The sequence below is a fragment of the Rhodococcus sp. MSC1_016 genome (assembly GCF_023667485.2).
GTDB lineage: Bacteria > Actinomycetota > Actinomycetes > Mycobacteriales > Mycobacteriaceae > Rhodococcus_F > Rhodococcus_F oxybenzonivorans.
This window is the reverse complement of record NZ_JAMOZI020000001.1, coordinates 4191545-4306563: the sequence shown is the minus strand read 5'-3', so window position 1 is coordinate 4306563 and position 115019 is coordinate 4191545. Positions and strand designations below refer to the sequence as shown.

The window sequence follows — 115019 nt, the reverse complement described above, 5'->3', positions numbered from 1 at the left end:
TCGGTCTCGTCGTCATGAGTATCGGAATGTTCATCGCCGGGCAGGTGAAGGTCGAAACCCCCTACCTGGGTGCGGTGGTCGTCTCGATGGTGTTGATGGGGCTGGGCCTGGCCATCGTGCAGGGGCCGGCCACCGAATCGATCATGTCCTCGGTGCCGCTCGAGGAGGCCGGAGCCGGTTCCGCTGTCAACGACACCACCCGTGAGGCGGGCGGCACCCTCGGTGTCGCAGTACTGGGGTCGATCGTCGCTTCGGTGTATACCACCAAGGTCGGACCGCGCATCGATGCCATCCCCGACTTCCTGATGACGCCCTACGAGAAGAGCTTTGCGCGCGAAACGGTGATCAGTGTGCTCGAAATCGTGAAGCGACCGACCGTTCCCGCGTTCGCGCAGCAGAAGGCCGACCTCGTCTACGCCATGAAGGCGGCGTCGCTGGAGGGCTTCCAACTGGCCTCCTACGTGACCGTGTCGGTCTCGCTGCTCGTCGCTGTCGCGGTGGCGGTCTTCCTGCCGTGGAAACCGGCCGCCGAATCCGTCCTGCTGGCCTGGAAAGAACCGTCCGCGAAGTAGTCGGCCTCGAACAGAAGGAACCTCGTATGAACAACGACCCCACCGGAAAGAACATGAGCGCCGACCTGATCGACCCACTGGAGCTTCCCTGTGGTCAGCGCATGCCCAACCGGCTGATGAAGGCGGCACTCAGTGAGGGACTCGCGAACAAGGGCCATGGTCCCGACCCACGCCTCGAACGCCTGTACACCCGCTGGGGCAGTGGCGGCTACGGACTGGTCGTCACCGGAAACGTCATGGTCGATCGCAGCCACCTGGGCGAACCGGGCAATGTGGTCCTCGACGACGACCGAGACCTCGACGGGCTCCAACGGTGGGCCAAGGCAACCCAGGACGGCGGCGCACCCATCTGGATGCAGCTGAATCATCCCGGACGACAGGCAAATCCACTCGTCACTCGCACTCGCCCCGTCGCTCCCTCGGCGGTGGCGTCGAACATCCCGGGAATGACCACACCACGTGCACTGACCGAATCGGAGATCGAGAACATCATCGATCGTTTCGCCGCGGCTGCGGGCATAGCGGAGACGGCGGGATTCAACGGTGTCGAGATACACGGTGCGCATGGATACCTGGTCTCGCAGTTCCTCTCACCGCTCTCCAATCAGCGCACCGACCGCTGGGGCGGCGACTCCGAACGAAGAATGCGGTTCGTTCTCGAAATAGTCCGCCGGATCCGCTCCGTCGTGGCACCGAGCTTCGCTGTCGGCATCAAACTGAACTCGGCAGATTTCCAGCGCGGCGGATTCACCGAAACGGAGTCACGCTCGGTGGTCGAGCAGCTGTCCTCGGAGAGCATCGACCTTATCGAAATCAGCGGCGGCAGCTACGAATCCCCGGCCATGATGGGCCGGAACGCGAGCGTATCCACCAGTACGAGGCAGCGGGAGGCCTATTTCCTCGATTACGCCGCGTCGGTGCGCGAGGCGGCGGGTGACGTACCGCTTGCGGTCACCGGCGGATTCCGGTCGCGCTCAGCCATGGCCCGGGCCGTCGATTCCGGAGTGTGCGACGTGATCGGTCTCGGCCGTCCGACGGTGACCACCCCCGACGCGGGATCGGCGCTTCTCGTGGCGGGCGGTGACCGAGTCGACGCGACCCCGGTCTCTTTCGGTCTGCGCGGCGGACTGTCCCGGATCGCGAACCTCCGGGCACTGGACGGCGCCCTGGATCTGCAATGGCACACCGACCAGCTGGAGCGGCTGGGCGCCGGCATGGACCCCGACCTCGATCGGCCGTGGTGGAAGACCGCGGCGTCGATGATCAACCGGAACGGCGTCGGCGCTCTCCGCAGCAAGCGGGGTGGCTGACGGAGGATTCCCCATACGGGTTTCCTCAGCGCAACGCGTACCGAATCTGCGGTCGTCCCGCCCGGCCGTACTCCGTGTGCCGGGCGAGGACGCCGTCGTCGGCCAGTCGCTCGAGGTACCGCCATGCGGTCACGCGGGACACACCGATCGCGGCGGCCACCTCGGCGGCAGTCAGGGGTCCTGCTGCGTCCCGGATGCACGCGGAGACGTGGTCGAGGGTCTGCGGAGCCACACCTTTCGGCGCACTCGCGCGTTCATCGGAGGTGCGCAGGGCAGACATTGCCCGGTCGATGTCCTGCTGGCTCAACGCGTTACTGCCGGCCGGAAGCGCATCCCGGAACTCGCGGTACCGTTCCAGTTTGTCGCGGAACGCGGCGAAGGTGAACGGCTTCAGCAGATACAACGCGATCCCGCGGGCCACCGCGGTGCGCACCAACTCGAGGTCGCGGGCCGAGGTGACAGCGATGACGTCGGGGCTGGGCCGGATCCCGCTCAGCGCGGCCGCAACATCGAGACCACTCGAATCCGGCAAACCGAAGTCCAGCAGGACGAGGTCGATCGGATCCTCGGTGCTGCCGGCTTCCGCCACGGCGCGCATCGCACTGCTGCCGTCATGGACGACGGTATGCACGGAGAACCCGGGCACCCGCTCGACATACGCACGATGAGCCTCGGCGATCAGCGGCTCGTCCTCGACGATCATCACTCGAATCACGAAGCCGCTCCGGCGATCGGTATCTCGACGACGATCATCGAGCCCAGTGACGGTTCGGTGCGGATCGTTCCTCCGTGGCGTGTCACGACCTGCACGACGAGGGCGAGTCCCAGCCCACGCTGGCCGGATTTCGTGGAATAGCCACGGGTGACGGCCTTGTCGAACTCCTCCGCGGGAATGCCCGGACCACTATCCGCAACACGCACGACCATCGACGAATCCTCCTCGCATACAGTGACTTCCACCCAGGGTCCGTCGGTCGTCTGCTCCGCAGATCCGCGCGCGGCGTCGATGGCATTGTCCACGAGGTTACCCACCAGGGTGACCAGTTCCCGCGCAGTGAGCGGCGTGACGGGACCCAATGCGGTGTCCTCGGTGACGATCAAGTCGACGCCCCGTTCCGCCGCAACACCCACCTTGCCGAGCAACAGCGCTGCCAGTGCCGGTTCGTGTACCGCCGTCATCAGCCGGTCGATCAGCTCCTGGGACAGACGCAGATCATCCGTGGCGAACGCGATCGCGTCGTCGTAGCGGCCCAGTTCCACCATCGTGATGATGGTGTGTAGCCGGTTGGCCGACTCGTGGGCCTGTGAACGCAAGGACTCGGCGAACCCGCGAACCGAGTCGAGTTCACCCATCACGCTTTGCATTTCGGTGCGGTCGCGCAAGGTCAGTACCGTGCCGATGCGCTGTCCCTCCCATTCGACGGGTTCGCGGCTGACGAGGAGAACGCGGTCGGTTGTCAGATGTATCTCGTCGCGCGGCTCGCCGGTGTCCGACGGGGCGGGGGCGGTGGCCGTACGCAGCGACGGTGGCAGGGCGGAAACGGGCACCGGGCCGTCGGGGAGGTCGAGTAGTCGGCGGGCCTCGTCGTTCACCACCTCGGCCGTCGCGTCGTCGCCGTCGGTTCGACCGAGAACCACCAGGCCCTCGCCGATCGAATGCAGAACGGCAGCGTGGTGCTCGTACATGCGGCGCAGCTCGTCGGGCGCCATTCCGAGTGTCTGCCGTCGTAGACGCCTGCTGAGCAGGAACGAGCCGGCCGCGGACACGCCCAGCCCGATAGCGGCGACTGCGAAGATGGTGGGCAGGCTCTTCGCCACCTGGCCACCGATCTTCTCGCGGGTGACACCCACCGAGACGAGACCGACGATGCGGCCACCGTCGTAGATGGGGGCCACCGCCCGGATGGACGGACCGAGCGAACCGGCGTAGGTCTCGGTGAACGTTTCCCCGGCGAGGGCACGCTCGATGTTTCCGGAGAACGTGCCACCGATGAGCTCCGGGCTGGTGTGCGTGAAGCGCGTGCGGTCCGGGGCCATCACCACGATGAAGTCGGTTCCGGTGGCCGTGCGGATCCGTTCGGTCTGCGGTTGGAGAATCGCGCTGGGGTCGGGAGTGCGCAGCGCTGCGACGGTGCCGTCGGACAGGGCCAGAGCCGTGGCCACCGCCGTCACCGCACGCCGGGTGCTGTCGTCGCTGTCGCGTCGCTGATCGAGGACGGCAAGCAGAGTTCCCGCAGCGATCACCAGCGTCAAGACCACCAATTGCAGGAGGAAGAGCTGACGCGCCACGCTCATGGGCCGTCTCGGCAGTCGTCGTCGCACCGCAGCTCTCCTGAACGTAATGAACACAAACTTCTCCAACCGAGCGATCGCTTACAAGATTCTCTACAAGACGTGATCGCGGTCACTACCCGGCTTATCGATCAGCTTGCCATTCGAACTGGAGGACCACCCCATGAGTACTGCGACAGGGAAAACGAAGAAGCGAGACCGTACCCACTGGTTGTACATGGGGGTCATCGTCGCCGTGGTCGCGGGCGTACTCGTCGGATGGCTCGCGCCGGGGGCAGGCAAATCGCTCGGTGTCCTGGGCACGATGTTCGTCGACCTGATCAAGATGATGATCAGCCCGGTGATCTTCTGCACCATCGTGCTGGGAATCGGGTCGGTGAAGGCAGCGGCCAAGGTCGGGAAGGTCGGCGGGCTCGCTCTCACCTACTTCATCGGCATGTCGACCGTCGCCCTCGGCATCGGCTTGGTGGTGGGCAACCTCCTCGACCCGGGCAGCGGCCTGAACGTCAGCCCAGACACCGCCGGAACCGGTGCCCAGCTGGCCGAGAAGGCGCACGGCGCAGGCGGCACCGTCGAGTTCATCGGGTCGATCATTCCCACGTCGCTCCTGTCCGCGCTCACCGAGGGCAACGTCCTGCAGACCCTGTTCGTGGCCCTGCTCGTCGGCTTCGGTCTGCAGGCGCTGGGTAAGCAGGGTGAGCCGATCCTGCGCGGAGTCGGTTACGTGCAGAAGCTCGTGTTCAAGATCCTGTCGATGATCCTGTGGCTGGCCCCGATCGGTGCTTTCGGCGCCATCGCCAACGTCGTCGGACAGACCGGACTCGGCGCAGTCGTTCAGCTCGCGACCCTGATGCTGGGCTTCTACCTGACCTGCCTGATCTTCGTCTTCGGTGTTCTCGGATCGATCCTGCGCGTCGTCGCCGGAGTGTCCATCTTCAAGCTCGTCCGCTACCTGGCCCGCGAGTACCTGCTGATCTTCGCCACGTCCTCGTCCGAGTCGGCCCTGCCCCGCCTCATCGCGAAGATGGAGCACATCGGCGTCGAGCGCACCACCGTCGGCGTCGTGGTCCCGACCGGATACTCGTTCAACCTCGACGGCACCGCGATCTACCTGACCATGGCATCGATCTTCATCGCCGACGCGATGGGCCAGCCGCTGTCGCTTCCCGAGCAGCTGTCGCTGCTGCTGTTCATGATCATCGCGTCCAAGGGCGCCGCCGGGGTGAGCGGTGCAGGTCTCGCTACCCTCGCCGGTGGGCTGCAGAGCCACCGCCCCGAACTGCTCGACGGCGTCGGACTGATCGTCGGCATCGACCGCTTCATGTCCGAGGCGCGCGCCGTCACCAACTTCTCCGGCAACGCCGTCGCGACGCTGCTCGTCGGCTCGTGGACGGACACCGTCGACAACGACCGCGTCCGCAAGGTCCTCGACGGAAAGCTGCCCTTCGACGAGGAGACCATGGTCGACGACGGTCACGGTGAAGTCGTCGAGCCGGAGAAGGCAACCCCTGCCCGCGAAGACGACTCCCGCGTGCTGCTCACCCACTGACACCACGAACGAGCACGGAAGCGCTGTGCGCCCGGGCGGATCTCCGCTTGGGCGCACAGCGCTTGTTGTCGCTACGTTGGGTGTCATGACGACTCCTGTGCAGAACATTGCCATCAACACCCTGGGCGGCGTGCCCACCTCGCTCGGCGAATACGACGGGCGCGCAGTTCTCGTGGTGAACGTGGCCTCCAAGTGTGGGCTCACCCCCCAGTACAAGACCCTCGAAAAGCTGGCGACCGATTACGCCGACCGCGGTCTCACCGTCATCGGGATTCCGTGCAACCAGTTCATGGGACAGGAGCCCGGGACTGCCGAGGAGATCGAGACGTTCTGCTCCACCACCTACGGCGTCACCTTCCCCCTGCTCGAGAAGATCGAGGTGAACGGCGACAATCGTCATCCGCTGTACGAGGAGCTGACCAAGGCTGCCGACGCCGACGGGGAGGCGGGGGACGTGCAATGGAACTTCGAGAAGTTCCTCGTCGCACCCGACGGCACCGTCGTGAACCGGTTCCGTCCGCGCACCGAACCCGACGCCCCCGAGGTCGTCGCCGCGATCGAGGCTGTCCTGCCGAAGTAGGCCCTTCGGGCTCGTGCGCCTTTCTGGTGGCCCAGGCGACCAGAAAGGCGCACGACCTTTGCCTGGCGTTCACCTTGGGCTGTCACCCTGGAAGCCATGACCGGACAGTTGCTCGTGTCGGTGTCAGGGCTTCGACAGGAAACGCGCGACTTCGCCGCCGCGTTCGCCGAGGAGATGGACGCGCGGGGTGTGCCGCTGTCGCTGCTGGTCGCTCCGCGCCTGAAAGACAAATACCGCCTGGTCAACGACCCGGCGACGCAGGACTGGCTGCGTCTGCGCCGTTCCCGGGGCGACGCCGTTGTCCTGCACGGCTACGACCAAGCCGCCACCAAACGTCGTCGCGCAGAGTTCGCGGCACTCCCCGAACACGAAGCCCGACTGCGGTTGATCGCCGCCGACCGCGTGATGGAGCAGACCGGCCTGCGCACCCGGGTGTTCGCACCGCCGCGCTGGCTGGCGTCGCAGGGTGCTGTCGCGGCCCTGCCTTCCGCGGGGTTCCGGCTCCTCGCGAACATGACCGCTATCCACGACCTCGAACGGGGGTCGTCCGTACGGTCGCGCGTACTGGGCATCGGCGAGGGGTTCCGGGCGGAACCGTGGTGGTGTCGGGCGCTCGTCCACGGCTCGGGGCGCGCGGCGAAGCGCGGGGGAGTGGTCCGCCTCGCGGTCACGGCCAAACAGTTGGGTACCCCCGGCCCGCGGCAGGCGATGCTCGACGCCGTCGACCTGGCCCTTCAGTACGGCGCGGAGCCGACGGTCTACCGGTGGCAGCCGCGACATCCCCGGGTGGGCGCCGCCTGACCCGTGAGTACTTCTTAACAGTGGGCGGTTGAGAAGTACTCACAGGGGCGTCAGGCCACCTCGACGCTCGACTCGCTGGGAAGGGTGCGGAATTCGGTTCCTGCCGGTGCCATGTCGGTGTAACGACCGTAGAAGATGCCGGTGGCCTGGTCGGCGATGATCGCTTGATGAATGGGTACGGCGACCCGCGGCGCAACGGCGCGTAGGTAGTCGATCGCCTCGGATATCTTCAACCACGGCGCCGCGGCGGGCAGAGCCAGCACGTCCACCTTCTGTTCCGGGACGAACAGCGAGTCGCCCGGATGCAGGAGCTGTGCCGGATCGCCGGAGTCGCCGAGCAGGTAAGCGGTGTTGTCGATCATCGGGATGTCGGGGTGGATCACGGCGTGCGTACCGCCGGTGCCGGTGACATGGACGTCGCCGATGTCGAACTCGTCGCCGGCATGCACCCCCGTCCATCTACCGCCGAGCTGCGCCGCGGTCTGCGGATCCGAGTACAGCGCTGCGTCGGGGTTCGCCTCGACGAGAGCCGGCAATCGCTGCTGGTCGACATGGTCGGGGTGCTGATGCGTGACCAGGATCGCGTCGAGCCCGGTGAGGCCCTCGAATCCGTGCGAGAAGTTGCCCGGATCGAACAGGATCGTGGAACCGTTCAACTCGACGAGGACGCAGCTGTGGCCGAAGTGAGTCAGTCGCATGGATTCGAGTATGCGCGCCCTCCGTCCGATGCGGGCTGCACACCGGTGGCCCGGTAAACTCCCTAGTGCCCGGTGTTCCACTCTGGGCTCGCGCACTACTAACGAGGAGCAGCACGTGGCCCGTGTCGTCGTCGAAGTCATGCCCAAGGCCGAGATTCTCGACCCCCAGGGGCAGGCCATTGCCGGGGCCCTGCCGCGGCTCGGGTTCGCTGGAATCTCGGATGTCCGCCAGGGGAAGCGTTTCGAGCTCGAGGTCGACGGCAGCGTCGACGACGCGCAGCTCGAGAAGATCGCCGAGGCCCTGCTGGCCAACACGGTGATCGAGGACTGGACCGTGAGGCGCGTCGAAGCATGAGTGCACGCGTCGGAGTCATCACTTTCCCCGGCACCCTCGACGACGTCGACGCCGTCCGTGCGGTGAAACTCGCCGGCGGCGAGGCCGTGAACCTCTGGCACGGAGACGCCGACCTCAAGGGCGTCGACGCGGTCATCGTCCCGGGTGGCTTCTCGTACGGTGACTATTTGCGAGCAGGCGCGATCGCGCGCTTCGCCCCCGTCATGGGCAAGGTCGTTCAGGCAGCTCAGGGGGGCATGCCCGTCCTCGGTATCTGCAACGGTTTCCAGGTGCTGTGCGAGGCCGGTCTGCTGCCGGGCGCACTCACCCGCAACGAGGGCCTGCATTTCATCTGCCGTGACGAGTGGCTCAGGGTGGAATCCACATCGACGGCGTGGACGTCGCGTTACGAGTCGGGTGCCGAGATTCTCATTCCGCTGAAGTCGGGTGAGGGCCGTTACCAGGCTCCCAAGAAAGTACTGGACGAGCTCGAGGGTGAAGGCCGGGTCGTCTTCCGGTTCGCGGGCGACAACCCCAACGGGTCTCAGGGCGCAATCGCCGGCATCTCCTCAGCCAACGGACGTGTCGTCGGCCTGATGCCACACCCGGAGCACGCCACCGAAGCTCTCACCGGTCCCAGCGACGATGGGCTCGGCATGTTCTATTCCGTCCTCGACAGCGTCATTTCCGCCTGACCTGGACGTTTCGCCCTACGCCGATGCCTTGTCGCTCTCGATGAGCGACTCGGCGTCGGCTTCGGTGTGCAGGACCGTTAACGGCGTCAGTGCACCGATCTCATCGATGATGCGTTCGGGAGCGTCGTGCACGCTGATGCACGGAATGCCTTCTCTGCGGACTCGCTGCAACATGGTGGCCTCGGAAGGAAGACAGAGGCCATCGAGAACGTCTTCGGTGGCGACCGCACACACCACCGGCCCGCCGGCGAATGTCCTGGTGGTTTCCAGCCCGTGGCCGGTCGCCCACACCCGCATCGCGGCCCAATGAATCACCTCGATGAACTGGGTTGGGTTGCCGATGAACAACAACCGCCGCACAGGATGCTTCACTCTCGACGTCACACGCCCCTCCGTTGTCAGTTGCGGCCCTATGTCAGTTGCGGTTCTCGGGCGCTTCGTCGTGCGCGAACATCGCTTCTATACGCGATTTGATCTCTTCGGTACTCATCGACGACCTGCGTTTCGCCGGGGTCGCCGTTGCGGGCGCGGTGTGCGTCTTCGGTCCGGTCATTGTTGGTATCGGCTCTCTCAACTTGCGTGTCGGTTGGCGAGCATGGGTGCCCAGGTCTCGTCCAGGGCGGCCGTCTCGGCCCCGTGGAGTCGACTGGCCTCTGCTACTGCGCGAGAATCCTTTGCCGCCAGATCGATGAGACGTTCCGCGGCGCGGCGAACATCGACGTGGTGCCTGCGCGCCACATCCATCAGTTCGTCGAACGCTGCGTCGCCGCTGTATCCGCGGCACTCGATCAGGATGTGCTCCGCCGTGGCCAGTACGTCACGTTCGGTGCGCTGCTGTCGTAGGGGCTGTGATCGTAGATCGACTACGTTGTGGGACATCGGTTCTCTCTTCAAGATTGGTTGCAATCGAGCGCCGATCGAGGAATTGCCTCGACTCGATGCCGAATCATCGTGTGATAGCAGTATTCCCACTGAATGTCCGGTCGAATCCGGACGGAGACAAGTGCATCGAGCAGCGAATAGCGGTGTGAGGATCCGACCGGACATTCCGGCCGATTCGCTGCAGGCGTCGTCGAGGTTGTGAGGGCAACATCGTCCACCGCGACACCCATAGTGTGGTCCTAGCTTGCCTCGGGAAGGAAGGCGCGAAAATCGCTGAAACCGAGTGGGGTTGAGTCTTGAAATTCCCGCGCGGCGACGAATCCCGGCGTCGGCTGCGTGCTCAACCTTCGCTCAGGATAGCGTGCCGCGCATGTTTCGGCAATGAAAACTGCCGAGTAACGAGTGGAAATGTGTTGTCACTCAGCAACCGGCATGCCGGTTGCTGCCGACTACTTCTGTCGCCGACTACTTCGCGGCTCGAAACACGACGATCTGCTCGCGGGACTGCCCGGGCTCTATGAGACCGCGCTCCTCGAGCATCTTCCGCCGTCGCTCGAGAACCGGCCCGAAGGGAATTTGTGCCGTGGCTGCTAACTCGACCCTCAAATTCTGCTCTTCGAGCATCGTCTGGGTCTTCTCGATCCCACTGAGCGCGGACTGGGCGAGGAGGAGTACCCCACCGGGAGCCAGCACGTCCGGTGATTGAGCGCAGATCCTGTCGAGCAGGGCGCGACCGTTCTTGCCCGCGTCCCACGCCCGGGCAACACCTCGCGCGGGAAGGGCGTCGTCGTGTGCGGGAACGTACGGCGGGTTGGACACGATGAGATCGAATCGCTCGGACCGAATCGACTCGGTGAGGTCACCGCGGAGAACGCGAATCGGGAGTCTCCTCGTCAGCGCGTTGAGCCGGATACTGAGCACTGCCCGGAGCGACACGTCCACCGCGGTGACCGATCCGGCACCGGCCTCAGCTGCCCGGACGCTCAGGGCGCCGGTGCCTGCACAGAGGTCGAGAACGCGTGAGGAAGGCCCTAGCTCCTCGGCTGCGATCACGTCAGCCAGCATCTCCGTATCGTCCTGTGGGCGATAGACTCCAGGAAGACGTAGCAGCATCTGGGCTCCTTGGTCGGTGAGAGTGCGAGGTGAGTCCGAACTCTGTCACCGGGCACTCTCGGCAATGTCGAGTCGAACGGCAGTGTCGATTGGGGTCCAATTACCCGGGACGCGCCCGGATCAATCAGTTCCGTGTCCACGGCGCGCGCACGCACCGTCGACCTGGCACGATCGACAAGGTGAGCTACAGCCAGCAGTTGCGGAATCTAGCGGCCCGGCACGGCGTGGCGACGTCGTACGAGGGATGGGACGAGCAACGTCACGAGGTCGGGGACGAGACACTGCGCACCGTCCTCGCGGCGATGGATGTCCCGGCCGACACCGACGTCGAGGTCGAGGATGCGCTCGCAGAGTGCGAACTGGCTCCTTGGCGACGGGCACTGCCACCGGTCGTCGTCGGAGTGCAGGGCACCGAGGCACGCTTCGTCGTCCACGTGCCGCACGGTGACCCCGTCACCGTCACGATCGTCACCGAATTCGGCGACGAGGTCGCGGCGCGGCAGCTCGACGTGTGGGTCGATCCGCGAGAGGTCGATGGCGCCCTGATCGGCCGCGCGACTTTCGCCGTCCCCGCCGACCTACCCTCGGGGTGGCACGAGATCCGCGCGTCGACGTGGAGAAACGGGACGGATCCGTCCGACGCTACGTCAGAGTCGTGCACGCTCGTCGTCACGCCGGCCCGGTTGTCGACATCGAATTCTCTCAGCGACCGGCAACGGTGGGGAGTCCTTGCCCAGCTGTACTCCGTGCGTTCCCGTCGTTCGTGGGGTCTCGGCGACTTCGGGGACCTGGGGGACTTGGCCACGATCTTCGGTTCCGTGCACGGCGCCGACTACGTTCTGGTGAATCCGCTGCATGCGGCGCAACCGAAACCCCCGGTCGAGGCGTCTCCCTATCTGCCGACCACGCGCAGGTTCGTCAATCCGCTGTACATCCGCGTTGAGAACATCCGGGAGGCCGCGTACCTGCCCCGTCCGCACTACGCCCGTATGCGTGAGGCGGCGGCCCGTTTCGAGCGGGCCAACGGCAAGGCCGATCGGATCGACAGGGACAGGTCCTACCGCGCCAAACTCCGGACACTCGAGCGGGTCTTCCGAGTCGAGCGCAGCGCGAGTCGTCAGCAGGCGTTCGACGAATTCCGCCGCACCGAAGGGGACGGGCTCCGCGACTTCGCGACCTGGTGCGCCCTCGCCGAGAAATTGTCTCCGCGGGACCCGCGATGGCAGACGAAGGCTGCCTCGCCCGACACCGAATGGGTGCGAGCACAACGCGACAAGCTCTCCGATCGCATCGAATTCCATTCTTGGTTGCAGTGGATCTGCGACGAACAACTCGCCGAGGCTCAGCACGCTGCCCGCGCGGCAGGCATGGACATCGGTGTCGTGCACGACCTGGCGGTCGGTGTCCAGCATGGCGGAGCGGACGCCTGGTCGCTCGGATCCGCTCTCGCGGAAGGTATTACGGTCGGCGCTCCACCTGACGACTTCAACCAGCAGGGCCAGTCCTGGGATCAGCCGCCATGGCGGCCCGATCGGCTCGCCGAATTGGGCTATGCCCCCTATCGCGACATGCTGCGCACCGTGCTCAAGCATGCAGGTGGACTGCGCGTCGACCATATCCTCGGCCTGTTCCGACTGTGGTGGATACCGAAGGGTGCGGCGTCACCGGCGGAAGGGACCTACGTCACCTACGACCACGAAGCCCTCATCGGGATTCTGGTTCTCGAGGCGGAACGCGCGGGGGCCGTCGTCATCGGCGAAGACCTGGGTGTCTTCGAGCCGATGGTGCAGGAGTATCTCGCCGAACGCGGCGTGTTGGGGACGTCGATTCTGTGGTTCGAGCGCGACGTCGACGGACCCATTCCGCCCGAGAAATACCGTTCCCTGTGTCTGACTTCCGTGACGACGCACGATCTTCCACCGACCGCCGGGTATCTCGCGGGCGAGCACATCGAATTGCGTTCGCGGTTGGGCCTTCTCGAACGGGACCTCGAATCCGAGAAAGAACACGACACGCGTCAGCGCGAATCCGTTCTGCAGATGGCCCGGGACCGCGGGCTGTCGGAGGACGGCGCGTCGATCGAGGACACCGTGAAGGCGTTGTACGCGTTGATCGGCCGGAGTCCCTCCATGTTGCTGGGAGTTGCACTCGTCGACCTCGTCGGCGAGCACCGCATCCAGAATCAACCGGGCACGGGCGATGCCCAGTACCCGAACTGGAAGATTCCCCTGGCCGACGCCTCAGGTAAGGCGGTTCCTCTCGAGGACCTGGCGCGGGCCGACTATAGCTACGTCGAATGCGAGGCGGTCACAGCGCAAGGGCACTCCTGACTTTGGCCTGCGTCAACATGTGCATTCCTTGACGGGGGCGGCGGTGATGCCTGAACGGGGGCCGCCTCGGCGGCTGTCGGGATGGTGAGAGCGACGGTCTGTGGTGACGCGTGTCCGGTGTGGACCGGTCATGAGGGCCCCGATCGGGGTTCGGTACGCATCCCTGGGCGCAGAACTCGTGAAAAGTTGGCGAACCTGCGATTGCGGCAGTGATTCGAATACCGGCGCCGGGGTATTCGGATTCTGTCACCGGTCGGTCAGGAAGTGCGCCGACGCCGAATGAGAGGCGTTGGGTGCGAATGCCGCCCCACGCCTCACCGCGGAGGAAGGGGTGCGGCCGTGCTGATAGACGTCCCGCGGCTCGTCGTGGGGGTGCGACGATGAGTTTGCGACCACTCGACAGCGCACGATCGGATGTACCCGGTTCCAGCCGCGGTCCGTCGGTCGGAGTGGAGGAAGAGTTCTTCCTCGTCGACGCGTCGACGAACCGAATGCTCGAGTGCAATCGGGAGGTCGTCGACAGTGCCCGAAGCCTGGGCGGCACGCTCGATCTGGAGCTGAAGAAGAGCCAGGTGGAGACCAACACCCCGGTGTGCCGCGGAATGCGCCAGTTGTACGAGCAGATCGCGGGGGCTCGCTCGGTTGCGGCGGCGGCAGCGACCCAGCACGGGGCGGCCCTGTTGTCCACGGGGGTGCCGCCGGTGTGCGGCGAGTTCTCGACGGTCACCGATGTACCCCGTTACCAGCGGATGGCGGAGCGGTACGGGTCTCTCGTGTCCGAGCACGAGGTGTGTGGTTGCCACGTGCACGTGGCGATCAGTGACCGCGAGACCGCGGTGCAGGTGTGCAATTATCTGCGGCTCTGGCTGCCGACTCTCCTCGCGCTGACCGCGAACTCTCCGATCCATCGAGGCCGTGACACCGGGTTCGCGAGCTGGCGGGCGGTGCTCGGAGGCCGGTGGGCGTGCTCGTGGGCACCTCCGTACTTCACATCGGCCGATCACTACGACTCGGTGGTCGGCGTGATGATCGAGTCCGGCGGGATTCTCGACGAGGCGATGGTGTACTGGGATGTCCGCCCCTCCGCGCACCTTCCCACCGTCGAGGTCCGGGTCAGTGACGTGCCCGGCACCGTGGACGAAACGGTGGTCGTGGCCACGCTGATTCGTGCCCTGGTCGCGGCAGCGGAGCGTTCGGTACATGCCGGACGGCTAGCGCTTCCGGTGGCGCCCGAGGTACTGCGGGCCGCTTATCTGCGTGCCGCGCGCGAAGGCGTCAGCGGGCAGTTGCTCGACGTCACCTCTTCGCGGTTGATCACACCTGCGCGCCAGCTGTCCTCGCTGATCCGTCACGTGCAGACGGAACTCGACGAGTTCGGTGAGCGCAGCAGGGTGGAGAAGATGGTGAAGAAGATCCTGGCTCAGGGCAACGGCGCTACGCGGCAGCGGGAGGCGTTCTCCCGGCGACAGGACGCGGCGGACGTGGTGTCGGTTGCGGCTCGCCACACGCTCGCGGGTTCGTGGCCCGCTGCGATCCGCGAGCGCGACACCGTTCATTGAAGGCCGACACCGCACGATGACATCGGGGAAGGAAATCGACGTGGCCGAACGTAAAGCTTCCGTCTTCGAGGTGGAGCACGAAATCGATGCCGACACGATCCGGAAGGCGCAGCGGGCGGTCGCGTCGCGTTCGCGCGATGCTCACGATTGCAAGGATCTGTTGTCGATCCTCGGGATCCTGCACATCACACCGGCTCCGAGTGACACCGCGGCCCGCGCAGGAGCCGAAAACGTGTCGGTGAGCGGGGATAGGGTGCGCCCATGGCACTCGAACTCGGCATGATCACCTTCGACAGCACAGATCCCGGACCGCTGGCCACCTGGTGGGCGGAGCAGACTGCGGGCACGGTCGAGCAGGAGAACGACGGATGGTTCTATGTCGTCGCGCTTCCGAACTCGCCGTACAAGCTCGCCTTCCAAAAGGTGGACGACCCCACGCCGGGGAAGAACCGCATTCACCTCGACCTGACGTCCGAGAATCTCGACGGCGAGGTGGGCAGACTGACCGTCGGGGGCGCGACGGAGGTGGCGCAACGCGAGATGGACGGATTCCGCTGGGTCACCCTCGCCGATCCCGACGGCAATCAGTTCTGCGTCTCGGGTCCACACAGCTAGCACCGCGTCCTGCATGATTGGCTCCATGCATTCCACTACGTGGGCCGACGCCCAGGGCCTGTGCACCTTCGTCGATGCGTCACCGTCGCCCTTCCATGTGTGCGCGACGGTGTCGATGTTGCTGTCCGGCAACGGATTTATCGAGCTGCACGAGACGGACTCGTGGCCCGGCGAACCTGGCCGCTACTTTCTGGTTCGCGGCGGATCACTCATCGCCTGGAGCACCGAGCGGGTCGGGCGGACGGCGCCGTTCCGCATCGTCGGCGGGCACACCGACAGCCCGAACCTGCGCGTCAAGCAGCATCCCGATCTGTGGTCGGCCGGGTGGCAGATGGTGGGTCTCGAGCCGTACGGGGGTGCGTGGCTCAATTCGTGGCTCGACCGCGACCTGGGTATCTCGGGACGCCTGAGCGTGCGGGTCGGCAACGTGGTGGAACAGAAACTCGTTCGCATCGACCAACCGATCCTGCGGGTCCCGCAGCTCGCAATTCACCTGTCGGAGGATCGCAAGGGAGTGCACCTCGACCCGCAACGACACCTCAACGCGGTCTGGGGTGTCGGTTCGGGACGTCGATCCTTCATCGACTTCGTCGCGGACCGGGCCGAGGTGCCCGCGGATTCGGTGCTCGGCTGGGAACTGATGACCCACGACCTCGCGCCCAGTGCGGTGGTCGGGACGGAGGAGGATCTCGTCAGCGCGCCGCGGCTCGACAACCAGGGCACCTGCTACGCCGGAACCCAGGCACTGCTCGCCGCCGCCGAGTACCCGGCAGGTGATCACGTGCCCGTGCTCGCGCTCTTCGATCACGAGGAGGTCGGGAGTATGTCGGATCGCGGGGCGTTCTCGGACCTGCTCAACACCGTTCTCGAGCGCATCGTGCTCGGCCGGGGTGGCGGGCGCGAAGAATTCCTGCAGGCCATGGCCGGCTCGGTGTGTGCGTCGGGCGACATGGCGCACGCCACGCACCCCAACTATCCGGACCGCCACGAACCCGCACACCAGATCGCCGTCAACGCCGGGCCGGTCCTCAAGGTCAATCAGAATCTGCGCTACGCCACCGACGCGGCGGGCGCGGGAGCGTTCGCGCTGGCGTGCGATCAGGCCGGCGTGCCGTTGCAGAGGTATGTGCACCGCGCCGATCTGCCGTGCGGGTCGACCATCGGCCCGATCACCGCCTCACGAACCGGTCTGAGCACCGTCGACGTCGGTGCCGCTCAACTGGGCATGCACTCTTCGCGGGAACTGATGGGTGCCCGCGACGTGCGGGCATACTCCGACGCCCTTGCGGCGTTCCTCACACCGACAGCCTGACGCCGGGCAGGCCGGTGAGCGCCAGGTCGATGGCGGAAGAAGGTGCCGGATAGACTGACGTACGGCTCGTCGCCACCCGGCTCACCGGCCGGCCCTGACTCCGGCTTGCCGCTCTTGACTCCCGTAGGGAAGGGACCACACCTCCAGTGTCAGCACACCCGGTCGATACCGTCACCGCCGCCGCCGCGAACCCCGAAGTCGCGCAGCCTTACAAAGAGCTTGGCCTCAAGGACGACGAGTACGCCCGTATCAAGGAGATCCTGGGCCGGCGCCCCACCGAGGCCGAGCTGGCGATGTACTCGGTGATGTGGAGTGAGCACTGCTCGTACAAGTCTTCCAAGGTGCACCTGAAGTACTTCGGTGAGACCACCACCGACGAGATGCGCTCCTCGATGCTCGCCGGTATCGGGGAGAACGCCGGAGTGGTCGACATCGGTGACGGCTGGGCCGTCACCTTCAAGGTCGAAAGCCACAACCATCCGTCCTACGTCGAGCCCTACCAGGGTGCGGCCACCGGTGTCGGCGGCATCGTCCGCGACATCATGGCCATGGGCGCGCGTCCCATCGCCGTCATGGACCAGCTGCGTTTCGGTGCGGCGGATGCCCCCGACACCCGGCGCGTGGTCGACGGTGTGGTGCGCGGTGTCGGTGGCTACGGCAACTCGCTCGGGCTGCCCAATGTGGGCGGCGAAACCGTGTTCGACGAGTCGTACGCCGGAAACCCTCTGGTCAACGCGCTGTGTGCTGGTGCCATGCGCGTCGAGGATCTGCATCTCGCCTTCGCCTCGGGCGCCGGTAACAAGATCATTCTGTTCGGTGCCCGCACCGGACTCGACGGCATCGGCGGCGTGTCCGTGCTTGCGTCGGAGACGTTCGACGGCGACGAATCGGGTACCGGCCGGAAGAAGCTCCCGGCTGTGCAGGTGGGCGATCCGTTCACCGAGAAGGTGCTCATCGAGTGCTGTCTCGAGCTGTATGCCGCCAAGCTCGTGGTCGGTATCCAGGACCTCGGCGGTGCCGGACTGTCCTGCGCCACGTCCGAGTTGGCCGCGGCCGGCGACGGCGGCATGCACATCGACCTCGAGCAGGTCCCGATGCGCGCGACGGGCATGACGGCGGCAGAGGTGCTGTCCAGCGAGTCGCAGGAACGTATGTGTGCCGTCGTGACGCCCGAGAACGTGGATGCGTTCATGGCCGTGTGCAAGAAGTGGGATGTTCTCGCCACGGTGATCGGTGAGGTCACCGACGGTGACCGTCTCACGATTTCCTGGCACGGCGAAACCGTCGTCGACGTGCCGCCGCGCACCGTCGCCCACGAGGGCCCTGTGTACGAGCGTCCCGTGCAGCGGCCCGCGAGCCAGGATGCGCTGGTCGCGAACACCACGGCGGGGCTGAAGCGGCCCGAGTCCGCCGAGGAGCTGAAGGCGACGCTGCTGAAGATGATCGCGTCGCCGGCTCTGTGCAGCCGGAAGTGGATCACCGAGCAGTACGACCGTTACGTCCGCGGCAACACGGTACTGGCCGAAAATGCCGATTCCGGTGTCATCCGCATCGACGAGGAGACAGGCCGCGGCATCGCCCTGGCCACCGACGCGTCCGGCCGCTACACCGCACTCGACCCGTACACCGGAGCGCAGCTGGCACTCGCCGAGGCGTTCCGCAACGTTGCCGTCACCGGAGCCACCCCGAAGGCCGTCAGCAACTGCCTCAATTTCGGATCCCCGGAAGACCCGGGCGTGATGTGGCAGTTCCAGCAGGCCGTGCGCGGTCTGGCCGATGGTTGCGCCAAGCTGGGCATTCCCGTCACCGGTGGCAACGTGAGCTTCTACAACCAGACCGGTTCTACGCCGATCCTGCCCACCCCGGTGGTCGCAGTGCTCGGCGTCATCGACGACGTGCACCGGCGCATCCCCACGGGCCTCGGTCTCGAACCGGGTGAAACGCTGATTCTGCTCGGCGAGACGCGTGACGAATTCGACGGTTCGATCTGGTCGCAGGTCGAGCACGGACATCTCGGCGGCGTCCCCCCGCAGGTCGATCTCGAACGCGAGCAGCTTCTCGCCGACATCCTCCTGGCGTCGTCGCGTGACGGCCTGGTGTCTGCCGCACACGATCTCTCGGAAGGTGGCCTCGCGCAGGCTGTCGTCGAGGCCGCGCTCGCCGGTGAAACCGGTTGCCGCATCCTGCTTCCCGACGATGCCGATCCGTTCGTCACCTTGTTCTCCGAGTCGTCGGGTCGTGTGCTCGTCGCCGTCCCGCGTACGGAAGAAACTCGCTTTACCGGAATGTGCACGGCACGTAACCTCCCGTGGGTGCGCATCGGTGTGGTGGACGAAGGCTCCGACTCCGTGGAGATCCAGGGACAATTCTCGATCACCCTTGCCGAACTGCGCGCGACGTCAGAAGCGACCCTGCCGGCGTTGTTCGGGTGATGCGTGGTCGAATCGGGGGCGCTGGACAGGATTGACACCGAGCCGCGGGAACGCCCGCGGCTCGGTGGATCGATCCGTCTTCGCGACTCCCGGCTCGAAAGATTGTGGCGTCTCCTGCGTCTCGACGTCACCGGCATCGCCTGTGCGACGCTGTTCTTCTGCTGGTCACTCACCCCGTCGTTGCTGCCTCGTGACTGGCTGTTCCAGGGTTTGATCGGGGGGATCAACGCCGCGATCGGCTATGCGTTCGGTACGGCGCTGGGTTGGGCCGTGCGCCGGTACTTCTTGCGACGCAAGGCGTGGTGGCCGCTGCCGGAATCACGATCCACCACGATCACGGTATTCGTCACGGTCACCTCCGTGGTGGTGAGCCTGGTGATGCTCGGGTACTCGGCGGCGTGGCAGCGGGAGATCGCCGGCCTCATGGGCGCCGAGGGCACCACGACCACGGGATACATCCGTACCGGTGGGCTCAGCTTGCTGGTCGGTGGGGCCATCGTCTCGGGGTGGCGGCTGCTGCGCGAGTTGGTGCGATGGATAGCGGGCCGTCTGATCCGGCGCTGGCACCTCGCCATTCCCACCGCCACGACAGCGGGCATCCTCATCGTCACGGTGTTGTTTCTCCTCCTCGTCGACGGGGTTCTGGTACGCGGCATCTATGCCGTCGCCAATCTAGGGTTCAGCCTGCAGAATTCGTCCACCCGGGACGGTGTCGTCCAGCCGGTCGACCCCGAAAAGTCGGGCAGCCCGGCGTCGTTCGCGCCGTGGGACACGCTCGGGTACGAGGGCCGCAACTTCGTCTCCCGGGGGCTGGACGCAGCCGGTCTCACTGCAGCGAACGGCACACCGGCCGTAAACCCGATCCGTGTCTATGCCGGCCTCGAGACGGCCGAGGACGCGGACGCCCGCATGGACATCGTCATCGACGAACTCGAGCGGACCGGGGCATTCCAGCGCGAGGTGCTGGTGGTCATCCCGACCACGGGAACAGGATGGGTGAATCCCACTGCAGCGCAGGCTATCGAGCTCGTCCACAACGGAAACACCGCGTTGGTGGCCAGTCAGTATTCCTTCCTGCCGAGTTGGGTGTCCTTCCTCGCCGACCGAGACAAGGCCGCCGAGGCGGGACGACAACTCATCGGCCGGGTGCACGAACGTTGGCTCCAGGAGCCCGAGGCAACCCGTCCCAAGTTGCTGGTCTACGGCGAGAGTCTCGGGACTCAGGCGGGAGAGGGTGCCTTCGACACGCTGACCGACATCCGGCAGACCGTCGACGGTGTGCTCTGGGTCGGCCCGCCCAATGCGAACCGTCTGTGGGGGCAGTTGATCGAGCGTCGTGACCCCGGCACCTCTGAGGTGGATCCGGAGTACGCCGCGGGTCTGGTGGTGCGATTCGCCGACGACGCCGCCGACATGGTCGACAACACTGGGGAGTGGCTCTCTCCCCGGATCCTGTACGTGCAACACGCATCCGATCCGGTGGTGTGGTGGTCGCCGGACCTCGCGTTCACCAGACCGGACTGGTTGAAGGAACCGCCGGGCGACGACCGCTCACCGTCGATGAAATGGTTTCCCTTCGTGACGTTCTGGCAGGTGTCGGCCGATCTCACCAACGCGGCCGGAGTACCGGACGGGCACGGTCACAATTACGGGACGCTCGTGCTCGACGGGTGGGTCACCGTTGCTCAGCCCGAGGGATGGACACCGCTCGACACCATGCGGGTCCGGACGGCTCTCGACATGCTTGCCGGTAGCGAGGGTCCAGAGAAGTGAGCAGATCGTCGTCTGTGTTGGTGGCAACGGCGGTCGTGGTGTGGAACAACGGGATACTTCCGCGGTGCGGGTGGGGGCCGTACGGGCGCGCGGTCGCCGGCGCCGCAACGGCGCTGACAGCGGTGGGAGTGGTGCGCGCCGCCGGGTACAGCCGGAACGAACTAGGGCTGTCCCCAGCCACAGTGCCTGCGGGACTGAGATCCGGCGCGGCGGCCGCGCTGATCCCGGTGGTCGCAGGTGCCACGGCCGTAGTGGCGCAGCCGTGGCGAAGTGGGGTACGGCGCGCAGCGCATTCCGCGGACTTCTACGGCTGGGTCGGGTTTCGGATCCCCGTGGGCACGGTGGTCGCCGAGGAACTGCTGTTCCGCAGCGTCCTGAGCGCCGTCCTGCAACGGGAGTGGTCACCGCGGACCGCGCGTGCGTTGCATGCGGTGACGTTCGGACTCTGGCACCTTCGGGCAGCCCGACTCGCGCACGACAGTGTCCTCGGCACGGTGATCGTCACCGCCGCATCGGGAGTGTTGTTCGAAGAGCTGAGGCGCCGGAGCGGCAGCGTCGTAGCGCCCGCACTGCTGCACCTTTCGGTCAACGTCGCCGGCGCGGTGGCCGCCCGGGCCGCGGAACCCGGACCAGTAGATTGAAGGCATGCCGCGTCGAGCCGTGAACCCAGCCGAGATGAGGGCGGCCGTCCTGGAAATCGGCCCGTGGTTACGCGGGGACACCGTCGAGAAGCCGTCCCGAACCGTCCTCGCTGCGGCGGTCCGGCTCAGCGCCCGAACTCTCGAGCAGGTGGCCCCCGGATCGAGCGTCGAGGTGAGGGTTCCCCCGTTCGTGGCGGTGCAGTGCATCGAGGGCCCGCGCCACACGAGGGGCACACCACCCAACGTGGTGGAAACCGACCCGCGGACCTGGTTGCTCCTCGTGACGGGCCTGATCGACTTCGATGAGGCGACTCAGGGCGGCGAGGTCACCGTGTCGGGGGCCCGCGCCGGCGAGATCGCCCACTGGTTGCCGCTGCTGCGGGTGTAGTCAGCCCAGCCACAACGAACGGGTGCGCGGCAGCCCACTCGACCCGTCGTCGGACGGACGAACGGCGAGCACCTGTGGCCGACGCGCCCACGTGTTCCGACATACCGATGCCGGAGATGCGGCCTCGGAGCCGTCCCAGCATCGGACGCGCACGGGAAGTGGTATTCCGATGACGCCCTCGAAGGCGTCGAGGAGGCGTGTGGCCGCGGTCGGAGCCGTGGTGCGGACAGTCAACGGACGACCCCCACTCTGTCGATCCGAGCTTTCGATCGGTATCGAAACCAACCGATGTGGGCCCGTCCATCCCGGATCTGCACACACGCATGGGGCACCGTGGCCGAGCCGACCGCCGACGGCACGTAGACTGTGGGTGCCCCTCACACGCCCATCCCCAGGGAGCACCCCGGTGACCAGAGCCGATCTGTCGGTCAACAGTCCTAATCTCCTCTCTTCGAACCCGTCCGACGAGGACGAGAACGAACCCCGCGAAGAATGCGGCGTCTTCGGCGTCTGGGCGCCGGGAGAGGATGTGGCGAAACTCACGTACTACGGCCTCTATGCTCTGCAGCACCGTGGACAGGAAGCGGCAGGCATTGCCGTCGCGGACGGCTCCCAGGTGCTGGTGTTCAAGGACCTCGGTCTGGTCAGTCAGGTGTTCGACGAGCAGACGCTGGCCGCCATGCCCGGGCATGTCGCCGTAGGGCACTGCCGGTACTCGACCACGGGATCGACCACGTGGGAGAACGCCCAGCCGATCTTCCGGACCACCGCCGCGGGCAGCGGCATCGCTCTCGGACACAACGGCAACTTGGTGAACACGGCGGAGTTGGCCGGACGCGCGCGGGAAGCCGGGCTGGTCAACGACAAGCGCCCGGGCGGCGCCACCTCCGATTCGGATGTCGTCGGTGCCCTCCTCGCGCATGCCGCCACGGACAGCACCATCGAGCAGGCGGCCATGAAGCTGCTGCCGACGCTCCGCGGCGCGTTCTGTCTCACCTTCATGGACGAGCACACTCTCTACGCGGCCCGAGACCCGCACGGCATCCGCCCACTCTGTCTCGGCCGCCTGGACCGCGGCTGGGTGGTCGCCAGCGAGACCGCCGCCCTCGACATCGTCGGTGCATCCTTCGTCCGCGACATCGAGCCCGGTGAACTCCTCGCCATCGACGCCGACGGAGTCCGCTCCTCCCGTTTCGCGAACCCCGAGCCCAAGGGCTGCGTGTTCGAGTACGTGTACCTGGCGCGCCCGGACAGCGTCATCGCCGGCCGTTCGGTGCACTCCACCCGCGTCGAGATCGGCCGTCGACTCGCCACCGAGCATCCGGCCGACGGCGACCTCGTCATTCCGGTTCCGGAGTCGGGCACCCCCGCCGCGGTCGGGTACGCGCAGGGGTCGGGAATTCCGTACGGCCAGGGGTTGATGAAGAACGCCTACGTGGGCCGTACCTTCATCCAGCCGTCCCAGACCATTCGTCAGCTCGGTATCCGGCTCAAGCTCAACCCGCTCAAGGAAGTCATCCGAGGTAAACGTCTCGTCGTGGTGGACGACTCCATCGTCCGCGGCAACACGCAGCGCGCACTCATCCGGATGCTGCGGGAGGCGGGTGCTCTCGAAATCCACGTCCGGATCGCCTCACCGCCGGTCAAATGGCCCTGCTTCTACGGCATCGACTTCGCCTCGCCTGCCGAGCTGATCGCCAACGGCGCCGGTGGCGGAGCCGAGCCCGGAAGCTTCGACGAGATGCTCGAAGGCGTCCGCCGATCCATCGGCGCCGACACCCTCGGCTACATCTCCACCGACGGGATGATCGCGGCCACCGAGCAGCCCGCCACGCGGCTGTGCACGGCGTGCTTCACCGGCACCTATCCGATCGCACTTCCGACGGAAACGTCGATCGGCAAGAACGTCCTCGAGGGAATGCTCGAGAGCGCGGCCGGCGGTCCCGCCACCCGGGACAACGACAACGCGCACGCGCTCAGCCGACCCTAGGCCAGTACATCGGGTCGGCCGTCGAATGTGCTCCGGTACCGTAAGGGCGCAATCACAGCACTCGATTGCCCGACCGACACCACATTGACGAGCAACAGAAGGCTGGAGTAACAACCACATGACCGAGGATCCGACAAGTCGCCCTGGAGCGTCCTACGCCGCCGCGGGAGTCGACATCGCCGCAGGCGATCGGGCGGTGGAACTCTTCGCGCCCCTGGCCAAGAAGGCCAGCCGTCCCGAGGTTCTCGGTGGTCTGGGTGGATTCGCGGGTCTGTTCGCGCTCAAGGGTGATTACAAGGAGCCGCTGCTCGCGGCCTCCACGGACGGCGTCGGCACCAAGCTCGCCGTCGCCCAGGCGCTCGACAAGCACGACACGGTCGGACTCGACCTGGTCGCGATGGTCGTCGACGATCTCGTGGTGTGCGGCGCCGAGCCGCTGTTCCTCCAGGACTACATCGCTGTCGGACGGGTCGTCCCCGAGCGGGTCGCCGAGCTGGTCAGCGGCATCGCCGAGGGTTGCATCCAGGCCGGCTGCGCGCTGCTGGGCGGTGAGACGGCAGAGCACCCGGGCGTGATGGCCGACGGCGACTACGACCTGTCGGCGACCGGCATCGGCGTGGTCGAGGCCGACCAGCTTCTCGGTCCGGACCGGGTCCGGCCCGGCGACGTCGTGATCGCTATGGGCTCCTCCGGGCTGCATTCCAATGGTTACTCGCTGGCCCGCAAGGTGCTGCTCGAGATCGACCACATGAGCTTGACGGCACACGTCGACGAGTTCGGACGCACGCTGGGCGAAGAAATGCTCGAGCCCACCAAGATCTACGCGAAGGACTGCCTGGCCCTCGCCGCCGAGACTGATGTGCGCACGTTCTGCCACGTCACCGGCGGGGGACTCGCCAACAACCTGGCCCGGGTCATGCCCAAGGGGCTCGTCGCCGAACTCGACCGCGGAACCTGGAGCCCCGCTCCCATCTTCGCGATGATCGCGCAGCGCGGTCGCGTCGAGCGCAGTGAGATGGAGCAGACGTTCAACATGGGTGTCGGCATGGTCGCCATCGTGGCTCCCGAGGACGTCGATCGTGCGCTGGCCGTCCTGACGGCACGGCACATCGACTGCTGGACGTTGGGCAGCATCAAGAAGTCGCACGACGCATCGGAGTTGCGGGCGCAGCTCGCCGGGGACCACCCGCGATTCTGAGGATCTGACAAAGCCGGACGGGGCGAGCTAGCGGCCCTGTCCGGCTGAAGATGTGGAAATGAGGGGGAGCCGGACTCGGCTCCCCCTCATTTCGTTGTCGCTACTAATCAGCGCCGCCAGTCGTCATCGTCCTCCAAGGAGTACCCCTCCCTGTCGGCACGCTGGTCAGCAAAGACCTCGTCCCGATGCGAGTTGGACGACCCACCTGAGAGCTCTCGTTGCAGGCTGTCAAAATCCGTGGTCGGTACGCTGTACTTCAACTCGCGTGCAACCTTGGTCTGCTTTGCCTTAGCCCGGCCGCGGCCCATGGCTGACCCCCTCGCGCTTTCGCGGGGCGGCCTGGGGAATTTGGCGGCCCCGTTTGAGTGTGTAAGTTCCTGCCCACACTCTAGCGTGGAAAAGTCGCTCGCGCTTCCATCCACCGCCTGTCGTGGTGTCTGTTGTGTCTCACCCAGTGCGCGAGCAGCCAGAATGCCGAAATTATTCGGCTCAGAACACTCCAGGAATCGCGCGGACCGTTCCCACCCGGACGCCACCACCGAGCACGGGCTGCGAGGCGAGGGCAGCGAGGTCCTCCGTCCACTCCGCGCCCATCCTGTGCAGCAGGGCTGCGGCGAGCGGCAGGCGGGCCCGTTCGTGGCCGTCCTCGATCTTGAGCGCGAACGCCGAACCGTCCGGCAGTGCTCCGGCGTAGACGCCTTCGGCGCCGGCCTTCGACACCAGGCCGGGCACCACCGGCATCAGCCGGGCGTCGTCCTTTCCGGTGCCCGAGATCAGATAGGGGTGCTCCCGAATGGCGTCGGCGACGGCGCGCTCCGGTGAATCGGGCTCGGCCGTGACGAGCCGCGCGAAGGCCCGCGCCAGATGCGTCAACGACAGCGGGACGATCGGGAGGCCGCAACCGTCGATACCCAATTCCGCGTCGACCTCACCGCTGATCGACCCGAGGGTCTCGACGACCGCGAGTTGCAACGGGTGCGTCGGCTCGAGGTAGCTGTCCAGCGGCCAGTCGTTGGCCAGACAGGTGGCGAGCATCGCTGCATGCTTGCCCGAGCAGTTCATGTAGACCGGCCGGGGGAGTTCGCCGGCCGCCAGCAGTTCGGCGCGGGCGAGTTCGTTGGACGGGAGGTCCGCGGGACAGCGGAGCTGGTCCTCGTCGAGTCCGTGGCGGAGAAGTAGTTCCTCGACCAGCTCGACGTGGTCCGATTCCCCTTCGTGCGAGGCGGTCGCAATCGCGAGTTCCTCCGCACTCGTCGGCGCGAAGCCGTTCCTGAGGAGCGTCACCGCTTGCCAGGGTTTGTTGGACGAACGCGGGTAGATCGGCGTGTGCACCTCGCCGACCGCGACGGCAATGTCGCCGTCCGGACCCAGGATCACCGCGGATCCTCGATGGACGCACTCGCGGAACCCCGATCGAACCACCTCGACGAGTTCGATGCTCACGTCGTCACCTTGTCCTCCGGCTCGGCCATGCCCGCTCGCTCGACGACGCGCCGGGCCATTTGGGCGGCGGCCGGCGAGAGATCCTCCTGCTGCGCGAGCAGAGCGGCGCAGCGCTCGGCGTCGCGGCCGGTGAAGAGATCACGCACAGTGACACCGTGCGCGGGTATGTGGTGGCGGTGCACGGTGTCGCCGGCACTGATCGACCCTTCCGTCACCACCCGCAGGTAGGCCCCCGTGTCCCCGCGCTGAGTGAAGCGCTTGACCCAGTGCTCCTCGCCTGCCCACACCGCAAAGGTGCGGCAGGGCGTCCGGGGGCTGTCGACTTCCAGCTCGGTGGTGCCGATCCGCCAACGCTCCCCGATCACCGCGTCGCTCGTCGGGACGCCGCGTACCCGCAGATTTTCGCCGAACCAGCCCGGTGGTAACTCGCGGCCGAGCTCCGCCTCCCACCGCCGCGCCTCGTCTTCCTGATACGCGTACACGGCTTTGAACGGGCCGCCGTGGTACTTGGTGTCGCAGACGTAGTCGCCTGCCAGCCCGGTGGCCGTCACCCGTATCGGACCGTCCACGGGACGCTTGTCGATAGCCGTGCGTTCCACACGTCGGACACCACTGTCCCGCTCGGTGTGCAGGACGCAGACAGCCAGCACCTCGCCGGCCGCCCTGGCCCCTGCGCTCACCGGCCGCGCAGCCGCTCGACGGCGGCTCGGCCGGCCTGCACGGTCTCCTCGGTGGGAACGGAGTCGGGATCGATGGAGGCGGCGCACGGTCCCGTGACCAACTCGGTGTCGACGGGAATGGAGCGTTTGATCAGGGCGAGGGCGATGGGACCGAATTCGTGATGGTCGATCACCGTGCCCACACGGCCCACTGTGCGGCCGCCTGCAGTGACAGGGTCACCGGTTTCCGGGCGACCCTCGGCGCTCCCGTCGAGGTGCAGCAGCACGAGGTGTCGGGGCGGTTTGCCGAGATTGTGAACACGGGCCACCGTCTCCTGCCCGCGGTAGCAGCCCTTCTCCAGGTGGACGGCCCCGTGCTCGGCAGGACCGCCGATCCACCGGACTTCGTGCGGGATGGTGCGTTCGTCGGTGTCGAGTCCGAGGCGGGGCCGCAGGGCCGCGACCCGGAGCGCCTCGAAGGCCCACGTTCCGGCTGGTGCGGCTCCCGCCGCGGTGAGCCGGGCCCACCAGTCGGTCAACTGCTCGCGCGGCACCAGCAGGTCGAACGAGGAGTCGGTAGGCCATGGCATGCGGCGAACGAATCCGCCGCCCGCCAGCGCGACGGCGGCGTACGGCTCGGTGGGTGCGGCGGCTCCGGCTCCCTCGAGTGCGGCGGGAGCGTCCGGTCCGATCACGGTGAGGACCGCCAGCTCGTTCCCGTCGCGGGGTTCGGCCTTGGCCCAGAACACCATCTTGGTGAGGAACGACAGGAGGTCGGGTCCGCGATCGGTCTCGGTGTCGATCCAGGTGACGCCGGCGAGGTCGGTCTGCACGAAGTGGTGTTCGACGCGGCCGTTGACGTCGAGGCTGAGGTTCTCCGCGCCCTCACCGTCGGCGAGGGCGGCGATGTGCTGGCTGGAGATGGTGTGCAGCCAGGTCAGTCGTTCGGCACCCGCGACAGCGAGGACGAAACGGTGGGACCGATCGATGACCACGGCGGAACGCTCGGCGTTGCGCTGTTCCCCGAGGGGGTCGCCGTGGTGCCATGCGACCCCGGCGTCCGGCGAGTCGTCGGGCGCGCGGACAGCGCCCGGGGCCGTGAGAAGTGGACTGGGTGAAACGGGCAGTTTGTCGACCACGAACCCAGTCTAGGGACCACGGAGGGGGTGGGGCGGCAGGCAGGGTCGATAGGGTGGCTCCATGTCTGATGCAGTGCTGGTGACGCTGGACCACGAGGTACGCGATGCGAACGCCCCGCTCCTGTACGCGGACGATCTGGCGGTGGTGCGCGGCGACGGTGTCTTCGAGACGCTGCTCGTGCGCGGCGGCCGGGCGCTCAAGGTGGAACCGCATCTGTCCCGCCTCGTGACGTCCGCCCGGGCCCTGGCCCTGCCGATGCTGGATCTCGACGAGTGGCGCCTCGCCATCGAACTTGCCGTGGAACAGTGGGACTCCGAACGTGAGGGCGCGATGCGTCTGGTGCTCAGCCGGGGGAGGGAATCCGGGGGTGACCCGACGGCGTTCGTCACGATCGGTGCGGTGTCCGACCGCATTCTCGACGCTCGTCGCGACGGCGTGTCGGTTCTCACACTGGCGCGTGGGTACTCCGTGGACCTGTCCGCGAGTGCGCCGTGGCAGCTGCTCGGGGCCAAGACCTTGTCATATGCGACCAACATGGCGGCTCTGCGCTACGCGGCGACGTTGGGCGCCGACGATGTGATCTTCGTCAGTAGTGAAGGCAATGTGTTGGAAGGGCCACGTTCCACCGTCGTCATCGCCCGGGAGAAAACGCTCCTCACCCCGCCGCCGGAGCACGGCATCCTGCCGGGGACCACGCAGCAGGCGCTGTACGACGTGGCGTCCAAAAAGGGCTTCCGCTGTGAGTATGCCGCGCTGCGTCCCGCGGATCTCATTACCGCAGAGGGTGTTTGGCTAATTTCCAGCGTCACCATGGCAGCGCGGGTGCGCAAGATCGACGGACTGGTGCTTCCGCAGCCTCCTCTCGCTGACGAGATCGTGAAGCTGGTGGACCTTGCGGTCGAGACCGCGGGCTCGGAGTCTGCCGAGGCTTGACAGGCCTACTACATTCGGTAGTAGCTAGGTCCCGTCGGGGAAGTCGTGCGAGGGAAGAGTCTCGCAGAAAGGACTGCCTCGACGGGATCACGCGCACAGGGATCGAGCGGATGCCCACGCCTCGACCCCGAAGCCTGTCCTAGGGCCCAGTTTCGGAGTAGCCATGGATACCCTGGATGTCTCCCGGTGGCAGTTCGGCATCACCACCGTTTATCACTTCATTCTTGTCCCGCTGACGATCGGGCTCGCGCCTCTGATCGCTGCAATGCAGACGATGTGGGTGGTCACCGGTAAGGCCCACTGGTATCGGCTCACCAAATTCTTCGGCAAGCTCTTTCTGATCAACTTCGCGCTCGGGGTCGCGACCGGCATTGTGCAGGAATTCCAGTTCGGCATGAACTGGAGCGAGTACTCGCGGTTCGTGGGAGACGTGTTCGGCGCCCCGTTGGCGCTCGAGGGGCTCGTCGCATTCTTCCTCGAGTCGACCTTCCTCGGGCTGTGGATCTTCGGCTGGGGCCGGCTGCCGAAGCTCGTCCACCTGGCGACCATCTGGCTGGTCGCGGTCGGGGTGAATGCTTCCGCGTATTTCATCATCGCGGCCAACTCCTTCATGCAGCATCCGGTCGGCGCCACCTACAACCCCGACACCGGTCGCGCCGAACTCACCAGCATCTGGGCGCTGCTCACCAACAACACGGCGATGGCAGCCTTCCCGCATGCGGTGGCAGGGGCGTTCCTGACCGCCGGAACGTTCGTCGCGGGTATCTCGGGATGGTGGATGGTGCGCAACATGCGACGGGCGCGGACGGCCACCGCACCCGAGGCGGCGAAGCTCGAAGGTGACGCACGGACCATGTTCCGTCCGGCCGCGCGCCTGTCGCTCCTGGTGGTGATTGCCGCCGGTGTCGGACTCGTCTACACCGGCGACGTGCAGGGCAAGCTGATGTTCGAGCAGCAGCCCATGAAGATGGCGTCGGCAGAATCGTTGTGTCACACCGCGACCGACCCCGACTTCTCCATTCTCACGGTCGGCACCCACAACAACTGCGACGGTGTGAAGCACGTGCTCGAGGTGCCGTTCGTCCTGTCCTATCTCGCCGAGGGCGAGTTCACCGGGGTGACGTTGCAGGGCGTCGAGGATTTGCAGGCCCAGTACGAGGAGCAGTTCGGTCCGGGCAACTATCGCCCCAACCTGTTCGTCACCTACTGGTCGTTCCGCGCGATGATCGGTCTGGCCGCCGGGTCCGCTCTGCTTGCGGTGGCCGGGTTGTGGCTCACCCGCGGCAACCGTGTCCCCGATCAGAAGTGGTTCTCGTGGCTCAGCATCGCCGCGATCCCGACACCCTTCCTCGCCAACAGTGCCGGCTGGATCTTCACCGAGATGGGCCGCCAGCCCTGGGTGGTCGCGCCCAATCCCACCGGGGTGGACATGATCCGGCTGACGGTCGACCAGGGTGTGTCGCATCACTCGGTGTGGACGGTGTGGTTCTCGCTGATCACCTTCACGCTCCTGTACGGCGCACTGGCTGTGGTGTGGTTCATGCTGATTCGTCGCTACGCCGTCGAGGGGCCACTCGAGCACGATGCCCATCCGCCGGGTGACGACGACGAGGAACCCGAAGAACCGGGCACGCCGAAGCAACTCTCGTTCGCCTACTAGGAGAGACGGTCATGGGACTGGTAGAAGTGTGGTTCATCCTGATCGCGGTGCTCTTCACCGGCTACTTCGTGCTGGAGGGGTTCGACTTCGGTGTCGGGATGCTGATGCCGGTGCTCGGCAGGCGCAAGGATGCCGACGGCGACACTCGCCGGCGAGTCGTCCTCAACACCATCGGTCCTGTGTGGGACGGCAACGAGGTGTGGCTCATCACGGCGGGCGGTGCCTTGTTCGCAGCGTTCCCCGAGTGGTACGCCACGTTGTTCTCCGGTTTCTACCTGCCGCTCCTGCTCATTCTGGTGGCCCTCATCGTGCGGATCTGTGCCATCGAGTACCGCGGCAAGATCGACGACGACACCTGGCGCCGCCGTTGCGACTGGGGCATCGTCTTCGGGTCGTGGGTTCCCGCGGTGCTGTGGGGTGTGGCCTTCGCGAACATCGTGCGGGGAGTGGACATCAATGCCGAGAAGGTGGTCACCTCCAGTCTTCTCGATCTGCTCAATCCCTACGCGCTGCTCGGTGGTCTGACCACGGTGCTCCTGTTCGCATTGCACGGTGCCGTCTTCCTGGCGCTGAAGACCGCCGACGAGGTCAGGGTCGACGCCGTCGAACTCGCAGCGAAGCTGGCACTGCCCACAGTTCCGGTGGCCGGGGCGTTCGTCTTGTGGACGCAGTTGGCGCACGGCAAGGGGTGGACCTGGATCCTGGTGGCCGCGGCAGCCGCTGCTCTCGCCGGGGTGGTCGCCCTCACCCGGGCCGGACGTGAGGGCTGGGCGTTCGCACTGACGTCGATCGCCGTCATCGCGAGCGTGGTGCTGCTGTTCGGTTCGCTGTTCCCCAACGTCATGCCGTCCACCCTCGACGCCGCGTACAGTTTGACTGTCGACAACGCGTCCTCGAGTCCGTACACGCTGACAGTGATGACCTGGGCGGCTGCCTTCCTCACTCCCGTGGTCCTCCTCTACCAGGGCTGGACGTACTGGGTGTTCCGACAACGTATTTCGACCAAGCAGATCCCGCCGTCGATCGGTCTCCCACTCGGGCGCAGATGAGCGTCGACTCAGGAAGTGAACTTCGTCTTCCCGGTGAGCGTCCGACCGGGAAGGCCGGTTCACGGCCGCCGATCGACCCCCGGCTGTGGCGCTACTCCGCCGCGGCTCGCGGCTATCTCGTCCTGACCGTCGGCCTGTCGGTGGTCAACGTCGCGATGGTCGTCATCTCGGCCCTGGCCCTCGGGCGGATACTCGCGGGGATCATCGTCGACGACGTCACCGACGTTCGCCGATGGACCACCGAACTGTCGGTTCTGCTGTTGGCGATGGGATTTCGGGTCCTCGGCACCTGGCTGCAATCGAGGTTCGCCCATCGCGCGGCCAGTCGGGTGGTGGCAGAACTGAAGGGTGAAGTACTCGGTGTCGCCGCCCGGATTCGGCCCCGCGACCTCGACGTGCGTCGGGATGAGATCGCAACGGTACTGACGCGCGGGATCGACGGTCTGCTGCCCTATCTCACGGGGTATCTCCCCGCCCTGGTTCTGGCCGCCACGCTCACCCCGGCGACCCTGGCGGTCATCGCCTTTCAGGATCTGACGTCCGCGGCGATCATCTTCGTCACCTTGCCGTTGATCCCGATCTTCATGATCCTCATCGGGCTGCTGACCCGAGGCAAGGCTGCGAAGACGCTGACCGCGATGACGGCACTGTCGTCGCAGCTGCTCGACCTACTCGCCGGTCTGCCGACGCTCCGCGCGCTGGGGCGTGAGCACGGACCCGCCGCACGCGTGCGCGAACTCGGTGACGCACATCGCCGCACCGCGATGTCCGCCCTGCGGGTGGCGTTCCTCTCGTCCATGGTGCTCGAACTGCTTGCGACACTGTGCGTCGCGTTGGTCGCCGTCAGTATCGGTCTGCGTCTGGTATACGGCGAGATGAGCCTGGAGGCAGGAATTGTGGCGCTCATCCTCGCGCCCGAGGTGTATCTCCCACTGAGGATGGTCGGAACACGCTTTCATGCCGCGGAAGACGGAATGGCTGCCGCAGAAAGGGCATTCGCGGTGATCGATACCGATCTGCCCGGCGACGGTGGCGGCATCGGCCGCATCGACGCACGAGGGGCGAGTATCGAGTTCGACGGCGTCAGTGTGCAGTCGCGCCGCGGGATGGCGCCACATGCCTTGTCGGGAGTGCTCGAGCCCGCTCGCGTCACCGCGCTGACCGGACCGAACGGCTCCGGCAAGTCGACGGCCGTGCAGCTACTTCTGGCCCTCACGGACCCGGATGCAGGTGAGGTGCGGGTGGCCGGAACGCCTGTCCGGCAACTCGACCGGACCGCGTGGTGGGCGCAGGTGGCCTGGTTGCCGCAGCGTCCCGTCCTGGTACCCGGCACCCTCGAGGAGAACCTTCGGCTGATCGGCGACGTGGTGGATATCGAGTCAGCCTGCGCGGCAACCGGTTTCGATGCGGTTCTTGCCGAGCTTCCGGACGGGTGGGCCACCCGTGTCGGGGCAGGCGGAGCCGGCTTGTCGCTGGGCCAGCGTCAGCGGCTCGCGCTGACCCGTGTGCTCGCCACCCGCCGTCCCGTCCTCATCCTCGACGAACCGACAGCGCATCTCGACGACAGGTCGGAAGACACCGTGCTCCACTCGCTGCGCAGACTCGCGGCGGCGGGAAAGACCGTCGTCGTCATCGCGCACCGGGCCAGTGTGCTGGCCGCCGCCGATTCCGTGATCGAGGTGCGCGCCGATGTCGAATGACCCGCTCCTGCGAGCTCTCCCGCTCCTCGAACTCGAGCCGAAAAGAGTGCTGCGGGCCGTCGCCGCCGGCGTGGCCACCCTGGGAAGCGCGTTGGCACTCGCCGCGCTCTCGGCGTGGCTGATCACCAGAGCCTGGCAGATGCCGCCCGTCCTCGATCTGAGTGTCGCCGTGGTGGCGGTCCGTGCCCTGGGAATCTCCCGCGGCGTGTTCCGTTACCTCGAGCGGCTGGCCACCCACGACACCGCCCTGAGGGGAACGACGTCCGCCCGGAGTCGGCTGTACCAGCGGCTGGCCGCCGGCGATCCAGCAGCCGCGGCAGGATTGCGCCGCGGCGACCTCCTCGCTCGCACCGGGGCCGACGTGGACACTCTCGGCGATGTCGTCGTGCGTGCGCTGGTGCCGATCGCAGTAGCGCTAGTCCTCTCGGTGGCCGCCGTGGGCATCCTCGCTGTCATCTCGCCCGCCGCGGCACTGATCCTGGCGGTCTCGCTCGCCGTGTCCGGGATCGCGGCGCCGGTGCTGTCCGCCCGCGCCGCGCTGATGTCCGAAAGGGACAGCGCCGCAGCGCGTGCACGCTTCAGCGAAGAGGCCGTCACGGCGCTCGATCACGCCGCTGAACTGACAGTGGCAGGTCGACTCGACCGCACCGTCGACGGTGCGATCGCTGCCGAGCGGGCCGCCGTCGCAGCGACCGACCGCGCCGCTGTGCCCGGCGCCTTCGCCGACGCCGCGACCCCGCTCGCGGTCGGGGCCAGCGTGATCGGGGCACTGCTGATCGGCATGAACATGTACTCGTCGGGGACCATGAGCCCGATGGCCCTCGGCATCCTCGTCCTCGTTCCGCTGTCGGCGTTCGAGGCGACCAGCGCCCTTCCCGCGGCCGCTGTCGCGCTGACCCGGGCCAGGATCGCGTCACGTCGGATCCTTGCGCTGTTCGATGCCGCCACCCCGGACCCACATCCCGGGAATCGGGAACTGGACGGCCCCGTGCACGTGCGCACGACCGGTCTCCGATGCGGATGGCCAGGCGGCAGGACAACAGCGCCGATCGACCTGGACCTCCCGCCCAGCGCCCGGGTCGCGATCGTGGGCGGCAGCGGCTCCGGTAAGACCACGGCGCTGATGACACTGGCCGGACTGCTTCCTCCGGTGTCGGGGGCGATCGACGTCAACGGTGCCGCGCCGGCCGACATCCGGCCCGACTCCCTGCGGCGTCGGATCGGATTCTTCGCCGAAGACGCGCACCTCTTCGACACATCCGTCCTCGAGAATCTGCGCGTCGCACGCGGCGATCTCCAGGAGGATGAGGCGCTCGACGTCCTGGAATCCGTGGGGCTCGGTGACTGGGTTTCGCAGTTGCCGCAGGGCCTGGCCACCACGCTCGCCGGCGGCGCCCGGGCGGTGTCGGGCGGGCAGCGTCGCAGGCTGCTGCTCGCCCGCGCCCTCCTCTCACCCGCCGACGTGCTGTTGCTCGACGAACCCACCGAACATCTCGACGCGGACAGCGGAGCGCAGCTGCTGCGGGATCTCCTCGCGCGGGACGCAAAGCTGGTGTCGGGGGAGCGCACCGTCGTCGTGGTCACTCATCAGCTGCCGGAGGATACCAGCGTTGACGTGGTGATTCACGCCGAGAATGCCGAGAGCGAAAATACGTTGCCGACGCTGTGAGGGCGGCGTACTTTCTTGAGTACACGAGGAAGGAGGTGGTCTGAAGTTGAATGACAAACGGACACGTGAGGTGGCTGCCAGCTAGCCGCTACCGCTGACGGAATTCACTGACCGCGCGAGCGGCGAGCGAATCCCAGGCAGCTACCCGGCCCCCGAGCCCCCGGTCTGGTCCAGATCGGGACCGGTGCACCCGCACCGGAAGGCTCGGGGGCCGTTCTGCGCTCCGCGCCTGTGAGTACTTATTAACAATGGATTGTTAATAAGTACTCACAGGCGGTTATCCACAACCTCACATCCATCCACAGGCCAATTACGATTGTCGGCTTTCGCCCGTGGGTCTGTCGGTGACGCTGCGCACCGTTCGGTCCATGACCACCGCGACATCCGACTGCACACCCGAATTTCAGCGCGTTCTCGACTACCAGCACGGGATCATCACAGCCAAGCAATTGCACGACTTGGGTCTTTCGACCCGCCAGATCCAGCATCGCGTCGAGTCGGGTCAGTGGCCGGCCGTGCTCCACGGCGTGTACGCGGTGACCAACGGACCACTCGACCGCTCCATGACTCTGTGGGCGGCCCTGCTGTTCGGTGGTCCGAGGGCTGTCCTCAGCCATCGCACGGCGGCCGAGGAGTGGGCGCTCGAATCCGTCGACGCCTCTGCGTCCGTCCATGTGACCGTGCCCTATGGACTGTCGGCGGAGTCGCAGGCGCCCACATATCGGCAGGCCGGTAGCCGGTCCGAACGGCTCGTCCCGAGAGAGGGCGATCTACTCCATCCCGGTGTCGTCGTGCATCGCTCCCGAGCACACACCCACATCACCGTGCCGACAGTGCCACCGCGGACGTCGCGAGCGGACACCATCCTGGACCTTGCCGTTTCCGAACCATCGGCAGCAACTGGTGCCCGGGTAGTCGTGGCAGCAGCGACGACTGGCGGTGTTCCGGTGCACGATCTGCTCCGACGGATCGAGGAGCGGCCACCGCGCAGATATCGTCGGGCTTTGACCGCAGCACTCGTGTCGGTGTCGGAAGGCGGTGTTCAATCGCTCCTCGAGCACCGCTACGCCGCAGACGTGGAGAAGGCGCACGGGCTACCGGCAGCGCGTCGACAGTCACCCATTCTCGTCGACGACCGCACCCTGTACGAAGACGTGGACTACTCGGACACCGGTATTCCGCTGATCGTGAGACTCGATGGATTGCGGTACCACTCGTCACGCGTGGTTGCTTTGCGCGACCGGCGCCGCGGCAACGCAGCGGAAATCGCAGGAAAACCGGCGCTGGTGTACGGCTGGGAAGAAGTGACTCGGCGCCCGTGTGTCGTCGCCGCGGAGGTTCGAACGGTGCTCGGACGCGGTGGCTGGAGTGCCCCCAACCCGTGCCCGCACTGTGCGCACTTATCAACCGCGGAGTGTTAACAAGTACTCACGGGTGGGGTCAGCCGATATAGCGGGTAAGACGCGCCGAAAGGCGGGGAAGAAGTTCTCCGTCGGCGATGATGCGTTCCTCGACGTACGCCAGGTCGCCGCCTTCGACGATGCCGTACAGACGCTTGGCGCCGCCGACGAGGGCACCGGAAGTGCTGCGGATGACGACATCGGTGGCGAGTTCCCACGACGACTGCGTGAGGGCGCGACCGTAGAACAATTCGACGATGCCGGAGCTGTGGGTGAGAAGCAGCTCGACGACTTCTTCGTTGGTGCTGCCGGGTATGCCGTCGCCGCTGATGCGCCAGAAACCGGATTCGCGGAGATCGGGACGGACGTATTCACCTTCGCTGTCGAGCACCCAGGACTGGGACTCCCAGCTCAGGTAGTTGCCGCCGTTGTGAGAGACGATGATCTGCTGCCCGAATCGGTAGTCACCGGTCTCGGGGTCGTGGCCTTCGCCTTCACCGCGCCACACACCCACGAGGGGCAGTACCGCGAGGAGTTCGTTGTTGAGGTCCGGCCCGAGCCGCAGGTTCGCGGTGTCCTCGGGCAGCGGAAGGTCCGGAAGCAGGGGAATGTTGCGTGACGCCGTCGACTTGGAGCGCTCGATGGCGTCCGCGACTGCTGCGTCTCCACTTCCGCGACGAACGGTCGCGGAATCGCCGGCCTGCTCGTCGGAAGCCGGCCGGTCGGGAGACGGATCTGCGCCTGCGTCCGGGGAAGAACTCACGACTCGTCGGTGACCAGGCGGTAGATCGTGTACAGCGAGAACCACGTGATCAACACGGCGGCAAGGACAAGAAGTACCTCGAAGAAGATAACCACGCTGCCATCTTAAACCGACGCATTCGAACGGTCGAAACGGGAGCGGCGTTCGCGGACGGCTAGTACCGTTCTCGCGTCGCCGGCCTTCGGGGCCGGGATTCTCCTTTCTCTATCCGGCCAGGTCGTTCCGCGATATTCATGGAGGTTTCATGCTGCGCCCATGCCCTGATCTACTGATGAAAGGTGTGATCATCGCCACAGCAACTCTTCTCGCGTCGGCGATGCCGGTGGTCGCGGTGGCGGCGCCGGATACCGGAAGTGTCGGCTCGGGGAGTGCCGACACGGACCGGGTGGATCCGAACAACTACGCCACCGAGTGTCCGGACGTCCTGATCGTCGCCGTGTCGGGCGCCACCGATTCGACGGAGGACCGCAACCCGCTCACGGACGAGGAGCGACAGCTCTGGTCGAATTGGGTGGGCAACGTGACGGTTCCGACGGGGGCGCGCAACGCCGGCGAGCCGGGAAAGGTGGGATGGATGTACGTCCCCTATCCCTCCACCTACGGTGTCGGGCTCCTCGAACCCGTTCCCACGTACCAGGATTCGATGGCGGCGGGTGTTGCTTCGACCAATCGGATCCTCGACGAGAACAAGAAGAAGTGTGGTGATGCCACCAAGTACGTTCTCGTCGGGTACAGCGTCGGCGCCGAGGTGGTGGAAAGGGTGGCCCGCGAACTCGGTCACCGCGACTCCACCGCGCTGGTGACCGCGGAAGACATCGCCGGCGTGGCCTTGATCGGCGACCCGTACCGGCCCGCGGGAACTCCGTCGCTCGGTGATACCGGCCCGGCGGGTGGGGGATTCATGGCGTCCGAGCCCGCCGACTACGGCGCGCTGCACGGCAAGATCACCTACGCCTGCAGGCCGTACGACATCGCGTGCGACGCGCCTCAGGACATCGCGGTTCTCGACCTCGCGTTGGGAGTGCTCGGTCAGATGCACTTCACGGTGCTGAACCCGGGCCAGACGTTCTCCGACTTCGCGACCGCGGTGTCGGGCATGGCTGCGCGCTCCATCGTGCACATCATCACCCATGAGGACTGGTTCGCTTCGTAGGAATCATTTCTCGATGTGCTGCGGAAGGTGGCCGACCTCAGCTATGACCCCGACGGGCCAGACCGCGACATTCAGCTGACCGACGAGCAGGTTGTCGAGGCGCTGAACTGGGCGACGGGGCCCGGCGCAGACGTGGTGCAGGCCAAGCTGGCCGACGAGGGCGCCGGATTCCTCGAGGACAACAAGGACATCTTCGACCTGGTGGTCAAGCCGTACATATTCCTGGCGTTCATCCAGCACTTGCTCTACTGGAACAACAATCCGAACGACCCCTGGTACTGGGAGAGCGAGAAACTGGTCGATTGGATCACCGACCTGGCCCACGCCGAAAAAGGCAGCGATACAGCGGCGCAGCCGGACGCTGCAACCCCGGGCAGCTAGACCCTCGCAGCCGAGAAAGGCCCCGCTCCGTATACGGAGCGGGGCCTTCGTGGTGCGGTGAAACTATTCGCCGACGGTGACGTCGACGTTGTGAACGCCTGCGCCGCTCGGGCTCACCGTGGCGGTGCCGTTGCCGGAGCTGGACAGTGCACGCACGGTCCAGTCGCCGGGAGCGGCGAAGAAGCGGAAGTCGCCGGTGCCCGAGGCAACGACCTCGGCGGTGAACTCGCCGCTGCCGTCGAGGAGGCGCACGAACGCTCCACCGATCGGCTGTCCGTCAGTGGCGAGGACACGGCCGGTGATGACCGTTTCCTTCTCCACGTCCACGCCTGCGGGCAGGGTCTGGGTCTGTACGGGTGCTCCACACATGATCAGTGAACCTCCAACTCGATCGGGGCGCCGACGAGTGAGCCGTATTCGACCCAGCTGCCGTCGTAGTTCTTGACATCGGACTTGCCGAGGATTTCCTTGAGCACGAACCAGGTGTGGCTGGAGCGCTCACCGATGCGGCAGTACGCGATGGTGGGCTTGGACTCGTCGTAGCCCTTCTCCGAGTACAGCTTCTCGAGGTCGTCGTCCGACTTGAAGGTGCCGTCCTCGTTAGCGGTGGTGCTCCACGGGATGTTGAGGGCGCCGGGGACGTGTCCACGCTGCTGCGCCTGCTCCTGCGGAAGGTGCGCCGGCGCGAGGATCTTGCCGGAGAACTCGTCGGGGGAACGGACGTCGATCAGGTTCTTGTTGCCGATCGAGTCGATGACCTCGTCACGGAACGCGCGGATCGACAGGTCGGGGGCCTCGGCCTTGTACTGGGTGGCCGGGCGGGTGACGGTCTCCTTGGACAGGGGGCGTCCGTCGAGTTCCCACTTCTTGCGTCCGCCGTCGATCAGCTTGACGTCCTGGTGGCCGTACAGCTTGAAGTACCAGTACGCGTAGGCGGCGAACCAGTTGTTGTTGCCGCCGTACAGGACGACGGTGTCGTCGTTGGCGACGCCCTTGGCGGACAGGAGGTCGGAGAACTGCTGCTGGTTCAGGAAGTCACGACGGACGCCGTCCTGCAGGTCCTTCCGCCAGTCGAGGCGGATGGCACCCTCGATGTGGCCGCCGTCGTATGCGCTGGTGTCCTCATCCACCTCGACGAAAACGGTCTTGGGGGCATTGAGGTTCTGCTCAGCCCAGTCGGCGGAGACTAGGACATCGGAGCGAGCCATGGTGTTCCTTTCGATGTGTACTTACTCGGTTCGGGTGGATGGTGCAGTGGTGTGTGGCGGTCAGGCGCTGGCGCGCACTCGTGCGACCAGCGGATAGATCTGGCAGCCCAGACAGAAGCCGAACGCCGCGTTGAGGAACGCGGCGAACAGGGCGAAACCGGTGGCCACGCCGCCGACGATGCCGGAACCGGCCAGGAAGCCGATGGTTCCGACTGCTGCGAAGACGAAACCGACGAGCTGGGCGAATCGAAGCGGTGCGACGGGTTCCTTCTCGGTCACCGGGGCGAGCCGGGGAGCAACGAGTGCGCCGAAGATGCGGCCGTAAGGGCTGCGGCGCGGCCCGGTGGCCGCACCGACTGCGAAGACGACGGCCTGCAGGGCGAGCAGGACGCCCGCGGCGAGCAGCGAGAACGCAGAGAGAACGAACACGGCGACCAGGACGGCGGTGGTGACCCAGGCGGCGAACCGGGGGCCACGAACGTCGACCTGCTCGACTTCGAGGGTTGTGGACATGAGAAGTGCTCCTGCGGTGAGTGCTGATTGCTTGCCTGGCTCCGACGGGCGACGAACATCGTCGTCATCGGGTTTCGATCACGTGAGCGGAGTCCGCGGTGTCAGCAGAAAGTGACAGCCCTGGTGATCAGCAGCAGGTACAGCAACAAGCCCCGAGGCGGCACAGGTCAACCGTGCGGCGTCGGGTGAGCATGAGCTCGTGGCTGGATTGCACGTCGGTGAGTTTACCCGGTTCTTCAGGAATTTGAAGCGGGGGGCCGGGAGAGGGGCTCCAAGGCGGCGCGCAGGTCGGCCGCGGCAGGCACTCCGGACACCCGAAAGCGTTCGCGCAGGTCGCTGTCCAGAATGAACGTCGTCGGCAGGGACAGAACGCCCAGTTCCTTGGCGAGAGCGGGGTATTCGTCGATGTCGAGTTCCACTTCGGCCGGTGGGTGCGGCTCGTCGGCGAGGTCCTGGACGACCTGTCCCACCACCCTGCGCACGGCGGCGCACGGGCCGCACCAGTCTGCGGAGAAATGCAGCACGGTCGCCGAATGGTGAGACGCTGCCGCTTCGGAGCCCACACCGGCGGCCGCGAGGAGCCGTCGCCGTTCATCGGCCACGAGAGAATCAGTCGACCCTCTCGTGGTGCGAACCCTGCCTTGCCTGCGTTGCCACCAAAGCCCGAACGCGACGGCGACGAGCAGTGTGACGATCAACAATGTGATTCCGGTCATCTGTTCTGTAGTTCGTCGAGGTCGATCGTCACGTCGTTGCCCACACCTTCGATGACTATCTGCGAACCCTCGGCGTATACCTCTGTGGGCTGGACCCCGAAGGGCAGTTCCCTAGGGTCGATCGTCCGGGTGAAGAGTCCGAGGATGGCGGGAGCCAGGGGATCGGGGATGCTGAAGTCGGCGTGACCCTCCGGTCCGAAGTAGAAGTCGCTGGCCACGATCTTCACCTGGCCGCCCTCGAGAACGAGGTCGGCCTGCACGCTGACCGTCGTCTCGATCGGCCCGACCGGAACCGTGCCCGTGAGGACGACGCCCCCCGCCGTGGGCATGCCCGAGCCACCCGATCCGCCGGTGCCGTCCGATTTGCTCGCCGGTGGTGCCGACACCTGCAGGTCAGGTATGCCGAGGAATCTGCCCAGGTCGGTGGCGTCGATCAGCATCCGGCCTGTCAGGTGATCGACGGGAAGCGCCTGGACCGAGCCGTCCACCAGATCGGACAGTGGGGCCGAGACGCCCTGGAGGGTGGACTCGATCGTCACCTCGCCCACCACATCACTCTGTACCCCCTGTGCCCGGATTTCGATGTTGTCGTATTCGCCCTCCCAGGCCTGGGTGAGGAACGGGAACCCGTGAACGGTGACCTCCGGATCCGCCGTGAGCGAGGCGCCCGCCCGCAGCTCCCTCGACACCCGGTACTCCGCGTAGGCCGCCGCCCCGAAGTCGACGACGAGACCCAGGGCGACGAGGAAGACGATTCCCATGATGAGTTTCCGCACGGCCCCATTGTGACCGACACGGTGACCGTGGGCGCCGGTGCAACCATCGGCGCCGGGCCTCGAGGGTTCGGTGCAACGAACAGCTCTGGTGGCGCGCTACTCTGTCACCGACAAAAGTGTCGATACCTTCAGGGTCGATCTACCTGCACCGGCTGTCTCACCAGTCGGCCGGTCGGGTACGACGGTGACGAGATGGGAGGCTGTGTGGAGCTACTGCTTCTTACCTCCGACCCCAACCCGGAGGCGGTCCTACCGGCCCTCTCCCTGTTGGCGCATTCGGTGCGGCCTGCTCCGACGGAGGTGTCTTCGCTTCTGGAAGCGAGCTCCGCTGATATCGCCCTGGTGGACGCGCGGACTGATCTTGCGGCCGCCCGTGGCCTGTGCAGGCTGCTGGGAAGTACCGGTTCTGCCGTACCGGTGGTGGCCGTGCTGACCGAGGGCGGCCTGGTGGCCGTCAATTCCGACTGGGGATTGGACGACATCCTTCTGCCCGGCACCGGACCTGCCGAGGTCGACGCACGTTTGCGTCTTCTCGTCGGGCGCAGCGGTGGAGTTGCCAGCCCGGAGGCCTCGGGCAAGATCACGCTGGGCGAACTCGTCATCGACGAGGGCACCTACACGGCCCGGCTTCGCGGCCGTCCCCTCGACCTCACCTACAAGGAATTCGAGCTCCTCAAGTACCTGGCGCAGCACGCGGGACGCGTCTTCACCCGCGCGCAGTTACTGCAGGAAGTGTGGGGTTACGACTTCTTCGGCGGCACCCGCACCGTCGACGTCCACGTGCGGCGCCTTCGGGCGAAGCTGGGCAGCGAGTACGAATCCTTGATCGGTACAGTGCGCAACGTGGGCTACAAAGCTGTTCGACCCGCCAGGACCAAGTCGGGTACACCGGCCATGCCCGTCGACGACATGGATGCCGACGACATCGACTTCGAGTCGGCCGAGGGGCCGGCGATCTGATGAGTGCTTCGGTGCAGTCCTGGCAGGATCGACTCGACGCGGCTCAGGCCGTCGAAGTGTCCGCGCTGTTGGAGCGGGCAGCGGAGACGGATGGGACCGCCGCGGTGTCGGAGCAGGGTATCCACGCGCTGGCCGGCGTCGGCGAGGCGCGACATCTCGTGTGGACCGACGAACATCGCGTGGTCGGGTACGCGCAGTTGCAGCCGGGTCACGGCGAGCACCCTGCAATGGCGGAACTCGCGGTCGACCCGCAGGCCCGTGGCCGCGGAATCGGTGGCCGCCTGGTCGCCGAGGCGCTGGACGAGGGTGGCCCTGACTCGCGGGTCTGGGCGCACGGCAATCTGCCGGCCGCGCAGGCGGTAGCGCGGCGTCTCGAACTGATCGGTGCACGTGAATTGTTGCAGTTGAGGCGCCCGCTCGAGGGTGCCGATCTGCCGGAACTTGTTGCGCCGCAGGGTATTACGCTGCGCGCCTACCGTGGAGTCGAGGACGACTCCGAGGTGTTGCGGGTCAACGCCGCCGCATTCGCCTGGCATCCCGAGCAGGGTTCGTGGACCGCCCGCGAGATCGCGGAGCGTCGCGCCGAGGACTGGTTCGATCCCGCGGGGCTGTTCATGGCCTTCGAGGCGTCGGACGAGCGCACCTTGCTCGGATTCCACTGGACGAAGGTGCATCCCGCGCAGGGCGAGAATCCGGCGATCGGTGAGGTCTACGTCGTGGCGATCGACCCGTCGGCGCAGGGGCGTGGACTCGGCAGATTCCTCACGCTCGCCGGACTGCATTATCTGCGCGACCGGGGAATCGGTGCAGTACTGCTCTATGTGGAAGGCGACAACGCTGCCGCCCTCCATACCTATGAGCGTCTGGGCTTCGCGCCGTTCCACGTCGACGTCGCCTACGCGCGCCGCTGACGGTCTCCACTACGTTCCGGTCGGCCGTACGTCCGGGAAATCTGGACGAATGCGTGGTCTGTTCACTTTCCGTTCACCGATCATGGTCCTACTGGACATTCACTACCCCTAGGTTTCTCCATGGGCAGCGCCGTGTTGCCTGGTGCAGGATTCAACCAGCGATCCGCGCCTCATGTCGCCGCCCGATCGTGGGCGAGACGATATTTCCGGAGGACTAGGTGAATTTCAAGCGCAATGGTGCCCTGCTCGGTGCAGTGGCCCTGGGTGCCATGACCTTGGCCGCGTGTGGCAGCGACAACAACGCCGCAACGAGCGGAGTCGACGTGTCGGCGTCCAACGCCACGTGCGAGGGCAAGGCCAACCTCTCTGCCGCTGGTTCCTCGGCGCAGAAGAACGCGATGGACCAGTTCGTGTCCACCTACATCTCCGTCTGCCAGGAAAAGGGCAAGACCGTCAACCTCGCGTACAACCCCAGCGGATCCGGTGACGGCCGTACGCAGTTCATCGCCGGCCAGATCGACTTCGCCGGTTCCGACTCGGCAATCAAGGCCGAGCAGGCCGAGCAGGCGAAGGCCCGCTGTGTCGGCGGCGAGGCCTGGAACCTTCCGCTCGTCTTCGGGCCCGTCGCCGTCGCGTACAACCTGGACGGCGTCGAGGACCTCGTGCTGAACGGCGAGGTGACGGCCAAGATCTTCAACGGCACCATCAAGAAGTGGAACGACCCGGCCATCGCCGCGCTCAACGAGGGCGCCACCCTGCCGGATCAGGACATCACCGCGATCATCCGCTCGGATTCGTCGGGCACCACCGACAACTTCCAGCAGTACCTCACCGCCGCCTCGAACGGCGCCTGGACCACCGGTGCCGGCTCCGACTTCACCGGTGGTATCGGTGAGGGTGCCAAGGGTTCGGCCGGTGTCGCGCAGGCAGTGGCCTCCGCCCCCGGTTCGATCACCTACGTCGAGAAGTCCTTCGCCGACCAGAACAAGCTGTCGGCCGCGCAGATCGACAACGGCTCCGGCCCCGTTACGCTGTCCGACGAGTCCGCGGCGAAGGCGATCGAGGGTGCGCAGTTCAAGGGTGAGGGCACGGGCGACCTGACCCTCGACCTCGCTTCGATCTTCGGTACCCAGGAGTCCGGCGCGTACCCGTTGGTGCTCGCCACCTACGAGATCGTGTGCTCCAAGGGATACGACGCCGATACCTCGGCTGCGATCAAGTCGTTCCTGACCAGTGCCGCGAACGAGGGTCAGGCCGACCTGGCCGAGCAGGGCTACGTGCCGCTGCCCGACACGTTCAAGGAGAAGCTGAACGCGTCGATCGCCGCCATCGGCTGATAGCACGCAGTTCGTTCGGACCGCTCATGTCTCTATATCCTGACGAGAAAGAATGCGAGCGCAGATGAGTGAAGCGCCCACCGAATCAGCACCTCGCACCTCCGGCTCCGCTTCAGGCGGGGCCGGGGTGGGCGGTCCGAACGGCACCCCGGAGGCCGAGTTGAGTTCTACCCAGGCCGAGACCCCGACCCCGACTTCGGCGGGAGGGACCCCCGGCAAGGCGGTCACCAGGCCCGGAGACCGGGTCTTCCGCTCGCTCGCGACCAGTTCGGCGATCTTTGTCTCCGTTCTCATCGGGGCGATCGGCATCTTCCTCGTGTGGCGCGCGGTTCCTGCTCTGAGCCGGAACGAGGTGAACTTCCTCACCAGCCGTGAGTGGGTCACCGTCGACATCAATGCGATGGCGTTCGGTGTGCTCGACCTCTTCCAGGTGACCCTGCTGGTGTCGGTGTTCGCGCTGGTGCTCGCAATGCCTGTTGCTCTCGGAATCGCGATCTTCCTCACGGCCTACTCACCGAGTTGGCTCAAGCGCCCGCTGGCATACGTCATCGACCTGCTCGCCGCGGTGCCGTCGATCGTGTACGGGTTGTGGGGTCTCCTCGTCTTCGCCCCGGCAATCAAGCCGTTCGCCATCTGGCTGAACGAAAATCTCGGCTGGTTTCCGCTGTTCGCGACCGGCAGCGGATCCATCCTCGGCGGCGGCACCATCTTCACCGCGGGCATCGTTCTCGGTGTGATGATCTTGCCGGTGATCACCGCGGTCACCCGGGAAGTGTTCGTTCAGACGCCCACCGCGCACATCGAGGCGGCGCTCGCGCTCGGTGCCACCCGGTGGGAGGTCGTCCGGACCACGGTCATCCCGTTCGGAAAGTCCGGTTACATCAGTGGTTCCATGCTCGGCCTCGGCCGCGCTCTCGGTGAGACCATGGCGCTGTACCTGATCTTGCGGACCACCTCGCAGTCGTTCTCCTGGTCCTTGTTCGACGGCGGCGCCACCATCGCCTCCAAGATCGCTCTCGGCTACGCGGAGTTCAACAACGACATCCAGGCCGGCGCCTACATCGCCGCCGGTCTCGTGCTCTTCGTGCTCACCTTCGTCGTGAACGCCGCTGCCCGCGCCGTGATCGCAGGAAAGAAGGACTGATCCCATGACCGCGACCCTCGACAAGCCGGTCAAGGCGCCCACCTTCCGGGGTGTCGGTACCCGGCGCCGTATCACGGACGTCACCGCTACTGTGCTCGTCACGCTGGCCGTACTCATAGCGTTGATTCCGCTGGTGTGGGTGCTGTTCACCGCGATCGCCAAGGGAATTCCCGCCCTGACCTCGGCCACCTGGTTCACCCACTCGCTCAGTGGCCTGACGTCCTCGGCGGCCGGCGGTGGCGTTTACCACGCGCTGATCGGCACGATCCTGCAAGGACTCGTCTGCGCGCTGCTGTCCATCCCGCTCGGCCTCTTCGTGGCGATATACCTCGTCGAGTACGCCGACCGGCAGTCGCGGCTGGCCAAGCTCACCACCTTCATGGTCGACATCCTGAGCGGTGTCCCGTCGATCGTGGCGGCCCTGTTCATCTATGCGCTGTGGATCGCGACCTTCGGCTTCCCGAAGTCGGGATTCGCGGTGTCGCTCGCGCTGGTGTTGCTGATGGTTCCCGTCGTCATCCGCAGTACCGAGGAAATGCTCCGCATCGTCCCCCAGGACCTGCGGGAAGCGTCCTACGCACTCGGTGTTCCCAAGTGGAAGACGATCGCCAGGATCGTGCTTCCCACTGCGCTTCCCGGCATCATCACGGGTGTCATGCTGGCTCTCGCCCGCGTGATGGGAGAAACGGCTCCGCTGCTGATCCTCGTCGGCTACGCACCGTTCATCAACTTCGATCTGTTCGGTGGTGAGATGGGGACGCTGCCCGGCGTCATGGTGTCCGAGATGAACAACCCCACCGATGCGGGCACCAACCGCATCTGGGGCGCGGCGCTGACGCTGATCCTGCTCATCGCCATCCTCAACGTTCTGGCCAAGGTCATCGGCCACTTCTCACAGGTTCGTAGCAAGTGACACATACACATACATCAGTAGGGAGCCGGTAATGGCCAAGCGTCTGGATCTCAAGGACGTCAACATCTACTACGGCAAGTTTCATGCCGTCGCCGATGTCGGGCTGTCGGTTCCCCCGCGGAACGTGACTGCCTTCATCGGACCGTCCGGCTGCGGCAAGTCGACCGTCCTGCGCACCCTCAACCGGATGCACGAGGTGACTCCCGGTGCACGCGTTGAGGGTTCGATCCTCCTCGACGGTGAGGACATCTACGGTTCGGGCACCGACCCGGTCGGTGTCCGCAAGACCATCGGCATGGTGTTCCAGCGTCCCAACCCGTTCCCGACGATGTCCATCAAGGACAACGTAGTGGCCGGTCTCAAACTGCAGGGCGAGCGCAACAAGAAGCGGCTCGACGAGGTGGCGGAGCGCTCGCTGCGCGGCGCGAACTTGTGGAACGAGGTGAAGGACCGTCTCGACAAGCCCGGTGGCGGCCTTTCGGGTGGCCAGCAACAGCGTCTGTGCATTGCCCGTGCCATCGCGGTATCGCCCGACGTGCTGTTGATGGACGAGCCCTGCTCCGCTCTCGACCCCATCTCGACGCTCGCGATCGAAGACCTCATCACCGAGTTGAAGAAGGACTTCACCATCGTCATCGTCACCCACAACATGCAGCAGGCAGCGCGGGTGAGTGACCAGACGGCGTTCTTCAACCTCGAAGCGACCGGCAAGCCGGGCCGTCTCGTGGAGATCGACGACACCGAGAAGATCTTCTCGAACCCGACGCAGAAGGCCACCGAGGATTACATCTCCGGCCGCTTCGGATAGAGCCCGACGACGAACGCCCCGACCGTAATTCGGTCGGGGCGTTCGTGTTGGAAAGGCTCTTACAGGTCGGGGTAGGTGGTCAGGTTGTCGGCATCGGCCACAGGGCCGGTCTCGTCGGGCAGCTTGCCGGTGACCAGGAAGATGACGCGGCGGCCCACCTCGACGGCATGGTCGGCGAAACGCTCGTAGAAACGGCCCAGCAGCGTGACATCGACGGCCGCGGCTACGCCGTGCTTCCATTCACGATCCATCAGGACGGTGAACAGGTGGCGGTGCAGGTCGTCCATCGCCTCGTCCTCCTCGCGGAGGCGTGCGGCCCGCTCGGGGTCCCGGGTCTCGAGAACCTCACGGGCGGCTGCACCGATGGAGACGGCGATGCGCCCCATCTCGGCGAAGTATCCGTTGACCTCTTCGGGCAGAACGTGATTGGGATGTCGGCGGCGCGCGATCTTGGCGACATGGAGGGCGAGGGCCCCCATGCGGTCGATATCGGCGACGATCTGGATTCCGCTGACGACGGAGCGGAGGTCGCCGGCAACAGGTGCCTGAAGGGCGAGGAGGGCGAACGCACGCTCCTCGCAGATGGTGCTGAGATCGGTGATCTTGTCGTGCTCTCCGATCACCTGCTCGGCAAGGGAGAGGTCGGCCTGGAGCAGTGACTGGGTGGCCCGCTCCATGGCGGCCCCCGCAAGCCCCGCCATCTCACCGAGCAGGTCGGCAAGCTCGGTCATTTGTTCGTTGTAAGCCACGCGCATGAGGTCACAGCCTACGGTGCACGGGAGTCCAAGTCACGATCGCAGGGTGAACGCGGGGTGAACGACGTGCCTGATCAGCGCTCAATCACAGGACGCGTCGCCGGCATTGACCACCGCGAGATCGGCGGGGATCTCGACGTCCTCCGGCTGGCCGACACGCACCCCGGACATGTCCAGCGGAGTGTCGATCGCGCTCGGTGCCTGCACGGTCCCGGAGAAGTTCGACCCGACCGCAACCTCGGTCACCGTTCCCAACCCGGAGGTCGACTCGAGGATCGCGCCGGGGAAAGCCGACGCGAGGGTGGCGGCTTCGGCTTCGTGCCCGGGGGAGAACCGGACGACCGTCTCGGCACTGGTGGCGGTGTAGTTGCCGACGTTGTAGATCTGAAAACCCTGCGCGGCCAGCGCGTCCGCGGTGGTCGCGGCCAGCCCCGATTCGCCGGAAGCGTTCGATACCTGCACCGACACGCTGGTCGGGTCGACCGCAAAAACGGGAAGGGGTGCGCTCGTCGTCGGAGCGGGGGCCGACGCTGCAGCCTCGATCGGTTCGGCCCGCTTCTCCCCGGGAAGCGGGGCGTCGTCGATGATGGCGCGGAAGATGGCCTTGATGTCATCGATGCGGGGAATCTCGTTCCCCCAGTCGGTGGTTCCTGCGGTCGGGACAGTCAGGAAGGTGACCGCGCCGGCGTCGACGTTCTGCAGCGAACGGCCGAGTGTGACCAGGGACTTGGTGTCGATGTTCTCCACGAACGTGTCCCGGGTGAAGGCGTTGATGAACCCGTTGAGCTTGCCGGGATTGAGGAGAACCTGACTGGACAGTGCTCCCCTGAGAAGTGCAGACAGGAACCGCTGTTGACGGTTGATGCGGCCGTAGTCACCGTTGCCCTCCGCCTCCACGTGGCGGGCGCGGACGAAGTTCAGCGCTGTCTTTCCGTCGAGCACCTGGGTGCCGGCCTCGGGAAGCACGGTGCCGAGGACGAAATCCTCGAGCGGCTGTGTGGTGCAGATCTTGACGCCACCGATCTCGTTGACCATCGACTCGAAACCGGCGAAGTCCATGCCGACGAAGTGGCCGATCTTCAGGCCCGACATCTTCTGGATCACCTTCACCAGACACTTCGGCCCGCCCAAGGCGTAGGTGGCATTCAGCTTGTCGCCCTCGGCGGAGGGGAACGTTTCCTCGGTGTATGTCCCCGTGGCGTTGTCCCAGCCCTGGCAGACCGGGCGCTCGACGTCGAGGTCGCGGGGAAAGGAGACCGCCACGACGCGGCTGCGATCAGCAGGAATGTTGACGAGCATCACGGTGTCGGCGCGTGAACCCTCAGCGTCCTCGACCGTTCCGGCGCCGATTGCGCCGCTGGCACCGGCTCGGGTGTCGGTGCCGACGATGAGATAGGTCTCGTCACCGGTCTGCCCACCTGCGTCGACGATGTCCGTCGACTCGGTGTCGAGGGCGGCGATCTGATCGAACTTGCCTTCGGTGGAACGCAGGTAGCCCCACACGATTCCTGTTCCGGCGAGCGCGATCACCGCCACCAATGCGACGAACGCGCGTCCCACCGCCCGTAGGCGGCGGCGTCGACGGCTCTTGCTCAACGCCAGACGAGTCAATCCCGGATTACCGACCACCTGAGGAGTCGCGGTGGTTTCGGCGTCCGCATGCCAGCCGGTCTCTGCGTCGCTGGTGGAGAGTTGCGAGGGCGGAGGTGTGAACGTCGGCTCCGGTGGGGCGACGGCACCAGGTGGGGGATGTCGCTCGTCGACTGGCGCGATCGTCTCGGTCTTGTCCGGATCATCCGGTCGCTGTGGTTCGTCTCCGGCGACCTTCTTGACGAGGTCTGCAACGGAGAGGCCTTCGGTGGGTCCGCCGGCCGCGCGCCGGCCGATGCGCCCGCTGTCCTGGCGGATGGCGTCCGAGCGCTCGATCGGGGGACGACGGTCCGACGGAGCCGGACGTTCGGGAGGCCGCTGTTCCGGAGGTGGCTGGTGTGGAGGCAGCCGACGTTGTCGTCCCGACTGCGCTTCCCGATAGCGTTGATCGGCGAGAGGGCGTTCCCAGGGGGCGCGCGATTCGGGCGTCGGGGCGTCCGAACTGTGATCATCACCCACCGATACAACCTGCCCTTTCCGCCGACCCGGACCTCCGTCGGGGCCGACGGATTCCAGTCATAGTACTTATCGAACGTCGGCGCTCCACTCGGGAAGCGATGCGACTCGCCCCCTGCTCCTAACCGCCCGAGTGCATCATGTCCGCTCCAGCCGGAACCAGGCAGTCCTCGGGATCGTCGAGCCAGCCCTCGGGAAGGGCCACGGTTCCCGGCGAGCCCTGGCGCCCCCGGGGTCCCTCGGCGTCCTTGGGGAAGGGGATCGACGGATCGAGCTGGGCGAGGAGCCCGTCGAGTTCGGTGAGGGTGCTGACGAGGGCCATGGCCACGCGCAGATCGGAGCCGGCCGGGAATCCACGCAGATACCAGGAGACATGCTTGCGCAGTTCCCGGAGGCCTTTGTCTTCGCCGTGGTGAGCGGCGAGGAGTTCGGCGTGCCTACGGATGATGGTCGCGACCTCACCGAGGGTGGGCGGCGTCGGCAGTGGTAGTCCGTTCAATGCGGCGCTCAGCTCAGCGAACAGCCACGGCCTGCCGAGGCATCCGCGGCCGACGACGACGCCGTCACACCCGGTCTGGTCCATCATGCGGGCCGCGTCCCCGGCGTCGAAGATGTCACCGTTTCCGAGCACCGGAACGTCCGTGACGTGTTCCTTGAGCCGCGCGATCTCGTTCCAGTCGGCCGTACCCGAGTACCGCTGGGACGCGGTGCGCGCGTGCAAGGCGACAGCGGCGGCGCCCTCGGCCGCGGCGATGCGGCCGGCGTCGAGATGCGTGTGGTGCTCTGCGTCGATGCCGACACGGAATTTGACCGTCACCGGAATGTCGGTGCCCTCGGTGGCCTTGACGGCGGCCGCGACGATCCGGCCGAACAGGTTGCGCTTGTACGGCAAGGCCGCGCCGCCACCCTTGCGGGTCACCTTGGGCACCGGGCAGCCGAAGTTCATGTCGATGTGGTCGGCCATGTTCTCGTCCACGATCATCTTGGCCGCCGCGTATGTCGTGTCGGGATCGACCGTATACAGCTGCAGCGACCTCGGCGTCTCCGTCGGCCCGAACGTGGTCATGTGGAGAGTTGCGGGTTGCCGTTCGACGAGTGCCCGGGCGGTCACCATCTCGCAGACGTAGAGGCCGGACGTGCTCCCCGCCCGCTCCGTCTCGAGTTCCCGGCACAGCGTGCGGAACGCGACGTTGGTGATGCCTGCCATGGGAGCGAGCACCACCGGGCTGCGCAGCTCGAGCGAACCGATACGAAGGGTAGACATTGACGACCTCTGGGAAAGTACTGACAAAAAGCGTGCCCGGCACCGAATCCGGTACCGGGCACAGGATAGCTGTTTCGGCTAGGAAGCCTTCTGCTCGCGCTTCTTGGCCTCGCGAGCAAGCATGCGGTCGCGCTGCTCCTCGAACTTGGTGGCCTGGCCCTCGAGGTTCTCGAGGAAGGCGCCGAGCGACTCGCGGATTTCTTCGCCGCGGGCCGTGAAGTCGGACCGCTCGAAGATGTTCCACTTGCGCAGGACCGGCATGACGACCTCTTCGAGGTGCTGCCGGAGGTCGTAGATGCCGTGCTTGGCCATGAGCACGCCGTTGCGGCGGAAGTTCGGCATTCCCGCGCCCGGCATCTGGAAGTTCTGGACGATCATGTTGATGGCCTCGAGTGCCTGGTCGGGCGCGAGATCGAGGGCTGCACCGCACATGTTGCGGTAGAAGATCATGTGCAGGTTCTCGTCGGCCGCGATGCGCTGCAGCATCTTGTCGGCGACAGGGTCCTTGCAGGCTTTACCGGTGTTGCGGTGGCTCACCCGGGTGGCCAGCTCCTGGAAGGTGACATATGCCACCGAGTGAAGGAAGCCGGCATCGACGTCGGCGGGGGAGGCGAAGCCGTTCGTCATGTGCTCCATGCGGAAGCGCTCGAGCTGGACGGGGTCGACGGCGCGGGTCACGACGAGGTAGTCACGCATCACGATGCCGTGACGGTTCTCCTCGGCGGTCCAGCGGCCGACCCACGTCCCCCACGCGCCGTCCTGGGAGAAGTTTTCGGCGATCTCACGGTGATACGAGGGAAGGTTGTCCTCGGTGAGCAGGTTGGTGATCATGGCGGCCTTGGCGACCTCGTCGAGCTGTGACTGCTCCGGATCCCAGTCGATCCCGCCCATCGCAGCGAAGTTGCGGCCTTCGTCCCACGGAACGTAGTCGTGCGGATGCCATTCCTTGGCCATGGAGATGTGGCGGTTGACGTTCTCTTCTGCGACCGGCAGCAGCTCCTGCAGCAGCTCGAGTTGGGTCAGATCCCTCGCCATGTGTTTAGCCTCCATATAGCTCACTGTGACTGTCGTTCAGCCTACGGCACCGTAAGTACGTCGGTAAACGCCTTCGGTGCGCCGGAGACCGAGGAAGTTACCGATCCGTAATCGAATCTCCGGGGTCTGTCGCCGCGACACGGCCGACCGTTACAGACAGTGTACTGGGAGACGCCGATGGGCAGTGACCTGCGCGGTTATGCGGGAAAGATCATCACGTCGGCTGGCCGGGCACTGTGGGCGGTCACAGATTGCGGCGTTTGCCGAGGTCGTCGTTACGTGCCCGAGTCGTAGGCCGTGCACTCGTTGACCGTTCCGTGTCCGATTTCTTCGGTGTGTCGTGCCGTGATGTGAGTCCCGACACGCCGTGACGCTCCTCCACGAAAACAGGCTTCTTCACGACGGCAGTGCACGTGGTTGCGCTGGGCCCCGGCACAGCCAACAATCGGGTCATGGCAACTGTGCCGACGCAGGGGGACGAACGATGACGGCAGACATCAGCGGTTCCACCACACCAGCGAAGCCGGGCTTGCCCGCCTGGGCGAAGAAGGCTATTGCTGTCGCTGCGGTCCTGGTAGTCCTGGTCATCGCCTATTTCATTCTGGCGGCCTACCTTCCGCGGGCGTGGGCGCAGAACGTCGGTGGGCTGGCCGACGGCAGCTTCGGTGCCGGGATTCTCTGGGGCTTGTTGTTCGGCTTCCTGTGCACTCTCATTCCACTCCTGCTGTTCCGCGGAGCGTGGCGATTGTTCCGCCGGCGCCGATTCAAGCCGATGCAGGTCATCATGCTGGTTGTCGCCGTGATCGTCGCGCTGCCCACTCTCCTGACTCTCAGCGTGGTGCTCGGCGGAAACAGTGCGGCACATGCGGGCGAACGGATCATGGATGTGGACGCGCCCGGGTTCCGGGGGGCGTCTCTGGCCGGCGCGATCATCGGCGTCGTCGTCTTCCTCGGCGTCATCGGCCTCACCTACACCTATCGCAAGCGCGGCGAGGATCTGGCCGAGCTCCGTGCCGATGCCGATTCGAAGGGCTCGGCGACTGGACCCGGCGAGGCGCCGTCCGCACCCTGAGGGTTGCCGATCACCACACCAGCACCGGTTTGACGACGCTGCCGGAGGTCTGATCGGCCACGGCACGATCGATGTCTGTGAACGGGTATCGGGTGACGAGCTGGTCGACCGGGAACTTTCCGTCCGCGTGCAGGGCGAGGAGCCGCGGAATGAAGGACTTCACCGACGAGTCGCCCTCGATGCAGCCTCGCAGCGTCTTGCCCTTGCGCATCAGGTCCTGGATGTTCACTGTGACGTCCGGTGCGCCGAGTCCCACCACGACGGCCGTGCCCCTTTCCCGCAGTACCGAGACGGCCTGGCCGATCACCGCCGGAATTCCCGTCGTATCGAGCGTATGGGTGGCGCCGCCGCCGGTCAGGTCCCGAATCTCTGCGACGACGTCCTGGGTGGCCGGATCGAGGGCCACAGCACCGAAATCCTCCGCGAGGGCGCGTCGCGCAGGAACGGTATCTACCGCGCACAGCGTCGCAACCCCGCTGACGCGGGCAGCGAGAAGGGCTGCGAATCCGACGCTTCCGGCGCCGAAGACCACCACGGTCGAATCGTCCTCCGGAGCAAGCACATTCAGAACTGCCCCCGCCCCCGTCTGGAAACCGCATCCGAAGGGCGCCGCAAGGGTGAGATCCACGGACTTGTCCACCACGACCACGTTGTCCGCCGTCGCCACCACATACTCGGCGAAGCTGGACTGGCCGAAGAAAGCAGCCCGCACCTCTCCACCGTTCTGCGTGATCGTCGTCGATCCGTCCGGTCGGCGTCCCGAACTGTTGAGCTGTGGGGCGCGTTCGCAATAGGCGGGATGCCCGCCGCGGCACTGCCGGCAGGCGCCGCAGTGCCGATAGCTGAGCACCACGTGGTCACCCGGTGAAATATCCTCCACCAGCGCGCCCACCTCCTCGACCACTCCGGCGCCCTCGTGCCCGAAGACGGCCGGCCCCATCGCGGCGGGAAGCGTCGACTTGGCGACGAGGTCGGTGTGGCACAGCCCGGTAGCAACGATGCGCACGACCACCTCGTCGGGACGCGGATGATCGAGCTCGACCGTTTCGAGCGAAAAGGACGACCGGGGGCCACGGGAAAGCGCGGCCTTCATCTGCATGGGGGTGTCCTCGGTGTCGAGGGGACGATTCGTCGATTCCTCACCGGATCAGTCTCTTTCGAGGACGAAGTAGTAATGCCGGCCACCATCGAGGACGAGTGCGGACTTGCCGTTCATGATGCCCATCAAGGTTGTGTCGTCGACCCGTTTGAAGTGATCGAAGATGGGCGCGCCGTCGTAGACCATGGTCGCGGTCACCTCACCCCGGAACTCGATGTTCCACAGGCTTGCCTCCCCGTTTCCGCTCGCGATGTCGGAGAAGAGGTTTCCGTCCGCGTCCCGGCAGATCAAAGGTTTCGCGTCTTCGAGCGAATTGAACGTCTTTCCGTGCCAACGGCTCGCGGCGAGTTTCTCGTGCAGGCGATGCCCGGTGGCGAAGTCGTCACCCTTCCACTGCCCGAGGATCCCTTCGGCGCGCACCGGGTCGAGCGCTGCCCACACTGCGTCGAGGTCGTCGGGGGATACGCCGCTCTCGAGCCGGCGGAGTGTGCTGAAGGTGCTGCGTGCCTCATCGATGTCCATGGAGAGTCCTCCGGAGAGAGCGCGTGGAGGCTGCGCTCGGCGTGATGTTCGCGAACCATTTGGTTCGCCGAGACGGAACCTTACGCCGAACCAAATGGTTCGGCAACGGTCAACTTAGGATGACCCGTATGCGTTCAGCCGGTGAAGCCACGAGGGAACGGATTCTCGCTGCGGCGAAGGAGGAGTTCGCTCGCCACGGAGTGGCCGGGGCCCGGATCAATCGCATCGCGGCGGCAGCCCGGGCGAGCAAGGATCGGTTGTACGCCTATTTCGACAGCAAGGAAGCGCTCTTCGACGCGGTCTCGCACCAGTGGATTGTCGAAACGACCGAAGAGACCGCGCTGCGCGGAGACGACCTGCCCGGGTACGTCGGCCGACTGTTCGACAACTATCTGGCTCATCCCGAGAACGCGAGACTGCAGGAATGGGCCGATCTGGAGATGGGCGAGCTGGACGAGGAGAACGATGTGCGGATCCGCGCATTGCGGCCCAAGATCGCCGAAATTCGTCGCGGCCAGGAGGCGGGGTTCATCGACCCGTCGTGGAACCCCGCTGAGTTGCTGCTGGTCATCACCGACATCGCGCGCACGCTTGCGGCGACACGTCTCGCGTTTCACGGCGGAAGATCGGGTCAGCGCGGCGCTGCCGAACGAAGACAGACGGCTGTCGAGGCCGTGCGGCGACTGATCGCGGTGCCGGGCGCCGAGCCCTGAACGGGCCGCTGACCCCTTACCCGGCGAAGGCGCCGAGTAAGGGGAGTGGTGGTGCCCCCAGTAGGGCTCGAACCTACGACCTGCGGATTAAAAGTCCGTAGCTCTACCAACTGAGCTATAGGGGCGCGGAGCCAGAGTCTAGTGCGCGGACGGCCGGGATGAGAACTGGACCCCCCGACACGCCGTCACCTGTCTCGAACCGACGGGTGGGCTCGGGTGCGCACCCCCTGCAGCGCACCCGAGCCGAACTCAAATATACCACTCGGTGTGTTTTTGGCAGGGGTCTGTTTACCGCCCCATAAAAATCCTGAAGTCTGATCGAGCGCCGTTTTTCATAGCGGACAGACTGTTGTGTCGGTTTTTTCGAAACGGGCATACTGTTATGTGAGACTTCGCGTCCTGGACGTCGGAGCCCGGAACAGCCGGAGAGGGACCAACCGCCATGCCACGTCAACAGGAGCGTGCGCGACGTACTCGCGCTGCACTGGTGGAGTCAGCCGCGATCGAATTCGCCAAGCGCGGTTACGCCGCTGCGTCGGTGAACACGATTCTCGAGGGCTCGAACGCCACCAAGGGGGCGATGTACTTCCACTTCCAATCCAAGGAAGAACTCGCCCGAGCTGTTCTGCAGGCTGGGGTCGAGCAGTTCACCGCCCTGACGGAACGCTGGACGCGTCGCAACGACCTGGACCCCTTCGAGGCGCTGCACTGCCTCGTCGTCGATCTGGCCGAGCTGTTCCGCACCAATGTGATCGTGCAGGCCGAATTCCGGCTCATCATCGAGCCCGAGTTCTACGCGGACGTGCAATCCGGTGGTTCGCAGGTGTGGGGCGCCACCGCTCGCCAGTTCGCCCTGCGCGCGCAGAAAGAAGGGCTGCTGCGGGAGGGTGTCGACACGGAGAAGTTCACCCGCGTGCTGGCGGCCTCGTTGGCCGGTCAGAGGTACATGGCGGATCTGACGGAGCTGAGGGGCGATCTGGCCGACCTCTTCGAGGAATCGCTCGAGGTGGTTCTCGCTGCGATGGCATCCGAGCAATGGCTCGAGAAGTTTGCCGGGCAGGGATGGCCCGAATGTCGATCAGATCTGCCCGAATCATAGTTTGACCTGGCGATTTGGGATTTTCTCGATCCGTGTCCTAAGCTATCCAAGCTCCCAACGGAACGCCGTTGAGGTACTGGTTCGGAGAAATCCGACGGGCCCCCTTCGTCTAGCGGCCTAGGACGCCGCCCTTTCAAGGCGGTAGCGCGGGTTCGAATCCCGTAGGGGGTACGTTTGACCGGTGTCGAGCATGCGGTATGGTTCGACAGCAGTAAAAGTGGGACAGCAGTAAAAGTGACATGCAGTATCGCTTCACTTGTGAAGCACAGCAGGACAAGCAAGGCCCTGTGGCGCAGTTGGTTAGCGCGCCGCCCTGTCACGGCGGAGGTCGCGGGTTCGAGTCCCGTCAGGGTCGCAGATGCGTATCCGATACCTGGTATCGGATACGCAATGCGATAGGCATTCGGTTCGGGTGCCGTCCGGCCAGGTAGCTCAGTTGGTACGAGCGTCCGCCTGAAAAGCGGAAGGTCGCCGGTTCGATCCCGGCCCTGGCCACACACTGTTTCTGCCGGTCAGAAACGTTCTTGGTGAATCCAGCTCCTAATCGGGACGCATGGGTCAGCACTTACGGGGCCACTGACGAATGTGCCGCCGCGGCGACCACTGCGCACCCGTAGATCGTGTACCTATATCCAGCGCACGCATCGGCGTAAGTCCCCATCGCCCGGCCGGACCAGCCGCCCGGTCGACGATGCAGGAAATCGCACCAGGAAATCGCACAAGATCCTCCGCTCGACCGAACCGACCGGTCGCGCATGGGCACCGTTGATGTGTTAGATAGCGATCGCTATACTTCGAGTATGTCAGCCAAAACCATATCCCCGCGTGATCGCCTTTTGGCTGCCGCGGACGATCTGTTCTTCAAGGAAGGCATTCGCGCCGTCGGGATCAATCGCATCCTCGAGCAGGCGAATACGCCGATTATGACCCTTTACCGCCACTTCGGCTCGAAGGACGGGCTGGCAGCGGCATATCTGGAGCGTCGCGGTGAGCGACTTCGCGACGAGGTCGGCGGTGAAGTGGAGCGGCGCGCGAAATCGCCGCGGGAGGCGATCCTTGCCACCTTCGACATTATTCGTGAGGGACTCGAGGTGGGAGATTTCCGGGGCTGCCCGTTCATCAACGCGACGGTGGAGATGGCGTCGCCGGATCACGAGGTCGCTCAAATAGCGCGTCGATACAAGGATGCCGGTCGACAGGGGTTCGCCGAACTCGCGGCGGAGCTCGGTGTGTCCGATCCGGCAGGACTGGCCATTCAGTTGACGCTGTTACTCGACGGCGCCAGCGCATCCGCCGTCCTGTTCCAGGATTTGAATGGCGCAATGCACGCCCGTTCGGCGGCTGAAATCCTGATCGACAGCGCCTTGGCTGCTCGCCCGCGCGACGCTGCCGAGACGCAGCAGGAAGCCGTGCAGCCACAGAATTTTTCTGACGCCAACTCGGTTGCCTGACGTCTTCGGCTATTCGGTCACTTAGGCCGCGCATGACCACGCGCTCGTTCGGCGCGGCGACCATGAGCAGCGGGGTGGGTTGGCGGGACGCAGCGGCAGGTAGCAGTGTCGACCGGCCGCGGCCAACCGTTCCGGATTTGGACCGATTGGCCGCAGGCTGTTGCTCGCGCAGCTCCCTGAGTGGAGATGCGGCTCGCGTGGGTCTCGCGATCCAAGACAGCTGAGATCGTTTGCCGGTGAACGAGTCGGGTTGTGAAGCGCTGCAGTGGAGGTGCTGGCAAGAGTCCGATGCCGCGGAGGATCGAAGAAGACTGCGTCCTCAACAACGTCCGGAGAGGTAAATTCTCCACCGAACCATCCTGCACGGATTTCTCATGTTCGGGGCTGTCGGCGAACTTACTTATGGTCCAGAGGCAGATCGCGAGAAGGGGAACGCCCACCAAGAACGGAACTCACCACCCTCAGGAAGTCATCTGTGACTCGGACAGGAGGCTCGACATCGCACCGACACAGATGGCCGCCAGTGCGAAACCGCCGGGTCGTGCCCACTATCCTGATCGCTGTATCCGGCTGCCGATTCGGTCCGCCGGGCGTGTGACGGTCGAGCCTGTGCCGCCAACCGAGCGATCCCGGTGCGAGACCGATCGAGGCGTCGAACCAGCCGGGAGTCCACCGTGGTGGGGGATCTCCGAGCTGGTTCGTCCTCAGGCGCAGGTCACAGCTCGACAGCGCGAAATTCGTTGTCGATGACCATGTTCGAAGTTTGGCATTGCCGGTTTAACGGGTCACGCCGACTTCGCTTCAGGCCTCCTATGTATCGGTTGCGCGCCCTGCGAATGGCCGCTGTCGATGGCGGCGAGGCGGCCGGCCGCGACATCGTCAATGGCTTGACCTATGGGGTGGTTCATCAACTCCGGTGAACACGCGAGGAGCTGTCGCAGGCGGGCGAAGAACACCGCTTCGGTGATTCCGAATTCCACCATGATGTCTTCGGGATTCCCGCCACCGAAGCGATACCACCGCTCCGCGAACGCCATCATCCGGCTTCGCTCGTCACTCACCGATCTGCGTGGCGCTGACCGTGTTACGAGCCTCGAAGGCGTTGAAGGCCGAGAAATACAGCGTCCAGAGGTTGCCGTGATAGGGGAACTTCTCCTGCATGGTCGCGATGAGTTCTTGCGCGTCCTTTGCGATTTCGTAGGCGGCGGCGAATTGTGTGATGTAGGCGCGGGTCAGCGCGATCATCGTCTCGACCGCGTAATCGTCGCCGTCGGGCCGGCGGTGGCCGGCGACGATGATCCGAGGGTTGAGCTTCTCCACGAGGTCCACGGTTTCGAGCCAGTCCTGCCACTCGTCGGGCGTCGCCAGGCCGAGCATGGGGTGGATCTCGTTGTAAATGGCGTCACCGGCCACGACGGCATCGATCGCCGGGATGTGCACGATTGTGGTCGGGCTGATGTCGGCCTGCTTGACCTCGATGATCTTCAGCGGTGAACCGTCAACGTAGAAGGTGTCGCCCTCGATCGGTTCGGGGAGCGCGTCGCCGGAAACGCTGGAGTCGCCGAACATCAGCTTCCACTGCTCAGCGTGCTCGTCCCTGGTCTCCTTGATGGCCTCGACGACATGGGGCAGCGCGACACACTTCGCCTCGGGGAACCGCTCCTTCAGGGGACCGATGCCGAGGTAGTGGTCAGGGTGCGCATGCGTGACGTAGATCGTGGTGAGGGTCTTGCCCGTGCGCTCGATGAGGTCGCCGAGGTCTCGGACGTCGTCCTCGAGGTACTGGGCGTCGATGAGTGCGACCTCGGTCGGGCCACTCACGATGGTGGAGGTGGTGGGTGAGAAGGTTCCGGTCTCCAGTCCGGGGAAAGGAGACGGGATCTCGGGCCAGCGACCGACGTAGACCGTCGCGCGGATCGGCGGTGTAGCCGGTGTCGATTGCGAACTGACGCCGACGGAGTGAGCATCGATGGTCACGTGGTACCTCCAGGTTTGCGGGGTAGAAGAGCGTTGGCGCGGCCCGGTGTGGCCGACAGAAGCGCTGTGGAGAGAGTACTTTCTATCACACTTGAGGGCAAGGGTCTGAAGTAGTTATCCGACCCTCCCGGATCTTGTTCTCCAGCTTCCTGGGGCGTCGTAGAAGTACTCGGATCAGGCTGATTACGACGACATCGGCGACTTCGAAGCGTGGCGACGCCGGTCGACGGATTACCCGCGGCGGGTCGGCGGAGCCAAGTGGGCTCGGGAGTTGGCCGCGTTCAAGTTGCTGTTCGACTGGGCAGTGGTCACCGGGTCGGTGCAGCGTTGCCCTGTGGCGACACACACGGTGCGTCGTCGCGACGGCGCAGGCACGAGCCGCCCGACGGTTCAGTCATGGCGGTGGCGGTGGCGGTGGCGGTGGTGAGTGTTTGGGGTCGGCGGACGGTCCGTTAAGGGAGGGCAGTCTCTATTACAGGCAAGGTAGGAGCATGGAGTGAGTACCCGATCCATCAGCCCGACCGCCCCGTGGCGGTCCGGCCGCACACGGCAACGGGCCCCGACACGTGCGCCTGAAGAATTCGGTGTGTGAACAGTGCACCGCTTTGATTTGTGAGATAGCGTTCGCTCGCTATTATCTTGGCATGACAGCAACGAAAATCTCCCCGCGCGAGCGCCTCCTGGCGGCCGCGGATGATCTCTTCTTCAAGGAGGGCATCCGCGCTGTGGGGATCAACCGCGTCCTGGAAGAGGCGCGGACGCCGATCATGTCGCTGTACCGCAACTTCGGCTCGAAGGATGGGCTGGCCGCGGCATATCTCGAGCGTCGCGGCGAGTGTTATGTCGAGGAGGTTGCCGGCGAGGTCGTGCGACGTGCGTCCTCGCCGCGGGAGAAGATACTGGCGACCTTCGACGTCATCGGTGAACGGCTCGAAAAGGGAGACTTCCGGGGCTGTCCCTTCATCAACGCGACCGTCGAGATGGCGTCACCGGACCATGAGGTCGCGAAGATCGCGCGCCGCTACAAGGAGGCCGGGCGGCAATGGTTCGCCGAATTCGCGGCCGAGGCCGGGGTGCCTGATCCGGCAGGACTCGCTATCCAGCTGACGGTGCTGTTGGACGGCGCGGCCGCGGCCGCGGCCCTGCATCAGGATTCCTCGGGTGCCATGTACGCCCGCTCGGCTGCCGAGACCCTGGTCGACGCCGCGCTGGCCGCCGGCTCGACCGGCTCGACCGGCGACGACGTGCGCGATCGTCGGTAGCAGGACTGATCCGGAGTAGGAGGTAGTCGCCGGGCGCTTTCTGGCTGTTGCGTACCGGCGCGTCAGCAGCGGGGTGCGTTCGCCCTCGCGGCGTACGGACTCCGGTCGGGCAGGGAATGGTGCGTGCGCCGCGGACGGTTCGGGGGGGTGGCGTCGATCACGGACAGCGTCGCGGCGGCCTCTCCTCGTGCCCGTGCCTTGCTGGGGGAACGAAGTGAGACCGCCGCGCTGACAGAGCCTTGATCTCAGGCTGGTGCCGGGACCACCTTCTGCGCCAGGTGTTCGAGGAACCACTCGCGCGCCGCGCCCGAGGAGAGCTCGAAGGGGTGGCCGGTGTATGCGTCGAAGTGGCCGCCGGGGATCGAGACGAGGCGCTTGGGCTCGGCCGCGGTGTCGTAGGCCTCCTTGGCCCACTCGGCCGGCGTCACGATGGTGTCGTCCTCGGCAACCACCATCAGCAGCGGGGTCGGAGCGACGAACTCGAGGAACTCACCGGCCTCGTAGCCCAGCTCGGTCGAGCGTAGCGTCACCTCGTTGCGCCACGCGGTCCCCTCGTAGGCCGAGAAGAACGCGTAGGCGTCGGGCGTCGGCATGACGGCCGGTTGTGTCGGGTCCGCGGTGACCACCGGGATCATCGCGGGCGCCTCTCCTCGGGCTCGCGCGAGGCGATCGGCGGCCTGCCCGTCCCAGGCGGCCTGCCAGAATTCCTTCGGAACGTTCGCCTCGAAGGTGCGCCGCCCGGAGACCGCCGGCACCTGGCCGCACACGGCCTTCACGCGCCGGTCGATCGCCGCGACGACGAAGGCGTTGCCGCCCGCGTAGCTCGAACCCCACACCCCGATCCGTGAGGCGTCGACGTCGGGCCGGGCCTGTGCGTAGGTGATCGCGTGCTGGTAGTCGCGGACCTGGTCCCACGGGTCGATCTCCTGCCGGGGCTTGCCCGGGGCGGTGTCCGAGGCGCCGAACCCGCGGTTGTCGTAGACCACGCAGGCAAGACCCGCGGCGGTGAACGCCTCGGCGTAGGGTTCGAGACCCATTTCCTTGGTGCACGAAAATCCGTGCGTCATGATGACGCACGGCACTTCACCGGATACGCCTTCGGGCTTGTAGAACCAGCCGCGCAGCGTCACACCCTCAGCGTCGAACTCGATATCTTCACGCATCGGCGTCTCGCTTTCAGTAAACGTCATGTGAATGCTTCTCAGGATGGTTTGGGGTGCGTGCCGCGGCACGCACCCCAAGGATCGGTCAGGTTGGTACTGAGAAGGTGCCTGTTCAGGAAGTCGCCACGATCAGTTCGTCGGCGCTGTACGACGAGCTCCGGTTCTCCTTGAACCAGCGCCGCTCGGCCGGTGACTCCGGGGGCGGCGGCGTCATGCCGTCGATCTTCCAGGTTTCGAACGGCGCTGTCTCGACGTGGAACTCAACCTCGTATCCACGGTCCGCGATGTACGGCTTGAGCACCTCGCTGACCATCGCGAAGTAGTTCTCCAGGATCTGCTCGACGGAAATCCCCATCAGCGCCGCGGCCCCCTCGTTGGTGCGGGCGATGTGGACAACCTCGATCTGGATGAATTTGTCATGGGACTGACCGCCGACGAAGAACGAGTCCGCTTCGATCTCGTGGAAGACCACCGTGGTGTAGAACCGCGGGAGCTCGAAGCCGAAGTTCTCCTTCGACGTGGGTCCGGAATAGATATCGCTGATCTTTTTCGCCAGATCAGCCTTCTCTTCCTTCGTGTAGGCATTCTTCGGGGTGAACAGCTGCCACAGCGGCATTGGTGCTCCTTGTGATCTGGTGGGCCAAAATGCAAACGGTTCGTCAGCGGCGCCGACCTCGAACTCTTCGCCGTGGTGAACGTTTAGCGGGATCGCGCGGGGTGCGCCGGTGTGCTTATTCGGTGATCGGGTCGACGGTCAGGCTCCCTCGTGGGGTCTGACCGGGAGTCGTCGTGATCAGCACATTCTCGACAGTAGAGTGAGCAATCTCTCTTGTCAATGATGTGCGTGGATTTCATCACAGAAGGCCTGTGTCACTGCCGGCACGGCGCAGGGGGGTTCCGCTGCCGGCGGAAATCGTCACATCCCCGACCGTCGCGTGCACGTCCTGGTGTGAACCGAAAGGGATTGCCGCACTGATGTTTAGGGAGTGGTGTCGGATGCGTGTGTGGGCAAGCGGCCGGCCTCGATTCTGCCCGAACTGGTGGGGATCCTGCGCCGCCACGAACTCGCATCGACAACGACACCGGCCGCGCTGCGGTGAGACACGTCGGCGGCCGGCGGCGACCGCCGTCTGGCGAATGCAGGAACATCAGCGCGAGGGCATTGGCGCACCGGGCCGAGCGCACTGCTGAAAAGCAATGTACCGGTGTCGAATTGGGCGGCCCGTGACGGCGCGGGACCGAGGTTGTTCGGGATCGACCGGTGTCCACGACAACGGCAACACCGCCGGGGATTGCCTGGACCATGGCGCTGCAGTCGTTTCTGGCGAACTACTTTCACCCAGAGGGGAAGCTGATCTGTAGGCCCTGGGTGGGGGCGGCTCGACGATCAGCAGTGGAATCGTCGCCCCGTTGAGGACGGGCGGTTCGCCGGGTCAGTGGTCCGCGTTGGTGCATGCCACGCTCGAGGGGGGTGTCCCTATGGTTTGCGTCAAGCCGCTGAGGGAATTGGATTCCGGTAGAGTTCCTTGTTCTCGAGCATGGCGTAGAGAACGTCGCAGCGGCGTCGGGCGAGGCAGATCAGGGCCGCGTTGTGTTTTTTCTTCGCGGCGCGCCTTTTGTCGTGGTAGGCGCGACTGGTGGGGTCGTGGAGGGCGTCGAAGGCGCACAGGAACAGGCCGCGTTAGAGTTTCTTGTTGCCAGAGCGGGGCCGGGTGCTCACCATGGATCGATGAGCCCGGCTTTCGGGTGACAGGGGCGATGCCGGCATAGGCCGCCAGGTGCGCGGCGGACGGGAAGGCGGAGCCGTCGCCGACCTCGATCAGGATTCGAGCTGCAGTCCTGACGCCGATGCCGGGCATCGAGGTCAGGACCGGGGAAAGAGGGTGGTCATCGACGACCCTCTCCGCGTCCGCGTCGACCGCTTTCCGTTGCTGAAGAGTCTCTTTCAGGGTGCCGGCGAGTTTGGGAAGAACGGTTTCGGTGGCCGTGGTGCCGGGCACCACCACGGTCTGCTGGTCGAGGGCGGCAAGGATGTCGGTGGCCAACCTGGCGCCTATTCGGGGTGCGTGCTTGAACGCGATCGTTGTGAGCTTGCGCTTGCAGGCCTACCGGATTCCGGTTGGCCCGCCGCAGCGGGAGAGGATCTCGAGCACCGCCGGATGGGCGATGCGGGGCCCGAGGACCCGCTCGAGGGCGGGGTGGATGGAGGTGAGCGGGTCTCGGATGCGGTTGCTGACCCGGGTGGCCTCGCCGGCGAGGTCGTCGTCGAACCCGACGAGGACCTCGACTTCGACGATGCGGCGCATCGCCAGTCTGGGCAGGTAGCCGACGTCGTGGCCGCCTACGCGGGCACGGTGACCGGTAGGGCGCCGATCGTATTGGGTTGGTCGACGACCACCAGCACCGATCCGTGGCTGGCCAGGCGGCCGAACACCGCCCGCAGCTTCGCTTCGTCGTTCGGTAACGCCTTGTCGTAGATCTTCTTTCCGGCGGCGGTCAGTCCGACGGCGTGGTACTCGCCCTCGCTGACCTCGATGCCGCAGTACACGGCATAGTTCGAGTCGATTCGGGCTCGTCCCGTGTGTCTCGGTCGGCCGGTCGCCGATCCGGCATCGACGCCCGGCACCCACGTTACGAAGAGGCCTACTCAATTTCGGTTGGCCCTGTCGCTATCAGCGGTCCGTCGACGCCACCACCCCCGGCGACACCACCCCCCCGGATCATGCGAGAGACAGGGGCAAGGAGTCATACCGGGTCTGGCGACCGTAGCCCTTCTGTGAAAGAGCGTGAATAAGGTATCGGGTGTGTTTCGCCGGTGGGGTTGTGGGAGCTGTCCCGGCGCTGGTGCGATGGTTACTTCGCGTAGAGTTCCTCGATTTGTGTGGCGTATTTGGTGACGACGTTTCTGCGTTTGATCTTCATGGTGGGGGTGAGTTCGTCGCTGCCGGGTAGCCACGGCTCGGCGACGATCGTGAATTTTTTGATTTGTTCGACGCGGGAGAGGTGGCTGTTGGCGAGCTCCACACCGGCCGCGACCTCGGCGATGGTGGCGGGATCGTCTGCCGCTTTCCCGGCGGCGCCGTCGGGGTCGAGCGTGATCAGGGCGACGTTGTAGGGTCGGCCGTCGCCGATGCACGCCGCCTGCCCGATCAGGGGGCTCGAGGATCTGAGCCAGGTCTCGATGTTCGCGGGCGACATGTTCTTGCCGGCGGCGTTGATGATGATGTCCTTCTTGCGGTCCACCAGCCGTACGTAGCCGTCGTCGTCGATCGTGCCGATGTCGCCGGTGTGCAGCCACCCCTCGGAATCGATGGCCTCGGCGGTCTGCTCGGGCTTGTTGCGGTAGCCCCGCATCACGGTCTGGCTGCGCACGAGGAGCTCTCCGTCGGGAGCGAGCTTGACCTCGAGCCCGGGGATCGGTACTCCGACCGTGCCCACCCGGTTGCGGTCCTTCGGGTTGACGGTCATCACGCAGGACGTCTCGCTCATCGCCCACAGCTCGCAGATCGGGATCCCGACGGCGGCGAAGAATTCGAACACATCGCGCGGGGTGGGCGCCGATCCGGTCAGGAACCATTCGGACTGGTCCAGCCCGAGCTTGCGGCGGATCTTCGAGCCGACGAGCGTGTCGGCGATTTTCGCCTGCAGGTCGAGTATCGGGCCGACGGACCGGCCGTCCTGCTCGGTACGGGCCTTCTTGATCCCGGTGTCGATGGCCCAACGCGTCAGCGTGCGGCGCGCGACGTTGGGGTCGGCGTCGATGTCCGCCTCCACGGCCGCCTTCGCCTTCTCCCACATCCGCGGCACCGGCAGGAACACCGTCGGGCGAAGCTGCTGCGCGATCTCCATCACCTTGCGTGCGTCCGCGCACGTGGTGACGGTGAAACCCCACACCGCCAGCGGCGAATAGTGTCCGCTCCACCGATCACCGATGTGCGCGGCGGGCAGGAACGAGATGGTGCGGCCCCCCGGCGTGACGGGCAAGATCTGCTGCAGGGCACGGATCTTGGTCATCATGTTGTGATGGGTGAGTTCGACTCCCTTGGGCGGTCCCGTGGTGCCGGAGGTGTAGATCAGGGTGAGGACGTCGTCGGGGCGGACCGCCGACCAGGCTGCCTCGAAGTCGAAGTGCTCGTCGCCGCCCGCCTCCACCTCCTCGAGGCTCAGGGTGCCGTCCGGTGCGCCGTCGACGACGATCAGGTGATCGATCGGGGTGCCGCCGTCACGGACAGCGGTCAGCCGGTCGACGAACGCACGCTCGGTGATCACGATGCGGTTACCGGCGTCGGCGAAGAGATACTCGATCTGATCGTGCGCCGAGGTGTTGTAGATCGAGAAGGCAAGGGCACCGAGGTGCATCGCAGCGAGGTCCACCAGATGGAACTCGGGCCGGTTGGTGAGCATGATGCCCACCGTGTCCCCGCGCTCGACGCCCAGGGCCGCGAGACCGGCCGCGACCCGCCGCACCCGCTCGGCGAGAGTGCCGAACGTCAGCGAGACACCGTCATCGGCGGTGCGCACGGCAACCTGGTCCGCGCGGGCGGCCGCGGTGATCTGGAACGCCTCGCACACAGTGTTCGCGTGCAGCGCGCGTTCGAACGCCTCACCGGTAGATGTGTCGGCGGTGCTGGTTGCCTGCATGTGTGATGTCTGCCTCTCGCGTAGTGCCACAGCCGCTACGATAGAGAGCGATCACTACCACGTCAATACCGTGAGTGACATGGGGTGACGACACCGTGGGCGCTCTTCCGTCGCGGGTCGAGATCCTGCCACGCGTCCGCGTGCTCCTGAGGCGAGGTCGGCGAGGGTGGCGCCGGGTTGTGCGGAGCGGCGGGCGATTTCCTCCGAGATCGTGTTGCGGGCCACCCGGGCGGTGCTGTTGAACTCGCGGAATACCAGTTGGGTCGCGCGTTCGTCGTTGGCGACGATCTGGTCTTTCACGTTTTGGTGGACGGGGGCTTCGGTGGAGGCGACGAAGCGGGTGCCCATGTTGACTGCGGATGCGCCCAGGGCGAGGGCGGCGACCAGGCCGCTGCCGGTGGCGAAGCCGCCGCTGGCGATCAGGGGGATCTGAACCTTGCGGGCGGCTGCGGGGATGAGGACGAGGCCGGGTCGGGACCCGGGACCGTTCCGGCGGAACCTCGATGTTGAATCGGACCGTTGGTCCGTCAATGGACTTGTAGATTCCCGGTTCGCTGTGAACTGTGTAGTTGAATGCGTCGGTTGCGAGCGAATGGATGGCGAATGAACTCCTCATCGGCGCGCAGTTCCCGGTCGTCTGCGTCGGGGGCCCCGGACGGCGCGGTGTCCACCCGCGCCGCACCGTCCGGGTCGTCACTGCCGACCACGACAAGCGCACGGACAGGCTTCACGCTGCCGATCTCGCGGTCCCCTCGAAGGAGTTTCGAACCTTTGAGCGTCGACGAGGGGGCAGCTGGGCGGCTACTGGCCGGAGGGCGCGCCAGCCGTGGTTCGCATCTCTATCGCAGAGAGGGCCGAGAACGTCAGGGTCCATTCGTTGCCGTGGTGCGGGAACTTCGCGGACATGATGGCGATGAGGTCTTGAGCATCCTTCGCTACGTCGTACGCGGCCGCGAATTCTTTGATGTAGGAACGGGTTTGTTGAATCATCCTGTCGACTGCGTAGTCGTCGCCGTCGGGTCGACGGTGTCCGGCGACGATCTTCCGCGGCTTCAGGTTCTCTACGATGTCGACGGTTTCGAGCCAGTTCGGCCAATCGTCGGCTGTCGACAACCCGAGCATGGGATGGATCTCGTTGTAGATCGCGTCGCCGGTCACAACAGTGTCGATGGCCGGTATGTGCACGATCGTGGTGGGGCTGATGTCGGCTTGTTCGACCTCGATGATCTTCAGTGGCGAACCGTCGACGAAGAACGTGTCGCCGTCGAACGGCTCGGGAAGAGCGTCACCTGTCACGACCGCATCGCCGAACATCTGTCCAAACTGTTCGGCAAACTCTTCGCCGTTCTTTCTCATCTCCTCCACGATGTGCGGCAGCGCAATGCATTTCGCTTCGGGGAACCGTTCCATCAGCGGGCCGATCCCGAGGTAGTGGTCGGGATGTGCATGGGTAACGTAAATCGTAGTGAGTGTTTTCCCGGTGCGCTCGATGAGGTCGCCGAGGTCCCGGACGTCCTCTTTAAGATATTGGGCATCGATGAGTACTGCTTCGGTAGGACCGCTCACGATGGTGGACGTGGCGGGCGGAAAGGTGCCGGTATCCGGCCCCGGGAACGGGCTGGAAATTTCGAGCCACCTGCCGACGTACACCGTCGCGCGAATTGGCGGTGCGACCGCAGTGGGGTGAGCGTCGATGGTCATGTGTCCTCCAGATGTTCGGGGTTGGTTGACTTTGGCGGCCGTGGTCTGCCGGCCAGCGCTATGGAGAGTGTAATATCTATCACACTCAGAAAGCAAGGGGCCCAGGCCTTTTCGCGTATCTCGGGGACCTGAGCACGCACCGCTTTCGTGATGTTGCGTCACAGTGCCCGTCGGACAGAATGGTGAAGAGTCACCGAAGGTGGAACGGCAGAACGAAACTGCCCTTCTCAGGTTGGAAGTCACCACCGGCACGACTCCTTCGTCGACGGGTGTTCGTGCGTTCAGCGTCGCCCCCTGTGCCGGGCACGTCTATGTCGAGTAGAGGTCGTCGATCTGAGTGGCGTACCTTGTCGTGACATTCCTGCGTTTGATCTTCATCGTGGGTGTGAGCACGTCACTTCCGGGCAGCCAGTAATCCTCGACCACCCTGAACTTCTTGATCTGCTCCACCCTGGAAAGTTGAGAGTTTGCAAGGTCGACCCCGGCTGCAACCTCGGCGATAACGGCGGGATCGCTTGCCGATCTCCCGGCAGCCGCGTCGGGGTCGAGGGTGATCAACGCGACGTTGTACAGCCGTCCGTCACCGATACAGGCGACCTGCCCGATCAACGGGCTGCTCGACCGCAACCGTGACTCGATATTCGCCGGGGACATGTTCTTACCGGCCGCATTGATGATGATCTCCTTCTTGCGATCGACGATCCGCACGTAGCCGTCCTCGTCGACCGTCCCGATGTCACCGGTATGGAGCCACCCGTCTTTATCGATCGCCTCGGCGGTCTGGTCGGGCTTGTTCCGGTAGCCACGCATGACGGTCGCCCCACGGACGAGCAGCTCCCCGTCCTCGGCGACTTTCACCTCGATTCCGGGCAGGGGTAGCCCCACCGTGCCCTCCCGGATGGCGTCGCGCGGATTGACGGTGATGGCGAGGGACGTTTCGCTCATGCCCCACACTTCGCAGATGGGAATACCGATTGCCGAGAAGAACGCGAACACGTCGCGGGGAGTCGGGGCCGATCCAGAGAGGACCCAGTCTATCTTCTCCAAGCCCAGCATCCGACGAAACCTGTCGCCGATGAGCGCGGCCGCGACCGATGCCTGAATGTCGAAGATGCTGCCGAGAGAACGGTTTTCGCGTGCGGCCTGTGCCTTCTTGATCCCGATGTCGATGGCCCAGCGCAGCAGTGCGCGCCGTGCCCAGTTGGGGTCGGCCTCGAGCTGAGCCTCCACTTTGGCCTTGGCCTTCTCCCAGATACGGGGCACCGGCTGGAACACCGTCGGACGCACCTGCTCCACGACGTCCAGTATCTCGCCGCCGACCGGATGTGGCGTGACTGTGAATCCCCAGATAATCAGAGCGCAATAGTGCGCACCCCACCGATCACCGATGTGCGCGGAGGGAAGGAAGGAGACGAAGCGACCGCCCGGTGTGGTGGGCATTGCCTGTTGGAGCGCACGAACTTGACTCATCAGGTTGTGATGAGTGAGTTCCACACCCTTGGGTGGGCCTGTGGTGCCCGAGGTGTAGATGAGAGTCAGGAGGTCATCAGGAGCGACCGCCGACCACGTTGCGTTGAAATCGAAGTCCGGGTCGCCCGCTGCTTCCACGTCATCGAGGCTGAGCGTCCCCTCCGGTGCGCCGTCGACCACGACGATCAGGTCGAGCGGGGTGCCGCCATCGCGCACGGCCACGAGGCGGTCGACGAACGCTCGCTCGGTGATCACGATCCGGTTTCCGGCATCACCAAACAGATATTCGATCTGATTGTGTGCGGACGTGTTGTAGATCGAGAACGGCAGGGCACCGAGGTGCATGGCGGCCAGGTCGACGATGTGGAACTCCGGCCGATTCGTGAGCATGATGCCGACGGTGTCGCCGCGCCGAACACCCAGCGCCGCCAAGCCGGCCGTCAGGCGTCGGACTCTCGACGAGAGTGCGGCGAACGTCAGTGAGACGCCTCCGTCGACAGTGCGCAGAGCGACTTGGTCGGCCCGCGCTGCCGCGGTGATCTGGAACGCCTCGCACAGGGTCGCAGCGTGTAGTGCGCGAGTAAACGCCTCGCCGGGATCGTTGGCGACTTCGAGTGCGTGCATGTGTGATTTCTGCCTCTCCATGTGATCGCCCGCTACCGTAGAGAGCGATCCCTACCATTTTAAAAGCCAATAGTGTCATTCGTCTGCCACGTCGGCTATTGCCGAGAACACGCGGCCCTCACCAGATCCGCCGAGTTCCTCGACGGCCTTGCTGAGCGTGTCCGCATTTCGACCGAAGATGCCGACAGCCCGGCAAGCGCAATCATCCGGGCTACCGACCACTCGATGTCCGATGAGCCGCCCGTGACAAGTAGGCGCGGAGCCGGAAAATGTTGATCGGGTCCAACTTTCGCCTCACACTCGAACATCGGCCACGACCACGACCACGACCACGCAAGCGCACCCAGACTTACGGGCAGGTCGGCGTGCGTAAAGGCATGGTTCTCGCCTTTTGCTGTTGCTCGAACGGGCCGACGGCCCGGGTCTGTGGGGGCACAGAGACCCGGGCCGGGATTACGGAGCGTTGGTCAGACTGTGGGTCGCTCGGTATTCAGCCCCTGGGATCGACCAACCCCACGATCTGGCCATCCGCGTTAAGACCGACCGTTTCGGTCCAGTCGTACGGGGATGATTTGTTGTCCTTCATCCACCGCTGCTCCGCCGGTGAGCGGAACGGCGGCGGAGTGAACCCGTCGACCCTCCACAGCTCGGCCGGCATCTCCCCGATGCTTATTTCCCAATCGTGTCCCCGGCCGTCGAGCCAAGGCCTGATGGTCTCGGTCAGCATGTCCATGATGAACTCCTGCATCACCTTGCCATCTATCGCTCGTGCGATGTGTTCCACCTGGAGGCGAACAAAGTTGTCGACGGCCTCGCCACCCCTGAACGCGTTCCTTTTCTCGACCTCGTAGAAGAACACGTCGCAGTAGAAGGCCGGCATTTCTGCCGCGTAGCGAGCTGTGATGGCCTTCGCGAAGTCCTCCTTGTCCTGGTCGGTGTAGGCCCCAACGGGGTGGTGGATTCTCCAAAACGGCATGACTATTTCTCCTTTTGATTGTGAAACGAGTGCTCACACTTGTGGTGGCCACGCCCAGATCGGACGAAACCTTGTAGTTCGGGATGCCGACCCCGCTCGCCGCGAGATCGCAAAACGCTGGGCATCTTGTCGAGGGCCTCATGCACCGATGTAGTTGCCGTCGCGGCGCTCGGGTTGTTTTCCTACCGCCGCAGCACCTCCGCGACGAGCTGAACGGCGGCGGGGAGAACCCGTTGATCTTCCGGATCGGCCGGCAACTCGCTGATGATCATTTTCCAGCCGTAGTCCCGCTCCGTACCCGCTTATTGCCAGGACCGCAGCGGGGTAGGCCCTAGATGTCAGACCGATGCCGGGGTGACCTTCTGCGCCAGGTGTTCGAGGAACCAGTCGCGTGCCGCGCCCGAGGAGAGCTCGAAGGGGTGACCGGTGTATGCGTCGAAGTGGCCGCCGGGGATCGAGACGAGACGTTTGGGTTCGGCCGCGGTCTCGAACGCCTCCTTGGCCCACTCGGCCGGCGTCACAATGTTGTCGTCCTCGGCAACCACCATCAGCAGCGGGGTAGGAGCGACGAACTTGAGGAACTGGCCTGGCTCGTAGTTCAGCTCCAACGAGCGCATCGTCACCTCGTTGCGCCACGCGGTCCCCTCGTAAGCCGAGAAGAACGCGTAGGCATCGGGCGTCGGTAGGGCTGCCGGCTGCGTCGGGTCCGCGGTGACCACCGGAATCATCGCCGGTGCCTCTCCTCGGGCTCGCGCGAGGCGATCGGCGGCCTGCCCGTCCCATGCCGCCTGCCAGAACTCCTCGGGCACACCCGCCTCGAATGCGCGCCGCATCGAGACCCCGGGCACCTGACCGCACACGGCCTTCACGCGGCGATCGATCGCCGCGACCACGAACGCGTTCCCGCCCGAGTAGCTCGAACCCCACACCCCGATCCGCGAGGCGTCGACCTCGGGCCGGTCCTGCGCGTACGTGATCGCGTGCTGGCAGTCGTGGATCTGGTCCCACGGGTCGATCTCCTGCCGCGGCTTGCCCGGAGCCGTGCCCGATGCACCGAACCCCCGGTGGTCATAGACCACGCAAGCGAACCCCGCGGCGGTGAACACCTCGGCGAAGGGTTCGAGACCCATCTCCTTGGTACACGAGAACCCGTGCGTCAAGATGATGCACGGCAGCTCTCCGGACGCGTCGTCAGGTCTGTAGAACCAGCCCCGCAGCGTCACTCCCTCAGCGTCGAACTCGATATCTTCACGCATCGGCTTCTCCATTCCAGTAGGTGTCTTGTGCATTGCCTGTTCAGGCAGTCGCCACGATCAGTTCTTCGGCGCTGTATGACGAGCTCCGGTTCTCCTCGAACCAGCGCCGCTCGACGGCCGACTCCGGCGGCGGGCAAAAATAAAATGGTCTCTTCAACGGTGTAGGCGTTCTACGGGGTGAATAGCTGCCACAGCGCGTTGGTGTGCTCCTTCTATCAGACGGGCGGAAAAGTGTGCAAAACCACATTGCGCTTGGGCTCGAGCATGCCCGCTGGGCCTGCTGCGGCACACGCGGGTATATACCTAGGTAGGTACCTGTTCAGGGGCCCATCGTCGCCACGGCCGCGAGGCGGTGGTGGTGCTGCCGTGCTGGAGCAACGGGTCATGGTCCGCCGAGAACGACGACGGGACGGGTGCTGCGGCTCGGTATTTAGTACTGCAACGACAGTTTGTGACCGGGACCGTTGTGGTAATTGATCCAATGTGCAGTCAGAGGTGCTGGAGTGGTCAGCGGGGTTCACCGCGTTCTGGGCGACCGGACTCGACCACTACCAGGTGCGTGCGTACTCGGCCTGGTACCGGCACATCACTTTGTCGATGACCGCGGCTGCCTTCCTGACGATCCTGCGCCGCGGCGCTCAAAAGGGGGATCTCCAGTCGGTGCCCGAGATCTAATACCCCTGACAGTCAACGAGATCCGGCGATTGTTTGGGCCGCGCCGCCTGTACGGTCGAACACGCCCTCGTGCATGACTGGCACTGGTCGAACTGGCGCCGCGCCAGCCAGTCCGGAGCGCGCGCCAGCCACTCCAAACACCCCAGGTGCTCGGCCATCGGCTGCATCGACTTGCGGCGCCCGTCGAGCATCAATCCGTGCGTACACCGCTGCTGTCGTCCACTGATCCCTGCGCGTAAGCGACGAGAACACCTCATCGACAAACGAATCGAGACGTTCACCGACATCTGTCAGGGCTGCGGTATCCACCGCGGCATCATCTCGAGAATCATGTCGAAACTCGAGCCCTCACGCCGGTGTCGTTCGAACCGCGCCCCCGGCACGGTAGCGACCAGCCCGTCTTGTGGAACCTCCGGACCGCCTATTCGACGACTGTCGGACGATCGCCGATGTGACGGTCACCGGCCGGTACGCCATTCGATGTGCGATCGGGGTCGGCCGGTGGGTCGGCGAACGTGGTAGACCGGCGGTTCGACATCTCTGGCTACCGAGCGCCGCACGGATCTCACGGGAGGCAGAAAGCGCTTGTGCCGGTACAGCTTCCCGAATCGCCGACGCGATCGGTGAGCATGCTGATCGCCGAGTGGGCGAGTTCGCCGATCGGAAGAACGCCAGCAAGCCGGAACCGTCCTTCGGCGAGGTCACATCCACGCCCAGGATCTCGCGGTGGCCCTCGGCGTTCACCCCGACCGCGACGGCTACTATCTCGCCGGCCATTCGGTTCTACAGAAGGCCATCGACGCAGAGATCATCACCTGGGACAAAGCGGTGTGGGCACCTGATGCTCGGGATCGAACCCGAGAATAAAGACGACCTACGTTCCCGCGAACTCGTGATCAGTTACATGGTCTCGAAGGACGGGCCGACGATCACCTCGCGGTACTCGTCGTAGGGCGCGGGGGTGAGCGTCGGCTGTACGAGACGCGCCTGCCCCTTCCATTATCGCCATTCGCCGCTACGATAGAGAACGATAACTATCGCGCAGGTATTGCGACCTCTACACTTGAACTTGACGCCAGATTCGACTATACAAAAAAGGGATGCGAGTCACAATGCACGGCGAAGGAGAGGAAGCCTTGTGAAGGTTGCACGGAAGGTCGCCATCGTGACCGGCGGTGGAAACGGGATCGGCGGGGCGATCGCCGAACGTCTCGCCGAACGGGGTGCGCGGGTACTTGTGGCCGATCTCGACCCGAAAGCAGCAACCGCGGTTGCGGACCGCATCAATGAACGGCACCCCGGATCGGCTCTCGCGGAAGGTGCGGATATCGCAGACTCCGAGCAGATTCGGCGCGTCATCGAGCGGGCAGAGAGCGAATTGGGTCCGGTCGACCTCTACTTCGCCAACGCCGGGATCGGGGGAGCTCCGGGCCTCGACGCCGACGACGCCGCCTGGGATCGAGCCTTCGACGTCAACGTCCGTGCCCACATCCGCGCCGCCCAGCAGTTGGTGCCCATGTGGATCGAGCGCGGTGAGGGTTACTTCGTCACGACGGCGTCTGCAGCGGGCTTACTCACCCAGATCGGCTCCGCCACCTACGCAGTCACCAAGCACGCGGCCGTCGCATTCGCCGAATGGCTGTCGGTCACCTACGGAGACCGAGGAATCCGGGTGAGCTGCCTCTGCCCGATGGGAGTGGAGACGAAGTTGATGCGCTCGGGTGAAGACTCGGGGGACCCGCTCGGTGTTGCGGCCACACGGGCCGTGATCTCTGCGGGGGACGTGCTCCAGCCCGCGGAGGTCGCCGACATTGTGCTGGACGCCGTCGACCGGGAAACATTCCTGATCTTGCCCCACGAAAGTGTCCTCACCATGTACCGGCAGAAGAGTTCCGACTACGACCGCTGGCTGCGCGGGATGCGCCGCTACCAGAGCTCGCTGCTGGAACACGCATGACGGGTGCGCAACAGGATTTGGTGCTCGCCGAGCGCCGCGGACCTGTGCTGGTTCTGACGTTCAACCGGCCGTCGAAACTCAACGCCTGGACGGACGAACTCGAAGACCGCTATTTCGATCTGCTCGACGCAGCCGAAGACGACCCGGACGTGCGTGCTGTCGTCGTGACGGGTGCCGGCCGCGGGTTCTGTGCTGGTGCCGACCTGACGGACCTGCAGGCGGTGGGTGATGTCACCGAGCTGCCGGTTCGTCGGCCGCGTGACGTCCCGCTGCAGTTGCGCAAGCCGCTCATCGGTGCGGTCAACGGCGTCGCGGCAGGGCTCGGCATGGTCGAGGCGCTCTATTGTGATGTCCGGTTCGCTTCGCCGGCTGCGCGTTTCACCACCGCCTTCGCTCAGCGTGGGCTGATCGCCGAATACGGAATCTCGTGGATGCTGCCACGGTTGGTCGGACGAAGCCGCGCCGCGGATCTGCTGCTGTCGAGTCGGATGGTCGACGCAGAGGAAGCGCTGCGAATCGGACTCGTCGATCACCTGATCGTCGATGGAAACGTGCTCGCCGCGGCGGTGTCGTACGCCCAGCAGCTGGCCACGCAGTGCTCACCGACCTCGATGGCCGTGATCAAACAACAACTACAGACCGACGCGGACGGCGCCTACGCCGACTCCGTGTCCCGCGCGGAAGGTCTGATGTTCGACTCCTTCCGAGGCGAAGACCTCGTCGAGGGTGTACAGAGCCACCTCGACAAGCGCACACCCACATTTCCCTCCCTACCTACAAGGAGTTCCCGTGTCCCTGTTCGACATCTCTGACCGCGCGAAGAAGTACCAGGCAGATCTACTGGAGTTCATGGACTCCCACGTGTATCCCGCGGAGGCGGTGTACGAAGAGCAGATGCGCGAATCGGGCGATCCGCACTTCCAGCCGCCGATCCTCGAGGAGTTGAAGGCGGAGGCGCGTAGCCGCGGGTTGTGGAACCTCTTCCACCCCCATCCCGACTCCGGGCCGGGGCTGACGAACCTCGAGTACGCCCCGTTGGCGGAGATCATGGGCCGCAGCCACATCGCCCCGGAGGCGTTCAACTGCAATGCACCCGACACCGGGAACATGGAAGTGCTCGAACTCTTCGGCACCGAGGAGCACAAGGAGAAGTACCTCAAGCCGCTGCTCGACGGGACGATGGCCTCGGCGTTCGCGATGACCGAGCCGGCGGTGGCAAGTTCCGACGCCACCAACGTCGAACTCTCGATGGTCCGCGACGGCGACGAGTATGTGCTCAACGGCCGGAAGTGGTTCGCCTCCAACGCGTTGCATCGCAACTGTAAGGTGCTCATCGTGATGGGCAAGACCGATCCGTCGGCGGCCCCGCACCGGCAGCAGTCGATGATGGTGGTCCCGATCGATGCCCCCGGTGTCACGGTGATGCGGGGACTGCCGGTGTTCGGATACCAGGACCGAGAGGGCCACGCGGAGATCGACTTCGCCGACGTCCGGGTTCCGACCAAGGATGTGCTCAAGGGTGAGGGCGAGGGATTCGCGATCTCCCAGGCGCGACTGGGGCCGGGCCGGATCCACCACTGCATGCGATCGATCGGGATGGCCGAGCGGGCGCTCGAGCTGATGTGCCGGCGTGCGTCGTCGCGGGTGACGTTCGGGAAACCGGTCAGCGAGAACGCCAATATTCAGGATTGGATTGCCGAGGCCCGGATCGAGATCGAGATGATCCGATTGCTCACGTTCAAGGCGGCTCACCTCATGGACACGGTCGGGAACAAGGAGGCGCGCACCGAGATCGCGGCGATCAAGGTGGTGGGGCCGAACGTTGCGCTGAAGATCATCGATCGGGCGATCCAGGTGCACGGCGGCGCCGGGGTCACCGACGACTTCCCGCTCGCCATGGCCTGGGCGCACCAGCGCACACTGCGACTGGCGGACGGCCCCGACGAGGTCCACAAGCGGTCCATCGCGCGCCAGGAACTCCGCCGGTACCGCGATGCGGCGCCGGCGCCGGCGTCCTCGACCAACGGCCACAAGGTTGCGGTGAGCTGAGATGACCGGACTCGACCTCACCGGACGCACCGCCATTGTTGCCGGCGCCTCGCGGGGCATCGGCCTCGCGGCCGCCCAGGCCATCGCCGCCGCCGGCGCGAACGTGGTGCTCACCTCTCGGTCGCAGGACTCGGCGGACGCCGCCGCAGCACACGTCGGGGGCACCGCGATCGGCGTTGCCGCCCATGCCGTCGACGAGGACGCGGCCCGGCGGTGCATCGATCTGACCCTCGAGCGGTTCGGCAGTGTGGACATCCTCGTCAACAACGCGGGAACGAACCGTGCGTACGGTCCGATCATCGACCAGGACCACGAGCGCTTTACCAAGACCTTCGATATAAACGTGTGGGCGCCGGTGCTGTGGACGGGGCTCGCCACAAAGGCGTGGATGGGTGAGCACGGCGGCGCCGTCGTCAACACCGCCTCCATCGGTGGGATGGCGGCCGAGGCGAATATCGGCGTGTACAACGCGTCGAAGGCGGCGCTCATTCACCTCACGAAACAACTGGCACTGGAACTTTCCCCGAAGGTGCGGGTCAACGCCGTCGCCCCCGGCGTGGTGCGGACCAAGCTCGCCGAGGCACTGTGGAAGGAACATGAGTCGGCGGTGTCCGCCTCAACGGCCCTCGGGCGGATCGGTGAACCCGAGGACATCGGCTCGGCTGTCGCGTTCCTCGTCTCCGACGCAGCCAGCTGGATCACCGGCGAAACTCTGGTCATCGACGGCGGGCAGGTGCTCGGTGACGTTCTCCCGTTCCGGCAGGAGGTCCAGCTCGGTGTCTAGCGTGGGTATCGTCGGAATCGACACCGCCGCCGTGGCCCGATGGTTGCACACCACGGGCGTCGATTACACGGGCACACTGACTTTCGACCGGATCGGTCTCGGTCAGTCGAACCTCACCTACCTCGTTCGCGACAGCGTCGGTGGGCGGTGGGTGCTGCGGCGCCCACCGCTGGGGCACCTTCTCGCGTCGGCACACGACGTGGCCCGTGAGGCCCGAATACTCTCCGCACTGCAGGACACCGCGGTGCCGACCCCGCGGGTGTTCGGCTTCACCGAAGACCCGGCGGTCACCGACGTGCCGCTGCTGCTGATGGAGTTCGTCGAGGGGCAGGTGGTCGACCGGATGTCGGAGGCGCAGGCGCTGACACCCGAGCGACGGCGGGCGATCGGCCTGTCCCTACCCCGCACGCTCGCGAAGATTCATGCGGTCGACCTCGAGCAGACCGGGCTGATCGATCTGGCCAGCCACAAGCCGTATGCGCAGCGTCAACTCAAACGGTGGGCGGGGCAGTGGGAGCAATCGAAGACCCGCGAGTTGCCCGCCCTCGACGATCTGACGCGTCGGCTCGTCGAGTCTGTGCCCGAACAACACGAGCTGACATTGGTGCACGGGGACTTTCATCTCCGCAACGTCATCACGTCCACTGACACCGGCGACGTCACCGCGGCACTCGACTGGGAATTGTGCACCCTGGGCGATCCGCTCGCCGATCTCGGCAGTCTGCTCGCCTACTGGCCCGAGCCCGGCGAGACGTTCGGTGGTGATTTCCCGGCTTCGACGCTCGACGGCTTTCCCGACCGAGCCGAGATCGCCCAGGTGTATTTCGACGAGACCGGGCGCGATCCGAAAGACCTCGGGTTCTGGCATGCGCTCGGAATGTGGAAGGTCGCGGTCATCGCCGAGGGTGTCATGCGTCGGGCGCGAGATGAACCGCAGAACAAAGCAGCAGCAGGAACGCCGACGGTGGAGCGTATCGACGCGCTCGTGGAAAAGGCGTGCGACATAGCAACCCGAGCCGGAATCTGACTCGGGTTCTGGGCTGGCAAGTGATGACTACCAAGACCACGCCGTTGGTCAGCGGTGTTCTCGAAAAAGCACTGTTCACCTGCAGGAGAACAGGTTTCTCGTTCACCTCGACAGGTTTGAGGCATTACTCGGATGGTAGCCACCGAAGTTGAGTGGGAGACCGCCGAATGGAGTCGGTCCGCTGTTCAACACGGACCGACTCCATTCGTCAATCGATCAATTTCCACCGAACGACTACGACACGCGCTATCTTGAACAGCGCGCCCACCGCCGCCTCGATACTCGAGATGGCCTGAACGAAGTCTCCACTTGATCCAGGGCGGATCAATCCGCATATCGGACATTCAGGGCGATCACAGCTATGCACACATGTCTAGACGCCACCGCAGAGTGAGAGAGACCAATGACGAACCGGCACAACATACCTAAAACGGACGAAGTAGCGAGAAGACGAAAAATTCGCGGCCTGGCCGCCGCGTCCACGGGAACAATCGTCGAGTACTACGACTTCACCGTGTACGCCTATCTTGCAGTGGTAGTGGCTCCGTTGTTTTTCCCCGGAAGCGATCCGACTGCTGCATTGTTGGCCAGCCTGGCCGTTTTTGCGTCGGCTTACCTCATGCGTCCTCTAGGCGGCATCTTCTTCGGTCGAATAGGCGACCGCAGCGGGCGGAAGACGGTGCTGCTGCTGTCCGTGCTGCTTATGGGAGCATCAAGTCTCTTGATGGCCTTTCTTCCGACGTATGAGACCGCAGGCATTGTCGCGCCCATTCTGCTCGTGCTTGCCCGCCTCGCTCAGGGATTCTCGGCCGGCGGCGAATTCGGCGGCGCCATGACGTATGCCTACGAGATAACAGGACCGAAACGGAAAGGGTTGGCGGCATCCTTCGTCTTCCTGGGTGTAACTGGGGGTTTTGCGCTAGCTGCAATCTGCGTTGGTTCGGTGTCGAGCCTGCTGTCCGCGTCGCAGATGGCGTCGTGGGGTTGGCGCATCCCGTTCCTGTTGGGCGTTCCCCTTCTTGCGATCTGTCTATGGGCTAGAAGCAAAATCGACGATAGTTCCGAGCACGAAAAGTCTATTCAGGATGGCGCGGTGGAGAACTCTCCACTTCTGACATTACTCAAGACACAGACCGTGAGAGTCCTTCAATCTCTTGGTCTTTCGATCCCCGCCAGCGCCTGCCTGTATATGGTTTTCACCTACCTCGGTATACATCTCGCGAGGGAAAATGATCTGGGGACCAGCGAAGTTGCATGGATCTCAGCAGGCATCATCGCCTGCATTACTATCCTGATGCCAGTGTACGGGTTGATCACCGACCGTGTCGGGGCGCTCAAGGCCTATACAGGTGGGATTATCGCGTGCATCGTGTTGGTCTTCCCGGTTCTCCACCTGACAGCGACGGGAAGTCGAACTGTTGCGGTCGGTTCCTTCCTGGTGTTTGGACTGGCAATGGCGATAGTGGTCGTAGCCGCATCGGCTGTCTTGCCATCTCTATTCGACTCGCGCACACGAGTAACCGGTGTCGCTCTGGCCAATAACTTCGCGAATCTCGTGACCGGCGGAACGGCGGCCTACGTATCCACATGGCTGATCCGAGAAACCGGCAGCGCTGTATCCCCTGGATTCTTTATCACTGCTTCCTGCTTCTTCGGTTTCGTTGCTCTGCTCTCGATCAGGAGAGCAGCATCGACGATCAAGAACTCCCAAGTCATGCAGTCCGTGCCTGCATCTTCGGTCGACTTATGACTTCTACACCGTTCGTGCGTGGGGCGAAGGACGCATCTGTCTTCGACCGTCGAACGAGGAGAACCGCAAAGGCACTGACGAGCGTGGGACTGCCCCGGCCGTCGCCGACGAACTAAAGGGCGGTACGCGCACGAACTGCGAAATTCCGGTCTGACGTATCTCGGGTGTCGATATGCCGGAACAACGCCGACTCCGCCTCGCTCTGGTCGGGAATGTAGTTGCGGGTCAGTAGATTGATTCGATCGCGGTGCTGACCACAGATTTTCCGCGAGCGAGTTGTCGAAGCTGTCTCCGACGTTGCCGGTGGACGGGGCGATGCCGGCGTCCACGAGCCTCTGTGTGAACCGCAGCGCCCTGAGGCGGTCCCTCGAGGTGGCGTGCCACCTCGAGGGACGCACGACAGCGATACGTTTCGACATCCTGGCCTTCGCCTCTCAGTGCGACTAGGTCTTGATGAGCGGAAAGACAGATGCATGTGCTAACTAGTTGATGTGAAATGGTCGTGATTGATGTCCGCGAACGTACTAGCTCCGCCTGTCACCGGTAGTGCCCGTAGCCCTGCTCTCATCACCGCGACGCTCGCCGGATGCGGCGTGATCTGCTCGTTCATGCAGACGCTCATGATCCCGCTCGTACCCGAACTTCCGCGGTTGCTCTCGACGAGCCCTTCCAATGCGTCGTGGATCGTTACCACCACGCTCCTGGCGGGCGCCGTCTTCACTCCGATCTCGGGACGCCTCGGCGACATCTTCGGTAAGAAACGGGTGGCGCTCGTCCTGCTCAGCGCGATCCTGGTCGGCTCGCTCCTGGCGGCAGTGACTACCACCCTTATACCGATGATCGTGGGTCGAGCCTTCCAGGGTGCCGGCCTGGGCATGATCCCGCTGGGAATCGGCATGCTGCGCGATACCATCCCGCCCGAGCGGCTGGGCCGGTCCGTTGCGTTGATGAGCTCCACACTGGGAGTGGGTGCGGCCGTGGGAATGCCGCTGTCGGCGTTCGCTGCTCAGCATTACAACTGGCACATGTTGTTCTGGATGTCGGGGGCGCTCAGCGTCCTCGGTGCGGGTGCGCTGTGGGTGATCGTGCCGGCGGGTCCACGGCATCGGGACATGCGCTTCGACGTTGCGGGGGCACTCGGGTTGGCCGTCGGGCTCACGGGACTGCTGCTGGCGGTCTCCAAGGGCAGTGATTGGGGCTGGGCCGCCGCGCCGACCCTCGTCTGCGCCCTGGGAGGACCACTCGTGCTGGTGGTCTGGGGGCGATACCAATGGCGCTCACGTAGTCCGCTCGTCGATCTACGCGTCAGCATCCGTCGTCCGGTGCTGCTGACGAATCTCGCGTCGATCGCTGTCGGTTTCGGCCTGTTCGCGTCGTCGGTGGTGCTGCCGCAATTACTCGAGATGCCCGCCGTCACCGGGGTCGGGCTGGGGCAGTCGATGGTGGTGGCGAGCTTGTGCATGGTCCCGACCGGTCTGATCATGATGGCCGTCTCGCCGCTCGCCGCACGGGTCTCCGAGGCCCGCGGGCCCCGCACCAGTCTGATCATCGGCGCTGCAACGATCGCGGCCGGTTATGGTGTGGCACTGGTGTTGATGACGCAGGTGTGGCACATCGTGCTCGTCGGCTGCTTCATAGGTGTCGGGATCGGTTTCGCGTATGCGGCGCTGCCGACACTCATCATCCACTCGGTTCCAGAGCATGAGACTGGTGCCGCCAACGGCTTGAACACCTTGATGCGGTCGATCGGTACCTCCACCGCCAGTGCTGTCGCCGCCGTGCTCCTCGCGCAGAATGTGGTGGCGGTGGGCGGCCACGAGTACACCACCGCAACTGGTTTGCGGCTTGCTTTCGCGGCGGCTGGACTCGCGGCGTTGGGAGCACTCGCCATCGCCTGGTTCCTGCCGCGGCGCGAAAGGAGTATCCCGACGCAAGCGTCGCAGTCACCTGATATGTGCACAGAAACTTGCAGGTAAGCAGCGAAGTCGCCCGACTCTTGCTGGAATAAGCCTGCGATGGGCTGGTGCCGAACTGCGCCGGGTCAACGGCGTATTGCGCGCGGTGAGTGTGCCGGCTGTCAGCTCTTGTCGGTGGCTTCCCGCATGGAGGGGTGGTGCTCAATGCGCAACCCATTGCACCACAACCGCGTCGCGGTGTAGACGAGTTCCTCGAAGTCGACCCTTTCGTCGAGCACGAAGGTGGAGAACGCAATCCTGCTCGTCATACCGGAGAGCGCGCGCGAGGCCATCACGGAATCGAGGTCGGGATCGGCAAGACCTCGCGCCTGGAGATCCTTGATCCCAGAAGCGTTGCGTTCGATGAAGACCCGGCTGCGAGCCTGCCGCAACTCCCGGACATTGGGATCGATGTTCGCCACCTGCTCGAGCAGCTGCATGAGCTTCGCGTTGCGGCGGTAACTTTCGAAATAGGCTCGATTGCTCGCCTCGATGATCGCGGCCGGGTCATCGACCCCATCGACGTGCTCCATCCCGGGGTGGAGCATCTCGTTCTTCGTCGCTTCCATGACAGCGGCGAAGATTTCCTCCTTGTCGTTGAAGTACGTGTAGAAGGTCCCCGTGGAGCAGCCGGCTTCGGCGGTGATGTCGGTCAGCCGAGCGGCGAGATAGCCGTCGCGCTCGAAGATGACCCGCGCAGCGTCGACAAGGGCTTGGCGGGTGCGGATGCCCCGGCGTGTCACCGGTGGCCTGCGAGCAGTGTCTTCGTTCACGGACGTCCTTAGGGCGTTGGTAATCGTCGTCGGGTGAACCATCCGCGAAATTCTGACCGGCTCCGGATAGATCGATGCGGACGTGTGGTGGATGCCGGTTCTCGTGCGGCGCCGTTGGATGCCGTTGCCGATGCCGATGACGCCGGGCCGGCGCATTCGCGGCCGATCAGCATCGGTAGCGAGTCGTGCAGTGCAGGTCGATCTGTGGCGGTCCGCTGCACCCTTTCGCCGGCCACGCGCTCGACACCGCATCAGTGACAAGGATGGAACTGGGATCGTGTTCTTCAGGGCCGGTACACCGTAGGGTCTTCGGCGCACGCGCGCTCTTTGCGCCCCGTCGGGGTATCCGCACACGTGCACCTTCGAGTATCACCTCTTCTGCCTGATGGGCCCGGACCACTGCGACTAATTCGGCGTTCACGTCGTCTGTGTGGTCGGCAGGTATGTCCTAGCTGTGACGCGGCTGAGGGGCGGATCGCGCGGCCCGACCAACGCGATAGGGATGCCTGCGGCGCCGGTCCGCGCGTATTGACCGGGTGTCCCTGATACGTCCGGAGCTGGATGCTCAGTCGGAGAGACGGGGATAGTCGGTGTAGCCGCGCTCGTCGCCGCCGAAGAAGGTGGCGTGGTCCAGGGTGTTGAACGATCCACCGGTGGCGAGGCGGGGGGCCGGGGTTAGCCAGGAACAGTCCGCCGAAGGAGATCATGTCAGTGGTGCCGTCCTCGATTAGTGACAGCTCGCTCGTACCTGTGACCGCGTTCGGGGTGGACGGGTTGAGGATGAACGTGCCGTTGAACCGCTTGCGCGGATCGAGAGTGAGGCCAACGATAGAGAGCGATCCCTTTCATGTCAACGATCCGCGGCGCCAGCACGTTCGCGGACGCCACCGCGGGCTGCTCTCCGGGCGCAGCTGTCGCCAACTTCGGTGACAGCCGTTCTCGAATCCTGCAGTCCGGCAACATGTGTCAAGAAGGCTCGTCGACGGGTTGCCGGTCGGCGCAGCCGACCATTCGAAGGGCAAGTTCGACGTAGCGCGCCGCGATAATGCGTGGGTCGGAGTAGGTGTGGGAGGGGAACCACCTGCTGACGTCGATGCCGAGGGACGTGATTGCCAGCGCGGCGGCCTCGATGTCGAAGGGGTGGAAGTCGCCTGCCGTTGCGCCGGCTTCGATGATCCGCTTGAACACTTTCGTGGTGGACCGGCGGATGTCGGCAATGATTGCGAAGTGCACAGGCGAGAGCGAGCGTAGTTCGTACTGCCCAACCCGGGCGCTGGCGCGGTTGTCGGCGTGCCAGATCACGTAGGCCGTCACGGTGGACGTGAGCCGGTCGGGCGCCGCGACGTCGGGGCGATCAGCGGCGGTGATGGCCGCCAGTACCGCATGGTGGCCCTCGAGGCTGATGGCGTAGAGAAGGGATTCCTTGGTCTTGTAGTGCGGGTATACGGCTCCTGGGCTCATGTCGAGGCTGGCGGCGATCTCCCGGGTAGTGGCGGCGCCGTACCCCTTGGCGGCGAACACCTCGATCGCCGCGGCGCGTATCCGCGCAGCGGCTTTCGAGGTACCCAATTCGCTGACCGCTCCGGTCAGTGGTGCGTCCGTCACACTGTTGCCTCTCGGTTGGCGGGGGTTGACAGGTCTCCTCCGGCACCGTCAGTATATGCAGACGCATAGTAAATATGCGGTTGCATATTTTTGGCCAAATAGCTTCCTCATCACCGTCGCCAGACGACCCGTATCCAGGAGTTCCTCATGCCCGAGGCTGTCATCGTTTCCATCGCCCGTTCGCCGATCGGTCGCGCCATGAAGGGATCGCTCAAGAGCATGCGCCCGGACGACCTGGCCGCGCAGATGGTGCAGGCGGCACTGGACAAGGTGCCCGCCCTCGATCCCACCGACATCAACGACCTGATCCTGGGTTGCGGGCTGCCCGGTGGTGAGCAGGGCTTCAACATGGGCCGCAACGTCGCCGTGCAGTTGGGCTACGACTTCATCCCGGGCACCACCATCACCCGCTACTGTTCCTCCTCTTTGCAGACCACCCGCATGGCGTTGCACGCGATCAAGGCCGGTGAGGGTGATGTGTTCATTTCCGCCGGTGTCGAGACGGTGTCCCGGTTCACCGCGGGCAGCTCCGACTCGCTGCCCGACACCCAGAACCCGCTCTACGCCGACGCCCAGGCCCGCACCGAGAAGCTCGCCCAGGGCGGGCAGCAGTGGGTCGACCCCCGCGAGGAGGGCCTGGTCCCGGACACCTACATCGCGATGGGCCAGACCGCCGAGAACGTCGCCCAGATCACCGGCATCACCCGCGAGGAGCAGGACCGGTGGGCGGTGCGCTCGCAGAACCGGGCCGAGGCCGCCATCAACAGTGGTTTCTTCGAGCGGGAGATCACCCCGGTGACGCTGCCCGACGGCACCGTGGTGTCGAAGGACGACGGCCCCCGCGCCGGCACCACCTACGAGGCGGTCAGCCAGCTCAGGCCGGTGTTCCGGCCGGACGGCACCGTGACCGCCGGTAACGCGTGCCCGCTCAACGACGGCGCCGCCGCCCTGGTGATCATGTCCGACATCAAGGCCAAGGAGCTGGGGTTGACCCCGCTGGCGCGGATCGTGTCCACCGGGGTGTCCGGTCTTTCGCCGGAGATCATGGGGTTGGGCCCGATCGAGGCCACCAAGCGGGCCCTGGCCATCGCCGGGATGGGTATCTCCGATATCGACCTGTTCGAGATCAACGAGGCGTTCGCGGTGCAGGTGCTCGGGTCGGCGCGGAAACTCGGCATCGACGAGGACAAGCTGAACGTCTCCGGCGGTGCGATCGCTCTCGGTCACCCGTTCGGCATGACCGGTGCCCGGATCACCGCGACCCTGCTGAACAACCTGCAGTCCAGCGACAAGCAGTTCGGCGTCGAAACCATGTGCGTCGGCGGCGGTATGGGCATGGCCATGGTCCTCGAACGCCTCAGCTGAGTAGAAAGACAGGAAACACGATGGGCAACATCACGTACGACTTCACCGGCAAATCGGTCATCGTCACCGGCGCCGCCCGCGGCATCGGCCAGGCACTGGCCCGCCACTTCGCCGAGGCAAAGGCGACAGTGTTCATGGTGGACTTCGACAAGGACGAACTCGACAAGGCCGCCCGCGAGGTCGGCGCCATCGGCATCCCGGCCGACGTCAGCGACACCGGTGACGTCGAGAACGTTGTCTCTACCGTGATCGCCGAGACCGGGCGGGTGGACATTCTGATCAACAATGCCGGGATCCTGCGCGACAAGGTGCTGTGGAAGCTGACCGACGAGGACTGGGACCAGGTCCTGAATGTCCATGCGGGCGGCACGTTTCGGTTCACCCGCGCCTGTGTTCCGCATTTCCGGAGCCAGGAATTCGGGCGGGTCATCAACATCACCTCCTACACCGGGCTGCACGGCAACCGCGGGCAGGCCAACTACGCCACCGCGAAGGCCGGGATCATCGGGTTCACCAAGACCGCCGCGAAAGAGCTTGCCGCTTTCGGGGTCACCGTGAATGCGATCTCCCCGAACGCTGCGACCCGGATGACCGCCTCCATTCCGAAGGAGAAGATCGCCGAGGTCACCGGTCCGATCTCGCGGTTCGCCGACCCCGCCGAGATGGCCGACGCCATCTGCTTCCTCGCGTCGGAGGAAGCCGGCTACGTCACCGGCGTCGTCCTCCCGGTCGACGGCGGCATCTCCATCTGAGCGAGCTCACCTTTGAACGGAACTGATTCTCATGACTGATGTACTTTCTCGCCGCGATCTCGATTTCCTGCTCTACGAGTGGCTCGACGTCGTCGCGTTGACCTCTCGTAAACGCTTCGCCGAACATTCGAAGGACACCTTCGACGCGGTGCTCGACCTCAGTGCGGACCTCGCGCACAAGCATTTCGCCACCCATAACAAGAAGGCCGACGCGAACGAGCCGACCATGCGCCCGGACGGCACCGTCGAGATGATTCCGGAGGTCAAGACGGCGCTCGACGCTTACGCGGCGGCCGGTTTGATCGCCGGGTCATTCGACGAGAGCGTCGGCGGGATGCAACTGCCCACCACGGTGGCGCGGGCGGCGATGGCCTGGTTTCAAGCGGCTAACGTCAGCACCTCGGGCTATCCGTTCCTGACGATCGCCAACGCGAATTTGCTCGCCGAGTACGGCACCGAGCAGCAGATCGACGACTACGTCCGTCCGATGCTCGAGGGCCGCTGGTTCGGCACCATGTGCCTGTCCGAGCCGCAGGCCGGATCCTCGTTGGCGGACATCACCACCCGCGCGGTACCGCAGGAAGACGGCAGCTACCGGGTCACCGGAACGAAGATGTGGATTTCCGGAGGCGACCACGAACTCACCGAGAACATTGTGCACCTGGTGCTGGCGAAGACACCGGGTGGCGGCCCGGGTGTCAAGGGCATCTCGCTGTTCATCGTCCCGAAATACCTTCCCGGCGCCGACGGTGCCGCCGGCGAACGCAACGACGTCACCTTGGTGGGCCTCAACCACAAGATGGGCAACCGCGGCACCACCAACACCCTGCTCGCTTTCGGCGACGGCACCCACACCCCCGGTGGGAAATCGGGTGCTGTCGGTTTCCTGGTCGGCGAGGAACACCGCGGCCTGTCCTACATGTTCCACATGATGAACGAAGCCCGGATCGGTGTCGGGTTCGTCGCGATCGCCCTCGGCTACGTGGGATACCGCAAGTCGCTCGACTACGCGACGGTGCGTACCCAGGGCCGCCCTCTCGGAGCCAAGGATCCCTCCTCGCCGCCGGTGCCGATCATCGAACACGCCGATGTCCGCCGCATGCTGCTGGCCCAAAAGTCCTACGTCGAGGGCGCGCTCGCGCTCGGCCTCTACTGCTCGCGGTTGGTGGACGAACACGACACGGCCGACGATGCGGCCACCGGCGACCAGGCGACGTTGCTTCTCGACGTGCTGACTCCGATCGCGAAGAGTTGGCCATCGCAGTGGTGCCTCGAGGCGAACAGCCTCGCGATCCAGGTGCACGGCGGTTACGGCTACACCCGCGACTACGACGTCGAACAGTACTACCGCGACAACCGATTGAATCCGATCCACGAGGGCACGCATGGGATCCAGGGGCTGGATCTGCTGGGCCGCAAGGTGATCATGCAAGACGGTGCAGGGCTGCGGTTACTCGGATCGAAGATCGCCGCCACCGTCGCGCGGGCTCGGTCTCTCGGTGGCGACGCCACCGGTTACGCCGACGCCCTCGACACCGTCTGGAACCGCGTCGTCGACATCACCGCCGCCTTGTGGGCGGCCGGTGACGCGGCGGCCGCGCTGGCGAACTCGTCGGTCTATTTGGAAGCGTTCGGACACACGGTCATCGCGTGGATGTGGCTCGAACAGCTCATCGCCACCGAGGGTAAGAGTGGTGACTTCTATGACGGAAAGCGCATGGCCGCCCGCTACTTCTACACCCACGAGCTACCCAAGGTCGGCCCGCAACTCGATCTGTTGGCCAGCGGAGACCGGACCACTCTCGACATGAACCCCAGCTGGTTCTGACCCAGGAGGCATCACACATGAGTGTGCTCGAGAAATTCCGCCTCGACGGCCGCGTCGCCATCGTCACCGGCGCCTCGTCCGGCCTCGGTGTGGCCTTCGCTCAGGCCCTCGCCGAGGCCGGCGCGGACATCGTCCTCGCGGCGCGTCGCGTCGACAAACTAGACGACACAGCCGCACTTGTCCGTGCCACCGGCCGACGGGCACTGCCGGTGGCTACCGACATCGCTGATCCGGATCAGTGCGCCGCTCTGGTCGACGCGGCAATGACCGAGTTCGGCCGCGTCGACGTTCTCGTCAACAACGCCGGCGTCGCCACAGCCCACCCCGCCACCCGCGAAACCCCGGACCAGTTCCGCTCGGTGATCGACATCAACCTGGGCGGCTCCTACTGGACCGCCCAGGCGTGCGGGAAGGTCATGCAACCCGGCAGTTCCATCGTCAACATTTCCAGCGTCCTCGGGCTCACCACCGCCGGTCTGCCCCAGGCCGCCTACAGCGCCAGCAAAGCCGCAATCATCGGTCTGACCCGAGATCTCGCCCAACAATGGGGCAGCCGCAAGGGAATTCGCGTCAACGCGCTCGCCCCGGGCTTCTTCGCCTCCGAGATGACCGACCAATATCACGACGGCTACCTTGACAGCCTCGCGTCACGGATGGTGCTCGGGCGCACCGGCGATGCCGCCGAACTCGCCGCCACCCTTGTCTGGCTCGCCTCCGACGCCGCCGGGTACGTCACCGGACAAACACTTGCAGTCGATGGCGGTATGACCATCACCTGATCGCACCGTACCCACAAGCCCATCGCGTCGAACGTAACAACCATGCGCACCACCACCACCGTCGACGGGTTGAAGAGCGTCTACTTAAATCTCATACTATCTGCCACTGACGTGGCCGATGCCGGAGATGTAAGTACTTCACGGCTACCCGTAACACCGTGCGGTGTGGCGGGTTTGACCGTGTCCCACACCGACGCTCGAGGTGCAGGAACGATTCTTCTTTGATTCACCCCCGCCTGGGGTGTCGCGGTGGGAACACTGCGGCGGACCCGGCGATGCCGTGGCCTGCTCGGGGTGGGGCTGGTCTTGTCGCGGCACTGCCGGACCGGTGCATGTTCGGTGTTCCGGATCTGCGGGTTCCGTCCGCGCCTGTGGATTGCTGTGCTGCGCCCGAGTAGTGCACGTTTGGCGAGGTTCACAGCGGCTACGTGGTCGCGATTGCCGCCGACCTTGCACCGTGCGCACCATGCCCGGTGGTAGCCGCCCGGGCGGGAGAGGGTGTCGTTGCAGCCCGGGCACAGCGCCGACGTGCCGCGGGCCGGGACGGACACCACCGTCACGCCGACCCCTGCGGCGGTGTGTGCGAGAGCGTCGACGGCTTTGCGGCGGGCGGACTGCGCGGCCCGGTTGTTGTTCACCCGGCCATGACCCCGGGTTTCGAGGGTGGTGAGGTCTTCGATCGCGATGACTGCCGCACCGGCCGCGGCGGCGTAGTCGGTCACTTCCCGGCCCAAGTGGAAGGCGAGTTCCCGGTTGATCTTGCCCCGTTTGACACCGACCGCGGTGCGGTGGGCGTCGAGGACCGCGATCTTCTCATCCAGTTCGGCGCGCACCTCGGGTGGTGCGGTCGCGGCGAGCCGCATCAGTCGTGCGGCTTTACGGTGCAGGTGTTGACCTTCTGCTTGCAGGCGGGCCAGCCTGATCCCCAGGCCGCGGTCGTCGTAGGTGAAGCCCCGGTAGTCCGAGACCAACCCGTCCTGGCGTTCGGTGACGATCGCGGCGGCACCAAGCGTGGCCGGCGACCAATCCACCCCCACCGCCGTCGAACCCGACGTCAGATCGGGCGCCCGAACAGATTCGGTGGCGGCGCAGCGCAGCAGCAGGCCACGGTGGTCGAGGACGAGAGTGGGCAGATGCCAGTCCGTGATTGCTCGGGTGTGCAGGTGTGGTGGGATCACGGCGATCAGGCGGACCCGCCGCCACTGCGCCCGCCCGGCCGGGGCCTCATGCGTGGGAAGTTTGACCGTCAACACCATGACACCGTCTGCGACGGTGATCTGCGAGAGTTGTCGATCGGCGGCGGAGAGCATGGCCAGCATCGATGTCTGCGGTGGTTCCTGCACATCGGTGATGCGTAGGCGTTCGGTGGCCGCGCCGTCGTTGCGGCGGGCGCGCGCAGTGAGTTGCCGCGCCACGCCGCGCGCGAAGCCGGCCGGCACATAGTCGCCGGCCGCAGTCGGCGGCGTCAGCCGGCCCGTGGCCGGGTCGAACCTGGCCGACAGCGAACTGATGGCGTTGTCCCGGTACGCCAAGGTGCGTAGCGTGCCGATCGCCTGGGAGGTGACCACCCGGGTTACCCGCGACGGCACGTACACCCCGGTGGGGTAGGTCGGGTGCCACCCCAGACGCGCTGCAGCGACATGCCCGTGCACCGGGAGCTTCCGGCCTTGACCATCACGTCCGGCGGTAAGGGCATCGAAGGTGGCCGGTTGCCACAACCGTGACACCAACTCCGATTGCGCGGCGCCGATCAGGTCGAGCAGCCACCGGACACGAACATCGATGGTATCGAGCCCGAGCGAGGTGCCGGTAGCGTCGTCGACCGCCGCGTACGGGCGGGTGGTGAACGAGAACTGGCGCGGCACAGTGAATCCGGCAACAGTCATCGGCTATCCCTCCTCCAACCTCGCTGCCGCATCGCCCGAGAAGTCGGCGTTGATTCTGCTTCGACCGCAGCCGGTAGAACCGGCCCGAAAACGACGCGAGCACCGCCATGAAGTCATCCATCAACTCCTCCACCACCGATGTGTCGCCATGCTCCCGCAGGACCTCGACCGTAACCCCGACCACCGACAAATACCTTTCGATCCAGGCGACTCCGAACCGGGCCAACCGATCCCGCCACACCACCGTGAAGTGGCCTTGGGCGGCGTCGTCGAGCATCCGATCCGAACCGGCCCGCGTTTCCCTCACACCAGAACCGCGATCCTTGTACACCCGGTACACGGCCCCGGAGGCGCTCTCGCGCAACATCGACTCCTGATTGGCGAGCGAGGACTCCTGCCCCGTCGAGCCGGACACTCGGCAGTACCACGCTTCCACCCGGTCGGTCGGAGCCTTGTCCGGGGCGGGAGGACGGCCGAGGTAGGCATCGAGGTCAGTGCGATCAAACACGCGCTGGCCGGAACCTGTACGCCGGGAGGGCAACCGGCCTTCCGACGCGGCCTTACGGACGCCCACGACTGACATGTTCAGATACGCCGCGGCCTCGCCAATGCGCATGAATCGAGAGGAGCAGAAAGAATCAGGGAGTATCATATGTCCCATCAACTGTTGAGAGCCTCGTCGGCACCACACTGGACCCCAGTGACTGGTTCGAGATCACTCAAGGTCGAATCGCCACTTTCGCGGACGCCACCGACGATCACCAATGGATCCATATCGACCCGGAACGGGCCCGCAAGAAAAGTCCGTTTCGCCGTACCATCGCCCACGGTTACCTCACCCTGTCGTTGCTCAGCGTCATGTTCGCGCAGGTTCTTGAAGTTCAGGGCACGTCCCTGGCGGTGAACTACGGCCTGAACAAGGTTCGGTTCCCGGCCCCCGTCCCCGCGGGATCGAAGGTCCGGCTCGAGGCCGAGATAATTTCGGCCGAGGACATCAGCGGCGGGGTCCAGATCGTGTCCGCAGTGACCGTGGAATGCAGCGCCACCGACAAACCCGTCTGCGTCGCCGAACCGCTGTTCCGATACTACCGTTAGGCCCAAGCTGCAATGAGCGCCGCTGCCGTTCATGCCGAGTGTTGTTCAGCGCACTCGGCATGAGCGTCCGCGGTTACCCCGGCACGATCATCCCTCGGTGGTGTTCCCGGGACACGCTCGTTTGGCGGGATCTTCCTGTGGTGGTGTCCGGCCAGGGTTTCGCGCGACAAGCAGCCACACACGGCAAGCCCGCCGCCGTCGTCATCCGCGGCCGAGCTCAGGCGACGACCTCGCCACCACAACCGTCGAAGTCGGGTGCGCGAGTGCTCTGACGACGCTGGCCGAATACCCCGGAGGCAACCGCGCCGGCTGTACGGTGAGCGCGACCGCGTAGGCCGTCTTCCTCACCGTCCTGACCCGTGGCCAGGTCAGTGCCGTTGTCGTCGACGATGCGAATTTCCTGGCCGTTGAGGGGGAGTCCTACGCTGCCGGCGCGGCGGTGGCCGTGGACGGGGTTGCGGGTGGAGACAGAGGTCCCTTCGGGGCGTCCATAGCCCTCGATGAGTGGGAATCCGTGGCGAGATCAGCTGTCCGCGTACAGGACAACATGGCCGTCTACAGGGACGCCATCTTGTCCCTTGACACGTTTCCTGGTCGACGCTCGCAGCAAGGTTCTCAAATTTCCGGGAAGTGCAGATCAGATGTCGATGCAGATCTTCCCCAAATGTCGACCGGACTCCTACATGATCGACCCCGCGACAGCGAGGAACGCATGAAATTGCTGGATCCGTAGCACTTGTCACCGGTTTGAACCGTGGCATCGGGCATCGCCTCGTCACTCGGCTCGCCGCGGGCAGTGCGTCGAAGGTTTATTCGTTCGTCCTCGGTGGGGACGAGTTCCCTAATGGGGGCGGGGAGGTGGCGTAGGTGTAGTCGGCGACGGCCACCGGTGCGGTGGTCCCGGCAAGGGAGTACGGACGACGTTGTCATTGCGGCCGGCACACAGCAGGATCCCGATGGTGGGTGCGTGCTGGGTGCGATCGGACAGGTTCTCGTCAATCCAGGACACATAGCAGCCGAGTTTGCCGACGTACTCGGGTTCGAACCCGGCCGACCCTTCAGTTCGACCACCACGAAACGGGCCTGGATCCAGTCGAAGACAATAGGTCGATGTAAAAATCTTCACCGTCGACCTCGAAGTGATACTGGCGGCCGACGAACGCGAGCCGTGCCCGAGCTCGAGCAGGAACCGCTCCAACCGGGCCATCAGCGCCGCCTCGAGCTCGTGTTCGGCGACCCGATCCCTCAGATCCAGAAGTCGAAGACATAGGGGTCACGGACCAGATTCTGCGCCAGGTCGGAGTTACCGGTGGGCAGGTGGTGGGCGAAGTTGGACGGCGCCGCCCCGATCCTGCTGGACGAATGCGCTTCGCGGCCACGCCGAGGCGATCTTCCGCAGGTAATGCAGGTTACTCCGGGAAATCCGCACATTTCGGGAAACGCCGACCGCAGATCAGCGGCGAGGGGGTCGATGACCTTGCTGCCCCACCCCTCGGCATGCTGGCGGTCGAGGATCGGACGCCCGATGTCCCAGTACAGCAGCAACAACTCGGTGTTGACCCCCCGCGTGGCCCGGAACCCGAGCCCGCTGGACCTGCGTCTCGAGGTGCTCGAGGAAGTCGCGGTAGTCGTCGGGCAGCAGTCCGAAATCTGACTCAGCGCCCTGACTTTGACGCTGACGTTCGGTACTTCAGGCCGTGCGGCTTCCGTGATGATCGGGATTACGACGCCGCCGTCGACCTTGCTGCACTCGCTGCGAGTGTTGACGGCGGCCCGTCTTCGGCGAGTTGCGGACGAGACGTGAAAGCGGCCCGACAAAAACCAACCATCAGACCCGCCACTCGGTGGGCGCGGTATTGCTCCGGGAACACCACCGAGTGTTGAACGTGGCCGGGATAATCCGGACACTTACGGTCGTGCTTCCTTTTAGAGGCCGAGATCGCGGCCGATGACTTCGCGCATGATTTCGTTGGAGCCCGCCCAGATCTTGGTGACGCGGGCGTCTTTCCAAGCACGCGCGACGCGATATTCGTTCATGTAGCCGTAGCCGCCGTGGATTTGTACGCAGTGGTCGAGGATCTCGTTTTGGACGGTGGAGCTCCACCACTTGGCCTTGGCGGCGTCGACGGCGGTTAATTCGCCGGCGATGTGGGCGGCCACGCAGGCGTCGACGTGAGCCTGGGCGACGTCGAGTTTGGTAACCAGTTCGGCGAGCAGAAATTTATTCCATTGCATGGAGCCGATGGTCTTACCGAACGCCTTGCGTTCCTGGGCGTAGGTAACGGTTTCTTCGAGGATGCGGCGAGTGTGGGCGAGGTAGGCGACTGCGCCGCTGATGCGTTCCTGGGGGAGCAGGTTCATCATGTGGATGAATCCGCGGTCGAGTTCGCCGATAATGGCCGTGTCGTCGACGCGGACGTCTTCGAAGAACAATTCGGCGGTGTCGGATTCGGGTTGGCCGACCTTGTCGAGTTTGCGGCCGCGGGTGAAGCCGGGAGTGTCGGCGTCCACGGCAAACAAGGTGATGCCCTTGGAGCCCTTTTCCCGTGTGGTGCGGGTAGCCACGATGATCAGATCAGCTTGGGTGCCGTTGGTGATGAAAGTCTTAGAGCCGTTGATAACCCAGGTTGCGCCGTCTTTGACGGCGGTGGTCTTCAACGCGGCCAGGTCCGAGCCGGCCGATGGTTCAGTCATGGCGATGGCGGTGATGAGTTCGCCGGTGCAGAATTTCGGTAGCCAGCGTTGTCGTTGTTCTTCGGTGGTCAGGGTAACCAGATATGGTGCGACGACGTCGAATTGGATACCAAACGACGATGCGGCCGCGGCGCTGGAGCGGGCTAGCTCTTCGCCGAGTACGGCATTGAACCGGTAGTCGCCAGCGGCGCTGCCGCCGTACTGTTCGGGGACCTCCAAACCCAGGTAGCCGTTGGCGCCGGCCTCGAGCCAGATCTCGCGATCGATGTAGCGCTGCTCGATGAACTTCTCCTCGTTGGGCACCAGATGACGGTTGACGAACTCCCGTACCGAATCCCGGAACGCATCGTGATCGGAATCGAACAAACTGCGCCGCATATGGAAGTACCTTTCAGGCGTGGTTGACAGTCATGCGCCGGACCGTCGGTAAGTAAGCTGCGCACGGCGTTGCGCAGGTCGGCGGACATAAATAATTCGCGGGCGGGCCACGCCCGCCGGGCTCGACGAACCGCCCATGGACGGAGTCAGACCGACCACCGTCTCGACAGCCCGAATCCCGCCGTCGGGCTTGCCACGATGAGATCGCATGTCAGCGCGATCTCGAATGCCGTGGGCGTTGGTAAGAGAGAGTAGTCTCTATCAGCGGACAGGGCAAGAGCATGGAGCGACTGCCCCATCCATTAGCCGGACCGCCCGGGGCGGTCCGGCCCCGCACGACAACGGCCCCGACACGTGCGCCACGCGAATTCGGTGTGTATCACAGTGACGCGGAGCGAATCTCACCCTCGAGCGGTCGCGACCGCATCACTTCGGGTGCACAGGCGCTGAAGCAGAGGTCTGGTCCGCGATCCAGTCGTTGTAGAACTGCGGCATCTCGGAGGCGCGCCCGTGGAAGTCGGGTTTGCGTTTCTCGAGGAAGGCGGTGACACCTTCCTTGCCGTCGCCGATGCTGGTCCAGAACATGGCGAGCGAGTCGATCCGGTGGGCCTGGTCGGGGTGGGTCAGGGTGGCGTTGCGTCGTACCATTTGCCGGCTCAGCGCCACGGCGACGGGGGAGCGGTCCCGGGTCCAGGCGTCGGCGACCGCGACGGCCTGGGTGAGCAGGTCCTCGCCGGGGTGGATTTCGTCGACGAGTCCGACTCCCAGCGCGGCTTGGGCGTCGAGGATGTCGGCGCGCAGGACCAGGTCGAGCGCTGCGGAGGGGCCGACGAGTCGGGGTAGGTACCAGGTCGAGCAGGCCTCGGGCACGATGCCGATGCGGCCGAAGACGAGTCCGATGCGGGCGGAGGTGGACATCAGTCGGCGGTCCATCGCCAGTGTCATCGTGGCGCCGATGCCCACAGCTGGGCCGTTGAGGGCGGCGATGACGGGTTTGCGGCAGTCGTGGATGGCGAGTGTGCAGCGGCCGCCGGTGTCGCGGACCTTTGCGATGGCCGGGTCGTCGAGGTCGGCCATGTCACTCAGGCCCGGTGTGCGTTGCTCGTCGAGGCCGAACACGTTGCCCTCGCGACTGAGGTCCATGCCGGCGCAGAACGCCCGACCGGCGCCGGTGACGATGACGGCGCGGACGGAGTCGTCATCGTTGACGGTGCGGAAGGAGTGCTCGAGTTCCTCGGCCATCGTGACGGTGAAGGCGTTGAGGTGTTCGGGTCGGTTCAGGGTGATCGTCAGGATGCCGTCGGTGACGTCGTGCCGGATTGTCTGGAAGTCCATGCTCAGACCGCCTGGGATGCGGTACGGGCGGCTGCCGGAAAGGAGTGGCCGAGGCCGGTGATGATGCGGTCGGCCTCGTCGATGATGCCGTCGACGATGTCCTGGCAGCTCTGCACGGAGTCGATCAGGCCCTGGGCCTGGCCGGCCCACCACATGCCGTCGTGCATGTCGCCGTGGGTGAGGACGCGGTCGCGTCCACGTGCTCCGGAGGCGAGGTCGGCCACGTCGGCGAAGGTGGCGCCGGGCTGTGCGGAGCGGCGGGCGATTTCCTCCGAGATCGTGTTGCGGGCCACCCGGGCGGTGTTGTTGAACTCGCGGAATACCAGTTGGGTCGCGCGTTCGTCGTTGGCGACGATCTGGTCTTTCACGTTTTGGTGGACGGGGGCTTCGGTGGAGGCGACGAAGCGGGTGCCCATGTTGACTGCGGATGCGCCCAGGGCGAGGGCGGCGACCAGGCCGCTGCCGGTGGCGAAGCCGCCGCTGGCGATCAGGGGGATCCGAACCTTGCGGGCGGCTGCGGGGATGAGGACGAGGCCGGGGATGTCGTCGTTGCCCGGGTGGCCGGCGCACTCGAAGCCGTCGATGCTGATTGCGTCGACGCCGAGCGCTTCCGCTTTGAGGGCGTGCCGCACGGCCACCGCCTTGTGGATGACTTTGATGCCCGCTTTCTTGAACGCGGCGACATGCTCGGCGGGGTTGGCGCCGGCCGTCTCGACGATGGTGATGCCGCTGTCGATGATCGCTTCGCGGTACTCGTCGTAGGGCACGGGGGTGAGCGTCGGAAGGATCGTGAGGTTGACGCCGAACGGGCGGTCGGTCATGGTTCGGCAGCGTGCGATCTCCTTGGCCAGGGCTTCGGGAGTCGGTTGGGTGAGTGCGGTGAGGAAGCCGAGGGCTCCGGCGTTGGCCACCGGCGCGATCAGGTCGGCGGTGCCGACGGCGGTCATTCCACCGCACACGATGGGGTGCTCGATCCCGAATTCCTCGGTGAACCGTGTCGAGAGCATGGCGTCCTTTCATTCGTGCCGAGCCCGGCCGGGCACGTGCGTTGTTCGCGTCAAAGAGCTGATCAGCCCACCCGGCGGAGCCACCCGAGCATTCGATGCACCGAGAGGTGCAGTGCGAGAAGGGTGTGCGAGACACGTTGGAACCGACCGGCGTCATGGGGAAGTCGCCATTTTCGCTCCCCATGCCTCCGCCGCTCTCATACGATAGAGAGTGAGTACTATCACGTCAAGGATGCGTCTTGCTGAGCGCGATGCAGGCCGATGTCGCATAATTGACGTGAAAGCGAACGCTCTCTATCGTTTGAATCGCCGACCGAATTGCGGGGTGCCCCGGTGCAACCTCGTGACGAGCACTGGGTCGGCCCGCGAATCCAGCCTCGTCTGAAGGAGAGCACCACATGAATACCCTTGCAGGAGACCTGGCGCGCGCGCTGGGCAATGTCGAGGCGATGCAGGAACTGTATGCCGACGACATCAGCTGGACACTGCCTGTCACCCTGGGTCGGATCGGCGGTACCCACGAGGGCAAGGACGCCGTCCTGCGGTTCAACAAGATTTCGTTGGGGCCCTACAGCAAGTCCGCGGGCACCAAGGTCGACATTCATCACGAGTTCGGTGACGGCGAATACAGCGTGGCCCGCTTCACCTGCCGTTCGACCGTCTCGGCGACCGATGAGGAATACGTGAACGAGTACGTGCTCTTCGCGCGTGGGCGTGACGGCAAGATCACCGAGGTCGTCGAGCACCTCGACACGCTCAAGGTCATGCACTACGAGGGACTGCGAACCTTCCTTCCGCGTATCTCGGGGGTCGTCGTCTCATGAGTGTGTTGAACCGGACGTGGCGCGTCGCGGGCATGCCCAGCGAACATTTGGAGACTTCCCACTTCTCGTTCGAGACCGCGGACCGGCCTGAGGCAGGCGACGGGCAGGTGTTGTGTCGGGTGCTGTGGATCTCCATGGACGCGGCGCAACGCGCGTGGTTCCAGGCGGCCACCTATCGTGCTGCGATCCAGGTCGGCGATGCCATGCCCGGGTTTTCGCTCGCCCAGGTTGTGGAGAGTCGCTGCGATGATTTCGCGGTCGGCGATATCGTCGCCGGTGATCTTGCATGGCAGGACTACGTCGTCGCCGAGCCGAGCGGCCTGCGTCGGATCGTTCCGAACCGGCCACTGTCCAACTACCTCAGCGTCTTGGGAATCACCGGCCTGACCGCCTACTTCGGCCTGCTCGACATCGGCGAGGCCAAGCCGGGGGAGACCGTCGTGGTCTCCGGGGCGGCCGGCGCAACAGGCACCCTCGTCGGGCAGATCGCGAAGCTGCAGGGGTGTCGTGTGGTCGGCATCTGCGGGAGCCCTGAGAAGCAGGAGTGGCTCACGTCGGAACTCGGATTCGACGCGGCGGTGAGCTACCGTGACGAATCGTTCCGGAAATCACTGCGCGAAGCGTGTCCCGACGGCATCGACGTCTTCTTCGACAACGTCGGTGGCACGACGCTCGACACCGTTCTCGGGTCCATGGCGTACCGTGGTCGCGTCGTCTGCTGCGGCGTCGTCTCGCAGTACGACACCACCACTCCCGTGCGCGGTGCGCGTGGTGTCCCCGGCGTGCTGATCATCAAGAGCATCACGATGCGCGGATTCCTGGTGATGACAGACTTCGCCGATCGGTGGGACGAGGGGCTGAAGGTGCTGGAGGGGTGGCTTGACGACGGTTCACTGAAGGTCCGCGAGGACACCCTCGAGGGACTCGAGAAGGCTCCGGAAGGCCTCATCGGGCTTCTCAACGGGAACAATGTCGGCAAGCGAATGATTCACGTGGCCGACCCGTCCTGACTTCGAGCAGGCGGCATCGGCGACACGATCGAGCGGTGGTTGACACCGCGAGCTTCGCGACGCCGAAACACCGCGGCGGACTGGCGTCGTGACCGAGCCAGTCCGCCGCGGTGTCTTGACCAGCCGATCGTCGGCGCCGGCCGTGTGCGTCGGCTCGAAATGGGTGGGGCCCTCGCCTTCACACCTTGCGGGGGGCGCGACCAAATAAATTGAATGGCCTCCCGCGGCCCGAGTAGATGGTTTCAATCCATGAATTCACACGAGCATCGCAGACGGCTTCAGAGGCGACATGCCGCATGGGTCGAGGTCGACCGTACGCGCAAGCATCGCGACACCGACGCGGAGTTCCTCATCGAGTTCGCCAGTAGGTGGGCTCCATACGGGGGCCCTAGCGACGAAGAGATCCTCGTTCACTTCGGCCTGACAAGGCCCAGCTTCATCGAGCGTTTGTGGCAAATCATTCCTGAATCCCACTGCGCTCACGAGGAGACGCTTAAGTTTGCGAACGTATACCCGCGTCGGCGTCACCTGCGAACAAACACTCGTCCACGCTGAGTGGTGTGCAGTCCACTCTGGAGCCGTGCTCGTCGCACACGAACGCGGCGTGCACAACGCGGTCATGCCGTAGACGCCGATGGTGACCGGATCGCGCTCGACCGCTTCCGCTTCGTTTGCGCCCGAACCACGAGAGCGTCGCCGCTAGGCAAGTAAGGACGAGGGCCGTCGCCATCCGACCGGGAGGGCGCCCAGGGCCCGCGTCCGTCGAGCTCGCATCAGCATCGCCCATGCCCTGAGCCGGCAAATGGTACGACGCAACGCTTGACGCACCCTGACGAGGCCCACCGAATCGACTCACTCGCCATGTTCTGGACCAGCATCGGCGACGGCAAGGAAGGCGTCACCGCCTTCGTCGAGAAACGAAAGCCGGATTTCCGAGGACGCGCATCCGAGATGCCGCAGTTCTTCGACGACTGGATCGCGCACCAACCCTGACCCCCGACTGCCCGCAACACCGAACTGACACCCCACCAAAACCGCACAGGAGACCCGGGCGCTCGCCACCTGAGTCTCATAGCGCCAGGGCGCCACGACGCTCAGAATTCGGGCGACGACAACCCCGTGACTGCGGCGACGCCTTGATTGCGGGAAATCCGCTCCGCGTGGGTGGCGGGGTGATCGAGGATCGGCGCGGACAACGAGGTTTCGAGATCATCGAAACGGTCGGCACCAAGACACGGTGGCAGGATCTGGACCCGCGACGGAAGTGCGCCCACGGTGTCGTCACCCCATGTCACTCACGGTATTGACGTGGTAGTGATCGCTCTCTATCGTAGCGGCTGTGGCACTACGCGAGAGGCAGACATCACACATGCAGGCAACCAGCACCGCCGACACATCTACCGGTGAGGCGTTCGAACGCGCGCTGCACGCGAACACTGTGTGCGAGGCGTTCCAGATCACCGCGGCCGCCCGCGCGGACCAGGTTGCCGTGCGCACCGCCGATGACGGTGTCTCGCTGACGTTCGGCACTCTCGCCGAGCGGGTGCGGCGGGTCGCGGCCGGTCTCGCGGCCCTGGGCGTCGAGCGCGGGGACACGGTGGGCATCATGCTCACCAACCGGCCCGAGTTCCATCTGGTGGACCTCGCTGCGATGCACCTCGGTGCCCTTGCCTTCTCGATCTACAACACCTCGGCGCACGATCAGATCGAGTATCTCTTCGCCGACGCCGGTAACCGCATCGTGATCACCGAGCGTGCGTTCGTCGACCGGCTGACCGCTGTCCGTGACGGCGGCACCCCGATCGATCACCTGATCGTCGTCGACGGCGCACCGGACGGCACCCTGAGCCTCGAGGAGGTGGAGGCGGGCGGCGACGAGCACTTCGACTTCGAGGCAGCCTGGTCGGCGGTCCGCCCCGACGACGTCCTCACCCTGATCTACACCTCCGGCACCACGGGACCGCCCAAGGGAGTCGAACTCACCCATCACAACATGATGACCAAGATCCGTGCCCTGCAGCAGATCTTGCCCGTCACGCCGGGGGGCCGCACCATCTCGTTCCTGCCCGCCGCGCACATCGGTGATCGGTGGAGCGGACACTATTCGCCGCTGGCGGTGTGGGGTTTCACCGTCACCACGTGCGCGGACGCACGCAAGGTGATGGAGATCGCGCAGCAGCTTCGCCCGACGGTGTTCCTGCCGGTGCCGCGGATGTGGGAGAAGGCGAAGGCGGCCGTGGAGGCGGACATCGACGCCGACCCCAACGTCGCGCGCCGCACGCTGACGCGTTGGGCCATCGACACCGGGATCAAGAAGGCCCGTACCGAGCAGGACGGGCGGTCCGTCGGCCCGATACTCGACCTGCAGGCGAAAATCGCCGACACGCTCGTCGGCTCGAAGATCCGCCGCAAGCTCGGGCTGGACCAGTCCGAATGGTTCCTGACCGGATCGGCGCCCACCCCGCGCGATGTGTTCGAATTCTTCGCCGCCGTCGGGATCCCGATCTGCGAGCTGTGGGCGATGAGCGAGACGTCCTGCGTGATGACCGTCAACCCGAAGGACCGCAACCGGGTGGGCACGGTCGGAGTACCGATCCCCGGGCTCGAGGTCAAGCTCGCTCCCGACGGAGAGCTCCTCGTGCGCAGCCAGACCGTGATGCGGGGCTACCGCAACAAGCCCGAGCAGACCGCCGAGGCCATCGATTCCGAGGGGTGGCTGCACACCGGCGACATCGGCACGATCGACGACGACGGCTACGTACGGCTGGTGGACCGCAAGAAGGACATCATCATCAACGCCGCCGGCAAGAACATGTCGCCCGCGAACATCGAGACCTGGCTCAGATCCTCGAGCCCCCTGATCGGGCAGGCGGCGTGCATCGGCGACGGCCGCCCCTACAACGTCGCCCTGATCACGCTCGACCCCGACGGCGCCGCCGGGAAAGCGGCAGACGATCCCGCCACCATCGCCGAGGTCGCGGCCGGTGTGGAACTCGCCAACAGCCACCTCTCCCGCGTCGAACAAATCAAAAAATTCACGATCGTCGCCGAGCCGTGGCTACCCGGCAGCGACGAACTCACCCCCACCATGAAGATCAAACGCAGAAACGTCGTCACCAAATACGCCACACAAATCGAGGAACCCTACGCGAAGTAACCATCGCCCCACCGCGGAAACAGCTCCCACAACCCCACCGGCGAAGCACACGCCGGGTCCCACTGCTGATCGTCGAGCCGCCCCGACCCAGGGCTTGGAGATCAGCCTCTCCTGTGGGTGAAAGTAGTTCGCCAGAAACGACCGCAGCGCCCATACCAGTTGAGCTCCAACAATTCTGCCTCGGTGTCGTAGCGGTGGTAGCCGATCACGATCCGCACGATCGCCCAGCTCTTCTGCTCCGCGTGGCGGCAGTCATACCCATTTTCTCGGCCTCGGTGCGCATGCTGTGTCCCCGCCCAGCCCGGCGATAATTGTCGATGACGATCGCCGTCCAGACGATCCCCGGCGGTGTTGCCGTCGTCGTGGACACCGGTCGATCCCGAACAACCTTGGTCCCGCGCCGTCCCGGTCACCTGATTCGATACCGGCACATTGCTTTTCAGCAGTGCGCTCGGCCCGGCCACCCACGCCCTCACGCTGATGTTTCCTGCATGCGGCGACCAGACGGCGGTTGCTGGCGGCCGCCGACGTGCCTCAGCGCGGCGGTGTCGTTGTCGATGCGAGTTCGTGGCGGCGCGGGAACCCCACCAGCTCGGGCGGAACCGAGCGGCCGCTTGCCGGCACACGCATCCGGCACCGCTCACTAGAACATCAGTGCCGCAATCCCTTTCGGTCCGCACCCAGATGGCGCGACGGTCGGGGGTGTGACAATTTTCGCCGGCAGCGGACCCCCTGCGCGCCTCGCGGGCAGTGACCCGGACCTTCTGTGATGAAGTCCACGCACATCATTGACAAGAGAGATAGCTCACTCTACCGTTAAGGGCGTGCCGTAGGGAGCTGACCGACGCCCGATCACCAGCTCAGCACAATCACACAATGGCGGAATCCGCAAGACGAAGTCATTCCGGCCGAGCGTTTCCGGCGTGCGCCGGTGATAAGCCGTTTTGCTTTCACCCGCCCATCAAGTAGAAGGAGCACCCCATGCCACTGTGGCAGCTGTTTACCCCGGAGAATGCGTTCACATCCGAAGAGAAGGCTGATCTGGCCAGCAAGATCACCAACATCTACTCGTCTGACTGGGCGCGGGAGAATTTCGGCTTCGAGCTGCCGCGGTTCTACACCTCAGTGGTCTTCCACGAGATCAAGGCGGACTCGTTCTTCGTCGGCGGTGAGTCGCGCGACAAGTTCGTCCAGATCGAGGTCGTCCACATCGCCCGTACGAACGAGGGGGCCGCCGCCCTCGCGGGCATCACTGTCGAGGAGATCCTCCGGCGGTACTTCGAGAACGTCAACGGGTTGCTCGAGCCGTACATCGCCGACCGCGGATACGAATGCGAGTTCCACGTCGAAACCGCGCCGTTCGAAACCTGGAGAATCGACGGCATGACGCCGCCGCCCCCCCATTCCGCGGCAGAGCGACGCTGGTTCGAGGACAACCGGAGCTCGCCGTACAACGCCGAAGAACTGAACAACGACCCACGTGTGGCGACTGCCTGAAACCGGCACCGTCTCACCCACCAACCTGACCCAGAACCGGGGTGCGTGCCGCGGCACGCACCCCGGTTCTGACCCAGCAATCCACATGACAGTTACTGAGGGAAAAGCCAATGCGTGAAGATATCGAGTTCGACGCTGAGGGTGTGACGCTGCGCGGCTGGTTCTACAAGCCCGAAGGCGTGTCCGGTGAAGTGCCGTGCGTGATCATGACGCACGGGTTCTCGTGCACCAAGGAAATGGGTCTCGAACCCTACGCCGAGGCGTTCACCGCCGCGGGTCTTGCCTGCGTGGTCTACGACAACCGCGGGTTCGGCGCCTCGGACACCGCCCCGGGCAAGCCCCGGCAGGAGATCGACCCGTGGGACCAGATCCGTGACTACCAGCACGCGATCACCTACGCACAGGCCCGGCCCGACGTCGACGCCTCACGGATCGGGGTGTGGGGCTCGAGCTACGCGGGCGGCAACGCCTTCGTCGTCGCGGCGATCGACCGGCGCGTGAAGGCCGTGTGCGGCCAGGTGCCGGCGGTCTCCGGGCGGCGCACCTTCGAGGCGAACGTTCCGAAGGAATTCTGGCAGGCCGCCTGGGACGGGCAGGCCGCCGATCGCCTCGCGCGAGCCCGAGGAGAGGCGCCCGCGATGATCCCGGTCGTCACCGCGGACCCGACACAGCCGGCCGTCATGCCGACGCCCGACGCCTACGAGTTCTTCTCCGCCTACGAGGGCACCGCGTGGCGCAACGAGGTGACGCTACGCTCGACCGAGCTGGGCTACGAGGCCGGTGAGTTCCTCGAGTTCGTCGCTCCGACCCCGCTGCTCATGGTGGTCGCCGAGGACGACACCATCGTGACGCCGGCCGAGTGGGCCAAGGAGGCCTACGACACCGCGGCCGAGCCCAAGCGCCTCGTCACGATCCCCGGCGGCCACTTCGACGCATACACCGGCCACCCCTTCGAGCTCTCCTCGGGCGCGGCACGCGACTGGTTCCTCGAACACCTGGCGCAGAAGGTGGTCCCGGCACCAGCCTGAGATCAAGGGTCTGTCATCGCGGCGGTCTCACTTCGTTCCCCCAGCAAAGCGCGGGGCACGAGGAGAGGCCGCCGCGACGCTGTCCGTGGTCGACGCCGAACGCCTCGAGCTGTCTCGAGGCACAGGCCCCCTCATCGGGCAGCCGGCGGACGCGCCGTCACCAGCCTGGCCTTCGTCGGTGGCCGATTTCGCGGTGATCGCGCGGCGTCGGAACGGTGCGCCGACCGCAATCTATGGCCTGCTCGTCGTCGCCGTCAGTGCCGGATCGCTTTGTCCAGCACGGACGCAACCCGTCGTGGCAGGCCTACCCGCACGACGTGCCGATCGCGGCGCTGCTCGCCTACGTAGCCGCTGAGGCCGCGTCCGACAGGTTCGGCCGCGGGCCGTCGCCTCGTTGGTGGCCGTCGTTCCACTCGTGATGGTGCCCACCGTGGCTGCGGGATCGACATTAGCCGGACGCCGAACGCCTGCACCCTCCGCCGCAGGCAACATCCCCGGCCCGACCGGAGCCCATACGCCGGCGAGGGCGAACGCACCCCGCTGCTGACGCGCCGGTACGCAACAGCCCGAAGCGCCCGGCGACTACCTCCTGCTCCGGATCAGTCCTGCTACCGACGATCGCGCACGTCGTCGCCGGTCGAGCCGGTCGAGGCGGCGGCCAGCGCGGCGTCGACCAGGGACTCGGCAGCCGAGCGGGCGTACATGGCACCCGAGGAATCCTGATACAGGGCCGCGGCCGCGGCCGCGCCGTCCAACAGCACCGTCAGCTGGATAGCGAGTCCTGCCGGATCAGGCACCCCGGCCTCGGCCGCGAATTCGGCGAACCATTGCCGCCCGGCCTCCTTGTAGCGGCGCGCGATCTTCGCGACCTCATGGTCCGGTGACGCCATCTCGACGGTCGCGTTGATGAAGGGACAGCCCCGGAAGTCTCCCTTTTCGAGCCGTTCACCGATGATGTCGAAGGTCGCCAGTATCTTCTCCCGCGGCGAGGACGCACGTCGCATGACCTCGCCGGCGACCTCCTCGACATAACACTCGCCGCGACGCTCGAGGTATGCCGCGGCCAGCCCATCCTTCGAGCCGAAGTTGCGGTACAGCGACATGATCGGCGTCCGCGCCTCTTCCAGGACGCGGTTGATTCCCACAGCGCGGATGCCCTCCTTGAAGAAGAGATCATCCGCGGCCGCCAGGAGGCGCTCGCGCGGGGAGATTTTCGTTGCTGTCATACCAAGATAATAGCGAGCGAGCGCTATCTCACACATCAAGCGAGCACTAAATCACACGCCGGGGGTCTGGTTGATGGATTGGGTGGTCGCTCCTGCTCTTGTCCAACCCCGTGATAGAGACTACTCTCTATTGATATACCGTCTCTCCCTTAGCAGGCCGCCGCCGACCCCACGCCCCGCGAAGACGCGCTGCCCAACCCCCAACCCTGGAGGTACTACGTGACCATCGACGCTCACTCACCTAGCGCAGGCTCGGAATCGTCACCGGCTGCACCGCCGATCCGCGCGACGACCTACGTCGGCCGCTGGCCCCGGGTCCCGCACAATTGGCCCGAAATGCCCACCGGGACTTTCTCGCCGACCACCGCCACCATCGTGAGCGGCCCGACCGAGGCAGTTCTGATCGACGCCCAGTACCTGAAGGACGACGTCCGGGATCTCGGAGACCTGATCGAACGCACCGGGAAGACACTCACCACGATCTACGTCACGCATGCGCATGCCGATCACTACCTCGGCATCGGTCCCCTGATGGAGCGGTTCCCGGAGGCGAAGTGTGTCGCGCTGCCCCATGTCGTCGAGGCCATGAAGGAAAATATGGAGGAACACCGTCAGCAGTGGGCGATGATGTTCGGCGACGCCTGCGTCGTCAGCGATGCGCTCCCGGACCCGATCGAGGGTGACACGCTGTACGTCGACGGCTCACCACTGAAGATCATCGAGGTCAAGCAGGCCGACATCCACCCGACCTCGATCGTGCACATCCCGGCGATCGATGCCGTGGTGGCCGGTGACGCCGTCTACAACGAGATCCACCCCATGCTCGGCCTGGCGACGCCCAAGGAGTGGCAGGACTGGCTCGAAACCGTGGACCTGGTAGAGAAGCTCAACCCTCGGATGATCGTGGCCGGCCACCGCCGGCCCGACGGCGACGATTACGCGGTCGAGTCGATGATCGCGCAGACCCGCGCCTACATTCAGGACTTCGCGGCCGCCTACGAGACCGCGAAGGGCGCTGAAGACCTCATCGACGAAATGTCGACCAAGTACCCACACCACGGCAATCTTTGGTCGCTGGAGTTCTCCGCCCTGAGTGTCATCGCGCTTCGCGACGCGGGGAGCTCAGCAGCCGACCTCGTCCCGTGACGAAATCCTGCTTTCCTGACATACCTGTAGGTGCCTGAGCGCGTCGCGGCGCCGCACGACGCGATCGGAGAGGTTCCCATCGCGTTCGTCGTCGCAGCAGCACATGACACCGGTATTGATGAGGGCGATCTACGGAGTCGCTGTGCGGCGGCGGTGTCCCACTTCAAAGTCCCCGCTGAATTTCATTGCCCTACTGGAGATTCCACGCACCAGATCAGGGAAGATCCAACGCCACCGGCTGCACCGTCCAAAATCTGTCGTCGCCGAATGGTCCCGTTCATTGCGGACACCCGCGTTGCCGTTAGAGCGGTCTGCAGCCAGTGCTGTGAGACGCCGTAGAAGGGAAACACACGCACTATGAAGATTCGCGGAGCCGTTCTCGAGGCGAGCGGCCGTCCACGGCCGTACGCGGACTCCACACCGATCTCGATCACCGAGCTCGAACTCGATTCGCCGGGACCCGGCGAGGTCCTCGTCCGGATTGAAGCGGCCGGAATTTGCCACTCCGACCTGTCCGTCGTCGACGGCAACCGTCCCCGGCCGATCCCCATGCTGCTCGGCCACGAGGCGGCAGGCCGGGTCGAACAGCTCGGCGCCGGTGTATCCGATTTGGTCGTCGGGCAGCGCGTCGTCATGGCTTTCCTGCCGCGCTGCAACAATTGCGCCGAATGCCGAACCGACGGCAAACTGCCCTGCTCCCCAGGCAGCGCAGCGAACAACGCGGGCACCCTCCTCGGCGGCGGTATCCGCCTGCACCGCGACGACACTGACATCAAACATCACCTCGGCGTCTCCGGTTTCGCCACGCACGCTGTCGTCGACCAGCGTTCGGTCGTACCCGTCGGAGACGACGTCCCACCCGACATCGCCGCCGTACTCGGGTGCGCCGTCCTCACCGGTGGCGGGGCGGTCATCAACGCCGGCCGCCCGACCCCGGGCCAAGCGGTCATGGTCGTCGGGCTCGGTGGTGTCGGCATGGCGGCGCTGATCACTGCGCTATCCCTCGGGGAGGGCGAGGTGATCGGCGTCGACTCCAATCCCGACAAGCTCACTCAGGCAACAAAGTTGGGTGCGTCCGCGACCTACACTCCCCAAGAAGTCGCCGAGCTGAACATCCAGGCGCCGATCGTCATCGAGGCGGCAGGGCACCCCCGCGCCTTCGAGACCGCCCTCACTGCCACCGCCCCCGGCGGCACCACCGTCACCGTCGGCCTCCCGGCCCCGGACGCCCGGTCGTCGGTCTCGCCGCTCGCCCTGGTGGCCGGCGCGCGGACCATCATCGGCAGCTACCTCGGCTCCGCGGTACCGTCCCGCGACATTCCGGTCTTTGCGCAGCTGTGGCGCGACGGAAAACTCCCGGTCGAGAAGCTGATCTCGTCGCGGATCGCGCTCTCGGACATCAACTCCGCCATGGACCAACTCGCCGACGGCAACGCCATCCGGCAAGTCATCATCTTCGACGAGAAGTGAGGAAGCCTTGACCAGCACCCAGACCTCCCAGCAGGCGCTACTCGAGACCGTCCCGACCGGACTGTACATCGGAGGGCGGTGGCGCCCGTCCGAGTGCAACCAGAGCGTCCCTCTGCAAGTTCAGCGGTAGCGACGTCATCGTCCTCATCTGACGCATGTTTGGCCACTGCGACTCAGCCAGTGCGGGAATCGTCGGACAGTGGGGAGCGGGCCAGGAACGAGAACGGGGCTTCGGTGATTCGCTAGCAGGCTTGTTCAGGTCCGGTCGCTCGGTGCGGCGAGGAGGGAGCGAAGGCCGTCGTCGTCTAGGTACTCGATCAGTGCTTTCGCGAGAATTGCAGGGTCGGCGTCGAGGCGCCGGAAGGTGCGGGTGACCTTCGCGGCGGTCACCGGCACTCGTTCCGCCGGCTTACGGCCGCTGTCAGTGGGAGACGAATCTAGTTCAACACCTTGATGTTACGCTCGCGCTCGGAGTTCCAGGCCTCAACTTGCTTCTCTGGTGGGATGGCGCGAGCGAGCGGGCGGTGCGAATGGCGAGTTCGCCGCTACGTAAGGGCGGTGTGGAGTTCGTGGGTAAGTTGTAGCAGGGCGGGTCCTTGGGAGATCCAGCCTTGGACTTCGCGAGTTTCACGGCGGCCTTCTCGGCGGTTCCGCACTCGCAGATCAGGAGTTCGACGGCTTTGCGTCATCGATGACGTCGAAGTCGCGGCGGCCGACGTTCTCGATGACCGCCGCGGCGAGTAGGGTCTCCCAGTCCTTGGCGACCTAGTCCCTGACCTGACACTTTTAATGAAACCTTGTTGACAAGGCGCTGTTCAATCATTTCATTAGGCAACACACTTTTATTCCCCACACCCGTCCGCAACTCTTGCGGACCGACATGACGGAGAAATCAAGATGAGCGCTGAGGCAGTCGATGTACGCGAAAGTCCTACCGTGAAAGATTTCACGGTGCGCCGTGCGGCTACCACACGGTGGTCCGACAACGACATGTACGGCCATCTGAACAATGCCGTGTATTACCAACTCTTCGATGCGGCGATCAACAACTGGATGATCGAGCACTCCGGTTTCGACCCGGTTGCGGCTCCGGCCATAGGCGTCGTCGCCGAGTCCGGATGCCGGTATTTCGAGCAGCTGCAGTTCCCGCAGGCTTTGGAGGTGGGAATCCGTGTCGCCAGGCTGGGCCGCACCAGCGTCACCTATGACCTCGGGCTTTTTTCTGCCGGGCTGCCCGAGACGGCGGCGATAGCCGCGCGGGGCCGGTGGGTGCACGTCTATGTCGACCGTGACACCAGGCGCCCGGTGCCGATCCCTGACGTGCTGCGGCGGCTGTTCGAATCGGCCACCGGATAGCCGCGGCAATCCCAGGGATGGTTTCGCGGCCACGGCATTGCACGCAGAGGAGCTGATCGCACATGGCGGGGACTGTGGAGGCCACGTCAGACTGGTCTGCCACTTCAGTGAGCCGCGTTGTCGACGCGATAACCCGCGGGTAACGTGTCCGGCACCTGGTCGTTGCTCAGGTGGTGCGAGTGGAGTGTGTCATGGCAGTACGGTCTGGGAATGGACCGTCCGGTGTTCCCGCGGAGCTGACCAGTTTCGTCGGCCGCCGGAAGGAGGCTGCTGAGGTACGGACACTCCTATCGACTGCGCGGCTGGTGACTCTCGCCGGCGTAGGCGGCGTCGGGAAGACGCGGCTAGCGCTGCGGGTGGCAAGCGACGTCCGCCGCGCCTTCCCCGACGGGGTCTGCCTGGTCGAACTGGCAGCCTTGAAGGATGCGGCCCTGTTGCCACACACCGTGGTGAACGCACTCGAGTTGCTGGAGCAGTCCACGAGGCCTCCCACAACCGTCCTGGCGGACCATCTACGCGGTCGGCAGATGCTCCTGATCATCGACAATTGTGAGCACTTGCTGCAGGCTGTCGCTGACCTCGCTGAGCTTCTGCTCAAGATGGCACCGGAACTGAAGATCCTCGCTACCAGTCGGCAAGCCCTCCGGATCACCGGTGAGCACATCTATCTTGTCCCACCTCTCCCCGTCCCAGACGCGAGAGCTCCGCACACACCTGGCATGGCTACCGGCTTTCCGGCAGTTTCTCTGTTCGCCGACCGAGCCTCGTCGGCAGTGCCCGGGTTCACCATCAGTCCTGCCAATGAAGCGGCAGTCATTCGCCTCTGTCACAGGCTGGAAGGCATCCCGCTCGCGATCGAGCTGGCCGCCGTCCGACTGCGCGTGCTGGATGTCTCGGACCTTGCAAATCGGCTCGACAGCAGGTTCGAGTTACTTCTTTCGGGGAGCAGGAGTGCACCGAAACGGCACCAGACCTTAAAGGCACTAATCGACTGGAGCTACGACCTCTGTGCCGTGCGCGAGCAGGAATTGTGGGCGCGTGCCGCAGTCTTCGCAAACGGCTTCGGACTCAGTGCCCTCGAAGCCGTCTGTGCGGACGAACAAATTCCCCCTGAGACCATTCTCGACACGGTTGCCGAGTTGACCGAAAAGTCAATCTTCGTGCGCGAGGAGCATGGGGGACGCGTCCGTTTCCGCATGCTCGAGACCATTCGAGAGTACGGGCAGGCTCGGTTACGTGAGAGCGGATCCGAACCGGTGTTTCGCCGCCGCCATAGGGACTGGTGCCTCCAGCTGGTGGAGCAAGCCGCCACCGAATGGTTCGGCCCACTACAGGAGGACTGGGCGAGTGTTCTTCAGGACGAGCACGCGAATCTGCGTGGCGCACTCGAATACTCCCTCACGGAGCCAGGCGAGATCGGCGTCGCCCTTCGCATGGCTGGTCTTCCTTGGTTCATGTGGCTCGCTCTCGGATTCATGACTGAGGGTCGCCACTGGATCGAACGGGCCCTTCAAGCAGACAAGACGCCCAGCCACGAGCGCGCCTGGGCCTTAGCGACCTGCGGTTACATCACAATCCTCCAAGGGGATAGGGAAGCCCAAGCAGCGCTTCTCGCGGAAGCCCATCGGCTTGCCGTCGAACTCGACGACGATGCCGCTCGCGCCTACGCGACGCACTTGCTCGGAATGCAGGGCAACTTCAGTGGCGAGCTCGCAGCCGGGATTCCGCTATTCGTCGAAGCCCTGGAACGCTACGCCGCCGTCAACGTACCCCAGGACTACCCCAATTCACTTCGCATTCCACTGGCCATCACGTACTTGCTGCTGGGCGAGTTGGACAAGGGCTCGGCCGTGGTCGACGAACTCGAGCGGCTGTGCGAGGTAGCCGGCGAACGCTGGCTCCTCTCGTATGCGAAATGTGTCCGCGCCTTCCTCCACTTACTGAGTGGCCGCCTAACGGAAGCAGAGACACTTCTGCTTGATGCACTGAGAGTCCGACGGCCCATCCACGACATCTTTTGGCGTGCGATGGCTTTGAACTTCCTTGGTTGGGTCACCGTCGCGAAGGGCGATTGCACACGCGCAGCAGTGATTCTGGGCGGCGCCGACACGCTCTGGCAGACTAT

General features: G+C 65.3%; 101 protein-coding genes, 4 tRNA genes and 10 pseudogenes (2 of these 115 running past the window's edge). 66 read left to right on the top strand and 49 right to left on the bottom strand.

The window, feature by feature from the left end:
* Both L1080_RS19955 and L1080_RS19950 read left to right on the top strand, forming a co-directional pair.
* On the top strand, positions 1-572 hold the end of the coding sequence (locus tag L1080_RS19955) for an MFS transporter (RefSeq protein WP_250770765.1). Its footprint begins 994 nt before the window's first position; only the last 572 of its 1566 coding nucleotides appear in the window; its start codon lies off the left edge, out of view; it ends in the stop codon at positions 570-572.
* 26 nt (positions 573-598) lie between these two features.
* A complete protein-coding gene (locus L1080_RS19950; RefSeq protein WP_250770763.1) occupies positions 599-1882 on the top strand; it encodes an NADH:flavin oxidoreductase/NADH oxidase family protein in 1284 nt (427 codons plus the stop codon).
* Between the two features lie 25 nt (positions 1883-1907).
* On the opposite strand, the gene L1080_RS19945 is transcribed toward L1080_RS19950, so the two are convergent.
* Entirely contained in the window at positions 1908-2597 is a 690-nt protein-coding gene (locus L1080_RS19945) for a response regulator (protein ID WP_159919595.1), read from the bottom strand.
* A complete protein-coding gene (locus L1080_RS19940; RefSeq protein WP_250770728.1) occupies positions 2594-4177 on the bottom strand; it encodes a sensor histidine kinase in 1584 nt (527 codons plus the stop codon). The genes L1080_RS19945 and L1080_RS19940 overlap by 4 nt, the downstream gene beginning before the upstream one ends.
* A gap of 160 nt (positions 4178-4337) precedes the next feature.
* Between L1080_RS19940 and L1080_RS19935 the strand changes: the two genes are divergently transcribed.
* The 3 genes from L1080_RS19935 to L1080_RS19925 all read left to right on the top strand — a co-directional run bounded on the left by L1080_RS19935 (position 4338) and on the right by L1080_RS19925 (position 7104).
* On the top strand, positions 4338-5723 hold the full coding sequence (locus tag L1080_RS19935) for a cation:dicarboxylate symporter family transporter (RefSeq protein ID WP_250770725.1): 1386 nt from the start codon (positions 4338-4340) through the stop codon (positions 5721-5723).
* Between the two features lie 85 nt (positions 5724-5808).
* Positions 5809-6303, top strand: coding sequence for a glutathione peroxidase (locus L1080_RS19930; protein WP_159919601.1), 495 nt, complete (start codon positions 5809-5811; stop codon positions 6301-6303).
* Positions 6304-6399: 96 nt separating this feature from the next.
* Positions 6400-7104, top strand: a complete 705-nt coding sequence (locus L1080_RS19925; protein WP_159919603.1) for a DUF2334 domain-containing protein — start codon at positions 6400-6402, stop codon at positions 7102-7104.
* Between the two features lie 50 nt (positions 7105-7154).
* Here the strand turns inward: L1080_RS19925 and L1080_RS19920 are convergent, their stop codons facing one another.
* Entirely contained in the window at positions 7155-7802 is a 648-nt protein-coding gene (locus L1080_RS19920; RefSeq protein WP_250770722.1) for an MBL fold metallo-hydrolase, read from the bottom strand.
* Between the two features lie 115 nt (positions 7803-7917).
* On the opposite strand from L1080_RS19920, the gene purS reads away from it, so the two are divergent.
* Together purS and purQ are read left to right on the top strand one after the other, a co-directional pair.
* Positions 7918-8157, top strand: coding sequence for a phosphoribosylformylglycinamidine synthase subunit PurS (purS, locus tag L1080_RS19915; RefSeq protein ID WP_109327158.1), 240 nt, complete (start codon positions 7918-7920; stop codon positions 8155-8157).
* Positions 8154-8831: a phosphoribosylformylglycinamidine synthase subunit PurQ gene (gene purQ / locus L1080_RS19910; protein ID WP_159919607.1), complete on the top strand. Its 678-nt coding sequence runs from the start codon at positions 8154-8156 to the stop codon at positions 8829-8831. The genes purS and purQ overlap by 4 nt, the downstream gene beginning before the upstream one ends.
* Before the next feature lie 15 nt (positions 8832-8846).
* Here the strand turns inward: purQ and L1080_RS19905 are convergent, their stop codons facing one another.
* The 3 genes from L1080_RS19905 to L1080_RS19895 form a co-directional block, all read right to left on the bottom strand.
* On the bottom strand, positions 8847-9215 hold the full coding sequence (locus L1080_RS19905) for a hypothetical protein (RefSeq protein ID WP_159919609.1): 369 nt from the start codon (positions 9213-9215) through the stop codon (positions 8847-8849).
* A gap of 186 nt (positions 9216-9401) precedes the next feature.
* Positions 9402-9710 carry an ANTAR domain-containing protein gene (locus L1080_RS19900; RefSeq protein ID WP_159919611.1) on the bottom strand — a complete coding sequence of 103 codons (309 nt, stop codon included), beginning with the start codon at positions 9708-9710 and terminating at the stop codon, positions 9402-9404.
* Between the two features lie 468 nt (positions 9711-10178).
* A complete protein-coding gene (locus L1080_RS19895; protein WP_250770714.1) occupies positions 10179-10826 on the bottom strand; it encodes a HemK2/MTQ2 family protein methyltransferase in 648 nt (215 codons plus the stop codon).
* Between the two features lie 179 nt (positions 10827-11005).
* Between L1080_RS19895 and malQ the strand changes: the two genes are divergently transcribed.
* From malQ to purM, 11 genes are all read left to right on the top strand, one after another.
* Positions 11006-13156 carry a 4-alpha-glucanotransferase gene (gene malQ, locus L1080_RS19890; RefSeq protein ID WP_250770711.1) on the top strand — a complete coding sequence of 717 codons (2151 nt, stop codon included), beginning with the start codon at positions 11006-11008 and terminating at the stop codon, positions 13154-13156.
* 380 nt (positions 13157-13536) lie between these two features.
* Positions 13537-14715 (top strand): carboxylate-amine ligase, encoded by a 1179-nt coding sequence (locus L1080_RS19885; RefSeq protein WP_250770708.1) that lies wholly within the window; start codon positions 13537-13539, stop codon positions 14713-14715.
* A gap of 40 nt (positions 14716-14755) precedes the next feature.
* Positions 14756-14998: a hypothetical protein gene (locus L1080_RS19880; protein ID WP_250770706.1), complete on the top strand. Its 243-nt coding sequence runs from the start codon at positions 14756-14758 to the stop codon at positions 14996-14998.
* Entirely contained in the window at positions 14977-15330 is a 354-nt protein-coding gene (locus L1080_RS19875; protein ID WP_250770704.1) for a VOC family protein, read from the top strand. The genes L1080_RS19880 and L1080_RS19875 overlap by 22 nt, the downstream gene beginning before the upstream one ends.
* A gap of 25 nt (positions 15331-15355) precedes the next feature.
* Positions 15356-16642 carry a M18 family aminopeptidase gene (locus L1080_RS19870; protein ID WP_250770702.1) on the top strand — a complete coding sequence of 429 codons (1287 nt, stop codon included), beginning with the start codon at positions 15356-15358 and terminating at the stop codon, positions 16640-16642.
* Positions 16643-16788: 146 nt separating this feature from the next.
* Complete coding sequence (gene purL, locus L1080_RS19865) at positions 16789-19074, top strand: phosphoribosylformylglycinamidine synthase subunit PurL (protein WP_250770700.1); 2286 nt, start codon at positions 16789-16791, stop codon at positions 19072-19074.
* Positions 19075-19077: 3 nt separating this feature from the next.
* Positions 19078-20847 (top strand): alpha/beta hydrolase, encoded by a 1770-nt coding sequence (locus L1080_RS19860; protein ID WP_250770698.1) that lies wholly within the window; start codon positions 19078-19080, stop codon positions 20845-20847.
* Positions 20844-21488, top strand: coding sequence for a CPBP family intramembrane glutamic endopeptidase (locus tag L1080_RS19855; protein ID WP_159919627.1), 645 nt, complete (start codon positions 20844-20846; stop codon positions 21486-21488). The genes L1080_RS19860 and L1080_RS19855 overlap by 4 nt, the downstream gene beginning before the upstream one ends.
* 4 nt (positions 21489-21492) lie before the next feature.
* Complete coding sequence (locus L1080_RS19850) at positions 21493-21876, top strand: sterol carrier family protein (RefSeq protein ID WP_250770696.1); 384 nt, start codon at positions 21493-21495, stop codon at positions 21874-21876.
* Between the two features lie 406 nt (positions 21877-22282).
* Positions 22283-23866, top strand: a complete 1584-nt coding sequence (gene purF / locus L1080_RS19845; RefSeq protein WP_109327225.1) for an amidophosphoribosyltransferase — start codon at positions 22283-22285, stop codon at positions 23864-23866.
* Between the two features lie 118 nt (positions 23867-23984).
* Positions 23985-25064: a phosphoribosylformylglycinamidine cyclo-ligase gene (gene purM / locus L1080_RS19840; RefSeq protein ID WP_159919629.1), complete on the top strand. Its 1080-nt coding sequence runs from the start codon at positions 23985-23987 to the stop codon at positions 25062-25064.
* Positions 25065-25171: 107 nt separating this feature from the next.
* Here purM and L1080_RS19835 read toward each other — a convergent pair whose 3' ends face one another.
* The 4 genes from L1080_RS19835 to ygfZ all read right to left on the bottom strand — a co-directional run bounded on the left by L1080_RS19835 (position 25172) and on the right by ygfZ (position 28305).
* A complete protein-coding gene (locus L1080_RS19835) occupies positions 25172-25372 on the bottom strand; it encodes a DUF3073 domain-containing protein (RefSeq protein ID WP_109327228.1) in 201 nt (66 codons plus the stop codon).
* A gap of 181 nt (positions 25373-25553) precedes the next feature.
* A complete protein-coding gene (locus L1080_RS19830; protein ID WP_250770694.1) occupies positions 25554-26507 on the bottom strand; it encodes an asparaginase in 954 nt (317 codons plus the stop codon).
* Positions 26504-27187, bottom strand: a complete 684-nt coding sequence (locus tag L1080_RS19825) for an MOSC domain-containing protein (protein WP_159919632.1) — start codon at positions 27185-27187, stop codon at positions 26504-26506. Before L1080_RS19825 ends, L1080_RS19830 begins: the two co-directional genes overlap by 4 nt.
* Complete coding sequence (gene ygfZ, locus L1080_RS19820; protein ID WP_250770691.1) at positions 27184-28305, bottom strand: CAF17-like 4Fe-4S cluster assembly/insertion protein YgfZ; 1122 nt, start codon at positions 28303-28305, stop codon at positions 27184-27186. The genes L1080_RS19825 and ygfZ overlap by 4 nt, the downstream gene beginning before the upstream one ends.
* Positions 28306-28366: 61 nt before the next feature.
* Between ygfZ and L1080_RS19815 the strand changes: the two genes are divergently transcribed.
* The 6 genes from L1080_RS19815 (at position 28367) to L1080_RS19790 (ending at position 36738) form a co-directional block, all read left to right on the top strand.
* Positions 28367-29239 carry an aminodeoxychorismate lyase gene (locus L1080_RS19815; protein ID WP_250770689.1) on the top strand — a complete coding sequence of 291 codons (873 nt, stop codon included), beginning with the start codon at positions 28367-28369 and terminating at the stop codon, positions 29237-29239.
* Between the two features lie 163 nt (positions 29240-29402).
* A complete protein-coding gene (locus L1080_RS19810) occupies positions 29403-30899 on the top strand; it encodes a cytochrome ubiquinol oxidase subunit I (RefSeq protein ID WP_250770685.1) in 1497 nt (498 codons plus the stop codon).
* An 11-nt stretch (positions 30900-30910) separates the two neighbouring features.
* Positions 30911-31948, top strand: coding sequence for a cytochrome d ubiquinol oxidase subunit II (gene cydB, locus L1080_RS19805; RefSeq protein ID WP_250770682.1), 1038 nt, complete (start codon positions 30911-30913; stop codon positions 31946-31948).
* A complete protein-coding gene (cydD, locus tag L1080_RS19800) occupies positions 31945-33648 on the top strand; it encodes a thiol reductant ABC exporter subunit CydD (RefSeq protein ID WP_250770678.1) in 1704 nt (567 codons plus the stop codon). The genes cydB and cydD overlap by 4 nt, the downstream gene beginning before the upstream one ends.
* The gene (cydC, locus tag L1080_RS19795; protein WP_250770675.1) at positions 33638-35317 is read left to right on the top strand and encodes a thiol reductant ABC exporter subunit CydC; all 1680 of its coding nucleotides are present in this window, start codon (positions 33638-33640) and stop codon (positions 35315-35317) included. The genes cydD and cydC overlap by 11 nt, the downstream gene beginning before the upstream one ends.
* A 368-nt stretch (positions 35318-35685) precedes the next feature.
* Positions 35686-36738, top strand: coding sequence for a type IV toxin-antitoxin system AbiEi family antitoxin domain-containing protein (locus L1080_RS19790; protein WP_250770672.1), 1053 nt, complete (start codon positions 35686-35688; stop codon positions 36736-36738).
* 19 nt (positions 36739-36757) lie between these two features.
* Here the strand turns inward: L1080_RS19790 and L1080_RS19785 are convergent, their stop codons facing one another.
* The gene (locus tag L1080_RS19785) at positions 36758-37360 is read right to left on the bottom strand and encodes a heme-binding beta-barrel domain-containing protein (protein WP_374433773.1); all 603 of its coding nucleotides are present in this window, start codon (positions 37358-37360) and stop codon (positions 36758-36760) included.
* Between the two features lie 391 nt (positions 37361-37751).
* Here L1080_RS19785 and L1080_RS19780 point away from each other — a divergent pair.
* Positions 37752-39014 (top strand): annotated as a pseudogene (locus L1080_RS19780) (cutinase family protein).
* A 63-nt stretch (positions 39015-39077) separates the two neighbouring features.
* Here the strand turns inward: L1080_RS19780 and L1080_RS19775 are convergent.
* The 5 genes from L1080_RS19775 to L1080_RS19755 all read right to left on the bottom strand — a co-directional run bounded on the left by L1080_RS19775 (position 39078) and on the right by L1080_RS19755 (position 42227).
* A complete protein-coding gene (locus L1080_RS19775) occupies positions 39078-39383 on the bottom strand; it encodes a DUF1416 domain-containing protein (protein WP_159919651.1) in 306 nt (101 codons plus the stop codon).
* Between the two features lie 2 nt (positions 39384-39385).
* Complete coding sequence (locus L1080_RS19770; protein WP_109327243.1) at positions 39386-40222, bottom strand: sulfurtransferase; 837 nt, start codon at positions 40220-40222, stop codon at positions 39386-39388.
* A 60-nt stretch (positions 40223-40282) separates the two neighbouring features.
* A complete protein-coding gene (locus tag L1080_RS19765; RefSeq protein WP_250770667.1) occupies positions 40283-40735 on the bottom strand; it encodes a DUF4395 domain-containing protein in 453 nt (150 codons plus the stop codon).
* Positions 40736-40971: 236 nt separating this feature from the next.
* Positions 40972-41451, bottom strand: coding sequence for a thioredoxin family protein (locus L1080_RS19760; RefSeq protein WP_250770665.1), 480 nt, complete (start codon positions 41449-41451; stop codon positions 40972-40974).
* Positions 41448-42227, bottom strand: a complete 780-nt coding sequence (locus L1080_RS19755) for an LmeA family phospholipid-binding protein (RefSeq protein ID WP_109327246.1) — start codon at positions 42225-42227, stop codon at positions 41448-41450. The genes L1080_RS19760 and L1080_RS19755 overlap by 4 nt, the downstream gene beginning before the upstream one ends.
* A gap of 204 nt (positions 42228-42431) precedes the next feature.
* Between L1080_RS19755 and L1080_RS19750 the strand changes: the two genes are divergently transcribed.
* The 6 genes from L1080_RS19750 (at position 42432) to pstB (ending at position 48300) form a co-directional block, all read left to right on the top strand.
* The gene (locus L1080_RS19750; RefSeq protein WP_308202139.1) at positions 42432-43187 is read left to right on the top strand and encodes a winged helix-turn-helix transcriptional regulator; all 756 of its coding nucleotides are present in this window, start codon (positions 42432-42434) and stop codon (positions 43185-43187) included.
* Complete coding sequence (gene mshD, locus L1080_RS19745) at positions 43187-44098, top strand: mycothiol synthase (protein WP_250770661.1); 912 nt, start codon at positions 43187-43189, stop codon at positions 44096-44098. The genes L1080_RS19750 and mshD overlap by 1 nt, the downstream gene beginning before the upstream one ends.
* Positions 44099-44316: 218 nt before the next feature.
* Positions 44317-45435, top strand: coding sequence for a phosphate ABC transporter substrate-binding protein PstS (pstS, locus tag L1080_RS19740; RefSeq protein ID WP_159919659.1), 1119 nt, complete (start codon positions 44317-44319; stop codon positions 45433-45435).
* Positions 45436-45499: 64 nt separating this feature from the next.
* On the top strand, positions 45500-46579 hold the full coding sequence (gene pstC / locus L1080_RS19735; protein ID WP_159919661.1) for a phosphate ABC transporter permease subunit PstC: 1080 nt from the start codon (positions 45500-45502) through the stop codon (positions 46577-46579).
* A 4-nt stretch (positions 46580-46583) separates the two neighbouring features.
* Positions 46584-47492 carry a phosphate ABC transporter permease PstA gene (pstA, locus tag L1080_RS19730; RefSeq protein WP_109327250.1) on the top strand — a complete coding sequence of 303 codons (909 nt, stop codon included), beginning with the start codon at positions 46584-46586 and terminating at the stop codon, positions 47490-47492.
* 31 nt (positions 47493-47523) lie between these two features.
* Entirely contained in the window at positions 47524-48300 is a 777-nt protein-coding gene (gene pstB, locus L1080_RS19725; protein ID WP_109327254.1) for a phosphate ABC transporter ATP-binding protein PstB, read from the top strand.
* Between the two features lie 59 nt (positions 48301-48359).
* Here the strand turns inward: pstB and phoU are convergent, their stop codons facing one another.
* From phoU to L1080_RS19705, 4 genes are all read right to left on the bottom strand, one after another.
* Positions 48360-49055 carry a phosphate signaling complex protein PhoU gene (phoU, locus tag L1080_RS19720; protein ID WP_109327259.1) on the bottom strand — a complete coding sequence of 232 codons (696 nt, stop codon included), beginning with the start codon at positions 49053-49055 and terminating at the stop codon, positions 48360-48362.
* A gap of 81 nt (positions 49056-49136) precedes the next feature.
* Complete coding sequence (locus L1080_RS19715; protein ID WP_250770659.1) at positions 49137-51164, bottom strand: LCP family protein; 2028 nt, start codon at positions 51162-51164, stop codon at positions 49137-49139.
* Positions 51165-51282: 118 nt separating this feature from the next.
* A complete protein-coding gene (gene dusB, locus L1080_RS19710; protein ID WP_109327263.1) occupies positions 51283-52425 on the bottom strand; it encodes a tRNA dihydrouridine synthase DusB in 1143 nt (380 codons plus the stop codon).
* Positions 52426-52503: 78 nt separating this feature from the next.
* A complete protein-coding gene (locus L1080_RS19705) occupies positions 52504-53460 on the bottom strand; it encodes an acyl-ACP desaturase (RefSeq protein WP_109327265.1) in 957 nt (318 codons plus the stop codon).
* 484 nt (positions 53461-53944) lie between these two features.
* Between L1080_RS19705 and L1080_RS19700 the strand changes: the two genes are divergently transcribed.
* Positions 53945-54532: a hypothetical protein gene (locus L1080_RS19700; protein ID WP_159919665.1), complete on the top strand. Its 588-nt coding sequence runs from the start codon at positions 53945-53947 to the stop codon at positions 54530-54532.
* A gap of 10 nt (positions 54533-54542) precedes the next feature.
* On the opposite strand, the gene L1080_RS19695 is transcribed toward L1080_RS19700, so the two are convergent.
* Positions 54543-55631: an NAD(P)-dependent alcohol dehydrogenase gene (locus L1080_RS19695; RefSeq protein WP_250770656.1), complete on the bottom strand. Its 1089-nt coding sequence runs from the start codon at positions 55629-55631 to the stop codon at positions 54543-54545.
* Positions 55632-55679: 48 nt separating this feature from the next.
* The gene (locus L1080_RS19690; protein WP_250770653.1) at positions 55680-56153 is read right to left on the bottom strand and encodes a DUF4334 domain-containing protein; all 474 of its coding nucleotides are present in this window, start codon (positions 56151-56153) and stop codon (positions 55680-55682) included.
* A 128-nt stretch (positions 56154-56281) separates the two neighbouring features.
* Here L1080_RS19690 and L1080_RS19685 point away from each other — a divergent pair, with 128 nt between their 5' ends.
* A complete protein-coding gene (locus tag L1080_RS19685) occupies positions 56282-56866 on the top strand; it encodes a TetR/AcrR family transcriptional regulator (protein WP_250770650.1) in 585 nt (194 codons plus the stop codon).
* A 49-nt stretch (positions 56867-56915) separates the two neighbouring features.
* Here L1080_RS19685 and L1080_RS19680 read toward each other — a convergent pair.
* Positions 56916-56991 (bottom strand) — tRNA-Lys (locus tag L1080_RS19680).
* Between the two features lie 317 nt (positions 56992-57308).
* Here L1080_RS19680 and L1080_RS19675 point away from each other — a divergent pair.
* The 5 genes from L1080_RS19675 (at position 57309) to L1080_RS19655 (ending at position 59416) form a co-directional block, all read left to right on the top strand.
* On the top strand, positions 57309-57965 hold the full coding sequence (locus tag L1080_RS19675) for a TetR/AcrR family transcriptional regulator (protein WP_250770647.1): 657 nt from the start codon (positions 57309-57311) through the stop codon (positions 57963-57965).
* Positions 57966-58063: 98 nt separating this feature from the next.
* Positions 58064-58136, top strand: a tRNA-Glu gene (locus L1080_RS19670).
* A gap of 110 nt (positions 58137-58246) precedes the next feature.
* Positions 58247-58320, top strand: a tRNA-Asp gene (locus L1080_RS19665).
* 66 nt (positions 58321-58386) lie between these two features.
* Positions 58387-58460: transfer RNA gene (locus tag L1080_RS19660), tRNA-Phe, on the top strand.
* A gap of 305 nt (positions 58461-58765) precedes the next feature.
* The gene (locus L1080_RS19655; protein WP_159919675.1) at positions 58766-59416 is read left to right on the top strand and encodes a TetR/AcrR family transcriptional regulator; all 651 of its coding nucleotides are present in this window, start codon (positions 58766-58768) and stop codon (positions 59414-59416) included.
* 785 nt (positions 59417-60201) lie between these two features.
* Here L1080_RS19655 and L1080_RS19650 read toward each other — a convergent pair.
* On the bottom strand, positions 60202-60477 hold the full coding sequence (locus L1080_RS19650; protein WP_159919677.1) for a tudor domain-containing protein: 276 nt from the start codon (positions 60475-60477) through the stop codon (positions 60202-60204).
* A complete protein-coding gene (locus L1080_RS19645; protein ID WP_159919679.1) occupies positions 60470-61393 on the bottom strand; it encodes an MBL fold metallo-hydrolase in 924 nt (307 codons plus the stop codon). The genes L1080_RS19650 and L1080_RS19645 overlap by 8 nt, the downstream gene beginning before the upstream one ends.
* Before the next feature lie 644 nt (positions 61394-62037).
* On the opposite strand from L1080_RS19645, the gene L1080_RS19640 reads away from it, so the two are divergent.
* Positions 62038-62655: a TetR/AcrR family transcriptional regulator gene (locus tag L1080_RS19640; RefSeq protein WP_250770643.1), complete on the top strand. Its 618-nt coding sequence runs from the start codon at positions 62038-62040 to the stop codon at positions 62653-62655.
* A 245-nt stretch (positions 62656-62900) separates the two neighbouring features.
* Here L1080_RS19640 and L1080_RS19635 read toward each other — a convergent pair whose 3' ends face one another.
* The 9 genes and pseudogenes from L1080_RS19635 to L1080_RS19595 all read right to left on the bottom strand — a co-directional run bounded on the left by L1080_RS19635 (position 62901) and on the right by L1080_RS19595 (position 74486).
* Positions 62901-63818, bottom strand: coding sequence for an alpha/beta hydrolase (locus L1080_RS19635; protein WP_250771088.1), 918 nt, complete (start codon positions 63816-63818; stop codon positions 62901-62903).
* A gap of 112 nt (positions 63819-63930) precedes the next feature.
* Positions 63931-64434, bottom strand: a complete 504-nt coding sequence (locus tag L1080_RS19630; RefSeq protein WP_250770640.1) for a tautomerase family protein — start codon at positions 64432-64434, stop codon at positions 63931-63933.
* A gap of 873 nt (positions 64435-65307) precedes the next feature.
* Positions 65308-66384, bottom strand: a pseudogene (locus L1080_RS19625) (transposase).
* 287 nt (positions 66385-66671) lie between these two features.
* Positions 66672-68459 carry an AMP-dependent synthetase/ligase gene (locus L1080_RS19620; protein ID WP_459031374.1) on the bottom strand — a complete coding sequence of 596 codons (1788 nt, stop codon included), beginning with the start codon at positions 68457-68459 and terminating at the stop codon, positions 66672-66674.
* Between the two features lie 132 nt (positions 68460-68591).
* Positions 68592-68930, bottom strand: a pseudogene (locus L1080_RS19615) (NAD(P)H-dependent flavin oxidoreductase); the annotation flags it as partial.
* A 330-nt stretch (positions 68931-69260) separates the two neighbouring features.
* Positions 69261-70160, bottom strand: a complete 900-nt coding sequence (locus L1080_RS19610) for an MBL fold metallo-hydrolase (protein WP_159926921.1) — start codon at positions 70158-70160, stop codon at positions 69261-69263.
* A 309-nt stretch (positions 70161-70469) separates the two neighbouring features.
* Complete coding sequence (locus tag L1080_RS19605; RefSeq protein ID WP_250777697.1) at positions 70470-72254, bottom strand: AMP-dependent synthetase/ligase; 1785 nt, start codon at positions 72252-72254, stop codon at positions 70470-70472.
* Between the two features lie 490 nt (positions 72255-72744).
* Positions 72745-73230: a tautomerase family protein gene (locus L1080_RS19600; RefSeq protein WP_159919691.1), complete on the bottom strand. Its 486-nt coding sequence runs from the start codon at positions 73228-73230 to the stop codon at positions 72745-72747.
* Positions 73231-73568: 338 nt separating this feature from the next.
* Positions 73569-74486 carry an alpha/beta hydrolase gene (locus tag L1080_RS19595; protein ID WP_159919693.1) on the bottom strand — a complete coding sequence of 306 codons (918 nt, stop codon included), beginning with the start codon at positions 74484-74486 and terminating at the stop codon, positions 73569-73571.
* A gap of 534 nt (positions 74487-75020) precedes the next feature.
* Here L1080_RS19595 and L1080_RS19590 point away from each other — a divergent pair.
* Positions 75021-75161: pseudogene (locus L1080_RS19590) on the top strand (IS701 family transposase); the annotation flags it as partial.
* Positions 75162-75301: 140 nt separating this feature from the next.
* Here L1080_RS19590 and L1080_RS19585 read toward each other — a convergent pair.
* Together L1080_RS19585 and L1080_RS19580 are read right to left on the bottom strand one after the other, a co-directional pair.
* Positions 75302-75470, bottom strand: a pseudogene (locus L1080_RS19585) (transposase); the annotation flags it as partial.
* A 347-nt stretch (positions 75471-75817) separates the two neighbouring features.
* A pseudogene (locus tag L1080_RS19580) lies at positions 75818-75914 on the bottom strand (hypothetical protein); the annotation flags it as partial.
* On the opposite strand from L1080_RS19580, the gene L1080_RS19575 reads away from it, so the two are divergent.
* From L1080_RS19575 to L1080_RS19535, 9 genes and pseudogenes are all read left to right on the top strand, one after another.
* A complete protein-coding gene (locus tag L1080_RS19575; protein ID WP_201453671.1) occupies positions 75888-76028 on the top strand; it encodes a hypothetical protein in 141 nt (46 codons plus the stop codon). The pseudogene L1080_RS19580 and the gene L1080_RS19575 sit on opposite strands and share 27 nt — an antisense overlap.
* 271 nt (positions 76029-76299) lie before the next feature.
* The gene (locus L1080_RS19570; protein WP_250777700.1) at positions 76300-77118 is read left to right on the top strand and encodes an SDR family oxidoreductase; all 819 of its coding nucleotides are present in this window, start codon (positions 76300-76302) and stop codon (positions 77116-77118) included.
* Positions 77115-77930 (top strand): enoyl-CoA hydratase-related protein, encoded by an 816-nt coding sequence (locus L1080_RS19565; protein WP_250777703.1) that lies wholly within the window; start codon positions 77115-77117, stop codon positions 77928-77930. The genes L1080_RS19570 and L1080_RS19565 overlap by 4 nt, the downstream gene beginning before the upstream one ends.
* Positions 77908-79167: an acyl-CoA dehydrogenase family protein gene (locus tag L1080_RS19560; protein WP_250777707.1), complete on the top strand. Its 1260-nt coding sequence runs from the start codon at positions 77908-77910 to the stop codon at positions 79165-79167. The genes L1080_RS19565 and L1080_RS19560 overlap by 23 nt, the downstream gene beginning before the upstream one ends.
* A 1-nt stretch (position 79168) precedes the next feature.
* A complete protein-coding gene (locus tag L1080_RS19555) occupies positions 79169-79951 on the top strand; it encodes an SDR family oxidoreductase (protein WP_250777710.1) in 783 nt (260 codons plus the stop codon).
* Positions 79944-80978 carry a phosphotransferase family protein gene (locus L1080_RS19550; protein ID WP_159919701.1) on the top strand — a complete coding sequence of 345 codons (1035 nt, stop codon included), beginning with the start codon at positions 79944-79946 and terminating at the stop codon, positions 80976-80978. Before L1080_RS19555 ends, L1080_RS19550 begins: the two co-directional genes overlap by 8 nt.
* A gap of 2 nt (positions 80979-80980) precedes the next feature.
* A pseudogene (locus tag L1080_RS19545) lies at positions 80981-81291 on the top strand (hypothetical protein); the annotation flags it as partial.
* Positions 81292-81381: 90 nt separating this feature from the next.
* Positions 81382-82728 carry an MFS transporter gene (locus L1080_RS19540; RefSeq protein WP_159919703.1) on the top strand — a complete coding sequence of 449 codons (1347 nt, stop codon included), beginning with the start codon at positions 81382-81384 and terminating at the stop codon, positions 82726-82728.
* Positions 82729-83237: 509 nt separating this feature from the next.
* On the top strand, positions 83238-84704 hold the full coding sequence (locus L1080_RS19535) for an MFS transporter (RefSeq protein ID WP_159919705.1): 1467 nt from the start codon (positions 83238-83240) through the stop codon (positions 84702-84704).
* Between the two features lie 101 nt (positions 84705-84805).
* On the opposite strand, the gene L1080_RS19530 is transcribed toward L1080_RS19535, so the two are convergent.
* Positions 84806-85456 (bottom strand): TetR/AcrR family transcriptional regulator, encoded by a 651-nt coding sequence (locus L1080_RS19530; RefSeq protein ID WP_250777713.1) that lies wholly within the window; start codon positions 85454-85456, stop codon positions 84806-84808.
* 966 nt (positions 85457-86422) lie between these two features.
* Positions 86423-87061 carry a TetR/AcrR family transcriptional regulator gene (locus tag L1080_RS19525; protein ID WP_159919709.1) on the bottom strand — a complete coding sequence of 213 codons (639 nt, stop codon included), beginning with the start codon at positions 87059-87061 and terminating at the stop codon, positions 86423-86425.
* A gap of 147 nt (positions 87062-87208) precedes the next feature.
* On the opposite strand from L1080_RS19525, the gene L1080_RS19520 reads away from it, so the two are divergent.
* The 4 genes from L1080_RS19520 to L1080_RS19505 are packed head-to-tail and all read left to right on the top strand — an operon-like array spanning position 87209 to position 91785.
* Positions 87209-88426, top strand: coding sequence for an acetyl-CoA C-acetyltransferase (locus L1080_RS19520; RefSeq protein WP_250777715.1), 1218 nt, complete (start codon positions 87209-87211; stop codon positions 88424-88426).
* A gap of 20 nt (positions 88427-88446) precedes the next feature.
* Positions 88447-89178, top strand: a complete 732-nt coding sequence (locus L1080_RS19515) for an SDR family NAD(P)-dependent oxidoreductase (RefSeq protein ID WP_250777718.1) — start codon at positions 88447-88449, stop codon at positions 89176-89178.
* Between the two features lie 31 nt (positions 89179-89209).
* Complete coding sequence (locus L1080_RS19510) at positions 89210-91006, top strand: acyl-CoA dehydrogenase (protein WP_250777721.1); 1797 nt, start codon at positions 89210-89212, stop codon at positions 91004-91006.
* Between the two features lie 17 nt (positions 91007-91023).
* Entirely contained in the window at positions 91024-91785 is a 762-nt protein-coding gene (locus tag L1080_RS19505) for an SDR family NAD(P)-dependent oxidoreductase (protein ID WP_250777724.1), read from the top strand.
* Positions 91786-91865: 80 nt separating this feature from the next.
* On the opposite strand, the gene L1080_RS19500 is transcribed toward L1080_RS19505, so the two are convergent.
* Both L1080_RS19500 and L1080_RS19495 read right to left on the bottom strand, forming a co-directional pair.
* On the bottom strand, positions 91866-93671 hold the full coding sequence (locus tag L1080_RS19500) for a zinc ribbon domain-containing protein (RefSeq protein WP_250777727.1): 1806 nt from the start codon (positions 93669-93671) through the stop codon (positions 91866-91868).
* A 109-nt stretch (positions 93672-93780) separates the two neighbouring features.
* Positions 93781-94287 (bottom strand): annotated as a pseudogene (locus L1080_RS19495) (IS607 family transposase); the annotation flags it as partial.
* Positions 94288-94289: 2 nt separating this feature from the next.
* Here L1080_RS19495 and L1080_RS19490 point away from each other — a divergent pair.
* Entirely contained in the window at positions 94290-94766 is a 477-nt protein-coding gene (locus tag L1080_RS19490; RefSeq protein WP_308202222.1) for a MaoC family dehydratase, read from the top strand.
* Positions 94767-94983: 217 nt separating this feature from the next.
* On the opposite strand, the gene L1080_RS19485 is transcribed toward L1080_RS19490, so the two are convergent.
* Positions 94984-95268, bottom strand: a complete 285-nt coding sequence (locus L1080_RS19485) for a hypothetical protein (protein WP_236603479.1) — start codon at positions 95266-95268, stop codon at positions 94984-94986.
* A 743-nt stretch (positions 95269-96011) separates the two neighbouring features.
* Positions 96012-96311 (bottom strand): DUF1016 N-terminal domain-containing protein, encoded by a 300-nt coding sequence (locus L1080_RS19480; protein ID WP_250777731.1) that lies wholly within the window; start codon positions 96309-96311, stop codon positions 96012-96014.
* Between L1080_RS19480 and L1080_RS19475 the strand changes: the two genes are divergently transcribed.
* Positions 96292-96420: a hypothetical protein gene (locus L1080_RS19475; RefSeq protein ID WP_268962543.1), complete on the top strand. Its 129-nt coding sequence runs from the start codon at positions 96292-96294 to the stop codon at positions 96418-96420. The genes L1080_RS19480 and L1080_RS19475 overlap by 20 nt on opposite strands.
* A gap of 272 nt (positions 96421-96692) precedes the next feature.
* Here L1080_RS19475 and L1080_RS19470 read toward each other — a convergent pair whose 3' ends face one another.
* The 3 genes from L1080_RS19470 to L1080_RS19460 form a co-directional block, all read right to left on the bottom strand.
* Entirely contained in the window at positions 96693-97838 is a 1146-nt protein-coding gene (locus L1080_RS19470; protein ID WP_250777736.1) for an acyl-CoA dehydrogenase family protein, read from the bottom strand.
* A 426-nt stretch (positions 97839-98264) separates the two neighbouring features.
* The gene (locus L1080_RS19465) at positions 98265-99173 is read right to left on the bottom strand and encodes a crotonase/enoyl-CoA hydratase family protein (RefSeq protein WP_159919719.1); all 909 of its coding nucleotides are present in this window, start codon (positions 99171-99173) and stop codon (positions 98265-98267) included.
* Between the two features lie 2 nt (positions 99174-99175).
* Positions 99176-100180, bottom strand: a complete 1005-nt coding sequence (locus L1080_RS19460) for an NAD(P)H-dependent flavin oxidoreductase (protein WP_159919721.1) — start codon at positions 100178-100180, stop codon at positions 99176-99178.
* A 398-nt stretch (positions 100181-100578) separates the two neighbouring features.
* Here L1080_RS19460 and L1080_RS19455 point away from each other — a divergent pair, with 398 nt between their 5' ends.
* The 3 genes and pseudogenes from L1080_RS19455 to L1080_RS19445 all read left to right on the top strand — a co-directional run.
* Positions 100579-101004, top strand: coding sequence for a nuclear transport factor 2 family protein (locus tag L1080_RS19455; RefSeq protein WP_250777739.1), 426 nt, complete (start codon positions 100579-100581; stop codon positions 101002-101004).
* Positions 101001-102014: an NADP-dependent oxidoreductase gene (locus L1080_RS19450; RefSeq protein WP_159919725.1), complete on the top strand. Its 1014-nt coding sequence runs from the start codon at positions 101001-101003 to the stop codon at positions 102012-102014. The genes L1080_RS19455 and L1080_RS19450 overlap by 4 nt, the downstream gene beginning before the upstream one ends.
* Positions 102015-102792: 778 nt before the next feature.
* Positions 102793-103007 (top strand): annotated as a pseudogene (locus L1080_RS19445) (enoyl-CoA hydratase); the annotation flags it as partial.
* Between the two features lie 101 nt (positions 103008-103108).
* On the opposite strand, the gene L1080_RS19440 reads toward L1080_RS19445, so the two are convergent.
* The gene (locus tag L1080_RS19440; RefSeq protein WP_159919727.1) at positions 103109-103309 is read right to left on the bottom strand and encodes a hypothetical protein; all 201 of its coding nucleotides are present in this window, start codon (positions 103307-103309) and stop codon (positions 103109-103111) included.
* Between the two features lie 74 nt (positions 103310-103383).
* Between L1080_RS19440 and L1080_RS19435 the strand changes: the two genes are divergently transcribed.
* A complete protein-coding gene (locus L1080_RS19435; RefSeq protein WP_459031362.1) occupies positions 103384-105171 on the top strand; it encodes an AMP-dependent synthetase/ligase in 1788 nt (595 codons plus the stop codon).
* Positions 105172-105272: 101 nt separating this feature from the next.
* Here L1080_RS19435 and L1080_RS19430 read toward each other — a convergent pair whose 3' ends face one another.
* On the bottom strand, positions 105273-105635 hold the full coding sequence (locus L1080_RS19430) for a hypothetical protein (RefSeq protein WP_159919729.1): 363 nt from the start codon (positions 105633-105635) through the stop codon (positions 105273-105275).
* A 517-nt stretch (positions 105636-106152) separates the two neighbouring features.
* On the opposite strand from L1080_RS19430, the gene L1080_RS19425 reads away from it, so the two are divergent.
* On the top strand, positions 106153-106668 hold the full coding sequence (locus L1080_RS19425; RefSeq protein ID WP_159919731.1) for a tautomerase family protein: 516 nt from the start codon (positions 106153-106155) through the stop codon (positions 106666-106668).
* Between the two features lie 110 nt (positions 106669-106778).
* On the top strand, positions 106779-107696 hold the full coding sequence (locus tag L1080_RS19420) for an alpha/beta hydrolase (RefSeq protein ID WP_250777214.1): 918 nt from the start codon (positions 106779-106781) through the stop codon (positions 107694-107696).
* 608 nt (positions 107697-108304) lie between these two features.
* Here L1080_RS19420 and L1080_RS19415 read toward each other — a convergent pair.
* Positions 108305-108922, bottom strand: coding sequence for a TetR/AcrR family transcriptional regulator (locus L1080_RS19415; RefSeq protein WP_250777213.1), 618 nt, complete (start codon positions 108920-108922; stop codon positions 108305-108307).
* Positions 108923-109141: 219 nt separating this feature from the next.
* Here L1080_RS19415 and L1080_RS19410 point away from each other — a divergent pair, with 219 nt between their 5' ends.
* Positions 109142-110068 (top strand): MBL fold metallo-hydrolase, encoded by a 927-nt coding sequence (locus tag L1080_RS19410; protein WP_159919737.1) that lies wholly within the window; start codon positions 109142-109144, stop codon positions 110066-110068.
* Between the two features lie 357 nt (positions 110069-110425).
* Positions 110426-111538, top strand: a complete 1113-nt coding sequence (locus L1080_RS19405; protein WP_250777212.1) for an alcohol dehydrogenase catalytic domain-containing protein — start codon at positions 110426-110428, stop codon at positions 111536-111538.
* A gap of 255 nt (positions 111539-111793) precedes the next feature.
* On the opposite strand, the gene L1080_RS19400 is transcribed toward L1080_RS19405, so the two are convergent.
* Positions 111794-111928, bottom strand: coding sequence for a hypothetical protein (locus tag L1080_RS19400; protein ID WP_268962544.1), 135 nt, complete (start codon positions 111926-111928; stop codon positions 111794-111796).
* Between the two features lie 507 nt (positions 111929-112435).
* On the opposite strand from L1080_RS19400, the gene L1080_RS19395 reads away from it, so the two are divergent.
* The 3 genes and pseudogenes from L1080_RS19395 to L1080_RS19385 form a co-directional block, all read left to right on the top strand.
* Complete coding sequence (locus L1080_RS19395) at positions 112436-112894, top strand: acyl-CoA thioesterase (RefSeq protein ID WP_159919741.1); 459 nt, start codon at positions 112436-112438, stop codon at positions 112892-112894.
* A 191-nt stretch (positions 112895-113085) separates the two neighbouring features.
* Positions 113086-113478, top strand: a pseudogene (locus tag L1080_RS19390) (AAA family ATPase); the annotation flags it as partial.
* 135 nt (positions 113479-113613) lie between these two features.
* On the top strand, positions 113614-115019 hold the 5' portion of the coding sequence (locus L1080_RS19385; RefSeq protein WP_250777220.1) for a LuxR C-terminal-related transcriptional regulator. Its footprint extends 424 nt past the window's final position; only the first 1406 of its 1830 coding nucleotides appear in the window; its start codon is at positions 113614-113616; its stop codon lies beyond the right edge, outside the window.

Excerpts from the sequence above, each read along its gene's own strand:
- L1080_RS19950 (WP_250770763.1), top strand. The coding sequence starts at position 599 with ATGAACAACGACCCCACCGGAAAGAACATGAGCGCCGACCTGATCGAC.
- L1080_RS19940 (WP_250770728.1), bottom strand. The coding sequence starts at position 4,177 with ATGAGCGTGGCGCGTCAGCTCTTCCTCCTGCAATTGGTGGTCTTGACG.
- L1080_RS19935 (WP_250770725.1), top strand. The coding sequence starts at position 4,338 with ATGAGTACTGCGACAGGGAAAACGAAGAAGCGAGACCGTACCCACTGG.
- L1080_RS19930 (WP_159919601.1), top strand. The coding sequence starts at position 5,809 with ATGACGACTCCTGTGCAGAACATTGCCATCAACACCCTGGGCGGCGTG.
- L1080_RS19925 (WP_159919603.1), top strand. The coding sequence starts at position 6,400 with ATGACCGGACAGTTGCTCGTGTCGGTGTCAGGGCTTCGACAGGAAACG.
- L1080_RS19920 (WP_250770722.1), bottom strand. The coding sequence starts at position 7,802 with ATGCGACTGACTCACTTCGGCCACAGCTGCGTCCTCGTCGAGTTGAAC.
- purQ (WP_159919607.1), top strand. The coding sequence starts at position 8,154 with ATGAGTGCACGCGTCGGAGTCATCACTTTCCCCGGCACCCTCGACGAC.
- L1080_RS19900 (WP_159919611.1), bottom strand. The coding sequence starts at position 9,710 with ATGTCCCACAACGTAGTCGATCTACGATCACAGCCCCTACGACAGCAG.
- L1080_RS19895 (WP_250770714.1), bottom strand. The coding sequence starts at position 10,826 with ATGCTGCTACGTCTTCCTGGAGTCTATCGCCCACAGGACGATACGGAG.
- L1080_RS19885 (WP_250770708.1), top strand. The coding sequence starts at position 13,537 with ATGAGTTTGCGACCACTCGACAGCGCACGATCGGATGTACCCGGTTCC.
- L1080_RS19875 (WP_250770704.1), top strand. The coding sequence starts at position 14,977 with ATGGCACTCGAACTCGGCATGATCACCTTCGACAGCACAGATCCCGGA.
- L1080_RS19870 (WP_250770702.1), top strand. The coding sequence starts at position 15,356 with ATGCATTCCACTACGTGGGCCGACGCCCAGGGCCTGTGCACCTTCGTC.
- L1080_RS19850 (WP_250770696.1), top strand. The coding sequence starts at position 21,493 with ATGCCGCGTCGAGCCGTGAACCCAGCCGAGATGAGGGCGGCCGTCCTG.
- purM (WP_159919629.1), top strand. The coding sequence starts at position 23,985 with ATGACCGAGGATCCGACAAGTCGCCCTGGAGCGTCCTACGCCGCCGCG.
- L1080_RS19835 (WP_109327228.1), bottom strand. The coding sequence starts at position 25,372 with ATGGGCCGCGGCCGGGCTAAGGCAAAGCAGACCAAGGTTGCACGCGAG.
- L1080_RS19815 (WP_250770689.1), top strand. The coding sequence starts at position 28,367 with ATGTCTGATGCAGTGCTGGTGACGCTGGACCACGAGGTACGCGATGCG.
- L1080_RS19810 (WP_250770685.1), top strand. The coding sequence starts at position 29,403 with ATGGATACCCTGGATGTCTCCCGGTGGCAGTTCGGCATCACCACCGTT.
- cydB (WP_250770682.1), top strand. The coding sequence starts at position 30,911 with ATGGGACTGGTAGAAGTGTGGTTCATCCTGATCGCGGTGCTCTTCACC.
- cydD (WP_250770678.1), top strand. The coding sequence starts at position 31,945 with ATGAGCGTCGACTCAGGAAGTGAACTTCGTCTTCCCGGTGAGCGTCCG.
- cydC (WP_250770675.1), top strand. The coding sequence starts at position 33,638 with ATGTCGAATGACCCGCTCCTGCGAGCTCTCCCGCTCCTCGAACTCGAG.
- L1080_RS19790 (WP_250770672.1), top strand. The coding sequence starts at position 35,686 with ATGACCACCGCGACATCCGACTGCACACCCGAATTTCAGCGCGTTCTC.
- L1080_RS19775 (WP_159919651.1), bottom strand. The coding sequence starts at position 39,383 with ATGTGTGGAGCACCCGTACAGACCCAGACCCTGCCCGCAGGCGTGGAC.
- L1080_RS19770 (WP_109327243.1), bottom strand. The coding sequence starts at position 40,222 with ATGGCTCGCTCCGATGTCCTAGTCTCCGCCGACTGGGCTGAGCAGAAC.
- L1080_RS19765 (WP_250770667.1), bottom strand. The coding sequence starts at position 40,735 with ATGTCCACAACCCTCGAAGTCGAGCAGGTCGACGTTCGTGGCCCCCGG.
- L1080_RS19760 (WP_250770665.1), bottom strand. The coding sequence starts at position 41,451 with ATGACCGGAATCACATTGTTGATCGTCACACTGCTCGTCGCCGTCGCG.
- mshD (WP_250770661.1), top strand. The coding sequence starts at position 43,187 with ATGAGTGCTTCGGTGCAGTCCTGGCAGGATCGACTCGACGCGGCTCAG.
- pstC (WP_159919661.1), top strand. The coding sequence starts at position 45,500 with ATGAGTGAAGCGCCCACCGAATCAGCACCTCGCACCTCCGGCTCCGCT.
- pstA (WP_109327250.1), top strand. The coding sequence starts at position 46,584 with ATGACCGCGACCCTCGACAAGCCGGTCAAGGCGCCCACCTTCCGGGGT.
- pstB (WP_109327254.1), top strand. The coding sequence starts at position 47,524 with ATGGCCAAGCGTCTGGATCTCAAGGACGTCAACATCTACTACGGCAAG.
- phoU (WP_109327259.1), bottom strand. The coding sequence starts at position 49,055 with ATGCGCGTGGCTTACAACGAACAAATGACCGAGCTTGCCGACCTGCTC.
- dusB (WP_109327263.1), bottom strand. The coding sequence starts at position 52,425 with ATGTCTACCCTTCGTATCGGTTCGCTCGAGCTGCGCAGCCCGGTGGTG.
- L1080_RS19705 (WP_109327265.1), bottom strand. The coding sequence starts at position 53,460 with ATGGCGAGGGATCTGACCCAACTCGAGCTGCTGCAGGAGCTGCTGCCG.
- L1080_RS19700 (WP_159919665.1), top strand. The coding sequence starts at position 53,945 with ATGACGGCAGACATCAGCGGTTCCACCACACCAGCGAAGCCGGGCTTG.
- L1080_RS19695 (WP_250770656.1), bottom strand. The coding sequence starts at position 55,631 with ATGCAGATGAAGGCCGCGCTTTCCCGTGGCCCCCGGTCGTCCTTTTCG.
- L1080_RS19690 (WP_250770653.1), bottom strand. The coding sequence starts at position 56,153 with ATGGACATCGATGAGGCACGCAGCACCTTCAGCACACTCCGCCGGCTC.
- L1080_RS19685 (WP_250770650.1), top strand. The coding sequence starts at position 56,282 with ATGCGTTCAGCCGGTGAAGCCACGAGGGAACGGATTCTCGCTGCGGCG.
- L1080_RS19675 (WP_250770647.1), top strand. The coding sequence starts at position 57,309 with ATGCCACGTCAACAGGAGCGTGCGCGACGTACTCGCGCTGCACTGGTG.
- L1080_RS19655 (WP_159919675.1), top strand. The coding sequence starts at position 58,766 with ATGTCAGCCAAAACCATATCCCCGCGTGATCGCCTTTTGGCTGCCGCG.
- L1080_RS19640 (WP_250770643.1), top strand. The coding sequence starts at position 62,038 with ATGACAGCAACGAAAATCTCCCCGCGCGAGCGCCTCCTGGCGGCCGCG.
- L1080_RS19635 (WP_250771088.1), bottom strand. The coding sequence starts at position 63,818 with ATGCGTGAAGATATCGAGTTCGACGCTGAGGGTGTGACGCTGCGCGGC.
- L1080_RS19630 (WP_250770640.1), bottom strand. The coding sequence starts at position 64,434 with ATGCCGCTGTGGCAGCTGTTCACCCCGAAGAATGCCTACACGAAGGAA.
- L1080_RS19620 (WP_459031374.1), bottom strand. The coding sequence starts at position 68,459 with ATGCAGGCAACCAGCACCGCCGACACATCTACCGGTGAGGCGTTCGAA.
- L1080_RS19610 (WP_159926921.1), bottom strand. The coding sequence starts at position 70,160 with ATGACCATCGACGCTCACCCCACTGCGGTCGCACCGCCAATTCGCGCG.
- L1080_RS19605 (WP_250777697.1), bottom strand. The coding sequence starts at position 72,254 with ATGCACGCACTCGAAGTCGCCAACGATCCCGGCGAGGCGTTTACTCGC.
- L1080_RS19600 (WP_159919691.1), bottom strand. The coding sequence starts at position 73,230 with ATGCCGTTTTGGAGAATCCACCACCCCGTTGGGGCCTACACCGACCAG.
- L1080_RS19595 (WP_159919693.1), bottom strand. The coding sequence starts at position 74,486 with ATGCGTGAAGATATCGAGTTCGACGCTGAGGGAGTGACGCTGCGGGGC.
- L1080_RS19565 (WP_250777703.1), top strand. The coding sequence starts at position 77,115 with ATGACGGGTGCGCAACAGGATTTGGTGCTCGCCGAGCGCCGCGGACCT.
- L1080_RS19555 (WP_250777710.1), top strand. The coding sequence starts at position 79,169 with ATGACCGGACTCGACCTCACCGGACGCACCGCCATTGTTGCCGGCGCC.
- L1080_RS19540 (WP_159919703.1), top strand. The coding sequence starts at position 81,382 with ATGACGAACCGGCACAACATACCTAAAACGGACGAAGTAGCGAGAAGA.
- L1080_RS19535 (WP_159919705.1), top strand. The coding sequence starts at position 83,238 with ATGTCCGCGAACGTACTAGCTCCGCCTGTCACCGGTAGTGCCCGTAGC.
- L1080_RS19520 (WP_250777715.1), top strand. The coding sequence starts at position 87,209 with ATGCCCGAGGCTGTCATCGTTTCCATCGCCCGTTCGCCGATCGGTCGC.
- L1080_RS19515 (WP_250777718.1), top strand. The coding sequence starts at position 88,447 with ATGGGCAACATCACGTACGACTTCACCGGCAAATCGGTCATCGTCACC.
- L1080_RS19510 (WP_250777721.1), top strand. The coding sequence starts at position 89,210 with ATGACTGATGTACTTTCTCGCCGCGATCTCGATTTCCTGCTCTACGAG.
- L1080_RS19505 (WP_250777724.1), top strand. The coding sequence starts at position 91,024 with ATGAGTGTGCTCGAGAAATTCCGCCTCGACGGCCGCGTCGCCATCGTC.
- L1080_RS19500 (WP_250777727.1), bottom strand. The coding sequence starts at position 93,671 with ATGACTGTTGCCGGATTCACTGTGCCGCGCCAGTTCTCGTTCACCACC.
- L1080_RS19475 (WP_268962543.1), top strand. The coding sequence starts at position 96,292 with ATGTCCCAGTACAGCAGCAACAACTCGGTGTTGACCCCCCGCGTGGCC.
- L1080_RS19470 (WP_250777736.1), bottom strand. The coding sequence starts at position 97,838 with ATGCGGCGCAGTTTGTTCGATTCCGATCACGATGCGTTCCGGGATTCG.
- L1080_RS19465 (WP_159919719.1), bottom strand. The coding sequence starts at position 99,173 with ATGGACTTCCAGACAATCCGGCACGACGTCACCGACGGCATCCTGACG.
- L1080_RS19460 (WP_159919721.1), bottom strand. The coding sequence starts at position 100,180 with ATGCTCTCGACACGGTTCACCGAGGAATTCGGGATCGAGCACCCCATC.
- L1080_RS19455 (WP_250777739.1), top strand. The coding sequence starts at position 100,579 with ATGAATACCCTTGCAGGAGACCTGGCGCGCGCGCTGGGCAATGTCGAG.
- L1080_RS19450 (WP_159919725.1), top strand. The coding sequence starts at position 101,001 with ATGAGTGTGTTGAACCGGACGTGGCGCGTCGCGGGCATGCCCAGCGAA.
- L1080_RS19435 (WP_459031362.1), top strand. The coding sequence starts at position 103,384 with ATGCAGGCAACCAGCACCGCCGACACATCTACCGGTGAGGCGTTCGAA.
- L1080_RS19425 (WP_159919731.1), top strand. The coding sequence starts at position 106,153 with ATGCCACTGTGGCAGCTGTTTACCCCGGAGAATGCGTTCACATCCGAA.
- L1080_RS19420 (WP_250777214.1), top strand. The coding sequence starts at position 106,779 with ATGCGTGAAGATATCGAGTTCGACGCTGAGGGTGTGACGCTGCGCGGC.
- L1080_RS19415 (WP_250777213.1), bottom strand. The coding sequence starts at position 108,922 with ATGACAGCAACGAAAATCTCCCCGCGCGAGCGCCTCCTGGCGGCCGCG.
- L1080_RS19405 (WP_250777212.1), top strand. The coding sequence starts at position 110,426 with ATGAAGATTCGCGGAGCCGTTCTCGAGGCGAGCGGCCGTCCACGGCCG.
- L1080_RS19395 (WP_159919741.1), top strand. The coding sequence starts at position 112,436 with ATGAGCGCTGAGGCAGTCGATGTACGCGAAAGTCCTACCGTGAAAGAT.